The following is a 95,675-nucleotide window of genomic DNA, read 5'->3' as shown; positions in this document are numbered from 1 at the left end:
TTTTTGTTTAGCTGAGCCCCTTGGGCTATTCAGTAATCGGCGAAGCGAACTCTTGACAAACCGAATGGAGAAAAAGGTTAAAATTGGTAATGGTCAAGGGTTATTTGTCATGCCTACTTTTGTTCCCTTCGCCCTTGATACTTTTATCGCAACCTTTTTCGACTGTTTGTCAAGAGCGATTGCGGGGCCTCACGTCCCCCCAATGGAAGTGATCTAATACTTTACATAGTTTTCATAGAACTTTTGACACTACCGTCGCCCATTTCTATATTTGAAATCGTTGGCTATGCTAGAGCTCATTGGGTCCCGATTATCATTTGTTCAAATAAAAATTTTATGAATATTCACCCTCAATGCCCTTCTCTAGAAGACTTGAATATAGATAGAGAAGAAGATCCGTCACAAATCGACGAACGCTCAATGAAATTACTCTCAAAAATTAAATCAGAAGCTATAAAACTAGCAAAAATACCCCAACAAATTCATGAAGAGTCTTTTCATAAAGGTGAAGCTTACATGCTTGAAAGAATAGAGTCGAATGGTACACTATTTAGCTATTTTAGCTCTACCTTTTTTATGATTTACTCCCTATTAGCACTCGGATACAAAAAAGATCATCACCTTATTAAAAATGCCATTGAGGGGATGAAATCTTTTCTCTTTGAAGAGAAAGACCTCTATTATATTGAAAACTCACCATCTACGGTTTGGGATACTGCACTAATTAGCAGTGCCTTGCATATCGCAGGTGTAAAGGATTCGGATACAATGATAGCAAGCTCCACTCAATATTTATTAAATCACCAACATACTACCTTTGGTGATTGGGTGATAAATTGTCCAGACACTCCACCGGGTGGTTGGGGTTTTTCTCCAATCAACACGATGGTCCCAGATATAGATGATACGACCGCTGCCTTACGTGCCCTTGCGCCTTCCACTATTGCAAAAAAAACTCCTTCAACCGCTTGGAAAAAAGGAGTAAACTGGGTAATTTCCATGCAGAACAAGGACGGAGGGTGGGCTGCTTTTGAAAAAAATATCACAAACAAGTGGCTCTCTTTTATCCCTTTCCGATACCAGGATCGAGTTCTTTTTGACCCATCCACTGCTGATTTGACTGGTAGGACACTTCATTTTCTAGGAGAATACACGAATATTGATAGAAATTCGGCCACAATTAAAAAAGGAATACATTGGCTAAAGAAGCATCAACTTGAGGATGGCTCATGGTATGGTCGTTGGGGAATTTGCTATATTTATGGTACTTGGGCAGCCGTTACCGGATTATTAGCTTGCGGAGTTAATCGGTCCGATCCTTCCATCGAACGAGCGATCAATTGGTTGAATTCCATTCAAAACAATAATGGCGGATGGGGTGAATCATGCTCAAGTGACATGAAAATGAAATATACGCCGCTTTATGCTAGTACCCCTTCACAAACCGCTTGGGCTCTTGACGCACTGATACATTATTATGATAAACCAACAAAAGAAATAGAGCTTGGAATGGAATTTCTCTTATCATCATTTGAAAAAACAAATTGGACGATTGAGTATCCAACAGGGGCCGGTTTGCCTGGTGGTTTTTATATTCATTATCATAGTTATAACTACATTTGGCCTCTTGTTACAATTAGTAATTATCAACGAAAATATTTATAGAATTCAGTGAATAAGATCATTTATGCATAACAAATTTTTTACTGTGGAAAATACCTCCTAGGTAGTCTTTCTAGGAGGTATTTGAATGGACAATTTTATCAGGCATAAGTTACTCCAAAATCATAACGGAGCATATGAACTCATTCTTTACTTGGACGATACTTTAACTGAGTTTTCACAGGAACTTGGCACAAAGTCATCCATCCGCACTGATATTATGAAGCAAGCAACTCTTTTAATAAAAAATCGTTATCCTTCGATCAGAATTACAGTTGTCAAGGTTGTGTTAGGTGGTTTCGTAATGAGCACCTTGCCAATAGCAGCTGATCGCGCCTTTGCTAATACTTCTATTGAGCAGACAAATTCTAACTTCTTTTACTCCGTTTCTCCTGGTGATACATTGTGGGGATTAAGCAAAAAATTTGGGACCTCTGTGGATCTTATTAAAAGTGCGAATAAGCTATCCTCTGACACATTAACGATCGGACAAAAGCTTGTTATTCCAAAAGCGATCCATACGGTCCAAGCTGGAGATACATTATATAGTTTATCGAAAAAATACAATATAACAGTTGATAGCATAAAAGAAGCCAATCAAATGTCATCCACAACACTATCCATAAATCAAAAACTAATTATTCCAGCTATTCTTGAAATAGCACAAACTCCTACTATTTCGGAAACCACAGCCAAACCTACCACTGTCACCCACACGGTTGTTGCTGGAGATACACTTTATAGCCTAGCTAAAAAATATCATACTACAGTGGATACACTAAAAAAGAATAATCAGCTATCAAGCGACGTATTAAGTTTGGGACAAGTATTAACGATTCCTTCAACACAATCGGAAGCTCCAACTTCAGGACCGATCTCATCTACCCCATCGCTCCCTGACACATATACAGTTGTAAGTGGGGATAATCTGTATTCTATCGCACTAAAGTTTGGATTAACAGTTGATGAACTAAGATCTCGTAACCAATTAGTTAGTGATGTATTACGAATTGGTCAAGTATTACGGATTAGTGATAAAGCAACTTCCACTCCGATCAGCACAGTTAGCTTTACCACGCATAAAATTCAAGCTGGTGATTCGATTTGGAGTCTAAGTATAAAATACGGAATTCCACAGGCAGAACTTTTACAAGCGAATGGGTTAACCACCTCAAGTATGCTCTCGATTGGTCAAGAGTTGCGAATCCCCGTTCATAATATACCTGTAAAAGAGACCGTCAGTCCGAGTCATGGTGAGTTATTAAATTGGTGGACGGAAGCTCAATATGTATTTACAATTGGCAAAGTAGCAAAGGTAACAGATGTTGCTACAGGCAAATCATTTAATATAAAACGGACGATTGGCGCTAATCACGCAGATAGTGAGACGATTACAGTAACCGATTCAAATACCGCAAAAAACATTTGGGGAGGCTATTCCTGGACTCCACGAGCTGTCATTGTTGAGGTAGACGGAAGAAAACTGGCCGCAAGTATGAGCTTTTACCCACATGAACGAGAATACATTATGGACAACGGAATTACGGGTCACTTTGATGTGTACTTTTCAGGTAGTACAAGACATGTGGATGGCAAACCTGATTCTTCCCACCAAGTCCAAGTCGAAAAGGCTGCTGGAGTGAGATAAATAAAGAAACAAGGAGCTATTATTTAGCTCCTTGTTTTTCTCTCATGATTATAGGATGTCTAATCTAGCAACTAGAGCTAGTAGAACTTGTAGAAGCACTTGTACGTTAACAGCTAAATCTGTGTCAGTAGTCGTTACTTTTACGCCACGAGAGTTTTCGATATACGTTTGTTGACGATTGACTTGCTTATTGATTAATTTTTGCGTTAATTCTTGTGTTAATACTTCAGCTTGTTCGCTACTAGCGATTGAGATGCTAATCACTAGTTGAATAGCAGCTTGAAGAGCTACTTGAAGATTGATGGCTGCTTGCGTGTCAGTAGTGATTACTTCCACATCACAAGAATCTTTAATTACGATTGACTCGTAGGATGCTTGCACGCTTTTAGTTGTTTGATCAGCTTCCTGTGTTTCATCACCTGAGCAGAAATCCCAAGGATGTGCGCAATTAGGATCTAATGCATTAAATTTTTGAGGTGCGTCGTATGCGTAGCCGCCTCTATTGTCAGCAAGAACTGGGGCTTCGCCTTTCCATACTCTTGAACCCATATATGATTTCCTCCTTAATGGTTTTAGTTATTACACTATTGGTATATGTAAGTTTGACCCGGTCTGTCAGGGCAAAAGACTATATTTATAGAAAAATGGACTATAGACTAGTTATTTTTTTAGGTATTAAACTAGAAAAAGTGGTTGCTTGTCACAACCACTTTTACCCTTTACTTTTTTGTAATATTCGTTAGAGACTCCACGTTTTGCTTAAGTCCTTCAATTAAACTTTTTAATTCTGCTCTATCTTCATCTGAAAGCTGTGGCTTTGTATTAAGATTTATGCCATGTCTTTTTAACGTAGCATTAATTAATAAATCCATACTTTGTTTGGAAATTTTTTCAAATTCTTCTTTATTACTCATCTTAATCCCTCCTACCTTTTTAATATAGGTTATGTCACGATACTTCTTGATGTGTTAAGGGTATATGACCAATTTTCAATAAAAAATAAAAACCATAGGAAATTATCCTATGGTAGAGCAGGTGGGCATGTATAAGAGTTTTACTTAAACCAGCCCTTTTCTTTCGATTGTGTTATGGCTTCAATTCTGTTCGTAACCTCAAGTTTCTCCAAAATGGCTGATATGTAATTTCGAACCGTTCCTGTTTTAATGTTTAACTGCTCAGCGATTTCCTTCGTATTCCTTCCTTCCGCAACAAGCTCAAGAACCTCGCGCTCTCTTTCCGTTAGAGGATTTTCCTCAGTATAAAGATCATCCATTAGTTCAGGTGCATAAATTCGCTTGCCTTCTACAATATTTCTAATTGAACTTGCCAATTCTTCACTTGGACTATCCTTTAAGAGATACCCTCTTACTCCCGCTTTTAGTGCTCGCTGGAAATAGCCTGAACGTGCAAAGGTAGTTAGAATAATTACTTTACAGTTTCCACCCTTTAGCTCTTCAGCCGCTTCAAGCCCTGTCTTTTCAGGCATTTCAATATCCATGATACATATATCAGGTTGTAATTGTTTCACAAGGGAAACCGCTTCGTTTCCATTATTCGCCTTGCCGATTACTTCCATATCATCCTCTAGACTTAATAGAGATCCTAAGGCTCCTAACAGCATACGCTGGTCCTCTGCTATAACGATTTTAATCATACTGAATTTTCCTCCTTTGCGACCTGTACAAGAGGCACCTTCATAATTAGCTTGGTTCCACCATCACCGATGATTTTGAGACTTCCATTAACAAAATCAAGACGTTCTCTCATCCCCACTAATCCATGCCCAGATGATTCGCTTTGTTTTTGCCAAATACCAATTCCATCGTCTTGAACGATGATCGTTAGGTCTTTTGATGATTGTTTTATCGTCAGCTGAACGACATTCGCCTGACTATGCTTCACAACATTCGTTATTGCTTCCTTAATACACATACTTAAAATATTTTCAAGAAAAAGCGATATATTAGTAACTGTTTTTCCTTGGCTAAAGATAAACTCAATATCTGCCGCTTTCAATATTTGTCTAACGAGTACAATTTCTTCGTCGAGCCGAATCCCTCTCATTTGTGATACTAATTGTCGCACCTCGTTTAATGCGGTTCTTGCCGTTTGCTGTACATCCTTTAACTCATCCTTGGCCTGTTCAGGATCCTTCGCGATCAATCTTCGAGCTAAGTCACTTTTTAAGCCAATGAGAGAAAGTTTTTGTCCCAATGTATCATGTAAATCTCGAGCAATCCGTTGCCTTTCCTCTTGTTTCACCAATTCGGCAATCCGCTTGTTCGCATCCTCCAACTTTTCTTCAAGCACCTCTTGCTTCTTACGATTATATATATTAAAAGGTAATAAAATAACACTTATCCAGATGATAATGACAAATGGTAGCTGTCTTATAAACTGAGGATCTTGTAAAACCACATTGTAATTGATTGCAAACGTGGTTGCGACAAGATGAATGACGTATAAAGTCATAAATGCAACACGTTTTTTAATATTACCGTTGTAATAAGCTATGTAAAAAGCAAAGTACACAAACGAAAAAAGAATAGCCATAGTAATAGAAATACTGATTAATATCATCGTCCATAAGTAGACAGGCCATCGTTTTGATAAAAACGCAAATCGTAAGGTAATGAAAAATATAACAGTCAGTATGATTCCTGCAACAATTTCAGGAGTGGATGATGATTGAAAGATAAAATAAAAAGGGAGTATGCTGATAACGCTCCAAATATATGGCGATATTCCCCAATTTCTTTTTGATATTGGTTTTTTAAACACGAATCAAACCTCATTTTCTTACCAGCTTTTTCTATATAGTATCATATCTTTACGAAATGAAAAGAAGGTTGCCTATAATTAGCAACCTTTGTAAGCGAACTCTAGATTATGTTGCGGCATTTGATGAGTTATTACGCTTTTGCATAGCGTTTACACCCATGATAACAGCTATTAATTCTGGTGAAGTTAACGTATTAGAGAGATTGTCTAATTCGTAAGCGGCAGATGAAAAGATGCCACTTACTTTTTTAAATGTCGCAATCACTGTTTCGTCTGACTCTCGTTTGATCACATAGTCCTTTGAAAACAATTCAGAGTCGATGAAAAACGTGTCCCGATCATATGCCTCATACAAATATTTTTTTGAGAAGAAAGCAAATTTCTCCTTTAACTTTCCTAACTCAGTACCTTCTTGATCTAATATTCTCCAATGGATACTTAGCATCGGGAATTTTCCACTCACTAAAACTTCATGTTTTCCATTCAAAATATCTACAGACGAAGAAAACATACTTTTAAGATCAATCTCTCCAATCTTTTCTTCCTCTTCCGTTAAAATATCTGTCTTCCCTGTAGAAAAGAATGAATCGGAAAAATACAGTTTCTTTTGGTTCACCAGAACTCCCCCTTACTGCTTTTAACTTATCTTATATACGGGGCAATGTTTAAAAAGATTCAGATCATTAATATTAGCAATAGTAAAAACTGACCGGTTAGATGTGCGTTGTGATACGGAGATATTTCGGCAGGCAGGTCCGAGTCACCATCCTCCGCTCCAACTAAATGGGATAAAATTTAATTTAGTTCTCCTTACTAATACCTTGAATCTGAAGGCATTAAATCTAATTTTTGTTCCCTCATTCCACTAATTTCTGGAATCTGAAGGCACTAAATCTAATTTTTTCCCTCATTCTACTAATTTTTGGAATCCGAAGGCACTAAATCTAATTTTTGTTCCCTCATTCTACTAATTTCTGGAATTCTAAGGTCCTAAACTTCAATTCAGCTCCCCCATTCCAACCTATCTCCAAATATTGATATTAAAGAAAACAGACAAAAGGTCCCAAGAGCTCATGCTCCCGAGACCTTTTACTAAGTCTGTAATGAGTGGTGACTATTTACTAGCTAAAACAGCTATAAATTCTCTCATATAGTCAGGTAAATCTGGTGGACGGCGACTAGAGATTATATGTCCATCCACGATAACTGGAACATCCACCCACTCAGCTCCCGCATTGATCATATCATCTTTAATTCCCGGAGTACTTGTTACCTTTCGGCCTGATAAGATTTTTGCAGAGATTAATACCCATCCTGCGTGACAGATTTGGCCAATCGGTTTTTCTGCCTGATCCATAGAACGAACCATGCTGAGAATCGATTCAAATCTTCTTAATAAATCCGGTGACCATCCACCTGGAACAAGAATGGCATCGTAATCGTCTGGGTTAATATCTGCAAAGGCCCGATCTGATTTAATAGGAACTCCATATTTCCCGATATACGTTTCTCCAGCTTTTTCTCCTACAATATCAACGATGGCCCCTTCTTCACGAAGTCGCAAAACAGGATACCATAATTCTAAGTCCTCGAAGTCATTGCTAACCAACTGGATGATTTTTTTCCCTTCTAACTTCAATTTCCTCACTCCTTATATCCATTTACTTCTCTGGAATCTCACAAGAATCATCTGTACAAACTCCCGCCTCATCTGAAGACAGATTTTGAAGCGGGCTAATAGCGTTCTCCTCTTCCCAAACCTTTTCTAACGCATTTTTAAATGTTTCCAAAGGCTGTGCTCCGGAAATACCATATTTATTATTCACAACAAAGAATGGTACGCCTGTTATTTTGTACTGCTGTGCCATCGTTTCATCGATACGAACATCATTCGCATAAAGAGTGTTATCGTCTAATACTTTCATTACTTCCACTCTTCCAATACCCACACTTTCAGCAATTTCTACTAATACGTCTTTTTTAGATAACTGTTTGTTCTCCGTAAAATAAGCATACAAAAGCTTTTCAGTCAGTTCCTTTTCTTTTCCTACCGTCTGAGCATACTTAGCTAAACGGTGAGCATCAAAGGTATTACTTGGCATCATATCGTCAAAGCGAAATTGTAAGCCGACAGAAGCTGCTTGCTTCGCCATGTTTTCATTTGCTCGTTTCGCTTCTTCCACATTCATTCCATATTTCTTAGCCAATGCCTCATGAATTTTCATAGTTGGATCTAACGGCGAGTTAGGATCCAATTCGAATGCTTTAAACTCTACCTCTACTTGGTCTTTATGTTGAAATTGATTAATCGCTTCCTCTAATCTTCTTTTTCCAATATAACAAAATGGACAAACGAAATCTGACCATACTTCAATCTTCATAGAAACCCCACCTACAACATAATTTACTTGCATATGAACCATAGTTTGCAACAAGAAACCGTAATTAAACGCTCTTGTGATTCGTTAATTGTACCCCTCCCACATTTCGCTGTAAATCATTCTGCTCACATGAAAAAATCCCACCATAGTGGGATTCAAAATTTATGAAAACAAGCTCTTCAAACTATCAATAAACGACTTAAAGAAATTAGCTATGGTGTCCAAAAACCCTTTATTTTCACTAATTGCATTCTCAATACGATTTTGGATATCCTTTGATAGATCTTCTAGCTGTGATTGAACATTATCAAAATTAATATTGAGATTACGCATTTTTTCAAAAAGGTCAATTAGTAGCTGGCGATCTTCTGCAGTTAATTGAACATTTAAGGTTTGGAGCTTCTCGTCAATCAATTGCTCCAATTCTTCCTTTGTTGCTGGTTTTTGTTCGGCAATTTCTTTTTTTATTTCTGTTAGCAGCTCACTTACCTTATCTTCATCGAGCCCTTCTTTTTTTGCTAGATCTGTAGCTAGCGTTAGTTCTTCATTCGCTACTTCCGTACGTTCTTGATTCAACTCTGTCCCTTTACCCTCGTCGTATGCTTTATAAATACCAACTAGAGCAGAGTGTCCACTTACCTTAACAGGTGATGCTACATCTACAATTGCGTCCTCAATTCCCGCAGTTAATAGAGCATTGGCATACATTTCACTCGTTACTTCTGTAATGTTTTCTGGTGTAACTTGGTTAATAACCAGGCCTTCTCCTTTATCCTTACGTGTAATCTTTGCGGAGGAGTACATATTTGAGTTTTTATCTCCATCAATATAATAAACAAGGTCTTCCCCTGTTACAGTAATTTCTGTTACTTTACTAGTATCTTTTATCTCAAGCAGGTCTCTTACCTCTGCTTTCTGACTGTCGGACAAGGCTTCACCATATACAACAATCGGAAGACCAAATTTTTCATTAATACTTTCCTCATCATTTGAATCAGTTGAGGCATAAACCATTTGATTTGAACTGACCACTACAAAAGCTAGGGCAACCATACAAATCCATTTTAACAGCTTCATTTTATTTCCTCCTAAGTGGGTAAGCATGTACTCTCTATCCTATGTTCTTGACTAATTAATATTTCATTAAATTAAATCGTTTGAACAAATGAAAAGATAAATGAGTATACCAATTGGTAAGCCTCCGCAACGGTCATATCCTCACGAAAACCTGGAAGTGTATGTAGGGAAAAATTGATATTCCAAATGCCTTCTTGCGCGTCAAACATTAAGTCTACAGGTTCTTCAGGATCTTCTGAGTGTTCCGTAAAATAGTCTCTAAGCTTTGAGGAATACTTCTTTTGAATTTTTAGACCGAGCATCACATCGTATGTTTTAAATAAGTCGTCAACTTCAAAGGAAATCGCATCGATTCCAATTAACGTAAACCATTTCGATTCCATATAAAGAAACTCATTCATATGTTCCTTAAAATACGTAATCGGCTCATTTAAGAAGTTCGCATTTTCCTCTCCCAGAAATTCTTCTGTTTCCTTATTTGAGCGTTCCATATATGCATCGTGAAATCTAGATTTCCCATCAATTTTGACAACTTCCGTATCAGAGTTGGTTAGTCCATTGTTTATGACAAAATCGTATTCCTCTGGATACAATTCAACTTTGCTTTGATTTTTAATTAAATTCTGTAATGATTCTTTTAACATGAGAGAATCCTCCTAAAGTAATTGCTATATTCAGTTTTTACAAACTCACTTCAATACATACCGGGCAGTGGTCACTTCCCATGACATCGCAATGAATCTGTGAGTCTATTAAATTCGGAGCAATCCTATTTGATAAAATGAAATAATCAATACGCCATCCGATGTTCCTTTCTCGGACCTTACTCATATATGACCACCAAGTATACGTATCTTTTTGTTCTGGATATAAATAGCGGAAGGAGTCCACAAAGCCAGAGCTTAGTAGGTTGGACATCTTACCTCTTTCTTCTATCGTAAAACCAGAGTTTCCGATATTGCTCTTTGGATTTTTTAAATCAATCTCTTCATGGGCCACATTTAAATCCCCACAATAGATAACCGGTTTTTTCTTATCTAGATGAGTTAAGTAGTCAGATAATTCATCTTCCCATTGCAAACGGAGGGGCAATCTAGCTAAATCACGTTGTGAATTTGGTGTATACACATTTACTACGTAGAAATTTTCATACTCAAGGGTAATAATTCGCCCTTCTGACTGCGATTCATGTTCACCCACACCATATGAAACAGAGAGTGGTTTATGTTTTGTGAAGATAGCTGTGCCTGAGTAACCTTTTTTTTCTGCATAATTCCAAAATTGATAATAACCGTCTAACTGTAAATCAATTTGACCTTCTTGCAGCTTCGTTTCTTGTAACGAAAAGAAATCTGCATTCATTTCATTAAAATAGTCTAAAAAGCCTTTTTTAACACAAGCTCTTAAACCATTCACATTCCAAGATATAAACTTCATCTATTTTTCTCCTCTATTTAAATCTGAGGCTCATTTTACTATAATTTAAATCGTCTGTCCAAAATGAAAAAAGGATGCACGTTTCTGCATCCTTATTTTTAGTTTTGTAAAAATCCCAGAATTTCCTGTTTTTTCTCTTTATATACTTGCCGACCTAATTCAATAAGCCAGTCAATTGTCTCTACTTGGTCAAAAGGAACTTCCTTACCTAAATCCGTATTTAATCGTAAGTAGTTATCTCCAAGTAAATGTTGACACTGATATGAGATGGATTCCGATGATAAATGGAGGGCAAGGTCCAAAAGCTTTGGTGTAAAGGTCATCGTATGTAACCGGAAAGGCATCCAATGCTTTATGCCCCATAAATGAGATTTTTTAGAATTAAAATTGATTTTTTGTTGACCAAGTCCAATTGACAATATTTTTATTTGTCCCATTTCTAATTCGTAATGGTTTATGGCTTCCGTAATACATACGAGTGACGGATTGTTGGCCCAGAGACCTCCATCAATGGTAATGACTTCATTATTAATATTGTTAGGTGGAAAGTAGATAGGAGCAGAACATGAGGATAATACAGCATCCCAAAGCTTAATATGATCATTTTCGCCTTTCTCATGAACAGCATAATGCGAACGATGAACATATGGTTTCCCTTCCGTTACATTGACTGCAGGAATTAAAAGTGGAATTCCTACTTCAGCAAGAGATTTCTCCTTGAATGCTTTTTGTATAAAGCGGCGTAGATCTCGATCACTATAAATACTGCGAAACAAGCCTATTCTTGCTTTCCGTTTGAAAATTCTTCTTCCATAGTGGCGGTACCCTTCGAGGAGTTCATCCATTTCCCTTTTTACAGCAATGGAAGCAGCTATGATTGAGCCTGTACTTGTACCCGCAACAAGGTCAATGGAATCTCGAATGCTCATTCCTATATCCTTTTCTAATTCCTGAAGAATAGCAACTGCAAATACCCCTCGAATTCCTCCACCATCAATACATAACATCTTCATGTTTTCACCTTTCCTCCATTCTTCTTAACTTCCCCAAACAAAAAAAAAACAACCAATTACATGATTGTTTTTCATTAAATATTAATTTTTTTTAGTTGCTTCAAAAACAGACACAACAGGTGGAGCCGCAAGATAGGTTGAGCTTACCTTCCCCCAGTCTTTATAGTGCGGAGTTTCATTATGAAACTTAATCGCATCCATGTCTTTCCATTCCTCTAATACGACAAATGTATTAGTATCAGTGGTTAACTCATATAGTTCATAACGAATATTTCCCTCTTCCGCTTGCGAACCCTCAACCAACGGCTTAACCACTTCCAAAAATTCTTCACGTTTTTCTGACTTTATTTTTAAATGTGCATGAATAATATTCATCAAGAATGCCTCCTTTTTCAACTTCTTTTATTTTAGCAAAATTTCGGTTAAATTGGGAATAATAGTTATGAGGTGATGCATGATGAAAATAAAAACTCTAGTTATTGGTTTCGTATTTTTCCTTCTAGCTCCACTTGCTAGTTTTGCCGAGCAAAAACCAGTTGAGATTTTTGATATCGAAGAAGGAAAAGTCGTCCAGGAGAGTCCGGCAACTTCTGATATTCAAAAGGAAACAGAAAAGATCATTAAAAGTATTTCAGGCGTGTACACAAATCTTGATCCACTCCCCAAAAAAGGTGTAATGGTCAAGATACCTCTAGATCCACCCGTCACGGTTAAAAATGAATGGTTCAATGATTTTGTCAATGAGGCTGTTCTTATTTTCTCATATGAGGAGGAAGAGCCATATATCCTCATTTGGGATGATGAAAACCATCCTCACTTTTACACTATTAAAGCCTCAACAGAAAAGTTAATGAAGTTATTAAAGTTTCAACCCAAAGAAAAGGAATAGAACCTAGGGCTCCTTCCCTAGGTTCTTTATTGATTCGCTAATATTGCTATCATTCGGTCTTCTACTTTTTTTGCTTTTTCTTCATCCATCACATTATTTATTAGAATAGAAAATATCATGTTGCCCTTTGATTTCGTTTTTACATAACCGGATATGGAGCTTACTGTCGTTAATGTTCCGGTTTTTGCCACAACATTCCCTACTAAAGGTTCTTGATTCATCCGATACCGTAATGTTCCACCTACCAGTTTTTCCTTTGCTCCAGCTACTGGCAAGGCACCATAATAGCTTGGAAACCAGCTCTTTGTTTGTATAGAGAACAACAGCTTCGTGAGTTCATTCGGTTGTACTAAATTCACATGAGAAATCCCTGAACCATCTCTTATCACTTGGTTGGTAAAGTCCATTCCATATGGGGTTAGCTTCTCATTCATAACAGCTAATCCTGCTTCAAAACTACCCGTTCCTTTTTTATACTTCCCCATTTCCTTCACCAATAGCTCACCGTGTCCATTATTGCTAAGCTTCATAAAAGGCACTAATAACTCTCTTAGTGAGATCGATTTGTGCTCGTCAATTAAACGCGCATTACTTGGTGTCACTCCTAGGCGGAATCCTTTATCCACTTGGATACCCACTTTTTTTAACTCCTCATCAAAAACATGTACAACATACTTACTAGCATCAAAAACCGCTATCCACTCACTTTCACTTGTAGCACCTTGAGGAATCTGACCAGAAATCGTGATCGTATTGGTAGAGTGATCTCTAGTGAACGTAAGATCCTCTTTACTATCTTTTGCGCTTGTTATTGCTTCATTTACAACCTGAACATATGTATTTTCTGGCCTCATCGTAAAGCTTACTTTTTCTCCTACCTTTTTTGCAGGCTTTACTTCTAGTGCTACTGTACCCGCATCATAATCCTGATCAGGCGATAAAGTTAATGCAGATATTTCTGCGCCATAATAGGCTTCTTCATCACTCCATGGCATATCAATGGAATAACGAATGTCATCATACCTTGTATCGTCTCCAAGGATCTGTCCACCAATACTTTTTATTCCGATCTCTTTGAGGCTTTGAGCAAAAGCTTGTAAATCAGATTGCTGTAGGGTAGGGTCCCCACCCCCCTGTATAATTACATCACCCTTTAGCACTCCTTTTTCAATCCTTCCATTTACAAAAAGTTTAGTAGAGAAGGTATAGTTTTCTCCCAGTACTTCTAAGGCACTAGCCGCTGTGATTAACTTTAAATTGGAAGCAGGCCGAAGTCTTGTTGATCCCAGATGATCATATATTACTTCACCTGTTTGTTGGTTTCTAATACTAACACCTACTATCGCTCCGGTTAATAGTGGCTCTTCATTAATAAATGAATCCAATTGCTGACTAAGAACAGAGCCTTGAGTATTTGCTTTTACATGAGGAGCAGTAGCAGTGAGAGCAGGTAAAACCCCTGTAAATAGTAGACTTAAGACGATCACTTTAATTTTATTCTGGTACAATATCTCTGCTCCTTTATGAATCGTTTCAGTCCTACTAATATATGTTACAGAAATTCAATCTATGTAAATCTACTCTATTTTTTTCATTACCATACGCTCCCAAAGCCTCCATGGAAAACAGCTTTTTATGAACAAAGTAAACTTTACCCCTTTCCCAATTGGGTACCTTAGCTTAGTCGAGGATTGTTGAGAGATTTCTGCTCCGAACACATTCGTTTCAAACTGCTGTCGATACTCATTGATCGGTATCTCTTCAGAAAACCCAGCGCCAGCATAACCTGCATTATTGACCAACACATCTACTCGTCCAAGCTCTCTAAGTTTCTCTTTAAATACTAGTAAAGAATGATCATTTGTTACATCCAAAGAAAAGACCTCTACAAGTTTTGCAACCTTTGCTTCTCCTACCCTCTCTAGTAAAGCAAACCTTTTATCTACATTCCTCATTGTCGCAACTACATAATAATTCTGCTTAGCTAGCTCAATACTTGTTAGCATGCCAAAACCACTTGATGCACCTGTAACAATGGCTATTTTTTTACCGATCATAAATGTCCCCCATTCCCTTTATATCGCTTATTTTAACAAAAAAAGCCAAGGACCCCTTCATAGGAACCTTGACCATTTTTATCCTAAATATTTATAGAAAAAGAAAGATGACAACTTCCTCGAGTATAAGCCATATACTTTTCTAAGAGCATGCGAAAGTAGGTGGCGGTTTGTCTCACAATCAAAAGGACATATTTCTGTTTCAAAACCTTCAAGAAAATCACATGTCATTTGAAGATATATTTGAAAGAATAATTACGTTTATGCAGCTTCACCCCAGTGGAAACTACCGACTAATGGTTGGAACAGACTCTCAGGTTCATCATAATCGTACCCTTTTTATTAGTGGAGTTGTTATTCAAAACATCGGTAAAGGTGCCTGGGCCTGTATTCGAAAGGTTGTAGAACCTAGGGAAATGAAACAGCTCCATGAGCGGATTTCCTATGAAACGACTCTTACCGAAAGAATTGTCTCCCTTTTTACCGAAGCGCATAAAAATCGTCTGATCGATATCGTTCTCCCCCATATATACCATGGTGCCTCATTTACAATGGAAGGACATATTGATATCGGTTCAGGACAGCGAAACAAAACCCGTGAATACGTAGAAGAAATGGTCACAAGAATCGAATCCATGGGTTTTGAACCTAAGATCAAACCTGACTCCTTTGTTGCCTCCAGCTACGCGAATCGTTATACAAAATAATCACTATGACCGTTTATAGCGTGCTGCATGGCATTGGTCACAAATTGGAAAATCATAATTCCAGGGCAAATGACGTCCACAACTACGGCATCTTTTTGCAAAAGAACCAACATCTGTTTGAAGCTTTTCATGGACCTCGTCACTCAACTCATCCCTTACTCTTTCCCAATAAATTGCCTCCGTTCTCCGATCTAAGCGATATAAAAACAATAAATGTAATCCTAATTTCTTATACGATAACTCGAGGTCCTCCAAAGTTCGCTTTTTAATATTTGGCTCTGGCAGGTCTTCGTTATTAATGATTGCAAAAATGGTCTCATACCATTGCTGAATTAAAGCATGCTCCCTTGAAGCAAACGGAAGATGTAAAAATCCATATAAATCCTGTAAAGAAAGACGTGCTTCAATTTCAGTTCCCTTTACGATTTCGTAAAGCTCCCGCTCTTCAGCTAAGCTTGCCTTTTCCGTCCCCCTTGGATTTTTAAAGCGATCCCATAATTCAAAAAATGTACCAAGGTCACGATAATACGTTTGAAACCTTTCTAACACACCGCTTGTAGGTGCAATCGCAAAAGTATGAACAGGTTCATCTTCTTGTTCTAGTTTCCTTCTCATAAGCCGGATATCCTTAGTAAATGCCACTTTACCAACATCATAAATACCTTTTCTGCCTGCCCTCCCTGCAATTTGCTTAATTTCCTGTGAAGTTAAAAGCCTTCTTCTTGTGCCATCAAATTTCTCATTTTCTAAAAATACAATTCGACGTATTGGTAAATTAAGACCCATCCCAATTGCATCCGTTGATACGATGACCTTTGACTTTCCTTCAATGAACTGTTGAATTTGTTTCTTTCTTGTCTCAGGAGGCATGCTACCATAAATCACACTGACTGAATGACGATCATTTTGAAGTCTTGATGCCGTTTCTAACACTCTTCGTCGAGAAAAACAAATTAATGCATCTCCCTTTCGTACATGTTTGATGGAAAATTCATTACCCTCCACCTCAAGTGGGATGTCTCGTTTATATTCATGAATTTCCGTTTTTGATTCTCCTAGTAATTGCAAAATCATATTTTTTGAATTTCTGCTGCCTATGATATGAACTTCCCGAGCCCTTGCCTTCGTAATCGCCTTAAACCATGAAAATCCTCTATCCTTATCAGTAATCATTTGAGCTTCATCAATGACAATACAATCATATCGATCTTTTTCATGGAACATTTCAACGGTTGAAGCAATGTGGCTTGCTCCTGGAGTCAATTTCTCTTCTTCTCCTGTTTTTAATGAACAAGGTATGCCTTCCGCATTTAATTTATCGTAAACCTCAAGTGCAAGAAGTCTAAGTGGTCCAAGGTAGAGTCCGCTTGTTGCTCTTTTCATTCTTTCAAGAGCATGATGTGTTTTACCTGTATTTGTTTCTCCTACATGGATGACATATTCAACATTTGGATCATAGATCACTCCATATTCCCTACCAAATATATCGTCCATCATCCGTTCTTCTTCTTCAATCTTTCTTTGTCGTTCAGCCTCCTCTTCGGCTTTCCGTTTCTCTCTTTCTGCTTTTTGTTCTTCATATAATTTGCTATGAAAATCAAGATCATAAGGTGTATCCACTGCTTGTAACAAGTGATCAATATATTCATTTTCTAATTCAGAAACCATTTTAGAAAATAGAGACTCAAGCTCTTCTTCCACAAGCTCCTTCATCTTTGATTTCGAAAGTGCTTGCCCGGTTAACTGGATATAATCATTTTTCGTTTCATCATCAAGATTAGTCATTACTTTTGATGGAGCAAGAGATATAAGATTTTTCCAAACAAAGGCACTGTATAAGTCTCCGTAGGTTTCATATTCATAATAAAACCTGCCATCATAATTTGTTTTCTGGATATCCCCTGTTAGCTCATCTAAAAAATAAGAAAGGGACTGTTCATGAAGCTCATCAAAGTTGCCTTCTATTTCAAGCTTCTCTTCAAGCGCATATGTATCGAGCCTTTTATATCTAGGCTTAGATTGAAGGTCTGCTTTCATTTGTAAACCAATTAAATATCTTATATACAAATAAATACTTTGATAGCCGCTTAAAAATACATCCGAAGCCTTTTCCTTTATCGCTTCTAGAACTGATTCCTTTTTTATTAATTTCTGAGTCACTTCTTCTCTTTTTTGTACTTGCTCCATCGTATGATTGTACAAATCATCCCATTTTTCGTATTCCTGAGCGTACGTCTCCTCTAGCCAGTCTGTTACTTTAAATGGTTCATAATCTCTGACCTCTGTTCGGAACAGGTGGTCAATCATTTTTCTAGCCATTCCCTCTGTTTCAATCCCACGGTCCTGTAAAAAATCTCTCTTATCTACTCGGGGAACCTGGTTAGACACTCTTGTAAGCCAAACATTTACCCATATTTGATCCAAATAATGACCTCTTGCACGTAAATACTCCTCAAAGGTAGGCCTCTCTTCCTGTTGCTCAAAAAATGACTCAATATCTTGATGGATCTTCATTTTTGTATGTACAATACTTTCATCATGTATTTTTTGTAATAGCATTTTTCACCCTCCAAATAACCGACTAATCAATTAACCATACCATTAATTCATATTGTTTTAAATCCTATGGCTTTTTATCCTGTTATTGACCTTTGCTTCCTTTCAAAAAAGATGCTATGATTATGTTGCTCCCTCCGAACATTCGCTTGTTGCGGGACACTTAACCATGTACGGACGGAGGGAGTTGGTGTCTGCTTTGCAGGCACCATTTTTAATAACAAAAGGGGCGAATTTCTGTGAGTGTACATAAAGCATTATCTGATCATGCGAAAAAATTAAACGCTATTTTAACCCATTACGCAAATCTTGACCGGGAACGGGAATTCTACATAGAGGAAGCATTATCTCTTTTCGAAAGAGGCCTTCCCTTCACTACCGACAACATTAACTCTATTACAATTGAAATGAACAAACTTTCTAAAAAAATTGAAAATCTTCCACCTCGAAAACTTGTAACCAAGGAAATGGTTGAAGAATATGCAAATAGACGAAAATAAGTGAAGCAGAAGGCCGTGACCTTCTGCTTTTTGTTTTAAAAAATTGCACTTCTTTTGACGAATTAAAAGAAGTTTTGTCGCCGAGATAGGAATTCAATTTTTAAAGACGAACATTACTATAAAGGAGTTGAGAATATGAATATGAATACGAGTTCGGTTGCAAAACAATTAGGTGTTTCTTCAAGTACCGTAAAACGTTGGGTAAAACAATTAAAACTTAACTTAGAGAAAAATGAGATGGGTCATTTCACTTACCGGCAAGAAGACGTTGACCTTTTAATAACCTATAAAGAGCAACAAAACGAAGCTTTACTCGTTTACACTGAGATTTCAGCTGGTAAAGACTATTTACGAAGAGGCACTGTTCATACATCCATGGATGATGAAGATTCGGTTCTTCTTAATCGTATTAAATGTCTAGAGTCCATTGTACAGTCAAAGGCGGACCAGGTCGTGGAATATCAGATACTCCAACATCGAAGAGAAATGGAAGAAATGCAAGCTACCCTCGAAAAACTTGAAGAAAGAATTCGTGAATTAGAAGCTCAGCAAGTATCTCCTTCAACCCTTGTTACTCCTTCTGAACAACCTATAAATATAAAACCCCGAAGAAAGAAAAAACACTGGATTCTACAAAGTCTTTTCCGTTCTTCCACCCAACACAGCTCTTAGCATCTAAGATGTGTTTTTTTTTGTGTTTTTAGAGAGACTAATTACAAAGAATACGAGGGTATGAAAATCAATTATTCAGTTCAGCAAACTTGATATTGTAGAAAAAATGAACGAATTGTGAAAAAACATGTATTTTTTCGACAAAATTCTTTCCTATTTAATAGTTTTCGTATAAAATTAATCTCGTTTGGATGAAGTGATATATAACTGGAGGTTACATAATGGTTTTCAAGAAGAAAGACAAATTTAATACTTTGTTAAGCAGCATTGCACAAAACCTTAAAGATGGTGCAGATTATTTCGCTGATTACAAGTTAAAAAATGTGAGCGATCTAAAAATATTCTCCGAAACATTAAAGGATTATGAAACTAAAGGAGATACATATGTACACGAAGTAATAAAAGAATTAAATAACGCTTTTATTACTCCAATTGAGCGCGAAGATATCCTTGCTTTAGCTATGAGTATGGATGATGTAATCGATGGAATTGAGCATTGTGCAGCTATGTTTGAAATGTACAATATCACTCAAGCTGACGAATTTATGGTGAAGTTTGTAGAGGCTATCAGAAACTGTGCGATTGAAATTCAGCAATCGGTTGAACTGCTTTCAACAAAAAAGCTTCCATCGATTCGTGAACATGCGATCAAAATTAAAGACTATGAGTCAAAATGTGATGGAATCCTTCGTCAGTCAATCAAGCATTTATTTTCAGTAGAAAAAGATCCAATTCGTGTGATTCAATACAAAGAAATTTACGAAGAACTTGAAGAGATTGCTGATAGCTGTCAAGGCGTGGCAAACACACTTGAAACCATCATCATGAAAAATGCATAAGGGGACGTTTTAATATGGATGCATTATTTGTGATAACCATTTTGATAGTAATCGGTGCACTGGCGTTTGACTTTATTAATGGATTCCATGATACAGCAAATGCAATTGCCACATCAGTTTCAACTAAAGCGTTAAAGCCAAGGCATGCAATCATCCTCGCTGCGGTCATGAACTTTGTAGGTGCGATGACATTCACCGGGGTTGCAAAAACGATAACAAAGGATATTGTCGATCCCTTTACATTACAAAACGGTGAGCTTGTCATATTAGCTGCTTTAATTGCAGCGATTTTCTGGAACTTATTAACTTGGTACTATGGAATTCCGAGTAGTTCATCACATGCCATTATTGGATCAATTGCGGGTGCAGCCATTGCAGCTGCAGGTTTCACTTCGCTGAATTATACCGGATTCTTAAAAATCTTGCAGGCATTACTTTTTTCTCCTATTATTGCATTTGTAGCTGGATTTATCGTTTATAGCCTATTTAAGGTGATATTTAAACACAATAACCTAACGAAGACGAATAGAAACTTTCGTACTTTTCAGATTTTCACAGCTGCTCTTCAAGCTTATACACATGGAACAAATGACGCTCAAAAAGCGATGGGGATTATTACGATGGCATTGATTGCCAACGGGTTTACTACTTCTACAGATATCCCTTTCTGGGTTCAATTTTCCTGTGCGTTAGCCATGGGATTAGGAACAAGTGTTGGTGGTTGGAAAATCATCAAGACAGTTGGTGGAAAAATCATGAAAATTAGACCTGTTAATGGAGTAGCAGCTGACTTAACTGGAGCAATGATCATTTTTGGTGCTACTTATATTCACCTACCAGTAAGTACTACACATGTTATTTCGTCTTCTATTCTAGGAGTGGGTGCTTCTCACCGTCTGAAGGGTGTAAAATGGGGTACAGCTCAAAGAATGTTAATTACTTGGGTGATTACCTTACCTATTTCAGCAACTATTGCAGCACTTTGCTATTTTGTTCTTAATATGATTTTTTAATTCAATATAAAAACTTCGAGTTCACGACTCGAAGTTTTTTATATTTTTCTAATATTTTTCTTTTGCTTGTTCATTACCTCATAAGATTTATCAATAATATCAGTAAGCACATCACCTTTATATACTCTACCGATTTTTGTATGTTGCTGATAATACTCTACAATTTCATCGAGTTTTTCTAATGTTTCTTTTGTCACTCGTACATTAAGCTGGACTCTTTTCTCTTCTCCCATCCCTACAACCTTCCTCCTAGTACTTTTTTATCAATCTGCTAGCATTTGCTAACATAATTATATCAGTATAAACAACATTGTCTATCAAAAAAGATGCCCCTTTTTTATGGACATCTTTTAACACTTTTATTCTTTTGTATCTAAAGGCTTTAACTTAGCTTCAATACTACTTCTTTGTGCTTCAAAATATGGAGGAAGAGCGAGACGTTCACCAAGATTCTCAAATGATTCGTCCCCCTCAAAACCTGGACCATCCGTTGCTAATTCAAATAGGATTCCATTAGCCTCTCGAAAATATAAAGACTTAAAGTAGTATCTTTCAACAAATCCTGAGCTAGCAATTCGCAACTCTTTTAAATACTGAACCCACTTTCGCAATTGTTCTTCATTTTCCACTCGGAATGCTACGTGGTGTACACTTCCGCGTCCTGGTCTTTCCACTGGAAGGTCTGACTCTTCAAGGACATGTACTTCGGCTCCAGATCCTCCTAACCCGGTTTCAAATACTGTCACTTTCTTATCTTGAAGCATATAGGTTCCTACTTCTTTAAATCCTAAAACCCGAGATAGAATCAGAGCAGTAGATTCAAGCTTTGCTACGGTCAACATCACAGGGCCCAATCCTATAATCGCATGTTCAACGGGAACTGGGCTTTTCTCCCAAGGTTTTCCCCCTTTAACACCTTGATTATTCTCATCTGATACAAGCATCAATCTTTGCCCTTCGAAATCCTTAAATGCAAGAGATAATCTTTTGTATACGTTTTGTTCTTCGTATTCAATACCTAAGGAATCAAATCTTACCTTCCAATACTGAATCGCAGAATCTGATGGAACACGTAGAGAAGTAGTTGAGATACTATTTGTACCGTATCTTGTTTGACCTGCGTTAGGTATTTCAAAAAACGTCAGATCGGTGCCTGGATTCCCTCGTTCATCTGCATAAAATAAATGATAGACAGACGTATCATCTTGGTTTACGGTTTTTTTCACAAGTCGTAAACCTAGGGTTTTTGTATAAAATTCATAATTTCCCTTTGCATTCGCTGTTATGGCGGATACATGATGATGTCCTTTTAAAGGTAATAACTGCTCCATTATTAGCACTCCCTTATCTTTAATTAAAATATCTCAATTTAAAGGTATTTATTTTATTGTGCATTATTTTGCATCTGATTGCAAATAAATAAATTTTTCTTGTAATAAATGTTAAGACGTGCTATAGTTATGAAGCGATGAGCTGAATTGCATAAGTCGAGAGACGCTCCTTTATTGGAATACACGAATGTGGCGTGTAGTCTCGTCGCCGCAATACGCAGAAAAGACTCCTACGGGGGTCTTTTCTTTTTTTATTCCTATAACTGTGATAAAAAATAGGTGCAAAGCCTTTCTGAATAGACTCGGATAGATATAAATGGTGGCAATGTTCCATTGGTAGCGTCATAAGGTACTCCAACCCAAAGTATCTTCTTATCAATCATGACAAAAGGAAATGGTGGTTGTTTCTCTTCTTGTCTAATAATAAGCTTAACAGAAGAGCCTTGTAGATGCCGGATCCACTCATTTGATAATTCTTTTCCTTTTGGAAGAGAAACGAGAATTTCAGATTTGGCTGACTTTACATCGCTTATCAATTTCTCGAGTTTTTTCGCATGCATCCAGGTTATATGATCATGTTGATTTTTTATCCAGGTACCTATTTGTGCCGAAGTAATAAGCTGTTTGTTACTTTCCTGAAATTCTACTAACTTTCGAAACGTTTTATCTCGGTATACCTTCTGTTTTATGTAATTTCGGTTAGCAAGATGAACAAATTTACCCTTTGTCCTTGTCACTGCTACATTAATTAACCTCTCACTCTCTTTCCCGGTTAATAACATGCTCGGTCTACTTTCAGGAAAGGAATCAACCGTATCAAAAACCATTACTTCCCTTTCACTTCCTTGAAATTTGTGTACCGTTGCAGATAGAATCTCCCCCTTCTGAAGCTGCTGATTGTATAAATCTTGCAACAGTGTATCCATTAGTTCTGCTTGAGCACGGTAAGGAGTCGTATACCCTATATTTTTAGAACCACCCATATATAATTCATGAATGACCTGAAATGAGAGCAAAACCTGTAACAAATTAAATCGCGACCCAGAAGTGGAACGCATACAGTACTCCCCCATATGACTCGTGTCTAATAAAATCGATGCCATCTTTGGAAATGGAGCTCTATTTGCGATTGGCTCTCTTATGGTGTACATACTTTTGTAATCTTTTACAAGACCCAAATAAACAAATTGGTTAGTGAATGCTGAGATATCGGGATGCATTCTCCTTTGTTCCGATAATAAAAATAAATGAGGATGCAACGCCCCCTCTTTCAACCCGTTTACAACTCCAGACTTATGAAACACATCCTCTTTTAACCATTCATTTACTAGCAGGTGATTGGCATGTGCAATAGGTGGTAGCTGTTTAAAGTCACCGCAAACAATGCTTCTTTTCCCTAGAGAAACTGCGAATGCAACTTGCGGGATATATGCCATACTTACCTCGTCTATAATAACCAGATCATATTCCTTTTCATAAATAGCGGGGTCTGAGGCAGCTTTTGCGAGCGTAGTACCAATTACCTCCGCATCTTTTACAAACATCATTTCTTTCGTACGAATTTTATCTAAAACCTGAACTAACTTTTTTTCTACTTCTAAAAGTGTTTGAGAGTCTCTTGCAGAGAAAGAACCTACTAAATCTTTTTTTAGTAAATGCCTCTCCGTTCTCATTTCTTCTCTTTGCTCTGAAAGTTCAGGGTGATGTTTTTTTAATAAATAATCAATAGTTAAAGGAGTATCCTGTAATATTTCACTTACTTGTGATCCATATCGAAGAAGCTCTCCAACCTGGAGCTTATTTTGTTTGTCAACAAATCGCAGGAGCTCTAACATTAACACATCCACAGCTTGGTTACTCTGAGATAACACAAGCACCTTTTTCCCTTTTAAATATTTATTGGCAACAACCCTTGCAAGTGTATAGGTTTTTCCAGTTCCAGGAGGACCCCAAACAAAGGTAATCGGATTATATTTTGACCTGAGCACAAGCTCATGTACATTCGTTTTTATTTTTTCAATCGGATGCAGCGGTACCATACTTGGCTCCATCATTTTTTGAATCCTTGCCCTTTTCTTCTTGCTTGAACGAATGTCTTGAAGTCGATTAATTAATTCGTCTAAAAGTTCCCATGGATCATATTGGAGCATGAGTTCACTTAAGACAGCTCCGATATATTGTTCAAGTTCTATCATCATACTTTTCCCTTCTGATGATAAAACTCGACCAGCTATTTTTCGCTCTCCCCACCATAATGTTACTTTAGACCCAATTGGAATACTCGTTGTAGTTGATGCCGTATTAAAATAATAAATAAAAGGTTCCCTCTCGTTAATCGCGTAGCCATGAGTAAGGCGATACCTTGTGCTACCGTACTTTTTCAAATATGAAATCTCTATTTGTAGTGCTTTTTGCCAAAGTTGTAAATACGTTGCCATCATTGTCTTCCCCTATATTAATAGTAAAAACTCAGAGCTTACACACTGAGTTTTTCCCGAGCTCATATTATAGCTTTTATGGATACAAAAAAATAGGTTTAATTGTTATATTCAGATAAGCTTTGAATGGGTATAGCATCATCCTTGAACAACTCTTGCCCCTCATCAAGTGCAAAGTTTCGTCCGATTGGCAGCTTGAACATATCAATATCAACGATGTATTTTGGACGGCGTTTGGACTCTTTATATATTTTTCCGATATATTCCCCTATTAACCCAATTGCGATTAATTGAAGACCACCAATCAGCCAAATAGAGGTGATAAGGGAAGTCCAGCCAAGCTCTGTATTTCCAAAAAATTTTAAACCTAGAAAATAAAGTGCAAAGAAAAGACTGATAAAAAAAGAAACTAAACCTCCAACGAGAACTAACCGAATCGGAGTAACTGAAAAGGAAGTAATACCATTAAATGCAAACGATAGCATTTTTCGTAAAGGATATTTACTTTCACCTGCTGTTCGTTCTTTTCTTTCATAAAAAACCTTTGTAGATTGAAATCCAAGGAGAGGAATAATTCCCCGTAAAAACATATTCACTTCCTCAAATCCTTGTAGGTACTCTGCTGCACGCTTACTCAATAAACGATAGTCCGCATGGTTATATATAAGCTCTACTCCCATTTTGTTCATTAACTTATAGAATGATTCAGCTGTAAATCTTTTAAAGAATGTATCAGAATCACGCTTCTCCCTTACACCATAGATCACATCATATCCCAACTGATAATTCTCAATAAATTCTCGCATAACATATATATCGTCCTGTAAATCTGCATCAATCGTAATAATAGCGTCCGATGACTCTGTTGCTATGTGAATACCGGCTAATAAAGCATTTTGATGACCTACATTTCTAGACAGTTTGATTCCCTTAATCATTCCGTTCTTTAACGTTTCTTTATATATTAGTTTCCATGTTTGGTCTTTACTGCCGTCATCTACAAACAGTATCTTACTCTTTGGAGAAACTAGCCCATCATCAATCATACTAGTCAACAAGTTGGATAAATCAGAAAAGGTTTTGTGTAAGATTTCTTCTTCATTGTAACAAGGTACAACAATTGTTACGTTTGTTGAGTTCAAAATATGGTCCTCCTAGCTGTTTAATATAATTTGTATAAATAAATGGTCCAAGCAGAGCTGTCCGATTGAAATATTTTTTCAAGCTGCAATTTGTTTTCATCCGCATTTTTAATAGGCAATGCTGAAAATACGTATTCTCCACCTAACTCCTTAATTTTGGATGTCTGAAGCTGCAAATTTTTTAAAGTTTTAGAAGAATTCTTTTTTACCATATAATGCTTTCCCATTTGGGCTGTAAAAATATAGCATCTTCCTCCCCATTCATCGAAATACCTTTTAATTTTTTTATTCTTACTTAATTCCTTTTCAATAATGGTTCGAAATTGATGCTTATAAGTTAAAGGATAAAAGTTATTATACGTATCCAGTGTGTAGAAACCGTTATACTGTGCAATTGCTGGATGAAGGCCAATACTTACCACACGATACTCGTTTACCGGTCTTTCTATATACGCTTTTATGTTCTCAAATTGTTCTGTTGCGTAAAATTGTTTTACGGTTGGCTTTCGATGATTAATGATTTCTTCATTAAAGGCAAATAACAGCATGATCTGTGCAACAAGGATGTAGCGAATATATCCGTTTTTTTGAATGTAGGACTTAATAATGAACAAAGCTTGTGCGAAATTGATATAAATAATAAGCGGTCTAAGAAAGTGAAACCTCGCGAAATTAAAGGTATTCAAAAAATGAAATCTTTCTACGATTGGAGCCCAGCCTTCATAAAACCAAAATGCATACCAAAGGGATAAGAAAAAGTTTAAAACGAATAAGGTAAGATACACTTTATGCTCTTTCCAACTCTTGTTTATTAATACTAAAAAAAGAGCAATAAAGAGAATTGGAAGGATGACTAAACCATGAACGGTCATCACATGTGTATGTCCTAGGATGAAATTCTTAAAAGTTAAGCGAATCACGCGCCATAATGGAAGAGTGGCATGAATATACTCATCTCGACTGTTTGGTTCACCAGCAACGAGGAAGGAGCTAACTAGACGATATTCTACAAGTAAAAAAACCACTGTCATATACATGATAGAAAGAAAAAATCGTATTTGAAGCTTTTTTCTCGTCAAAAGCTCGTAAAACCAAAAGATCCCCATCGCTACCATAAAGAAGAAAAAACCTAATACAAAGCTAGAATAGAATGGTAAGAAAGTAAAAATGATGACGTTTTTCCAAGTTTTCTTTCCACTTCGAACATTAAGGAATGCCCATAATGCCAATGGCATACCAAGTGTACTTAACATCCCTGATGGCCAAAAAGGGGTTAACGCAAAGGCTAATGCAACACCTATACGAATCACCGTATCAGAACTTTTTGGCACATAGTAATCTCGAAGCAATAAGTACATACCAAGAAATGCAAAAATACGTGTGATCGCCTGGCTAATAGCATACGCCGTCATCGTTGGAAGAAAATGATGAAGCCAAACGATTCCACTAAATTCGGTTCCAAAGGCATTTCTAGGCAGTCCATTTATAACTTGTGGGATTACAGCATCAATCTCTCCAAATAGTTCCCCACTACGGGAAAGGACTTTATACCAAGCAAGATTGGAATCCAAGTTATCATGAACTCGTATATGCGCATTTTCTCCTAGAACAAATAAAGGTAGTAAATAAATAGCTATTACTATTAATGCAAATACGAACATTCTTCGCTCAAAAACAGTTGAAGATTTGAACAAACTAGCCACCTCATTCAAAAAAGCTCCATTCCTAACTTTTGCATTATGACCATAATTATTCCATTTTGTTTATTTACCTAAAAAATACCCCCATGATGGGAGCATTCTTACTACTTCTTTATAAACATTTGGGTCCAGTGGTTACCAGCTTCTACATAACCAACGCCAATATGTGAATAGTTACCACTCAAAATGTTTTTACGATGTCCTTCACTATTCATCCATGCCTGGACAACTTCCTCAGGAGTTCTCTGTCCTTTTGCAATGTTCTCTCCAGCACTCTGATACGTAATTCCAAAATCACGCATCATGTCAAATGGAGAGCCGTAAGTTGGACTCGTATGTGAAAAATACCCTTTTTGTTGCATATCACGTGATTTCTCACGAGCTACGTTACTAAGTTTAGTATCAGCTTGAAGCGTAGGTAAACCAGCTTTTTTACGTTCAGCATTTGTTAACTCAATTACTCGCGACTCAATTGAGCTAATGGACCCAGCAGCAGGTGTAGTTTTTGGTGCTGGTGCTTGGTCAGCAGGAGCTGCTTGGTTTTGATTTTGTGTTGGAGCTTGTTGTGGCTGTGTCGCCTGCGGCTGTTGTTGTGTTGGTTGTTGCTGTCCAGCTTGGCCAGTAACAATCTTCCATTGACCTTGCTTAATAATCTGGCTATGTGGATATTTCCCACTTGGTGTACCAGTACTATAAGCATTAGGGTCAATTGTGATAACGCCTGTTTTAATTTTTAATATGTCACCGTTATGTGCTAGTGATTTAGATTTGCCTTGTTCGTTTGATGACCCGTTCATTCCAGCTGCTCCAAAGCCTCGGTTCTCTCCTCGACCTTTTTTCACATACCGATAATCATCGGTTGGGGACGGGTTAGTTCCCACATCTGTACGGCCAATCTCTCTTCCGCCTCGGTAATCGGAGTCCATATGATATTGATGATCTCCTCGACCTAACCGAACTAGAGGATTCATATCAGTATTATTCACTCGTTGAGTTCTGTTTGTTGTATATCTTGATGCTTGGTCACTTGTAAATCCTACATCCGAAGTACCCGTTGTGCGGTTATTAGTATCTTCAGCTGCATTGTTGTTACAAGCAGTAAGCAACATTAAAGAAAAACCTACAGAAAGTAGACGCTTGTTCAATGTAAACCCCTCCTTTTAGTAAATAAGTGTTACATATGTATTGTTTCTTTTTTCGAGACAAAACATAGATGGGAAAAATCGAGAATAAAAATGGCATAAACAAGGAAAAATGACATAAAAAAAGATAACCTTGTTAAAGGCTATCTTAGGTAACTTTTATTTTGATGCTACAGCTGATATGTTTGCAACCAGGTCAATGGTACCTTCTATATCCTGTTTGTTTACTTGATGATGAGTGGTAAACCTAACAGATGTTGGTCCAAAGGTGACAGCTAACACTCCCTGTTTTTCTAATTCATTTACAAATGCTTGAGAGCTCATTTGTCTAAATTATAAAACTTGTCCCACTATTTTTGTATAAAAAAAAACCAGATCTTAAAAAGTTCTGGTAATGACTCAGGTTTAATGAAATGTATTTGGGTTAATGTCCTGAAACAATGTAGTGAAAATGGATTTATAATTCTTAGCTATTGTTAATAATTCGTTCTCTCCATGAACTTGACAATACTGAATAAAATCATCTAGTTCATAAAAGACTTTTTCAACCACCTGTAGCGGAAGGGATATCGCAGCCAACTGTGCTCCTCCTCCGTCAGGTTCCGGAACATACATTAAAAACTTGTGGTATAGAAAATCAAAGAACTGTAACTCATGGTGAAGATGCTCCCTCTCTACATCATCCATATCCTCGTTTTCTTCCACCTCATACCCACGCCAATGCAAGTGAAAAGAAGAAAAATGAATCCAAAACATCAATATCTCCGAGTTAACTGTTAACTTAATATCATTTGTTTCAACAGTAGAATCTAAAGAGAATAAATCCACAAAATGCCCCCTTATTTTAAAGACATTTTAACTTCACAATTTTGCAGAACGCCGATAAACAAATAACCGCAACTTATCATAACATAAATAAAGGATTCCACCTATTTACTTTTAATTCCATAAAGGAGAGATTTGATGCCGTTAAATAATGAAAATCCGTTAATACTATCCAACCATGGAGAACCAAATTCCAATCAGACCATATTCCGGTACTCCTACTTTGAAGACGTCCTGCAAAGTCAAAAAATGACTAACTCAACTTTATCACAATCCATTGAATTATTTCATAGTACACTTAGTGAAACCACCTCCTCTCAGCAGATTAAATTTAATGAGTTACTACAAGAAATCAGCCGATCAGAACAATCTTTACGCGAGATTGCATCAATAATGATAGAACAAAGTCAAACCAATCAAATAATCCTTGAGAGACTGGGTAAGCTTGAAAAAGAAAATGAACTTGTCCTTAATGAAATTACAAAAGAAGGGCTAATGCATGAAGCGATGGTGGATCAACTATCTTTACAAGATCAACGTTTACTCGAGCTTAACTCAACACTGTCATCACACGAGCAACAAACAGTTGAATTAACTAAACAACTACAAGTGCATGAAAATATGTATGAAGAGATTTCAGAAAAAATGGGGTTACAAGAGGTATTTCATCAAACAGTTATGGAAAGGTTAGACCATCAAGAAGCCATTTCGGAGAAAATCCAAAGACAACTCGATTATTTAAAGACGGCCATTTATGAGAGAGCCTCACACTTGGCAGAAAAAATAGAGACGAACTTTAGCAAAGTTGCAAAACCCGTTCATCGATTTTTTGTACAAAAAGAAAAAAATGAACAAAAATAATAACGAAAAAACCCCAGTCTAAAAATGACTGGGGTCTAAGCTTAAGCAGTTTTTGCCGGTAATATGATATTAAAGGTGGTGCCTTTGTTTATTTCACTTTCTATATATACTTTCCCTTGGTGGCTTTCAATGATTTTAAAGCTAACCATTAACCCTAGGCCGTTTCCTTCCTTTTTGGTTGTATAGAACGGTTCACCAATCTTTTTGAGCTTATCCTCTGGTATCCCAACCCCCGTATCTTGAATTGAGATTTGTACTTGGTTATCCTCGACACTTACTTTAACGGTTAATTCCCCACCATTCGGCATAGCTTCAATACCGTTCTTTACAAAGTTTAGAAACACCTGTTTCAGTCTATCTTCATCACACTCAATTTGAATGATATCTTCATTTGCTTCAAAACTCATTTTCACATTCTTTTTTCGTGCTTCGAATTCTAATAGTGAAAGTACATTGTTTATTATTTTGACAATATTTTTTTCTTCAAGTTCTACTGCCCTAGGCTTGGCAAGAACCATAAAATCCTCAACAATCGTATTTACACGGCCAATCTCATCAAGAATAATCTCAATAAATTCTCTTCTTTGTGGATCGGTCTCATCCTCTAATAGAAACTCTCCATATCCCTTCATAGAAGTAAGAGGGTTTCTTATTTCATGGGCCACCCCGGCAGCGAGCTGACCAACAGCAGCTAGCTTATCTTGACGATGAAGTGTTTCTTCTGTTTTCTTTCTTTCAGTAATATCATTTCTTATCGCTAGGTATTGGTATGGTTTCCCTTTTTCATTCATAAAGGGGATGATGGTTGTATCAACCCAATAATATGTTCCATCCTTTGCTTTGTTTCTAATTTCACCTTTCCAAACATGTCCGTTCCCAATTGTGCTCCACAACTCTTTAAAGTAAGCTTTGGAATGGAACCCCGAGTTTAAGATTTTGTGATCTACCCCAATAAGCTCTTCACGTGAGTATTTAGATATCTCACAAAACTTATCATTCACCTTTGTAATTTTTCCCTTTTCATCTGTAAAAGCAACAATGGAGGATTGATCTAAAGCAAAATTTATATCATTAACTTCTTTTAACGACTCTTTTAATTTCTCTTCTGCTAATTTTCTATTGGTTATATCATGACGAATCGCAACATATTGATACGGTTTGCCGTTTTTTCCTAGAAACGGAACAATGGTCGTATCGACCCAATAGAAGCTTCCATCCTTCGCTTTATTTCGGATTTCTCCTTTCCAAACTCTTCCTGAGCTAATCTCTTTCCAAAGTTGTTGGAAATAACTACGTGGATGGTAGCCCGAATTTAATATCCGATGATCCATACCGAGAAGCTCTTCTCTTTGATACTTAGAGATTTCAACAAATTTGTCATTAACAAAGGTAATTTTCCCTTTTGGATCTGTAATAGCAACAATGGAAGATTCGTCTAATGCGGCTGTAATATCTTTAAGATTTGTGTCTGTAATAGCCAACTTTCTACTGATAAAAGCGGAAGACGAAATTAATCCTATTAAAATGACAATAGATAAGAAAAGAACAAAATAAATAAATAACCGTTCATCGGATATATTCCCTATCGGATCCGTAATTTTAAATCTTATAATTTCAGCTGATTTTACAAGTAAGAAATGTCCTTCCACTATAGCTATCGTTAATACTAAAGCTGCTAAAGGCTTCATCCAAATACGATGACTAACCGAAAAGTTTTTAGCGAAAAACAACATCCAAAAAACGAACCAAAAAGATGCACACATCAAAACAAGAGCAACGATAAGGATAATTGGATCATAAGAAAATACGATTTCTAGTCCTAGCATCCCAACCAAATGAACGAATAAAACTGCACATGTCATAAAAATACTTCCTAATAACAGACTAGTTTTATGAAAGTGATGTTTTGTTACAGTATAAAACGCAAGACCTACAAAGATGATACCGACAATTAGTGATAGCAAAATAAGTGGAATACGATAATGAAAGGACTCCGCTCCATCTATAGTAAGCATTCCGATGAAATTCATTAACCAAATACCAACACCCATTGATAAGGTACCGGCAATTAATAAAAGCCTTCCATTTCTTTCAGAGGTATGAAGCATTGCAACTAAGTTCATTGAAGTATAGGAAGCCATTATCGTTAAAATAAATGCAGAAAAAATTAAAATAGGATTGTACGATCCAATAATTTCTTCCATAAAAAGAAATGCCTCCTTTTCAGAAACAATTTATATCTACTTGATTTTAATGGATAGATACCGTATATAAAAGAAAAAGTTTTGTTTTTTGTCACAATTATTTTCTTTTGTTTTCCCACCAAAAATGATAAATCAGTACATTTCACTTATTTAAAAAAAATTTTGATTTTTTCAAGAAAAGAGTCTACACATTTTTAACATCCTCGTGTATACTGTACTATAACAAGAGGTAATTAATTATTCTGTATTATATAAGGAGGAGTAAAAATGTTAATAAGTCCAGTTGAGTTTTTCCGAACATTACCCAAAAAGGTTTGTCCCGAGTGTGGTCAACAGGTACATGAACAGGCTGAATCGTACTTCTTAGAATGTGACAGATGCCTTTCAAAAAAAATGGAAGAATAAAATGTAAACTAAGCACGGTGAGGTTAGATAATCTCACCGTTTTTTTGTATTGATTTATTAAAATATTTAGAAAAATCCTTTAAAATCATGTATACTAACAATGTATATACTTAGGAATACGAAATACATAGTTAGGGGGAAGGAAAATGGAGAAAACATCTTCAAAAAGGTATTTACGTAAAGAGGTACCCGAGCATTTAACATGGGACTTAAGTGATTTGTTTGACTCAGAAGATACTTGGCAAGACCATCTCAAATTGGTGGAAAATGATCTAAGTCTATTTGATGCTTATAAAGGAAAAGTAACCGAAAACTCCGCTACGTTACTTCAATGTTTAGAACAACGTGAAAAGCTAACCCATAAGTTAATAAAAATTTCTACTTTTGCTTCTTTAAAACAATCAGAAGATGGAACAAATCCAATCAACCAGGCGAATATTGGAAAGGTTTCATCGCTACTTTCCAAAATAAACTCATCATTATCTTTTATTGATTCAGAATTATTAAAACTTGACGAAGAGACACTTTCACAATTCGTACAAGAACAACCTAATCTCCTTCCTTTTAAGAATATGCTAGCTGATTTACTAGAGACAAAAAAATACCGTTTATCCCCTGAAACTGAACAAGTACTTGCTGCTCTTGGAGAAGTTCATGGAGCACCTTACCAAATTTATCAAACAAGTAAATCTGCCGATATGACTTTTTCTTCGTTTTTAGATGACAAAGGAAATGAGTTACCAAATAGCTTCGCTTTATTCGAAGACCGATATGAATTTTCACCAGATCCAATAGTGAGAGGAAATGCCTATGAATCATTTGTATCTACATTAAGCAAGTACAAAAATACGTACGCTGCTGTGTATGCAACAGAAGTAAAAAAACAAGTCGCTTTGTCTAAATTACGAGGCTATGACTCTGTAACAGATATGCTTTTGCATCCACAAAAAGTTGAGAAAGTTACCTATGAGAATCAATTGAATGTTATTCAAAAAGAGCTTGCTCCGCATATGAGAAGGTTTGCTCAGTTAAAAAAACGTGTTCTTGGGCTTGAAACGATGAGATTCTGTGATTTAAAGGCACCTTTAGATCCATCTTTTAATCCATCTACGACCTATGAGGAAGCAAGCGAAGTAATCTTAGAAGCATTAAAAGTAATGGGACCTGAGTATAGTAGCATTATGAAAAAAGGATTAACGGAAAGATGGGTTGACTTAGCTGATAATGTTGGGAAATTCACCGGTGCATTCTGTTCTAGCCCTTACGGCTCCCACCCGTATATTCTTATAACATGGACAGACACCATGAGAGGTGCTTTTGTCCTTGCCCATGAGCTTGGACACGCAGGACACTTTTATTTGGCAAACAAAAATCAACGCATGATGAATACTCGCCCATCCATGTATTTTATTGAAGCCCCATCAACAATGAATGAGATGCTTTTAGGTGACTACTTGCTCTCTCAAACGAATGATGTTCAAATGAAGCGCTGGGTGCTATTACAATTATTAGGAACGTATTATCATAACTTTGTTACACATCTATTGGAGGGAGAATTCCAAAGAAGAGTTTATCGTTTAGCTGAGGAAGGGGTGCCATTAACAGCAAAAATACTTTGCGAGCAAAAAGCAAATGTGCTAACTGACTTCTGGGGAGATACAGTGGAAATTGATGAAGGCGCAAGTCTTACATGGATGAGACAACCACATTACTATATGGGACTATATCCATACACATATTCCGCTGGCTTAACCGCTTCAACTGCTATGGCTCAGTTAATAAAGGAAGAAGGTGAACCGGCTGTTGAGCGATGGCTAGAGGTGTTAAAAGCTGGGGGGACGATGCGTCCATTAGAGTTGCTAAAACAGGCTGGAATTGATATGTCAACACCTTCCCCTATTGAGAAGGCCGTAAGCTACGTAGGTACATTAATTGATGAACTAGAAGCAAGCTATCAATAATAAAACGGGCACAGATTACGTAATCTGTGCTTTTTAGATTAAATAAAAACTCTCTAGCTATACTAGAGAGAAAGTCAACATCTTAGGGGACCCAACCATTTTTCATCAGCTTTGCTTCCGGTTTAGTTATTTTCCTACTCCAAATAACAAGGTTAAGCTCTTTTAATACTATGCTGATGTGTGTTTGTTCCGTTTTAGGATTACGTTGGATGGTCTCACTTACTACGAGAAGTGAGAAGGTATTCCTTTCGAATAACAAACAGCCTTATTAAGTTTTAATTTTATCTTTCATTCACATAATGGAAGCTTTATTAGAATTCTATAAAGGAAGTTGTAATTTCCATGGCCAAATTTTCCGTTTTTGGTCTACTTTTTAACCCAAGGCGTTGGCTTCTACCCCCTTTTTATCTTCTCGTAACTATATTTTCATAACACAATATAGCTACAATACTTAAAATGAGAATTTCAGCATCAAGTCTTTGCTACCTACTAAGAAACTTTTTACTAAATAAGTAGTGATTAAATTGTAGGGACTTTACATTTTCCTCTCTTTTCACCGCTTCACAAATTATGCGTGGACTTTATAGTTTACTCGTTCTCATATACTTACTTACGGAACGAACACTATATGGTTGAGTCTCCTAAAATGTTAACTCCTTTCTTTTTTTATTTGTTTTTCTTTACACTCTTATTATATCACCTGAAAAAAGCGATACTCTCCCTAACTGTGATAGTTATGTGAACGTTTCCATCCCTTTTGGAAGAATAACACTTGATTTTGATGAGAACGATATATATATGTTCATTAACTAAAAGGAGGTAATGATGAGATGGAAATGGTCAATCCAAAAGAGGTCAAAATAGGTGATGAGGTGTTCGTGATTTATAATAACCCACATACTCCGACTGTATCTAATATAAGAGCGGCTGAAATTGTACAACATCCTCATAATCCCGGTGGAGTCGCTTTATTTTTAAATGAGACCTTTCATGTAATCGAAGATGACGATGCCCTTTTTGCTTCTGAAGCTGCTGCTGAACAAGCATTTAATGACCATTACTACAATACAGATACACACTAAAGAAGCAAGGCAACGCCTTGCTTCTAATCACTAATTGATTTTAGGCAACTCTCTAACTTCCATTGTTGTGTCGTGTCCACACAATGGACATTTTAAATCGGAGCTTGCAAACTCTTTTCTCATCCAACCAATACAATCGTTATCAGCACATGTATACACTTCAATATCCATTAAAATATCTTCCGGTTTTTCTTCTTGAGCTTTTCTGTTAAAGAACATAGCAATTGCCCCCATTCTAGAGATTCTTTCGTTCTTTTTATTTAGTATGTACAAATTATTATATTTTAAAAGTATTTTTTCCTGTGTATCCAAAAATAAACAACCTGCCCCTTCAAGCAGGTTGTTTATTTCTTCTTATAACCACGAAGCGCCTACAATGATTAATAAGATAAATAATACGACAATTAACACAAATCCTCCGTATCCATACCCACATCCACCATAACCATATCCGTAGTTATAGCCCATACCTTTCAACCCCTTTTATTATTAAAAACTAATTAATATCCCCATCCCACATATGCTGCTCCCACAATAATCAATAGGATGAACAAAACGACGATCAAAGCAAATCCACCGCCGTAGCCGAATCCAGCTTCTGCGCTCATTACTTCCACCTCCCATGACATCTATCGGCAGTATATGTGAGGCAAAGTTGTCCTGTATGGGCATTTTCACTAATTAGTAACCTCTTCATCATCAAAAAAAACCTCCTTGAACGATATCAAGGAGATTTTTCATCCGATAAATCCTTACAATTTAGCTACTCTCTTCTCTGAGACGGAGAAAGAAACTTCATTTTCTAGTACTTTCTTTTCTTTAACAACAGGCTTTTTATTTAGGTACACATATAAAGCTCCGACAAAAATACTTCCTCCAATTAAATTTCCAAGGGTTACAGGTATGATGTTATGGATTGCTGACCAAATGGTAATCGTTTCTGGATGTGGAACCATTAGAGCAATTCCAAATAGCGCCATATTTGCAATGCTGTGTTCATAGCCAGAGATAACAAAACCAAATACAAGTAAGAGGGTTAATAGGAGTTTTGCTACGTCACCTTTTACATGCATTGGTAACCAAATAGCTAAACATACCAGCCAGTTACAAAGGATGGCACGAAAAAAGATTTCTAATGTATGTCCGTGCATCTTATAACTTGCAACGTCCATCAAAAGTTCCGATTTGTCTGGTGATAAAAATAAGCCCGATAGCATAATCAGAAGAGAAAAAAACAATGCTCCAGCTAAATTGCCAAAGTAACAAGCCAGCCAGATTTGCAACGTCTCATACCAGGTAGTTTCCTTTCTTAACGTTCCGATGGTCATTGTCATTGCGTTACTAGTAAACAACTCCGCCCCACCGTAAATAATCATTACGAGAGCAGTCCCAAAGAAAATCGCTACCAACAGCATCGCAGATGGAGACCCGGCATCAAAGAAAAATTCTCCCGTTTTATACGATACCATGATTCCGAAACCAATATAGACTCCAGCAAGCATTGCTTTAATAAAGTAATGGAGTTTAGATGACATCCACGTATCTCTTTTTTTCTTAGCGTTTAATGCCGCTTCCTCAATAGGTGTAAGCTCATTATACATGTTCAGGATCCTTTCTCTTTTCAAAATGTGAAAAAAATCACAATATTTACTGTCATTTTACCCCTCATTCTCACTTTTGTTAATAGAAAAACTATTGAACGCTTCGTGACTATTTGTGAAACGGTTACATTACCCGTATTTCATCATTAAACTATTGAAAGCTAGGGTTTACACTATTTGAATATGTAAAACTCCCCTTTCACTGCTGTTACAAATATCACTATTATAAGAAATTATTAAGTTAAATGTGATTTCTGTCACAAAACGTTAACTCATTTTTAAGTAAACTATATTGACCAGTTACATAACATTCTTTTAAATAAAAATATATGGCCAACGCTTAAAGGAGGATACCGATGGTGATTCAAAAATATAAAGAAGAATTATCCTACGAACTTGGCGAATTATTAAAATCGGCTGAACGAATTGTACCTATAAAAAAAGGAAGCTATCTGTTTAAAGAAGGACAAGAAGCAAGAGAAATGTATATTATTTTATCAGGTAAGGTTCAAATTTCAAAAATGAACGCTGAAGGCAATGAGCTGAGTTTAAGACTTTGTAAGCATTATGATATTGTAGGAGAACTAACCTTATTTACTGTGGATCCAAGGTATATATTTAATGCCAAAATAATAGAAAATGGTGAAGTTGCAGCCATCAATATTACTGAACTTGAACATGCCTTTTTTAAAAATAGCCAGTTAGCTATTGAATTCCTTCGATGGATGAATGATCATATAAGAAAAACCACTACTAAGTTTCGTGATTTAGTGTTAAATGGAAAAAAAGGAGCACTCTATTCAACCATTATTAGGTTATGTAATAGTTATGGTGTATTAAGAGAAAATGGAATTGAAATATCGGTTCCATTAACCAATCAAGATCTAGCGAATTTCTGTGGCACAGCAAGAGAAAGTATTAGTAGAATGCTGACTGAATTAAGAAAGAAACATATTATTTCTATTAACAAAAAAATAATTACTGTCCATGACCTAAGTTATTTAAAAAAGGAAATAGATTGTGAGAACTGTCCGATTGAATATTGTAATATTGACTAATCGTAATCGCCTATTTTAGGCGATTATTTATTTTTTTGTCGAAAAATCGTGTCAAACACTATCGGAATATTTACTATATTTATGATTGAAAAATAGTTTTATAAAATGATAGTATTAACCATGTAAGCGTTGTCATAGTTTGGAAATTCTAAACCATTTAATAGCGGGAGGGAAACAATGAGTCAATTAACTGTTCAATTGCATGAAAAAGTAGAGAAATTCCTATCTGGTAAAAAGAAGCTTTTTATTAATGGAGAATTCGTCGAAAGTAAAGCTCAAAAGACTTTCGAAACCTATAACCCAGCTACTGGCGAAGTGCTAGCAACTGTTTTTGAGGCCAACGAAGTAGATGTAGACCTCGCTGTGAAGGCTGCTAGAAAAGCTTTCGATGAAGGTCCTTGGTCAAAAATGGGTAGCGCCCAAAGAAGTAGATTAATGTATAAGCTTGCTGACCTAATGGAAGAAAATGCAGCTGAACTAGCGCAACTTGAAACATTGGACAACGGTAAACCAATTAGAGAAACTACGAATGCTGATATTCCTTTAGCTGTTGAACATATGCGATATTATGCGGGCTGGGCCACGAAAATTGTCGGGCAAACAATTCCGGTTAATGGACCATACTTTAACTATACAAGACACGAAGCAGTCGGGGTGGTTGGACAAATTATTCCTTGGAACTTCCCTCTTTTAATGGCCATGTGGAAGCTAGGTGCTGCACTAGCAACAGGATGTACAGTCGTACTAAAGCCTGCTGAGCAAACACCACTTTCTGCCCTATACTTAGCTGAGTTAATTCAAGAGGCAGGCTTCCCTCCTGGTGTTGTCAATATCATTCCAGGATTCGGTGAAACAGCAGGTCAACCGCTTGTTGACCATCCACAAGTTGATAAAATTGCTTTCACCGGTTCAACTGAAATTGGGAAAATGATTATGGAGAGAGCAGCCAAAACCTTAAAGAGAGTAACCCTAGAACTTGGCGGAAAATCGCCAAACATCCTGCTGCCAGATGCTGATCTTTCAAAGGCAATTCCTGGAGCACTAAATGGGGTTATGTTTAACCAAGGTCAAGTGTGCTGTGCGGGTTCTCGTGTCTTCATTCAGAAAAAGCAATTTGATAATGTTGTTGCTGATATGGTAAGTCATGCGAAGAACATTAAGCAAGGAGCAGGTCTACACTCTGACACAGATATCGGACCTCTTGTTTCAAGCACACAACAAAAACGCGTTCTTGGGTATATTGAAAAAGGAATTGACGAAGGAGCCGAGCTATTAGTTGGTGGAAATAATCCATTTGAACAAGGATACTTTGTTTCACCAACGATCTTCGCCAATGTTAGTGACCAAATGACAATCGCTAAAGAAGAAATATTTGGTCCTGTTATTTCTGCTCTTCCGTATGAAGACTTAGATGAGCTTATTGCTCGTGCAAATCAAAGTGAATACGGCTTAGCTGCTGGGCTATGGACTCGTGATGTAGCTCAAGCACACTACGTAGCCAACAATTTACGAGCTGGAACGGTTTGGGTGAACTGCTATAACGCATTTGATGCCGCTTCCCCGTTTGGTGGTTATAAGCAATCTGGTCTTGGTCGTGAAATGGGCTCTTATGCACTTAACAACTATACTGAAGTTAAGAGTGTATGGATTGGAATGAATTAATCACCACAAAAAAGCGAGAGGGTCTTCCCTCTCGCTTTTTTTATAAATAAATATTAGTAGTTGTAGCCTCCACCGAAGAAACCTGCTCCAACAACGATTAGCAAGATAAACAGGACAACGATTAAAGCGAAGCCGCCTCCATAACTTCCACTCATATTTTTTCACCCTCCTCTATAGCCTTTTCACTCCTAGCGTATTCAGACAGTATGTCATCGGTATAGATGAATGTCCTATATGGATCAATTTAATATGTTCACAATATGTCCATAGGATTTTCCTTCAAGATTCATTATCTTAAATAGAGGAGGTATGTTCATGAAGAAAATATATATGATTTGTTCCATTATAGTCATTGTTGGTATTACTGCTGGTATATCCTTTTTTTTAATTCGTGATGCCAATGCAACCATTCCTGATGATATCGTTTTAACAACAGTGAACAATGAAAGCTTTGATTTTAGTAAAACAGAGAAAAAAATAAAACTTGTTGAATTCATGTATACGCATTGTCCTGATATTTGTCCCACCACAACATTAAAAATGAATCAATTAAAAAAGGACCTTGAAGAGGAAGGCGTGTTCGGAGATAAGATTCAATTTCTAACCGTTACTATTGATCCCTTTCGTGACACACCCAAAGTGATGAAAAGTCACATGTCCCATTTTGAAATTGTAGACGACGGAAACTGGTTATTTTTAACTGGTGACCCTAGTAATATTAAGGAAGATCAAAAGGATATTGAACGGTTAGCCAATACCTTTCAGTTTCAATATAGAGATCCAGGTGACGGATTTTATGTCCACTCTACTTTCTTATTTCTAGTAGATGAAAACAATAAATTTATTAAGAAATTCCCTATGGGAGAAGATTTTAATCGAGAAGATGTCTTTAATAAAATAATGAAGGAAATACAATAAAACGAGCGGCATTAATAGCCGCTCGTTTTATTAATTTGTTGAAGAAGATAATTTTGCTTGTTGCTGTAAAAGGAGAATTGATTTGGGGCGAGGTTTTGAAAAGCTAACCTTAATTCCTGACCCCTTTAACCGATTAACTAAGTCTATTAATTGTTTTTTAGCCATATTAAAGACTCCTTTTCCGATCTGATTAGCTTTATTGTACATGATAAATATGAAAAAAATATGAAATTTCATCATTTTTTTCTATGAAAATAAAACTTTTATTTAAGGTTGATTTTTTTGGCAATGCTGATGATATAGAAATTCATGCGAACAACCAGTAAAAAGTGTTATAATGAAAATTATTGTTTATTTTGTTTGGAGGAAAAGAAATGATTACAGTAACAGACGTAAGCCTACGATATGGTGACCGTAAACTATTTGAAGATGTAAATATTAAATTCACACCTGGTAATTGCTACGGATTAATTGGGGCAAATGGGGCAGGAAAATCAACATTTTTAAAAATCCTATCTGGTGAAATAGAGTCACAAACCGGTCAAGTTTCCCTTGGACCTGGAGAAAGATTGGCGGTTTTAAAGCAAAACCACTATGAATTCGAAGAAGAAGAAGTAATGAAAGTAGTAATCATGGGGCATAAGCGTCTATATGAAGTCATGCAAGAAAAAGACGCAATTTATATGAAAGCGGACTTCACAGATGAAGACGGTATGAAAGCTGCTGAGCTTGAAGGAGAATTCGCGGAGCTAAACGGTTGGGAAGCTGAATCAGAAGCTGCCATTTTATTAAAAGGGCTTGGAATTACTGAAGACCTTCACACAAAAAAGATGGCAGATATTTCAGGGTCTGATAAAGTAAAGGTACTTCTTGCGCAAGCTTTATTTGGTAAGCCAGATGTTCTTCTACTTGATGAGCCGACGAACCACTTAGACATAAAAGCAATCCAATGGTTAGAAGAATTTTTAATTAACTTTGAGAATACCGTTATTGTTGTATCCCATGACAGACATTTCCTTAATAAAGTATGTACGCATATTGCGGACTTAGACTTTTCAAAAATCCAAATCTACGTTGGAAACTATGATTTCTGGTATGAGTCAAGCCAGTTAGCACAGAGAATGGCTCAGGACCAAAATAAGAAAAAAGAAGAAAAAATCAAAGAACTTCAAGCATTTATCGCGAGATTTAGCGCTAACGCATCTAAATCCAAGCAAGCAACATCAAGAAAAAAATTACTTGATAAAATTTCTTTGGATGACATTCGTCCATCCTCAAGAAAATATCCGTATGTTGGTTTTACTCCTGAAAGAGAAATTGGAAACGACCTGTTACGTGTCGAAGGAATAACAAAAACAATCGACGGAGAAAAAGTTTTAAACAATGTTAGCTTCGTAATGAATAAGGAAGATAAAATTGCACTTGTTGGAGCAAATGAACTTGCTAAAACAACCTTATTCAAGATTTTGACAGGTGAAATGGAAGCTGACAGTGGGACGTTTAAATGGGGTGTCACTACCTCTCAGGCGTATTTCCCAAAAGACAACACTTCTTACTTTGAAGGTAGTGAGCTTAACCTGGTAGATTGGTTACGACAGTTCTCGCCTGCTGATCAAAGTGAAAGCTTCCTTCGTGGCTTCTTAGGAAGAATGTTGTTCTCTGGAGAAGAAGTATTAAAGAAGGCTAGCGTTCTTTCCGGAGGAGAAAAGGTCCGTTGTATGCTATCTAAAATGATGCTAAGTGGCGCGAATGTTCTTCTATTGGACGAGCCAACAAACCACTTAGACTTAGAATCAATTACTGCGGTAAATAATGGGTTAATTAACTTTAAAGGCTCACTTATGTTTGCATCACATGACCATCAGTTCATTCAAACGATTGCCAACAGAATTATTGAAATTACTCCAAATGGTATCGTTGATAAGCAAATGACTTATGATGAATATCTCGAAAATAGTGAGATCCAAAAACAAGTAGAAGAAATGTATAAATAAAACTAAAAGAGAGCCAATTGGCTCTCTTTTAATGTCTTTTTGTTTTTCGTCTTGCACTATCTTTTTTTGTCCCAGCCATTTCATTTTCTGTTGTGCCTTGTCCTTCAACTTGCGGAGAACTTAATCCAACAGTAGAAGGATCTTTTTTTCGATTTGACATAATGAAAACACCTCCACTGTTAATTTTTAATATTTAGATGGTTTTTATCCGCTCTATAAGACAACTTTTTTAAAATTGTTTCCTCATTGTTTCATCCATTCAAAATACGTTTTCTCCACATTCCTAAGAATGCTCCAATTAACGCAAATCCTAATCCAATTGATATGGCTTTCATCATAATAGGTGTAGATTTATCACTTGGTTTGGTTTCTCCTATGATAGAAGCAGTCTTTGGAGAAGTTTTGATTTTATATTTTGCTAAAGAGATCGTTTGAATCTTGTTGTTCGAGGAATCATATACGGTTAAGTCTCCCTCTTTTGTTACATCTACTACAGTAGAATCAGTAAGAGGCTCTGTTATATATAACGGATCTGTCACAACAAACTTATCCTTCTCATTTTCAAAAGTTGTATTCACAGGAATTGTTGAAGTTTTAAAGTTAGAAAATCCAAAGCTTAGCAAATTAATTGTATCATTATATATATCACGTTTATACGTTGCCCCTAAACCAATGACTGTTAATCCAAGTTGACCATTAGAAGCAGTTGTTGCTAACGTTTGCCTTGATTCATTCACAAAACCCGTCTTACCACCTGTAATACCTTCGAATGGAATTTCTCCCTTCAGTAGTAAATGATGTGTTAGTAAGGTTGTATCCCATGATTGACCATCCCATTCCAAATCTTTTGTTCCGAAAATTTCTTTAAATGTTTCATTCTTTAGTGCGTAATTCGTGATTAGCCCTAAATCATACGCTGTTGTATAGTGGTTTTCATCAAAAAGTCCATGCGGGTTCGTGAAATGAGTATCCTTAACACCAACCTCATTTCTTAGAAATTCATTGATGTGTTTTTCGTATGTGTCCATACTGCCGTCAATATGAAGGGCAATAGCTGCAGCTGCATCATTTCCTGAATTAATAAGCATCCCTTGAATTAATTTCTTTAGTGTAACTTCTTCTCCCTCATTTAAATATACTTTTGTTCCCTCAACTTCAATAGCCTCATTATTTACTTTTACTATTTCATCTACTTTTGCAGATTGAATTGCGTAAATGGCAGTTGCAATTTTTGTTAAACTAGCAGGATACATACGTTCATGCTCGTTTTTTGAGTAAAGGACCGCATTGGATTGTGAGTCCATTAATATTACCGAATCGCTTATAATGGACAGCTCGTCCATTTCGTCAGCAAACACTTGATTTGAACTTAATGCAAGGATAGTTAGAAAAATAAAAGATAGTTTTTTAAACACTGTATGCACACACCTTGTTTGAAATCAGTCTTTTTCGATTGTACCAAAAAATTTAGCATGTAAGCGTATAAATTATGCATTTGTTACGAAATTGAAAAACTAGGTAATATTTCGTGCTTTATAACGAAAAACCGATACTTAGGTCGTAAATTTACATTCATAGAAAAAGTATAGACAAGTTTCCATTACCTTGATGCATATAAATTAGTAGAAATAAATTTTTTGGAGGGGTACGATGCAGTTTCTAGTAGTCAAAAAACGTTCTCTAATATTTTCACTTCTTTTGTTAGGTTTGGTTTTCTCCGCCTCCCTTTGGATTTATTTAAACATGGGAAGCGAGGCAGTCGTTCAAACATCAGTAAATGATTCTACGAGAGAAATTCATTTAGTCACTGGCGAGTTTGAAGCGACTACTAAAGATGGAAAAGAAATTGAAGCCTATCGCTTTGACCCGGGGACCATCTTTCTACAAAAGGGTGAGAAGGTAAAATTAAAGATTATGGGAATAAACGGTGCTAATCATCCATTTATTATTGAAGGCACAGACATTAGCGGTAAAATTCTTCAAGGAGAAGAAACTGAACTAGATCTTCAGTTTCAAAAGAAGGGTGTCTATCGATTGGTTTGCTTAACCCACCATGATTCAGATTCAAACGGACCAATGACAGCCTATATCGTTGTAAATTAACACTTGTTGACGATTGTGTGTAAAACGCACAGTCGTTTTTTATGTTCCACCAAACTGTCAAAATATCTACATAACCTAATTGACCACGAAGAGATTTCTCACGTTACAATAGTGATATTAAAAATAACTTTTTGTATAACAGATTTTATTTTTCATCAAATCATTATAGTACAGTTTTCTTTTTTTACTATTCCATCACATAACAAACCTCTGAAAAACCTAATGTTCATAACATTGTCAAAATGTCACCTAGATTATGTGATGTATTTCACTAATTATCTGTTATACTTCAAGTATGATGTATTTGTATCATCTGTTATATAAATATTTACTAAGAGGTGGACTCAAATGGAACAGTGGAAAGGTTTTTCAGAAGGCACTTGGAGTAAAGAAGTAAACGTTAGAGACTTTATACTAAGAAACTTTAAAACGTACGAAGGAAATGATTCCTTCCTTGCAGGCCCTACTGAGGCAACAACAAAATTATGGGATCAAGTAATGGATTTAACAAAACAAGAAAGAGAAAACGGTGGCGTCCTTGATATGGATACCGAAATCGTATCTACCATTGTTTCTCATGGCGCAGGCTACTTAAATCAAGATTTAGAAAAAGTAGTGGGTGTCCAAACTGACAAACCGTTCAAACGCTCCCTACAGCCATTTGGCGGAATTCGTATGGCACAACAATCATGTGAATCTTATGGTTTTGAGTTAAATAAGGATGTTGAAAAAATCTTTACTGACTATCGTAAAACACATAACCAAGGTGTATTCGATGCTTACACCGATGAAATGAAAATGGCACGTAAGGTTGGTATCATTACAGGTTTACCGGATGCATACGGACGTGGCCGTATTATCGGTGACTACCGACGTATTGCTTTATATGGTGTAGACTTCTTAATTCAAGAAAAGAAAAAGGATCTAGCTGGTACTACTTCAGTTATGAAGGAATCTGTTATTCAGCTTCGTGAAGAATTGTCAGAGCAGGTTCGTGCCCTTAACGAATTAAAAAAATTAGCTGCAAGCTACGGATTTGATATTTCTAGACCAGCTACTACAGCTACAGAAGCTTTCCAATGGCTATACTTTGGATACTTGGCAGCAATTAAAGAACAAAACGGAGCTGCAATGAGTCTAGGGCGCGTTTCAACTTTCTTAGATATTTATATTGAAAGAGATTTAGAAAACGGTGTACTTACAGAGCAAGAGGCACAAGAATTGGTTGATCACTTCGTTATGAAGCTACGTCTTGTAAAATTTGCTCGTACTCCTGACTATAACGAACTATTTAGTGGAGACCCAACGTGGGTAACGGAGTCAATCGGTGGTGTAGCAAATGACGGACGTGCATTAGTAACGAAAAACTCTTTCCGTTTCTTGCATACTCTTACTAATCTAGGACCGGCACCAGAACCAAACTTAACAGTACTTTGGTCTACTCGCCTTCCTGAAGGCTTCAAAAAGTTCTGTGCGAAAATGTCAATCGAAACAAGTTCAATTCAATATGAAAATGACGATATTATGCGCCCAGAATGGGGCGATGATTACGGAATTGCATGCTGTGTATCAGCAATGGAAATTGGTAAGCAAATGCAGTTCTTCGGTGCTCGTGCAAACCTTGCAAAAGCACTGCTATATGCGATCAATGGTGGTAAAGACGAAAAACATAAACTTCAAGTAGCTCCAGAGTTCTCCCCTATCACTTCTGAAGTACTAGACTATGAAGAAGTAATGGCGAAATTTGATTCTACCATGGATTGGTTAGCTGGTCTTTACATTAATACACTAAACATCATCCACTATATGCATGATAAGTATAGCTATGAAAGAATTGAGATGGCTCTTCACGATACAAACATTCTTCGTACTATGGCAACAGGTATTGCTGGACTAAGTGTTGTTGCTGACTCATTAAGTGCGATAAAATACGCTCAAGTTCGTCCCGTTCGTGACGAAAACGGTATTGCTGTTGACTTTGAAATAGAAGGCGACTTCCCTAAATACGGAAACAATGATGATCGCGTGGACAGCATCGCTGTTGATTTAGTTGAGCGTTTCATGAAAAAGCTTAAAAAACACGAAACATATAGAAACTCTATGACTACTATGTCTATTTTAACAATCACTTCTAACGTGGTGTATGGTAAGAAAACAGGTAACACACCTGATGGTCGTCGCGCTGGTGAGCCATTTGCTCCTGGTGCAAACCCGATGCATGGTCGTGATACAAAAGGAACTCTAGCTTCTCTTGCATCTGTTGCTAAGCTTCCTTATGCTTACTCATTAGACGGTATTTCAAATACTTTCTCAATTGTACCAAAAGCCTTAGGGAAAGATGACGACAGCCGTGAACTGAATCTTGTAAGTATTCTTGATGGTTATTCAATTAAGCAAGGACATCACTTAAACGTAAACGTATTTAATCGTGAAACATTGCTTGATGCTATGGAGCACCCAGAAGAATATCCACAATTAACGATTCGTGTATCTGGTTACGCAGTTAACTTTATTAAGTTAACAAGAGAACAACAAATGGATGTTATAAACAGAACATTCCATGGTTCACTATAAAAAAATGATGTAGGGAGATTGCAAACATCTCCCTACCTGATAAATGAGAGGAGTTTTTCATCATGAACGGAAACATTCATTCAATCGAAACATTTGGAACAGTAGACGGACCTGGAATTCGCTATGTCGTATTTACACAAGGCTGCTTGCTTCGTTGCCAATTTTGTCATAATGCGGATACTTGGGAAATCGGAACTGGAAAACAGATGTCTGTTTCCGAAATCATCGATGATTTAAAAACATACTTACCTTTCATCGAGTCATCAGGTGGTGGAATTACTGTTAGCGGTGGTGAACCGCTTCTACAAATTCCATTTTTAATAGAACTCTTTAAAGAATGTAAAAAGCTAGGGATTCACACAACTATTGATTCTTCGGGCGGTTGTTTCTCACACGCGGAACACTTTCAAGTAAATCTTAAAGAATTATTAAAATACACTGACTTAATTCTACTTGATATCAAACATATTGACAGAAAGAAGCATATTTCCTTAACCGGAATGGCAAATGAACATATACTTGAATTTGCTCAATTCTTATCCGCTCATCAAGTTGCTGTATGGATACGACATGTTCTTGTACCAACCATTTCAAATGATCTTGACGATCTAAAAAAACTTGGGGATTTTATTGGTACACTTTCGAATGTTAAAAAGGTCGAAGTTCTTCCATATCATGAACTTGGAGTATATAAATGGGAAGCTCTTGGGATGGAGTATCCATTAAAAGGTATTCAACCACCAAGTGATGAAGAAGCCCAAAAGGCTCTTGAACTTTTAACTGCTTCAGTAAAATATGCATAATAAAAATGGGGAGCAATTAGATTTGCTCCCCGTTTGTTTATTTCCACCAATCATCAAACATCGTTGTTGGCGGGCGACGTTTATGTTCTGTTATGAGAAATCTCTGTTCAATTTTTTCTGCTACCTCATTCGCCACTTCTTTTCCTTCAAGAAAATCATCTAGTTCTTCATATGTAATTCCTAGTTCCATTTCATCTGCTTGACCTGGCTTTTGATCTAATAAATCAGCTGTTGGGACTTTTAAATAAAGACGTTCACTTGCACCGAGTTCTTTTAGTAGCTCGCGTCCTTGTCTCTTTGAGAGTCCAGATAGTGGCAGCAAATCTGCTCCCCCATCACCATATTTTGTAAAGAATCCTGTAACAGCTTCAGCTGCGTGGTCAGTTCCAACAACCAGTAAGCCTTCCTGCCCTCCGATTGCATATTGGGCAATCATTCGCATTCTCGCTTTTACGTTCCCCTTATGATAATCACGTAACGGTTCTCCTGCTGTTTTTTGATCATATTCAAACTTTACTGCATCTACTGCTTCCTTAATATTAAAAACGAATTCCTCATCCGGCTGTATAAACTTAAGGGAGCTTTGAGCATCATCTTCATCTTGCTGAATACCGTATGGTAAACGGACAGCAATAAACTTACATTCATAGCCTTCTTGCCTTAATTCTTCCACCGCTAATTGAGATAGCCTACCAGCTAGCGTGCTGTCTTGTCCCCCACTAATCCCTAATACTAAACCTTTTGCGGTTGTTTTCTTCACGTATGCCTTTAAAAAAGCAATGCGTTCGTTCACCTCTTGGCGAGCGTCAATAGAAGGCTTCACATGTAACTCATTTATTATAAGACTTTGAATATTTCTCAACTCTTCTCCTCCTTATCTTATATTTTGAGATTTAATATTCGCCTTAACCTCTGCTATATTTCTCATTTTGTTATCCCAACATTTTTGACTCAAGTCCACTGGGTATTCCTCTGGGTTTAGCGCTCTTGTATACTCCTCCCAAAGCAGTTTGAGATTTTCTTTTGCATAATTTTGCATTTCAACCAAACTTGGTACCTCATATACTTGCTCTCCGTTAATAAAGATATCCTCGTGAAGGTCCTTTGCTGTGAAATTCGTAATGAATTTACTAATATAGGTGTGAACGGGATGAAACATTTTAATTCTAGACTCTGCTTCCGGATGTTCCTCATCCATCGTAATATAATCGCCTTCAGATTTATGGTTTTCATTATTAATAATCCGGTATACCCTCTTTAGACCAGGGGTAGATACCTTTTCAGGATTACCACTAATTTTAATTGTATCAACAAGCTCTCCATTCTCACCCTCAATGGCCACGAGCTTATAAACAGCACCTAATGCGGCTTGGTCATATGCAGTGATTAACTTTGTACCTACTCCCCACGTATCAATCATAGCTCCCTGAGCTTTTAAGTTAATGATGGTGTACTCATCAAGATCGTTTGAGGCAATAATTTTTGTCTCCGAGAAACCAGCATTATCAAGCATTTCACGAGCTTTTTTTGAGAGATACGCAAGGTCTCCACTATCGAGACGAATACCAAGAAAATTAATTTTATCACCAAGTTCCTTAGCAACCTTTATCGCATTTGGTACACCTGATCGTAGTGTGTCGTATGTATCTACTAAAAACACACAGTCCTTATGTCTACGAGCGTATTTATGAAAAGCAATATACTCATCTTTATATGCTTGGACCAAAGAGTGAGCATGGGTGCCAGCTACTGGTATGCCAAACATCTTTCCTGCACGAACATTAGAGGTAGCCTGGAAACCTCCAATATAAGCTGCTCTTGTACCCCAAATAGCCGCATCCATTTCTTGAGCCCTTCTAGTACCAAACTCCATTCCCACTCCATCACCGATCACTTGTTTAATCCTCGACGCCTTCGTTGCAATTAACGTTTGATAATTTATAATATTAAGAAGTGCCGTTTCAATTAGCTGAGCCTCTGCTAATGGAGCTTCCACTCTTAATAACGGCTCATTTCCAAAAGCAATTTCCCCTTCGACCATGGAACGAATATTCCCTGTAAAGGTTAACGTTTTTAAATAATCAAGAAAGTCTTCCTTATAATGAGCAACTTCTCTTAAATATTCAATATCGCTATCTGAAAAACGAAATCCTCTTATGTAATCAATGACTTTTTCTAAGCCTGCAAAAATAGCATAGCCATTTCCAAAAGGCAAATTTCTAAAATATAAGTCAAATACTGCTTTCTTGTTGTGTATCCCATCCTCCCAATAAGTTTCTGCCATATTGATTTGGTACAAATCCGTATGTAAGGTCAAGCTATCGTCTGGATAGTCACGTTTCATTACTAAATTCTCCTTAACTTCAAAAATGCATTTTAACTTATCATAGCGAAACTACCTTTAAATGTCACGATTTTAGGTAAATTGTCAAAATAAATCCTTATTATCTTCGAATTTGCGTATGAGTTTATGATTTACTATACTTATAAGGAGAACATTCAAAAGAAGTGAGGTGATTTCGATGGATGAGATTCTCTTTGACTTAACAAATTTTTCAACACTTTATACCATTTATGCATCTGTCGTGATCAGCTTAATCCTTCGATTGATTTGGATCTGGAATATAGAGTATCACTTTCTTGACACTGTCTGTTCCTCGACAGATCTTAGCTCGGAGAAGAATCAAATTTTCTATAATCGGGCAAATGTTCACCATCAACACCCTGCTCTCGTCTGGATATGTCGGTACATTAGACGAAAAGTAGCAGGCAGTGATGATACAGATAGTTTCTTTCCTCCTTCATCCAGATAAAACAAAGAGATATGGAGGAAAGATACATGAGTGAATTTTTTCAAACAGTATTTGTAAACACCTTTTCAACCGCCATTCATGCCATTGCAATGATTTTTAACGGCAGCTTCGGTTTATCCATTATATTTCTTACATTAATTGTCCGACTTCTACTTATGCCACTTATGCTTAAGCAGTACAAAAGTCAGCAGCAGATGAAAGAGAAAATGGAGGCACTCAAGCCTGAATTAGATACGATCCAAGCAAAAATAAAGAATACAAAAGATAGCAAAGAGCAACAAAAGCTGCAGCAAGAAATGATGGGTTTATACCAAAAACACGGAGTAAATCCGTTAGCGATGGGTTGTCTACCCATGCTCATTCAAATGCCAATTTTGATGGGGTTCTACTACGCGATTCGGGGTTCTCATGAAATTGCCACCCACTCATTTTTATGGTTCAACTTAGGTGAGTCGGATATTTGGATTACTGCAATTGCTGGTATTGTATACTATCTACAATTCAAAGTGTCTATGTCTAACATAAGTGGAGATCAACAAAAACAAATGAAGTTCATGGGTCTCCTTTCTCCAATTATGATTGTCATGTTCTCACTTAATGCACCTGCTGCTTTACCGCTCTATTGGGCAGTTGGGGGGACTTTCCTTATTATTCAAACACTAATAGGAAAAAAATTATATCAAACACCTGCACCATCACTTACAGCTAACACAGAAAAAGCATAGCTAAAAGGTCTGCTCTAATTAGAGCAGACCTTTTTTATGCGAGCATAAATCCAATTGAAGCTAGGACCATCCCTAAACCGTAGCTCAATATCAAATATACGACGAATGCTTTATGTTCTTTTGATTGCCAAAGCTGTACCAGTTCAAGTTTGAATGTAGAAAATGTAGTAAAAGCACCCATAAATCCAACCCCTAAAAAGGAGTATACGTCTCCTCTTATCCCTTTACCTACCAACAAACCTAAAAGTAATGAACCTATTGCATTTATAAACAGCGTGCCGATAGGTATGGAAACGTTTATGTACTTTTTCGCAAGTAAACCAATTATATATCTAGCATTTGCTCCTATAAACCCACCTACAGCAATTAGAATGTAATTCATTGAACAACCACCCTTCTCTGCCCGACTCGGAAGCCGCCGAATGCACAGACCAGGCCACCTATCATACTAATAAATACATAACATATGGCTAGTAGATATTGTCCCTCCTGTAAAAGCGAGCTAAGCTCTACACTTAAGGTAGAGAAAGTCGTAAAAGAACCAATTAACCCCGTCCCAATAGCAGCTGCTAAATCTTCAGGGAGTTTCTTTGATAGCAGCAGTCTTGAAGTAAACCAGCCAAGTGCAAATGCTCCTAACAAATTGGCAAGCAGTGTTCCTAAAAATGGTAACCAGCCGCCATTGATGGCTAGCATATTGTAGTAAATACTATATCTCAACACACTTCCAATGGAGCCACCAAGCCCTATGAATAATAACCTCATAACATCCACCCTATTATTTAAAAAATGACAAATAAAAGAAAATACTGTTAGCTACCATGCTAACAGTATTATGTAGTCCGATGTTAAGCTTCTTTGAAATAATCTTTGTAATAGCCGCCAACTTTCCCACTATTATCTATTATAAAGTAAAATTCTTCTGTTTCATTTTTTACTTCGTACACGTTTCCTGTTGTTAATTTATTGTCGACGATATATTTTTCAGCTTTTGTGTGAACACAAGTTACCTTTTTTATTGTTTCTGACTCAGACCATTTTAGATGAATCACTACAGTCACTCCTTTTACATTATCTATCTTATTATAGAAAGTAAGTAACTACTTAGCAACTTTTTCTAAAAACTGCTTCCTAAAAGATCTAATTCGAAAATTCCTTTTTGTCACTTTTCGGACTTGGTTTTCTTCAAAGGTGAAAAATTCGCCTGTTATTATATTTTTTAAAGTGATATAACTGATTTCACATATGGTATCTAACCTAATAAACTCTAAATAGTTGTATTGTCGATTATTATACACCAGCTCATAATAGCCATTGTCTCTATTTCCACTCATGTTCTGACCCACTTTCTTAAGTTGGTGATAGTAAGTGTTTACCACAATGGATACTCGTATTAAACCGATGTACAATAAAAAATTAACTATGGCTCGACTTTTTTAGACGATCAAGTTCCGTTAGTAAATATTGATAATAACTATCACTCAATCTTCCTTTTGCCCCTCTAAGAATTTCAGTAGAATAATGGTCTGGTGGTGACAATTCGGGCATTTTGTTATAAACATGGAATGTCAAAACATCCTTTAACGTTTCCCCATCGATGTCCACATCCACAAAGGTAGGGCGATACCATCCTCCATAAAACCCCTCTCTCACAAATAAATAATCAACCCCTTCATATGGAGTTAAGTAAACTAATCCCTCGGTTTCACCACCATCTTCCACAATATCTGCTCTTCCTCCATCACTTACTCTGAAAAGGTATTTCATAGAGTATCCCTTTAAAACGGCAGCACCGACGAGGTTTTTAAAACAGTGATCCACGCCCGCCTTTCGGAATCGCTCATCATCCATACATGATCCATACGCAAAGTAGTATACTTGTTCAGGAGGATTTTCCATGAATCTATGTAATTTCCAATCTCCATGTGTGATTTTTTCGTTCTTGCTGGATTCATCCACATTCACATACACAAGCGCACCTTTAGTGCCTTTATCCGTATGAACAGTAACATTTGTTCTGTCATACAAATTAGACTCTCTCCCCTCTTCAAAATCCTCCAATGCGTCAAGGAGAGGTAAAAGATTTTTACTAACTTCATATAACTCACCATGCACCTTACCGGAATTATTTAGTTCTAGAGTAGGATAACCGTTACCTGTATCAAAAAGCTCACCATTAACCCATGCCTGTTCAGCTATGCACGTAGCTTCCCTGATTAATCCGTGATTCGTTTCATGTTTGCGTAAAGTTCCATAAACAAAAAGTGTGATCGTATCCATCCTTCTCCCCCATCATACAAACTATTTACCATATTTTATCATGAAAAAAATCATTACGTGAAAATCCTGTAACAGAATATTAATAATTTTATGGCAAAAAATATGGAGTTTTGGGTTTTCAAATGGATTGAAACCCGATACAATTATAAAAAGCTAGAAAATTCAGTCCATTTTAAGGAGGCTTTTAAATGAAGATTATGAGTAATGAAATGTTAGTTGTCTCGTATCGGAATGCATTGAAGTCAGGTGAAAATAAAGAATGGGCGAAGTTTTTGAAGAAGGAAATTGAGAAAAGAAACTTAAAACCGACAATTAAATCGTAGGACACAACCACCGGCTTCTATAAGCTGGTGGTTTTATGTATTGTACAAAATAAAGAAGACGGGGTTTCCCCGTCTATAACTGATTGATCATATTTAAGTACAGTTGTTGCGGGGGTTGACTGGAGAGTCGTTTCTCCTTTTGAGCTGATTCATTTATTTCTCTCATTTCAAGAGGAAAATCCACGTGACCACCTACAAAATAACCTTGAAGACTCTCACCTAAAATAAATAATTCAATTCCATCTTCGGTAACAAAAAAGGTGTCTTCATTCAACATATACCGATGATGACATCTGCTTTTCGTTTGCATGAATTTCCCTCCACTTTTTGTTCTCAAACCCATTATATATTAAATGTTCTGAATATTCATATAGTAAATTTTAGGAAATTGCGAAGAATATTGTCGTAAATTTGTAAAAAAGATTGACACTTAGCAATTTACTGTAGTAAAGTTAGAAAAAATTAAATGTTTTGATTTCTTATCAAGAGAGGTCGAGGGTCTGGCCCTATGAAGCCTCAGCAACCATCAATTTTTTGAAAAGGTGCTAATTCCAGCAAGTATTTTACTTGGAAGATAAGAAGAATGGCTCATGTTGATAACAAAGTCTTCTTCTTAGAGAGAAGACTTTTTTTTATTATTAGGATGTTGGGAGAGACTAGAATGTACAAAAATGAAACTAAGGTAGCGCAGATCGGGAACAGAAGTGAAACTCAAACGGGAACAGTAAATCCACCTGTTTACTTTTCGACAGCTTATCGACACGAAGGAATTGGCCAATCAACAGGCTTTGATTATATTCGCACAGGCAATCCAACAAGAAAACTTGTAGAGGCGGCAATTGCTGATTTAGAAGGCGGTGATCAAGGATTTGCCTGTAGTTCTGGAATGGCTGCTATCACTACGATTCTTGCAATCTTTGAATCTGGTGATGAATGGATCGTATCAAGGGACTTATACGGTGGAACCTATCGAATCTTAGAACAAGGCTTTAAAAAATGGGGACTTACGAGTACGTATGTACAAACTCATGACGTAAGCATTATCGAACAAGCCATTACTGAGAAAACAAAAGCTATCTTCATTGAAACACCAACCAATCCATTGATGGAAGAAACGGATATTCAAGCGGTTGCTGAGCTAGCGAAAAAATATAATATTTTATTAATTGTCGACAATACATTTTATACTCCATTACTTCAAAGACCGATCGAGCTTGGAGCTGACATTGTCATTCATAGCGCTACCAAATACTTAGGTGGGCATAATGATGTGCTAGCTGGCTTGATCGTTGGAAAAGGAAAAGAAGTTTGTGAACAGCTTGGATTCCACCACAACTCTATTGGAGCAGTTTTAAGTCCGTTTGACTCTTGGCTCCTTATTCGTGGGATGAAGACTTTAGCGCTTAGAATGAAACAGCATGAAACAAATGCAAGAGAGCTTGCAAGCTTTTTAAAGACTCATGAAAACGTGGTAGATGTTCTTTACCCTGGCCGTGGCGGAATGCTTTCCTTCCGAATTAAAAAAGAAGAGTGGGTTAATTCATTCTTACAAAATCTCAACCTTATTACGTTTGCTGAAAGTCTTGGGGGTGTAGAAAGCTTCATTACATACCCAGCTACACAGACACATGCGGATATTCCGGAAGAAGTTCGTTTTTCAATTGGCGTTTGTAATCGCCTGCTTCGTTTCTCTGTCGGAATCGAGGACGTGGAGGATTTAATTAAAGATATTGACCAAGCTCTTACTCGTTTAAGTTCGGAGGCATAAAAAATGACAATAGAACACAATTTTTCATTTGAAACAAAACTACTTCATAATGAACATAAATATGATCCTACTAACGGTGCTGTATCCGTTCCTATTCAACATGCATCCACCTTTCATCAGCACAGCGTCGATGAGTTTGGAAAATACGACTATGGTCGAAGCGCGAATCCAACTCGTGAAGCATTTGAAACAGTCATTGCTAACCTTGAAGAAGGTACAAACGGATATGCCTTTTCATCAGGTATGGCAGCCATTTCGACTGCTTTTCTTCTTCTCTCTCAAGGAGACCATGTAGTGATTACGGAAGACGTGTATGGTGGGACATACAGAATGGTAACGGAAGTCCTTTCACGTTTTGGAATTGAGCACACTTTTGTTGATATGACAGATCTTACAGCCGTAAAACAAGCGATTCGTCCGAATACGAAGGTTTTTTATGTAGAAACACCTTCCAATCCCCTTTTAAAGGTGACAGATATTCGAGCCATCAGTGACATTGCGAAAAGTGTTGGAGCTTTAACCTTTGTTGACAATACATTTTTAACACCTGCTCTACAAAAGCCATTACTTCTTGGTGCGGATGTGGTGCTTCATAGTGCCACGAAGTTTCTTTCTGGACATAGTGATGTAGTTGCTGGTGCGATTGTTGTAAACGATTCTGACCTTGCTAAACAGATTGGATTTTTGCAAAATTCTTTTGGCGCTGTTTTAGGTGTTCAAGATGCTTGGTTAGTTTTACGAGGAATAAAGACACTATCGGTTAGGATGAATTTTTCCATAAAATCTGCCTTACAAATAGCCAACTTCCTACAGAACCATCCTTCTGTGAAAAAAGTTTACTACCCTGGACTTACTGACCATCCACAGTACGAAATACAAAAAGAACAATCAGAAGGTGCCGGAGCCGTTCTTTCGTTTGAACTTGAAAGTGAAGAAGCCGTAAAACAATTCGTTGAATTAACAGAGATTCCCGTATTTGCTGTTAGTTTAGGCGCTGTTGAATCGATCCTCTCTTACCCAGCGAAAATGTCACATGCGGCAATGCCGATTGAGCAACGCTTAAAAAGAGGAATCAGTCAAAGTCTCCTTCGCCTTTCTGTTGGATTGGAACATCCAGATGATATCATCAAGGATTTTTCTGTGGCACTTGAAACAATAGCAGCCAAAAATCAAGGAGAGATAGTAAGATGAACCTCTTAAATAAACTGAAAAAAGACATTGTCATTGGTGATGGTGCAATGGGTACCCTTCTCTACTCTTATGGAACGGACAGTTGTTTTGAAGAGTTAAACTTGTCGCATCCGGATGATATTTTAAACATTCATAAAGCCTACCTGCGTGCAGGAGCGGATGTTATTCAAACAAATACCTATGCTGCCAACTCCTTAAAACTGCAAAGATATGGACTGGAAGATTCTGTTGATAAAATTAATCGAGCTGCTGTAAAAATTGCAAAACAAGCCATTACAAATGAGAGCTTTGTTGTAGGTACGATTGGTGGGAACCGCGGAATCCGCCCGAACTCCTTCTCTATAGAGGAAATTGTCCAAAGCTTCTCACAGCAGTTACATTACCTATTGGACGAAGACATTGATGGTCTGTTACTTGAAACCTACTACGACTTTGATGAAATGGAAGCGGTCCTTCCATATGCAAGAAAGGAAACAAATTTACCTATAATTGCTCAAGTTTCCATGCAGGTCCCTGGTATTATGCAAAACCGAATGCCCATTAATGAAGCCCTCTTACGTTTAGAGAGTCTTGGTGCGGATGTAGTGGGTGTGAACTGTCGACTTGGTCCCCATCATATGCTTGAAAGCTTGGAACAAGTTGAATTACCTAAAACAGCACTTTTATCCGCTTACCCAAATGCTAGTCTTCCTACGTATACTGATGGAAAATTCCATTATGAAGGAGATGCAGATTATTTCCGAAAAAGCGCACTGGAATTCAGAGCTCAAGGTGTTCGTCTTTTAGGAGGATGCTGTGGTACGACTCCAGCTCATATTGCGGCCTTTGCTTCAGAGCTAAAAGGGACTTTACCGGTGACGGAAAAGCAAGTGGAAGTAAAAAAAGAAGTGGTTCAAGTGAAACCTGTACAACCAAAGCGTACAGAACGTCCTCTCCAGGATATTGTTAAAGAAAGATCATCCGTCATTGTAGAATTGGACCCACCTCGTAAGCTGAACACAAAGAAATTTTTTGAAGGAGCACAAGCACTTAAGGAAGCTGGTGTTGATGCTATTACATTAGCTGATAATTCCCTAGCATCTCCAAGAATCTGTAATACAAGCTTGGCTCAATTGACAAAAACAAATATTGGCTTACGACCACTTGTTCACATTACTTGTCGTGATCGAAATATTATTGGTCTTCAATCTCATCTTATGGGCCTTCATACCCTAGGATTACATGATATATTAGCTATTACAGGCGACCCTGCCCGTGTCGGTGATTTTCCGGGTGCGTCATCTGTATATGATGTATCTTCATTTGAACTCATTAGCATGATTAAGCAGTTTAATGAAGGTCTGTCCCCTACTGGCAAGGATTTAGGGGAAAAAGGGGTATTTTCAGTTGCTGCCGCATTTAATCCAAATGTAAAATATATTGATAAAGCTGTTTTACGACTGGAAAAGAAAGCAAAGTACGGAGCAGATTACTTCATCACTCAACCAGTGTATTCAGAGGGAAAACTGATAGAGATTTACAATGCAACTAGGCATATTTCTCAACCTATTTACATTGGGTTAATGCCACTAACATCGAGTAAAAATGCGGAGTTTCTTCATAACGAAGTACCTGGAATAAAAATTTCTGATTCTATTAGAGAGCTAATGGCTTCTTTAAAAGATGATCCTGTTCAGTCAGCTAAGGAAGGAATTTCAATTACTAAGTCATTGATTGACGCAGCTTCTGAATTGTTTAATGGAATTTATTTAATTACTCCTTTTATGCGCTATGAATTGACCGCACAGCTCGCTACCTATACAAATACGATAAACAGCCAAGTGTTAAGGAGGAAGCTGAATGCAAACAGCATCGTTAAATGAACAACTAAATAAACGAATTCTCATCATGGATGGTGCGATGGGTACGATGCTCCAACAAGAAGCATTAACAGCTAAGGATTTTGGTGGAGAGGAGTATGAGGGTTGTAATGAAATTTTGAACCTCACCGCTCCAAATGTGATTGAAAAAATTCACCTAGAGTACCTACGTGCAGGAGCCGATATTATAGAAACCAATACATTCGGTGCAACTAGTCTAGTATTGGATGAATACGATTTAGGTTCTAAAGCGTATGAAATAAATGTGGTCGCTGCCAAGCTAGCCAAAAAAGCAAAGGATCAAATTTCTACACCTGAGTGGCCACGCTTTGTCGCAGGTTCCCTTGGTCCTACAACCAAAACATTAAGTGTAACAGGCGGAACAACCTTTTCTGCTTTAGTTGAAACATATGAGGAGCAGGTACTCGGTCTTCTTGATGGGGATGTTGATTTACTACTTCTAGAAACTAGTCAGGACTTGTTAAATGTAAAAGCTGGATTTTTAGGAATACAGAGAGCCTTTGACCTTCGAAACAAAAAACTCCCTATTATGATTTCTGGGACGATAGAACCGATGGGAACAACGCTTGCTGGTCAATCCATTGAAGCCTTTTATATTTCCATTCAACATATGAACCCTATAGCAGTTGGACTAAATTGTGCAACAGGACCAGAGTTCATGCAGGATCATATTCGTTCCCTTTCCTCCCTATCAAACTCTGCAATCAGTTGTTATCCTAACGCTGGTTTACCTGATGAAGAAGGTCATTATCATGAAACACCTGATTTGCTAGCAAAAAAGCTTGGTAACTTTGCTGCTGAAGGCTGGATTAATATTGTTGGTGGTTGCTGTGGAACAACGCCTGAACATATTAAAGCTATTTCTGATGAGATGAAGAAATACAAGCCTCGCCAACGAATTGAGAACCATGCCCACATGGTTTCAGGCATTGAGCCATTTGTATACGATGATCCAACTTTACGACCAATCATGGTTGGGGAACGAACAAATGTTATCGGGTCAAGAAAGTTTAAAAGATTGATTAGCGAAGGAAAGATTGAGGAAGCTTCAGAAATTGCACGTGCTCAAGTGAAAAACGGTGCTCACGTTATCGACATCTGCTTGGCAGATCCCGACCGAGACGAAATCGTTGATATGGAGAACTTTATTCAGGAAGTTGTTAAAAAGGTAAAGGTTCCTTTAGTTATCGATTCAACGGATGATAACGTTCTAGAGAAGGCACTTAGTTATTCTCAAGGAAAGGCTATTATCAACTCCATTAACCTTGAAGATGGAGAAGAAAAATTTGAATCGGTTTCTAAGCTCATTCACAAATACGGTGCTGCAATTGTTGTCGGGACCATTGATGAAAAAGGAATGGGTGTCACTGCCGAGAAAAAACTAGAGGTAGCGAAAAGATCTTATGATCTACTAGTGAATAAATATGGTGTTCCTCCTCAGGATATAATTTTTGATCCACTTGTCTTCCCTGTTGGTACTGGAGATGAACAATATATTGGATCTGCAAAAGCAACCGTTGACGGAATCCGAATGATTAAAGAGACGATGCCTGAAACTCAAACAATATTGGGGATCAGTAATGTATCCTTCGGTCTTCCACCTGTCGGACGTGAAGTGTTGAACTCTGTATTCCTGTATCACTGTACGGTTGCTGGATTGGATTACGCGATCGTAAATACAGAAAAACTCGAACGTTTTGCAAGTATTCCACCTGAGGAAGTAAAATTGGCAGAAGATCTTCTTTTCCATACTAACGATGAAACATTAGCTGTTTTCACAGATTTTTACCGAGAAAAGAAAAAAGAAGCTAAGAGCACACTACCTGATATGACATTAGAGGAGCGACTCGCTTACTATATTGTTGAGGGTACAAAAGAAGGGTTAATCCCTGACTTAGAACTAGCTTTATCCACCTACCCTACCCCACTTGACATCATTAACGGTCCATTAATGGATGGTATGAAAGAAGTAGGTCGTCTATTCAATGACAATCAATTGATCGTAGCAGAGGTACTCCAAAGTGCAGAAGTAATGAAAGCCTCCGTTTCCTTCTTAGAACCACATATGGAAGCAGGAGATACCTCTTCATCAAAAGGAAAAGTAATTCTTGCTACTGTAAAAGGCGATGTTCATGATATCGGTAAAAACTTGGTGGATATTATATTAAGCAATAACGGATATGATGTGGTTGATTTAGGTATAAAAGTTACCCCAACTACATTAATCGAATCCATTAAAAAGGAAAATCCCGACATTGTTGGATTATCAGGGTTATTAGTAAAGTCCGCTCAACAAATGGTTCTAACTGCTCAGGACATGAAACAAGCAGGAATAGATATTCCGATTTTAGTTGGTGGTGCAGCATTATCAAGAAAATTCACTGACACAAAAATTTCTAAAGAGTACGATGGTTTAGTATTGTACGCTAAAGATGCAATGAATGGTTTAAGTCTTGCCAACCAGCTTCAAGATGAAGAAGAGCTGAAAAAGTTAGAGATCGAACATGCAGAAAAACAAGAGCGTTTAGCTAGTACAATCACTGATACTAGTTCTTCAACAGCGACAGCTACTGCCGTTAAGGTTCGCTCAAAAACCAAACAAGATTTTATCATTCAAGTTCCAAAGGACGTTAAAAGACATATTTTACGACAATATTCCCTTGCCCATATTGAGCCATATATTAATGAACAAATGCTTATTGGTCATCATTTAGGGGTTAAAGGAACAATCGAAAAACTATTAGCAGCTCAAGATGAAAAAGCTTGGAAAGTAAAAAATGTAGTTGATGAGCTTAAAGCAGAAGCCAAGCAAAAGGGTTGGATTAAACCCCAAGCAGTTTATCAATTTTATCCTGCTCAATCAAAAGATGAGAGTATTTATATCTATAATCCTGAAAATTATTCAGAAATTATTGAAACCTTTACATTCCCTCGTCAGGAATCAGAACCACATTTGTGCTTAGCAGATTATGTTAAATCTGTTGACTCTGGTGAAATGGATTATGTCGGTTTCTTTGCAGTAACTGCTGGCACAGGGATTCGTCAGGCTGCTGAAGAATTAAAAAAGGCTGGTAAGTTCTTGGAAAACCACGCTCTTCAAGCTTTAGCGTTAGAAACTGCTGAAGGATTTGCAGAGTTTATTCATCGCCTCATGCGTGACCAATGGGGATTCCCAGATCCGGTTAGTATGACGATGAAAGATCGATTCTCGGCTAAATATACAGGTCAACGTTTTTCCTTTGGATACCCAGCTTGTCCAGATCTTGAAGATCAAGCAAGGCTATTCTCGCTTCTGAAGCCTGAGGAAATAGGCATTCAATTAACAGAAGGTTTTATGATGGAGCCTGAAGCTTCTGTTACAGCCATGGTATTTTCACATCCGGAAGCCCGTTACTTCAATGTTTTAAGGTAATCGCAAAAAGTGTTTAGCCTAACAAGCTAAACACTTTTTTATGTTTTTTTTCCTATTTTTCTACTACAATAAAAGTAATGACGAAAAGAATAGGTGATTCGATGGATTTTTCAATTACTCCTTTAGGTGATATGGCACTAATGATCGAATTCCATGCAACAGGGTTAAGTGATAGCGCAAATGAATTCGTCCACTCCGCGTATCATTTACTCTTAAAACAGACAGTACCAGGAATGATCGCTTTAGTTCCTGCGTACACAAGCTTAACGCTTCATTATGAACCTTCTTTCATAAAATCAGATTATCCATATCAGCACATGAAAATGATTATTCAAGAATTACTGAGAAAAGGTATTAAAACCGACACTGGACATGGAAATTGTTTTCTTATCCCAGTATGCTATGAACCTCCTTTTTCTTTGGATTTAACAGAGGTTGCGCAAGTTCACCACCTAACCGAGGAAGAAGTCATACATTTTCATACAAAGCAAATCTATCAAGTTAGCTTTCTCGGCTTTTCTCCAGGATTCCCTTTTTTAAGTGGGCTATCTAAAGCAATCGCTACGCCGAGAAAAGAAAATCCAAGAACACTAGTGAAAGCTGGCTCTGTTGGAATTGCTGGTGAACAAACGGGAATTTACCCGACCGATAGTCCTGGGGGTTGGCAAATTATTGGTCAGACTCCGATTCGAATTTATGATCCTGAAAAGAAGGAGCCTACATTATTTGCTCCAGGAGATATGATCCGTTTTTATCCGATAACAGCTAAGCAGTATGACCAACTGGAGGTATCACATGAGTATAACTGTCCTTAAGCCTGGTCTCCTCACAACCATTCAAGATCTAGGTCGGTTCCACTATCAAGCCAAGGGGTTTGGCACTTCAGGAGCGCTAGACCTCTACTCTCATCGTCTTGCTAATTGGCTTGTGGGCAATGAAGAAAACGAAGCAACGATTGAAATCACCCTTATTGGTCCTACTCTACTGTTTCAATGTTCAGCAGTCATTTCAATATGTGGTGCAGACCTATCCCCTACTTTAAATGGTATTAAAATAGATAACGGAAGAACTCTTCAGGTTTCAAATGGAGATATTCTCTCATTTTCTACTATTCGAAACGGTAGTCGGGCGTATCTTGCTGTAAGTGGAGGTATCCATTCACCTTCCAAATTCGGGAGTAGAAGTACAGATATCAGGTCAAAAATCGGAGGACAATATGGGAGACCCTTAAAAGCTAAAGATCGATTATTGATTCCATCAAGTTATTTATTACATCGTATCCAATGGAAGCTCTCCCCTGAATTACATAATCATGTGACGGAAAATAGAAAAGTACGATTTACAAAAGGAAAGCAATTCGACCTATTTACTAACAGTAGTCACCAAGCGTTTATCTCGTCTGACTATCAAATCAATAAAGATTCAAATCGAATGGGAATCCGACTAAATGGACCTCCTCTTCAATTACAAACAAAGAAGGAGCTTATTACTGAAGGAGTGGCACACGGATCTGTTCAAGTTCCTCCAAACGGGCAACCTATCATCCTTCTATCTGATAGACAAACAACTGGAGGGTACCCGAAAATAGCACAAATCGCATCCGCAGACCTCCCTTACCTAGCACAAAAAAAACCAGGAGAAATGGTAAGTTTTGAAGAGATCACCTTACAAGAATCCCAAAAATTATATGGTAGGATGAATCATCTTATGCGGGTTCAAAAGACCATCATTAAAGAAGGATTAAAAGGAGTGATTCAACATGGAAGTTGATCTGAATTGTGATTTAGGCGAAAGCTTTGGTGTATATAAGCTTGGAAATGACCAAGAAATGATGAAATATATCACTTCGGCTAATATCGCTTGCGGTTTTCATGCAGGCGACCCAATTACTATGAGAGAAGCTGTTTTATTATCCTTAACGAATGGGGTATCTATAGGAGCGCACCCAGGCTTAGCTGATTTAAGAGGATTTGGTCGGAGAAATATACAAATCTCTCCAAAGGATGCCTATCATGATGTTATATATCAAATCGGTGCATTAGATGCATTTGTCAAATCCGAGGGTGGTGTATTACGACATGTAAAACCTCATGGGGCCTTATATAATTTATGCGCTGAGGATGCGACACTCTCTGAGGCTGTTGTAGAAGCTGTCTACCGGGTGAATCCTGACTTATACTTGTATGGATTAAGCGGAAGTAAATTAATTGAAGCAGGAAGAAAATTGGGTCTTAAAACCGTGAATGAGGTGTTTGCCGACCGAGCATACTTGGAAAACGGTACACTTGCTCCAAGGCATATGGAAGGTGCCGTCATTAGCGACGAAAATACATCCATACATCAAGTGCTTCAGCTTGTTCTTGAAAAGAGGGTAAAAACCATTACAGGGAGTGAGATTCCACTACAGGCAGACTCTATTTGCTTACATGGTGACGGGAACAAAGCCGTTGAAATGGCAAAAATAATCTCTTCCACGCTTAAAAACAAAGGAGTAATTTTAAAACCCTTCTTATAACAAAAAAGAAGCGCAATTTATCCGTGCGCTTCCTTACTCTGCAAGTGATTCCTTTAGGAAAAGCATCTCTTCCTCCGTTTTAGCGATCTTCAACAATTGTGTGTTTAGTGTTTCGGATACTTTCCAACAACGTGAATGGCTGAGATAATTTTTTTATTAATCCATTTTCGATTCTCTATTGTGTTAAGTGTTTCATATACCATTTTTCTACCTTCCTCTGTTGTTACATAGTGACTAGGGAGGTTGTTTAAACTAAGTGCGATAACATCATTTCTACATTTATCACATTTACAAAATGTTTGATAATCAGGTCCAACCATACACATGGTGACTAAGGCGATTACAATTTCCTCCATAACATTAACATAATTTTTCATTCGTCCACTCCGCCTTATTAAAGAAAAATTGCCAAACTCTATAGATACTTATTGTAACAGGAGATTCCTATGATTCGTATGATTGGCATTACAAAAGATTTTACCATAAAAGATATTAGTTTCCGTCATTTTAATCCTAACGAATGGATTTGGTATTGGATTGATTTCAATCAGCCAAGTGAGGAAGAAACGATTTATTTACAGGACCCTTTGCAATTTCATCCCCTCGCTATTGAAGATTGTGTTAATAAGCTTCAGCGACCTAAGCTGGACTATTATGATCAGCATACCTTTTATGTTACCCATCGCTTAGGTGAGGGAAGCCTAGAAAAGGAAGAAATTAATTTTTTTGTTGAAAAGCAATTTATAGTTACCTATCACCATTTACCGTCACCAGAGATTGATCAGGTTTGGGAGCAATTAATTCATTCACGCAAGATCAAGGACTGGAATCCTTATTTAGTGTTCTACTATGTGCTCGATAAGATTGTTGACAATTATTTCTCCTTTTTATATGAGATTGAAGATACTTTAAATGACATAGAAGACAATTCGAATCATTTATCAATGGAGAAACTGCTTGATCAGTTGTTTGAGACAAGACACGATTTATTAAGCCTACGACATACGATTATTCCCATGCGAGATCTTCTTTACCGAATGTTAAACTCGCACAGACTAGAAACCATTCAAGGGAAAAAAGAGTATTTTGCAGATATATATGATCACTTGCTGAAACTATCTGAAATGATTGATGCAAACCGGGAAATCACTGCTGATATACGCGATAGCTATATTTCATATAACTCCCACCAAACCAATCGAGTAATGAAGGTACTTACAGTTATTACAACTATTTTCATGCCACTTACCTTTATCGCAGGGATATATGGAATGAATTTTGAACATATGCCAGAACTCAGGTGGGAATACGGATACTTTCTTATACTTTTCATTATGCTTATCATTGGGGGAGGTATGTATATTTGGTTTAAACGGAAGGGTTGGTTTCGATAAATGGTAAATTCCCCAGTTGTAGCTGGGGAATTTGTTTTAGATGATTTTTTTATCATTTAGATTGTATTTTTCTTGTAACCATGGAGGAGCCGTTTTGACTAGTCTTTGTAGGATGAAGGTTGTGAATAATAAATCATCCGTAAACCCAAAAATGGCAAATATATCTGGAATCACATCCATTGGCAATAAGAGATAACCAATAATAAGTGCTATTGGCCAGGCCTTATGTTTGAATGATATATCTCGTGAAAAATAAAACTCTCTAATGAAGGGTAAGAATCTCCAAAATTTGACCACAAATGCTACTCTTCTCCAAGCTTTTTTCATACTCGATTCCCCTTCCTAAAGCTCTTACTGGATATGAATTAGATCTTGATCCTCACTTTTTACTCCTGCATCAAATATCATCTTAGTTTTAAATCGATACTTGATCGTTGAAGAAGATTTTTCAAGTTTATCTGGTAAGGTAAATCTGAAATTTAATTGATTTTGTTCTTGAGATTCAATCATTTGTGTAGTATAAATCGTTGAGCTCTCAATGATTACCTCTTGGTTTTCCTCTTCATTCTTCATCACTAAATCACATTCAATTCTTTTTAACTGCTGCTCAATCGTTCCTCCTTGAATATGAAAATGTCCAGTGACACACTCCCCTGGTTGAAACTTTGTATGATCCAGCTTTAAGTCTATCGTAGCTGATCCAATTCCTAATAATGACATATACTTTCTCAAAATCATCGTTTTCCAATCCCCTCAATATTTTTTAGTTACCCTTATCCTTATCCTATTATCAATAAAATAAAAATGGACCTTACCTTGGAGGTAAAGACCATAAATAAAGACCTTTACCATTTGGTAAAGGTCTTGCTAACAACAGAAATATGTGTTGCCAACAAAGCCGAGAGTTTCCTCTGAAGTGACGACTCTGCTGTAAAAGCTACTCCCCTTTAGGAGATATTATAAAATTTATATACTAATTTTATGTTATTTTCCTTAATTTTGTCAATCTTTTTATAATGGAATTTCTAAAACAATCTTTGTCCCTTTACCAGGAGAGGAATGAATATGAACTTCCCCTTTTACCGCACGGGCACGTTCCTCCATACTAAATAATCCAACTCCCCTAGTAACGTTTGAAGGATCAAATCCTTGTCCATTATCTTCAATAATCACTCGAACCTCTTGCTCTATCTCCCGAATAATAATGGAAACTTGCTCCGCATTTGCATATTTTTGAATATTGATCAATGCTTCCTGAAGAATACGATAAATAGTAATTTCCTTATTCGATGAAAGCCGCTGTTGTAAAAAGCAATCAAATTGAACATCAATCTGGTAATTCTCTGAAAAACGAGTTAAATAGGAACGAATGGCAGGTAATAGACCAAGGTCATCGAGCACAGACGGTCTTAATTCTTGGGATATTTTTCTGACTTCTTCAATAAGTTCGGTTGCTTCTTTTTGAAGTATATCAAGTAAGGGGTGCTCTAGTTGCGATTGTAAAATATTTATTGAAATTAAATGACTATACAGATTTTGCCCGATCCCATCATGAAGATTTCTTGAGAGCCTTTTTCTTTCGTCTTCTTGTACCTCGATGATCTTTGTCATCATACTTTGTAACTCTTCTTCTACTTTTTTTCTTTCTGTGACCTCATGACGGATTGCTAAATACTGATACGGCTTTCCATTTGCACCTAGAAATGGAACAATGGTCGTGTCTACCCAATAATATGTACCATCTTTTGCACGATTTTTTATTTCTCCATTCCATACTTCACCAGATGATATGGTTTTCCATAGGTCTTTAAAGAAGGACTTCGGATGAAAGCCTGAATTAATAATTCGATGATCTGAACCGATCAGTTCTTCCCTAGAGTACTTAGAAATTAGAGAAAACTTATCATTTACATACGTAATACGACCTTTAGCATCTGTAATTGCTACGATAGATGAGGAGTCTAGTGCAAATTTGAAATCCGTTAATTCTTGAACAGATTTTTGTAGTTCTTCAGATAGTTCATTAAGAGGATTAGGTGAGTGATGATTTTCGGTGATGATCCTCGATTGATCCTTCAACTCTATAGCCTCCCTCTAGAATTCTTTCACAACTTTTCCATTGTTAGAAATTTTATAAGATCGTTTGCAGCTTTTTCAACTAACTTTTTTTCATCGTCACTGATGCATGTTTCCGACCTAAATCCTACAAGCAATACACCTTTAGGTATGCCATTGATTAGTATAGGTAAAGCATAAGCATAAATCAGTTTTTCTGCTAACAGGATAGGATACTCTAAAGCTTTTCCTAGTATATTCTGTGGAAAATATTTTATCTCCATGGGTCTTCCGGTAGATAGCACCCTACCGGCAATTCCTTTCCCATACCTTAAGGTGATTCTTTCATATTTATCATTGCTATTCCCGGAAGCAAATTTCCAGCCAATATTCGGTCCTTTGCTCTCTTGAAAAGCTAAACCAACAAAGTCACATTCAATCGTTTCTTGAAGCTGTTCGCAAGCCTGTTTCATGTATGTCTGATTGTACAAGTTATCCATATCCATTGAATACATCCTTTACATTCCATAGCCTAGCAAGCCTTTTTTAAGTGCAAATGCAACTAGTTCAGGTCTAGTTTTCATCTGGAGCTTTTCCATAAGATTTCCTTTATGTGTTTCAACTGTTTTAACAGAAATGGTCAATTTTTCTGCAATTTCTTTATTGGCATAACCCTTTGCAATTAAAGTTAATACTTCTCTTTCTCTATCAGAAAGAAGACTAAATGTATCATGATTCCCTTGTTTTGCGCTGTCGATATACTCTTCCATTAGCCTTTTCGTGGCCGATGGATGTAAGTACGCATCACCTTTTGCAACCATTTTTATGGCTCCTAACAATTCATCATGTGGTGCGCTTTTCAAAATACATCCTGAAGCACCCGCTTGAATCGCCCGAAATAAATACTCTTCATCATCATGCATCGTTAAAATAAGGATTTGTACGTTTGGCAGAAGCTTTTTTAGCTCTGATGTCGCTGATAGCCCATCCTTGCCGTGTGGCATGCTTAAGTCCATTACGACAACATCTGGCTTTAGCTCTTGGGCTAACTGAATCCCTTCGTTTCCCTCAGATGCCTCTCCTACCACTTCCATTTCTCGATGGTTGCTTAAAAGCATTTTTAATCCCATTCTAACGACAGCATGATCATCACATAAAATTATTTTAATCAAGGTAAGCCCCCCCCCATGACTTCTTAAAAGGATCATCCTTATATCCTTTTATTATAGCGGTAAAAGAACATCAATTGTAGTCCCTACCCCTATTTCAGAAGTTATCACGCATTGGCCCCCAATTAAATTTATACGCTCTTGCATTGCAGCTAATCCACTTGAACGCTGCATTTCATTTTCAACATTAAAACCTTTTCCATTGTCCTTTATTGTCATTTTTAATTTTTCTTCTCCAAATGAGAAATCGAGCTGCACAAAATGCGTGTCCGCATATTTTGCTACATTCCCTAACGCCTCTTGACATACTCGAAAAAGGGATATTTTATGCGGTTCTGCCAAATTCGGCTCCTCTCCCTCAATATCGAGGTCGACTAATATTCCGTAGGTTGACGTAAACATCCGTAAATAGCTTTTCATTGCTGGTACTAACCCAAGTGTTGTTAACGTAGGAGGATGAAGCTCTACTGACAAAAGTCGAACTTCCTGTATTGTTTTTTCAAGTAATTCACTCATTTCATTCACATATGATTTCAGATTTGAACTGTTTAAGGTCTGTTCAATAAATTGAAGCCCAGTATACATACTATAGAGGGTTTGCCCAACACCTTCATGAAGCTCAAGTGCAATACGTTTAATTTCTTCTTCTTGTGATTGGATAATGTATGAGCTAATTTGATTTTTCGTCGGTGAATTTTTCATTAGGTACTTCCCCCTAACCTATAAATATAGATAGACACATACCCCATCATTGTATGAAAACAAACGATGGGGCATATGCCTTGATTATGCTACATTTTTCGAAGGTGTTGTGCTTACAGAAGAACGTTGATAGTAGAACCAGTTTAATGCAATGGATATCACATAAAACGCGATAAAGAAATAAAACGCATTTACTGGTGTTCCAAACTGATTAACTGACCAACCGAAAAGTTTTGGTATAAAGAATGAACCATAGGCTGCAAATGCAGCAGTAAATCCTAGTACTGGAGCTGCTTCTTTTACAGGAAAGATATCTGGAATCATCTGGAATGTCGAACCAGAACCTAAACCAGCAGCAATAAATAGAATAAGGAACGATGCTAGGAATCCTGTAAACATTTTATCGTTTGTAAAGTAGATAACTCCTGAAGCCCCAATTGCCATAACTACAAGAACCCAAGCAGTGACAAGAGCTCCACCTAATTTATCGGAAATCCAGCCACCAACAGGTCTTGCGGCTGCTGCTAAAAATGCTCCTAGAAATGCTAAACCAACATGTTCTGGAAATTGAGATTTTAGTAGTAAAGGAAATGCTGCAGAATACCCGATAAAGGAACCGAAAGTAGCAACATATAAAACCGTCATAATCCAAGTGTGCTTACGCTTAACGATAATAAATTGATCCTTTACTGATTGAGTTGCCGTTGGAATATTATCCATCCCAAACCAAGCAGCAACCGTTAAAATCGCAATCGGAATGACCCAAATGAAAGCTGCATTTTGAATCCAAACACTTTCCCCAGTTGGCAATGTTTGACTTCCACCTATTAAAGCGAATGTTCCAGATGCAATAATGAGAGGAGTCACGAATTGAACAACTGATACACCCATATTTCCTAGTCCACCGTTAATACCAAGTGCAGTTCCTTTTTCTTTTTTCGGGAAAAAGAAACTCATATTCGCTGAAGAAGAGGAGAAGTTACCACCACCAAGTCCACATAAAGCAGCAAGGATGAGCATTGTGGTATATGGTGTGTCAGGATTTTGTACAGCAAATCCAATACCAACTGCGGGTATAGCTAGTATAGCCGTAGAAAATACGGTCCAGTTTCTTCCTCCAAACTTACCTACTGCGAACGTATAAACAAATCTGAGAGTTGCACCCACTAGTCCAGGCATAGCAGCAAGAGTAAACAGCTGTTCAGGGGTGAAATTAAATCCTACATCATTTAAGCGTACTGCCACAACCGACCATATTTGCCATACAACAAATGCCATCATTAACGATGGAACGGAGATTAATAAGTTTCTTTTGGCGTGTCTTTTACCTTCTTTTTTCCAGAACTGTTCATCTTCCGGATTCCAATGAGTGATTCTACCTTTACTCATGTTTATCAAACCTTTCTAATTACATAATATAGTTTACTAGCTTCATCAAACGCTACCCATTCCTTTTCACTAACCGTGACTTGAGAAGTTCTAGGAATAGCAAAGAAATTTTTGTCATCAAAGTAGATTCTCACATGTGTTTCGTCAGGGCATATTCCCACTTTAACTAATGATTTTCTTATAAATGGTGCTGCCTGTTCTTCTCCAGCATAATCTTGGATAGAAAGTTCAACCGTTTGATTGACAAAGATTTTTAGATCCTCCATATTAATGCCCTGCACAGCTGCTCCCACATCCTTTCCCATTAGGATAAACAAACATTTTAAAACCTTGGAGATAACACCAGAACTCATCTTGTGCGTGTGTCTCGATATGCTCTATGACTTCTTCCTCTGACTGAAATCGAGTCATTCCTTTGATCTCTGCAACAACGACATCTGCTCCATCAGCTACTTTTTCATCCAGATACCAATTCACACGCATTCCTTTAAACAATTCAGTTAACAATTGATCAATGAGATTAGAGAATTCTCCAGCATGCTCTCTTACAAAACAGAAGTCTAAGTAGGTTTCAGAATTCATTGGTAATCACGCCTTCTTTTGATCTTGTTTGTAAATAAAAATAGCAATAGGGAATAAGATTAGATTTAAGAAACAATAAATAATGGCAGTTACATAGTTCTCAAAATAATACTGGTGCACCATTTTTTGTGTAAATACAATATTTAACATAAGAATGACTAATAGGGCAGCAAAATTGAAATTACACTTCATAACGTTTCACCTTCACTGCATATACTGCGTCTTTCTCTATTTTCACTTCAATTTCAGGTAATGGTCTACGAGGAGGACCGGCAGTTGGTGCTCCTGTTTCCACATCAAACTTCCCATGATGGCAAGGGCAAAGCATTTCCCCTTTTTCCTTTTCCCAAAATACTGGACAACGAAGGTGAGTACATGCATTTTGATAAGCAACATATTTTGTTTCGGTTAATCGAATTAGTATGGCATCGTCATGTTCACCTGGGAACTTAAAATCCACGGAATGACCAACAGGAATACTTTTTATATCAACAATCTTTTTGTGAGGATATTCCTTGTTTCCTAGTCCCAACAACTCCTTAGCTGCCACCCCTCCCCACGGAAGAGATGATACAGCAAATACACCAGCTGCTCCAACCAAAGTCTTCATAAATCCTCTACGGTCTAGCTTTCTTTCATTGTTCCGATTGATATTGTGGGTATAATTATCTTCATTAAAGGGGATTTTATTATTTTTATGTGTCATGATAATCCCTCCTAAAATAACTTGGTTACTCCCTGTAAAATACCAGGGAGATTCACTCGTACATTTGTTTCGCCTTCAAGATACGGCATACTTGTAACCCATTTACCATTATCTAAATTGAACTGCTTTTGCTTTGCTTCTATTTCATCATCCGTTAGCCACTGCAATGTATTTGATGGACATACACTTGCACACATAGGAGGTATACCATCCTTTGTCCGGTCAATACACAAATCGCATTTGTACATAAGATTTTGTTCCGTATCAAATTTGGGAATTCCATATGGACAAGCAATCGTACAGTTTTGACAACCAATACACTTTTCAACCAATGCAGACAATACAGCACCCGTCTCATGAATCTGGATCGCTTGAGCGGGACAGCTTCTTGCACATGCCGGATTGACACAATGAAGGCACATGAGAGGCATCGTCTGACGGTTTACAAGAGGATTCACATCATATACATAGTTTCTGTTTTTCTCTTCATGTCCTCCGCACTGCGTACAGGCAGCCAGACAAGAACGACAGCCGATACAGTTTTCTAATTCTAGATAGAGCCTCTTCTTCATTTATTGCACCTTCTTTATTTCTAGTTTTTCTATTTGTGCGGCACAAGCCTTAAACTCAGGCATTCTTGACATCGGATCCAGTGCAGCAATAGTAAGGAGATTAATAGATTGATCGTGACCAAAGTGATATGGTACGAACACCGTATCTTTTCGAATAGCTTCAGTTATTTTCACTTTATAATCAGCGGTTCCACGTCGAGTGAACAGTCGGACGACCTCTTCATGTTGAATGTCATATTTAGAAGCAGTATCAGGATGTACCTCAACATAAGGTTCTGGACACATATCCCGTAAAAATTGAATTCGTCTCGTTTGATTTCCAGATAGGTAATGGTACACCACCCGTCCAGTTGTTAAACGTAATGGATATTCTTCACATGGCTCTTCCGCTGGTGGTCGGTATGGAAGTGCACAAATCTTGGCTTTTCCATCTGGATGATAAAACTTTTTGTCTAAGAACATATGTGGTGTTCCCTTATCAGCCTCATCTTTACAAGGCCAAAACACCCCATCTTGCTTCTCGATCTTTTCCCATGTGGCTCCATAATAATCTGCATAACCACCTTTAGAGGCTAAGCGGAATTCGTCTCCGACATCTTTTGCTGTTTTTAAATGGCTGAAGTATTGACCTCTTCCAAGTCTTTCAGCAAGCTCAACTTGAATTTCCCAATCTGGTTTAGATTCACCAACAGGCTCTTGGGCTTTATTAATCTTAATGATTCGACCTTCGAGATTGGTGACCGTTCCCTCATCCTCCGACCAAGTGGTTGTTGGAAGAATAACATCGGCAAATTCAGCTGATTCAGAAAGGTAAAAATCTGCAACAACCATAAAATCGAGATTTTTTAAAGCGTTTCGCACATAGTTAAGATTAGGAGCACTAACTGCTGGGTTTGAGCATAGTAAGTAAAGACCTCTAATCGTTTTATCTGTCATCAGCTCAAACATCTCATATGCTGATACACCAGCTTGCGGCATCTCTTCCGGCTTGATTCCCCATACTTTACTTACTTCTCGAACATGATCTGGATTGGCAATCTTACGATAACCAGGAAGTGCATCCGCCTTTTGCCCGTGCTCACGTCCTCCTTGCCCATTGCCTTGACCAGTAAAAGTGGCTACGCCTGATTTTGGACGACCAATCTTGCCCGTTACGAGCGCTAAATTGGTATACGCAGACACATTGTCAACACCTTTATGCTGTTGCTCAATTCCACGAGCAAACATAACTACAGCATTTGGAGCTTTTCCATATATCTCAGCTGCTCTAATAATCTTCTCTGGAGCAACACCAGTAAGTTCGCTTGTATATTCTGGGGTAAACTCTCTTACTAATTCCTTTGTCTCTTCAAATCCATTTGTGTGATTGTTCACAAAATGTTCATCAATATGGCCCATTTCGATTAATTGATGGAGAATTCCATTTGCAAGGGCAAGGTCTGTACCTGGACGAAGATCCAAATGAAGATCCGCTCTTCTTGCAATGGGTGTTTCACGTGGGTCAACCACGATGATGTACCCTCCTCTTTCTTGTACATTCCAAATGCGGAACATAGAGGTTGGATGACATTCAGCTGTATTACTTCCAGCTATAAGCAAGCAATCTGTTTCATGTATATCTGTCCAAGGTATCGTTGAGCCTCTATCGACACCTAGTGATCTCATAAATCCACCAGCTGCACTTGACATACAGAAGCGGCCATTATAATCAATATATCTTGTGCCTAGTGCGACACGAGCAAACTTTCCAGTTAAATAGCATTTCTCATTTGTCATTGATACTCCGCTAAAAACTGAAAGACTATCTTTTCCATAATTCTTCTGTAATTCTTGGAATTTCTTTACGATTAACGTGTATGCTTCTTCCCAACTTGCCTCACGGAAACCTTCTTTTGTTCCTTTTAACGCTTGATTATCACGAATTAACGGTCGTAGAATCCGGTCATCATGATTCGTTTGTTGGTAAGCTGTTACACCTTTCGGGCACATTTTCCCAACTGTTACAGGCCATTCATATCGTGGCTCTACACCAATAATTTTGTTTGTTTTTGTATTCACTCGTAAATTCATCCCACATTGCATTCCACAATAACTACAATGAGTTTTTACTAGTTTCTCGTTTGGATGATGTAAGTTCTTTACTTCTTTAAAAAATTTATCCCTTTGCATTCTGGTTTGCCTCCTTAACTTTCACTTCATGTGTAGGGAAGCCAGAGAACTGAGCGATACGGTACTTTCTCCGACATGGAAGACATAATTCCGCAAGATGGAAGTCTTCCTTTTTAAATTCCATATGGTTCACGCCTAGTACATGGACGACATCATTTGATTGTTCAGTAGATACAAATTCCTCACTACAGACCTTACAATGCTTCATTGACTGCTCAGCATAATGCTCACGGTAGTTTCTAGCAAAAATACTTACAGGACGGAAAGGAATATGTGCTAACTTTCCAAATGGTAAATATATTAAGGTAACAATCACGGAATATTGATGAATTAATGACATGACCGAGTGACCCCAGCCGTGTAAAAACATATTGATAAACGTCAATGCAATCCCAGTGATACTAACAAAAAGTAGTAAATATAATGGCAAAAAGTCGTAAACCACCGTCTGTTCCGCACGTGCTTGCATGTTCTTCAATCGTCTGTAAATTATCATGCAAACACCAGTGATTACCATAACTGCAGAAATGTTTAAAGCGTTATAGAAAAGGTAGCCTAAAACACCGTCTGCTTTAATAGTCATGATGTCAATTCCCATTCCAACGACCGTATAATATCCGTTCTCTTCCATTGTAAAGTACATCCATCCAAACACTAGTGGGAAGGTAACGAATGCTGCTATTACACAACCCCAACCCATTAAAATATGTTGAGTCCAGCGATAGAGCCCGCGATTCCAGATAAAACGGTAGGTGACTAAGTGTTCTGTAGTCGTTTTAGGGGTTGACTTTCTAAACAGAAGTTTTAATCCCTTTTTAATAAAGATTTTTGTAGGTGGACGTTCTCCCCAAGCAATAAATCGATAAAAGAATCCCCCTAAAAAAACAATCGTGCCAACCATGTATCCGTATAGGTTTAAATCGATATGAGTAAACATTCTCGTTCCGATAAATGATAAAATTGCTAGTCCGCACACACTTATAAACATAGATTTGGCAAACTTAGAAGCAAACGCGCGTTCAATTGAATGTGTTGCTTTTTTATTTGCTGAAAGTTCTCCTTGCATTTTTTAGCTCCTCCTTGAAAAATCAACATTTAAGTTATCCTCATTTTATGTCTTGATCTCATTTCAACGTATCGGGGGATTTCCCTATCAGCCTCGGAAAATTCCCTTAGAGGTCTATTTTTCGGCATTCACTCGGAATCTCAACCCTTACAAACGTTGATATATCAACGTTTTTTGATTTGTGGCGATTTTGTAACAGTTGATGTCATACTCCATTTCCAACAAAAAAAACCACTTTTCTGTAGTAGAAAAGTGGTTTATCCCCCATTTAACTCGATATCAATCATGTGATCTAATCTTTCTAAACTTTTTCTTGCCCTCTCATTTGAAATGGTTCGATAATGATGCAATCCCCCTTCTTCCTCATCCATCTCATCCGCCTTTTTTACGATTTCTTGCAAGGGAGTTCTAACGATTGTATTAGTTGGTAAGAATGAATCGGTATGAAAAAGAATGGCATGAGAAATGACCTTTGCTGACGCGGGGTTTTCACCTAGGCGGATTAATAATTTATGAGCGCGTTCAGCCCCTTTTATAGGATGGATATCATATTTTTTATACATTTCATAATCCCACTTCCCATTTTTATACCAGGTGAAGTGTCCAATATCATGCAGCAACCCAGCTTTTGCTGCTAAATCAACGGGTACTGAGTGTTTCTTTGCTAAGTGAAAGGAATGATAAGCGACAGCAATCGCATGGGAAATGCCTGATCTAGTCAAATATTTTTGTGCAATGTGATGGTCAAAAATCGCCTTTAATTCAACGTCACGCAATTGTTGTCCCCTCCTTTTTACTCAGGTAAATTGCCAACATAAATGATATAGGCCAAGAAAACGATAATAAATGCAGCTAGGCCCACGGTAATAACACTTCTTATCGCCCCTTTCCAATTGGTAACACCTGAAAAACCAATGATACCGACGAAGAATACAATCATTGTAAAATAATAAATCATTTTTAACGGATGAACACCAACCCACTGGATAAAGTAAGAAGTAAGTATATTAGTAGAGAGAACAAATACGAGGCCTCCAGAAAGTAAAACCATGAAAAATGACCATGTATTCAGTATCTTTCCCATATTTTTCTCCTCCTTATTCTATTCTTACTATTAAATATATACAGAAAGAGAAGGAGTTATTTCACATTGTCTCAATATTCTGTATACTATTCCACAAACTTTCTTGTAATCCTTCTTATCCAGGAGGATCTTTTCACAATTTCCCCACTTAAATAAAAAAACTGCTGACCTGTTTATCAAGTGAGCAGTTTTGTTTTTAAGAAATCCGTCCGTTTATATTAATACCGTTTAAACTGGCTTACGAATCTTTTACTTAACAGTCTAGGCATTGGTGGTAAGGCAACTACCGATAACTTTCCATTTAGCACTTCAGTGACTCCTTTTTCATGAACCGCATAAAAACCGCTTTCCACCAACGTTTCTAGCTCGTTTTCACTGCCCCTTAATATCATTTTTTTCATACCTGACTGGTACCATTCTACATAGTATTCAAAGTAATCAGGAAACCTAGCTTGCTTGGAGCTGACCATATTTATGGTGGATATAGTAGCAGCATGGGCAATTTGTGAGGCTAGTTTCCCCGGAGCCAGGTTTAAGTCCTCGTTCACAACGTAGTATTGCACGACCTCATTATTCACCGATTCCCCTCCCTTACAGCAACAAATTCAACTTTTTCTTCTATGTATACTCATAAAAAATACATTCTATGCGAAAACCGTTGTTCACTTGACCACCAAACTTGTCCATAAAAAGAAAAGCACTCCATTTAGAAGTGCTTTCGGTTATCCTTGATGAACAAATGCATCAAAGCCTTCTCTTTCTGCCCTATTTGCTAACTCTTCAGCTCGTTTTCTATCTGCGAATGCGCCTATTTGGACTTTAAATAACCCATCCTCTTGGTATACATAGGTCTCGAAACCTTTCGCAACTGCTCTTTCAGCTAGCCTTTCCGCATTTTCTCTATTTCGAAATGCTCCTATTTGTACTCGATAAACTCTTTGTCCAGTCGATGGATCAGGTGTCGTTTTTCTTCTTAAATTAAACGCCCTAGCCAATCCGTTCGTATGCCCCCTTGCCAAGCTTGTAATAAAAGCCGGACTTCTTAACTTCTCAGCGTCAGAAGTGTTATCAATAAAACCATTTTCTGTAAGGACTGCATCCATATTGGTTTCCCTTAGTACATGAAAATCAGCTTGCTTTTGTCCTCTGTTAGAGAAGTTTACTACTTTAAGAACTTCCTCATGTATAGCTTGACGGTACGTAGTTGTAGGGGCGCCTGCATCTGGATAAACATAACTCTCAAATCCAGTTCCCCCACCTGCATTTACGTGTATCGAGAGGAAGAAGTCAGCTCCCCAGCTGTTTGCTGCATTTGTTCGGGAAATTAAACTCACGGTTTGGTCCCCCGTTCGACTCATCTGTACTTCAACATTTTCGTATTCATTGATAAGAAAATTACGAATGGTAGAAGCTATACTTAGTGTTATATTTTTTTCTTGAAGTCCATTACCAGTCGCTCCAGGATCTGTTCCACCATGACCTGGATCCAAAAATATTTTCACCATTTTATTTTTTCACCTCCTTACTTCTTATATATGAAAAAACAGCAAAATAAGACAATGTTTTCACCTTTTTATTGTCAAAAATCTCAATTGCGAAATAAAGTTGATGTTTTCTTAGTAAATAATAGTATTTTTCTTTACAGTTTTTTTTTCATTTCATATATTAGAATGGAGCAGTATTTTATACGCGCTTAAGAAGAATACTTAATACATAGAAGTTGAAAATTTTTTAAGAGGATGATTTTGTTTTGACCATTGAACTAGTCATATTAGTTGTATTAATTTTATTAAATGCCTTTTTTGCCGCTTCAGAAATTGCACTCATTTCCCTAAATGATAATAAAATTAAAGTGATGGCTGATGAAGGGCATAAGAAGGCTAAGATGCTTCACCAGTTATTAAGTGAACCAAGTCGTTTTTTGGCAACGATACAAATTGGCATCACATTAGCTGGGTTCCTAGCGAGTGCGTTTGCTGCTGAGAACTTTGCTAGCGACTTTACTCAACTGCTACTTGCTTTAGGAGTACCCTTATCAGAAAGAATGCTTGGTACCGTTTCTGTTTTTGTAATTACGATCATTTTGTCTTACTTTACTCTCGTATTTGGAGAATTAGTTCCAAAACGTTTGGCCATGAAAAAAGCGGAAGCCATTTCAATGATAGCCGTTATTCCACTGACCACCTTGTCAAAGGTTTCTGCGCCGTTTGTAAAATTACTCACTGGATCAACAAATATTGTCGTTCGTCTTTTTGGTGTTGACCCAAATGCAGAAGATGAGGATGCAACAGAAGAAGAAATCAAACTAATGCTCGATATCGGCAAGGAAAGAGGAACCATTCAAGAAACAGAAAGCGTAATGATCAACAATATATTTGCTTTTGATAATACGTACGTGACAGATATCATGACTCACCGAACAAATATAGTTGGCATTCCTGCTGAAGCAACCATTAAAGATGTCGTTCGTATCGTTAATGAAGAAAAGTATACGAGATTCCCTGTATACGGGGAAGATATGGACACCATAATAGGTATCTTTCATGTGAAAGACTTAATTGAATTTATGGAGCACGAAGATAATCGTCCTTTTGAAATGAAAAACATCATCCGTCCTCCTTTTTACGTTATTGGATCAATGAGAACAGACGATGTGTTTAAGGAACTCCAGAAAAACAAAACTCATATGGCCATCGTTTTAGATGAATATGGTGGAACTGACGGTATTGTAACTGTTGAGGACCTTCTTGAAGAAATCGTCGGAAATATTTTTGATGAATATGATGAGCATGAAGAAGAAGAAATTGAAATTGAAAAAATTAGCGACAATGAATATCACATCCTAGGAACAACCAGTTTGGATGACGTGGAGGATGTGTTAAAATTAGGTCTCCCTTTAGATCAGTACGAAACATTAAGTGGTTTTTTCATTGGGGAACTAGGTAGATTCCCTGACCAAAATGAACAGCCACATTTCACATTTAATGGAGTTCAATTTACCGCTATAGAGTTGGATGAACTAAGAGTATCAAAAATTCAAGTGAAGGTTCTAGAAATAGTAGAAAATTCACAGTAAAGGCGTTCTTTTAGAACGTCTTTTTTACGTTTTAATCTACTTCAACGAAATTAGGATTGACAGATGAATTGATTTTCTAGATAATTCAACTAATGTGCAAAAGTACAAATTTCGACATCAGGAGGAAGTATAATGGAATGGATTCAAACAATAGTTGGACAAGCAAATAATATTTTTTGGTCATATATTTTAATTGGCTTGCTACTAGGCCTTGGTTTATATTTTACTGTTAGAATGCGATTTGTCCAAATCGTAAAGGTTGGAGAAATGTTTCACGTATTAAAAGATAAAAATACTGGGCCTTCTAATAAAAAAGGTGTCTCTTCATTGCAAGCATTTTTTATAGGCGCTGCTACAAGAATCGGCATGGGTAATATTGCTGGAGTCGCAATGGCAATAGCTGTTGGTGGTCCTGGTGCTGTCTTTTGGATGTGGATCGTTGCGATTTTAGGAGGTGCGAGTGCTTTTGTAGAAAGTACTCTTGCCCAAATATTCAAAGTTAAAGATGGGACTGGATTTAAAGGCGGTCCAGCTTATTATATGAGAAAACAACTGGGATCGGTTGGATTAAGTAAAGTATTTGCTTTTGGTATCATATTTTCTTTTGGACTAACTTTCATTGCGGTACAAAGTAATGTGATCTCTGCATCCTTTAAAAGTTCTTTTGGGACTGATAATCTACTTGTAGGTATCGTTTTAGCTATTGTAACAGCTATTATTATTTTCGGTGGAGTTCAACGGGTTGCTAGATTTTCATCAGTCATTGTACCAATCATGGCTTTCTTTTATATATTATTAGCTCTGTACGTCATCATTACTAATATACAAGAATTACCTGGCGTTATCTCACTTATTTTCAAAAATGCATTTGGCATTGACCAAGCAGTTGGTGGTGGCGTTGGTTCGGCTATAATGATGGGTGTGAAAAGAGGTTTATTCTCAAACGAAGCGGGTATGGGTAGTGCACCAAATGCTGCTGCAACTGCGGTCGTATCTCACCCTGCCAAGCAAGGTTTTGTACAGGCACTTGGAGTGTTTTTTGATACCCTCGTAGTATGTACTGCGACGGCGTTTATTATTTTACTATCAGACTCCTACACCACAGGCCTTCAAGGTATTGAATTAACGCAAGCATCTTTAGGCGAACATTTTGGAAGTTGGGCTAGTCTCTTTTTAACCATTGCCATTTTCATGTTTGCATTTTCTTCAATTATTGGGAACTACTACTATGGAGAAGCAAATATTGAATTTATTCATAAAAGTAAGGCAACGCTTCTTATTTTCCGAATTTTAGCCGTTGGGATGGTTATCTTTGGGGCCGTTGCTAGCTTACAAATTGTTTGGGACCTAGCTGACTTAGCAATGGCCATTATGGCCACTACAAACTTAATTGCCATTGGTTTACTAGGAAATATTGCTTTTAAAACACTTGATAATTACCTTGAACAACGCAAGCAAGGTCTTGACCCTGTGTTTTTCGAAGATAGTATTCCTGGTTTAAAAGGGGTAGAGAGCTGGCCTAAACAAAAGCAAGAAACAACTGAAAAAGCTTAAACGATAGACTGGGAATTCCCAGTCTTTTTTCATTTCTCAAACCCCGTATAAGGTAATCGTGAACTTGGAATAATACTCATGGTACCTTAGCGGAAGGATGATACGATTGAAATTAACTGGACTTTTATCTATTCTCATGCTTATTCAACAACCAACCGATCACGATGTACTCACATTGATTGATAATGATCAACCCATAATGACTGTAGATCGAGAAGAACTAGTTTTTCCTCTTCCTAATACTCCGCATATGGACTTGCATCATCTTGATATATTAACTGCTGAACTTTCCCAACAAGTATACATAGAGCCGAAAAATGCTTATCTTGATGATTATGGAAATTTACAGCCAGAGCAGCTGGGATATCAACTGAATAAGAGATCCTTTCATACCCTATATCACTCCTATTTTTATAGTAAAGGTGCCAAAACGCTTAAAGTCCCTAAAAAACCGATTTATCCTGAGGTAGATAGTGAGTTATTGTCAAGAATACGCCAACAAGCCATCGGGTATTATGTCACATATTTCAATAGCTACAATACCTCAAGAACAAACAATATACGAAAATCGTCCGAGGCGATCAATAACTTCGTCCTATTTCCAGGTCAGACTTTTTCGTTTAATGAGGTGGTTGGTCAACGGACAAAAGAACGCGGATATATGCCAGCTCCTATTATTGTTCGAGGTGAGCTTTCCGAGGGGGTCGGCGGAGGCATTTGCCAAGTATCTTCTACACTCTTTAATGCTGTGGATCGAGCAGGGTTAAAAATCGTAAAACGATATTCCCATTCCAAACGCGTTCCTTATGTTCCTCCAGGTCGCGATGCAACAGTAAGTTGGTACGGTCCTGACTTTGTTTTTATGAATAATTATAAACATCCTATCTTGATTCGTTCCAAAGTGAGAGGTGGTTCCGTATCCATTCTTTTATATACTTCAGACGATGTGAATGTCGAACAAAATCAAGTACCAAGCATGTATCAATAAAAAACAAGGCTGTCCGATGTAATGGAGAATCTCTCCCACTGGACAGCCATTTTTAATATAGATGAAAATACTTTGATCGAATGGAGTCTGATAACAACTCGGATACAGGAACGACCTTTATATGCTTTTGCTTAAATTCAGGCATTGACTCAGTAACACCTAATGAACATACCTTGCCCGATGTACCAACATGTCCAATCGCAACAGCGGTTCCCCTACTCTCCGCAATCCTTGCAAGAATAAGCATTTGTTTTTTCACTTGATTTACCGAACAGATATCATCAAGAAAGACATCCCTTTTAATAAAAGGTACATTCAATTCCTCAGTAATTTCCTCGAATTTTGACTTTGGACTTGTTGCACTATCAACAATGTATAACTGTTTTTCTTTTGCCACTTCAACAATCACTCGGACAATCTCCTCATTCTCAACGACGAGGGAGCCCATATGATTATTTAAGCCCATAGCATGAGGAACACTATCGATCGCATCAATGACTCTCTTTCTTACTTCTTCTTTTGATAAGTCATTGGTGATTGGCTTTGGTCCTAACCAAGAGGCCTTTCCCTTTTTTGGCTGCATGGGCAAATGTACCATGATCTCTAAACCATTTTCATATGCCCATTCTGCATGCTTTTTTGAAAGTTCATTAAATGGCATAATAGCTGCCGTTATTTGTACGTCACCTTCTAAAAAATCCTTTACACCTCCTACACCACCTCCAAAATCATCAATGATAATAGCTGCCTTTTTCATTTCCTGGCCATACCCATGATGAGGAAACATTGTAAAAATGACTAGGATCATGATAAATGAAGTTTTTTTCATGAAAGCCTCCATTTGAATGTTAGTTATTTGGATAGTTTCTCACATATAGGAAAAACCATACAAAAAACTCGTCCAAAACATTGGACGAGAGTTAAATTACGATATTTTTTTTACGTTCTCTGAGGAAATCCTTTTGTGTAACAGGAATCTTGGAGAACTTGACACTAAAAGGAATAAAACAATGGAACAATAGATGGCGGCCCCAATCATGGTACCACCGTTCACACCTAGTGAAAATAAGAGTGGCGACATCCCATCCGGTGCATTTTCTCCCCAGAATAAAAATCCTGCGATAAAATGCCAAAAATAACGTGCAGCACTTCCGACGAATGTGGCAACTATGATCCATTGAAGGGCTTTCTTCTTATTTTCAGTTAGTGCAACCTGAATTTTTTTCATAAAGAAACCTGCAAATCCAATAAACGCAAAGGCAAGAAAATACTCAATGAAACCCTGTAACGGAGTTAAAATATAAGCATCACCCATAGCAATTTGTAACAGTCCCCATAAAAAGCCAGAAGCTGTTGCTGCAAGGAATCCCCATCTAAAAGCAATAATTAAAATTGGTAGCATCGCAAATGAAATAGAAATATTAGGCGATAGCTTGATCGATGGTAGAAGGTCAAGAATTAGTGCAAAAGCTGCAAAAAAAGAAGCTTCAATCATCATAATTAGTCGTTTGTTTCCCATAAAAAAATCTCCCCTTTTTCTGAAACCTCAAGGAGAGTGTAGAGAGACATGATTGCAAGAAAAATTCAGTCAGTCCACATCCCTGCGCTAGAATTATCTAACAGGTTCAAAGGGTCAGAACAAACGTTCACTCTCAGCATAACGCTCCCCTTGTGGTTTCTTCGTATGTAGTTTATTATTTCGTACTCATTATATCATATAAAATAAAATAGAAAAGCATCTAGTTGGAATTAAATATACTACAATATTAGTAGGCTAATAAGTCAGAATGTCATTTCATTCTGTTATTTTTGTACATAATAAATAGATAAACAATACTAGTTATTGATAGTTTAATATGTATAATTTATTAGAGGGATGTGGTGAGAAAATGAGGGTACAAGAGGTATTACTAGATAATAATAAAAAAAGATACATTCTTTTAGACGAGGAAGGATTGCCGGTAGTTGAGGCAGTTAGATATTTAAAATATTTGGATTCTATTGGTAGAAGCATTTTTTTAAAGTACAATACTATTAACCAATAATTCTCATTATTGTAAAAAACTATAGGAGTGTATTTTTTTTGAAAAAATATTTGTATTTCTTTCTATTTACGATTCTCTTATTCTCTTCATTTCCAAATCAATCCCAGGCAGCTTCGACAGAAGTAACATCCGTTGGTAATACTGCGACTACAGACTATGCTCCAATTAATAAAAAAACTGGTACTGGTGGAGGGGTTTCAACTTTCGGGTTAGACTTTGCTCGTGGTACAGTCTCTTGTTATTCTATTAGCAATAACGTATATTGCCCTTGGACAATTCAGGTTGGTGGTGATGTAATTTCTTATAGTAATGTAACTGTAGAAATTCAAAAAGACCATGGCTTCCTTAATGGAGGTTGGGAGCCCCATAAAACTTTACCTTTCAATTATCGAATTAATACACCAAGTTCTACTATTAGAAATGAAGGATCTACTACTCTCTCTGACGGTGCATATCGTGCCCGACTTGGAGGTACATTTACCACTGTTAAAAATGGTGTGTATGGAGCATGGGCAAACGGATGGTCATACTTCGAGGTTAAATAAATTTAAATTATAGGGACTGGAGTTGTTACCTTTGAAATGGTTAAGCGCCTTGGAAGAAAATGAAACAATACCGTCCAATATTTCGGAAGAAATTTCTGATTTTAAAATCAGGGCACTTGATAATGAAGAAACACTTGTCAAGGAATTTTCTATACTGACTCAGTTTTTTGTGTTATTAAGCGCCCAAGACGAAAACAGCATGACTTCATTGTCTCTACCTCATAGAAAAATCACAAAAAAAACATTAAGAGAAATTGTTGCACATTTTAATAGCAGAAAAGTTGTGTTAGAACATAATAAACCCGTTGAAATAATGCTCACTAAACCAAACAAAGAATCAATAGCTGAAATACGTTCGTGTAAGTTAAACCCAATAGTTAAGAGCCTTTATGGATCAATTAATAATGACTTATCCTATGAGTGGCGGCCACAAAAAGTTTATAAATTGCATCCTCAATTTATTGAAAAGTTTGAAGATGATAATTTTTATGTTGTTCTAAACTTTTTGCAGGAAACCTCTAATAATTCCCTAATTACTCTTCAACTATATGACTGGAATCTTGAAGAGTCATTAATAAAAAATTTAGCTATAAGATATTTAGCTCATAAGTGTAAAAACGTCTATTTATGGATTGATGAAACGAAAAGAATAACAACGATTCAACTTGAATTATAAAAAGGTTCTCTTTGATTCGTCAGCCCTGTTAAAGAATTAAGAGAAAAGCCGTATAACATATTAGATATATCTAATATGTTATACGGCTTATTATCATTGATTTTATTTATTTTTAGTCTTGATAACTAAAACTAGATGCTTTTCTATTTTAAATCTTAAATCGGTGGACTAACTTTTGTAAGGTTTCAGCCATTCCTGATAGGTCTTGAGCACTAGCGGTTACTTCTTGGAGAGTAGCAACGTTTTCTTCGGTCCCGGCTGCTACTTCTCTTGTTGTTGCAACGCTTTCTTCTGCGATTTCTTTAACCTCGCCAATTGCTTGCACGACATTTGTACTATGCATACTAAGTAGTTCGATGGCACATGAAACGTCTGATACCTTTTCAATCACATCTCCCATTGACTCTCCAATAAGAGCAAACGCTTTCTTTGCATCCTGACTATATTCAAACCCTTCAGACACTTTGTGAGACTGTTCTTCCATTGCAGAAACAGCTAGGTCCGTTTCAGATTGGATATAAGAAATCATCTTTGTAATTTGATCAGCTGATTTTTTGGATTCCTCTGCGAGCTTTCTTACTTCGTCTGCAACTACAGCAAAACCCTTGCCATGTTCGCCTGCTCTCGCCGCTTCGATTGCTGCATTTAGTGCTAGCAAATTCGTTTGATCTGCAACGGTGGTAATCATATTTAGGATAGAAGTAATTTCATTCGAGCGTCTCCCTAACTGACGAATAATTTGTGAAGCATTCAAAACTCCATCATTGATAAGGTTCATTTGGTTAACAACTTTTTCGATAGATAATGCTCCTTGATCAGTAACATTAAACGTGTTATCGGCTGTGACGAGCATTTTTTCACTACTTTTTGTAATTAAGTTTATATTGCTAGACATCTCTTCAATTAATGAGTGAATTTGGGTTAAATGTTGCAGTTGCATATCCATACCCTCTGAGTTTTGTTCAACAATATGAGAAATTGTTTCACTTGCTTGAGTACTATCCTGCGCACTTGTACTTAGTTGTTCACTACTCGCTGCAACTTGAGCTGATGAATCTCTCACTTGCACTACTACTTCTCTTAGTCCTGAAACCATTAAGTTCACAGACTGTATCATGGCTCCAATTTCATCTTTATTTTTCACTTGAATTTCATCAATAGAAAGATCCCCACTCGCTACCTTCTCAATGGCCTTAGATGCATGAACAATTGGTTTTGCAATCTGTAGGCTAATAATCATCGCTAGTGCTAATGCCACAAGAATCGCAGCAGCACTTATAACAATCATTATTGTAACGATTCCATCTATTTTTTTTGTAGTCAAACCACTCGTTCTAAATGTTTTTCCTGAATAGATAGAAGTTCATTTACTTTTGCATTAAACTGCATGCCTAACGTTTGTGCAGTTGATTTTGCTAGGATTAAATACCCTAGTTCATCGTTGTCTTTTTTCATTTGTATTTGGTCTTGAGCAAACTTCGAATCATTTTTTGACATTTCCTCAAGAGCAGTTAATGTAGTTAATAACTCCTTATCAGTGATGGTTGTTTTTAACTTTTTCATAGAGTTATCAAAGCTTTTTACTGCCTCATTGTATTCTGTAAGATAATCAGCTTCTCCTGTGAGTAGGAAGCTCCTAACGGCTGCTGATTTTCTAATCATTTGTTCTTGAAGATTTTTCACTTCTAACTTTTGACCTACTTCTTCTTTTAAGAATGATTGATACGTATTGTTTACTGAATAAAGTTGAAAAATTCCAGCACTTGCTACAACTACTAACATAATTAAAACAATTACAAAACTACCTATAATTTTTTTTCGAACAGTGATATTCATGATTGCTCCCCCATTTATAGGATATACTTTATACCTATATTAACAATAGTCCTTTTGTAATGGAAGCGTTTTATTTAAAACGAAAAGAAATAGACAAAATCTATTTCTTTTCATAAGGAGCTACTTGATAAAAATAATTTGGCAATTGAGTGCTGTTGTCATATTGTTGGTGAAAAATATGGGTTAATGCGGGAGAAACAGGGGGTATTAACCAAGTCCAATTGCCTGTTAATTTTCGTCTTTTTTCTTTCTCTTTTTCTTCAAACAACTTAAACTGAGCCGCTGCGGTGTGATGGTCAACAATACTAACTCCAGCTTTTTTATAGGAATATAGCACCGCTCGGTTTACTTCAAGTAGCGCTCGATCCTTCCAAAGACTATTATTTCTAGACATATCCAATTTCATATAATCAGCAACTATAGGCAACACATTATATCTATCTTCATCCGCTAAATTTCTAGCCCCTATTTCCGTTCCCATATACCAACCATTAAATGGGGCAGCCGTGTAATGAATTCCACCAATTTCAAGAAGCATGTCAGCGATCATCGGTACACCATACCATTTTAATCCTAGTTCTTCAAACCACTCATATTCCGGATGTGAAAGATTGACCTCAAGAACGAGGCTCGGAGGAATAGTACACCAATTTGGTTTTTCATTATTTACTTGAACCACTAGAGGTAAAAGGTCATAATTTGTATGCTTCCCCTCCCACCCAAGCTCTTCACACACCTTTGTAAATGGAATAGAATGAGGATCTCCAATCAATCCGTGCTGTGAATCATATCCAGCATATCGTACAAGCTGGTGGTTCCAAATCCGAACAGAATGTTCCTTTGTCTCTTGTTTAAAAATAGATATAGTAGGTCTAATATGACCATTGTTTGTCGCAAATTTGATATGTTCGAAAAGTGCATGAATGATCTCATCTGCTTCATGTAAATGTCGATAATCTTTAACAATCAAAGATTCCCAAAACAAACGTCCTATACATTTATTACTATTTCTCCATGCCATCTTTGCCCCATGAGAAAGTTCTTCATATGTATGTTCATATGTTCCCGTCTTACGAATCGAACTTTTTACTTCTTCCACTCTTGCTAACAAGGTAACAGAATCTTTTTCTAGTTCTAAATAGCAAAGATTGAGAAACTCTTCTGCTTTTTGGAGTAAATCTTCATTCAAAGCTAATCCCTCACGTTTTTTAGTTTACATAATAATATTATCGTATTCTTAAATTTCACCTGGAAATATTTACTTTAATTGGTGCAAAAGCATTGTAAGTAGAGCATCAGAAGTTATCGTTTTAGCCTCTCCACCTCCTTGTGCCTTTTTTTCATTTCCTCCACCCTTTCCATTGATCACTGGTAATATTGATTGAGCAAGGTATTTCATATTTATAGCGGCCTGTTCTCTTTGGCAAACAAATTGTAGTTTCCCATTAATTTCTGAAACGAAAAGTACATTGACTTCAGGATCGTTAGCCAACACATATCGGGCAATGGTTTGTAGTTCTTGGAGGCCCTTATCTTTAAATGTAGTTTGAACGACTCTATGGTTTCCTACTTTTATTGTATCTTTTAATAACTCCAGAGCTTCATATTGAAAAATGGTATCCTGTAAAGACTTAATTTCTTTTTCAAGTGTTTTATTTCTATCAATAAGTCGAATAGCATTAGTCTCTAGTTCATTTTGAGGAGCGTGTAAGAGACTTGTTAACTTTGAGATAACAGTTGTTTTATCATGTATTTGCTTTCGAACACGGTGTCCACAAACAAACTCAATTCTTGTCTTTTTCTTTTGCCGCTCAGTACCCAAGATAGATAGGGCTTGAACTTCACCTGTATTTTGTGGATGTGTACCTCCACAACCGTTATAATCAAATTCAGGAATGATCACCAAGCGAATATTTTCTTCAACTGAAAGTGTTTTCCGTAGAGGATATTGATTTACTTCCTCTTTTGAAACCCATACTGTCTCAATTTTTCTGTGTTCAAGAATGATCTGATTTGTTAATTGCTCGACTTTTTCCAACTCTTGAGAAGAGATATTCTCTACATTGAGATCGATTGTGACTTTTTCTGACCCAAGATGAAAACTAGTTGTCTCATAACCGTATAATTCTACAAATGCGGCTGTGAGTATATGCTGTCCTGCATGCTGCTGCATATGATCAAATCTTCTTTCCCAATCGATAATTCCCTCTACTTTCGAACCAACAGGAATGGAATCATTTATATAATGACGAATTTCCCCATTTACTTCTTCCACATTCGAAACTATTTTTCCGTTAATCGTTCCCGTATCGCATGGCTGTCCTCCACCAGTAGGATAAAAGGCAGTCTCACTTAGAACAATATAATCTTCTTCACTTTTCGTAACAGTTGCTACAAAAGTGGATTGATACACATTTTCATAATATAATTTGTTTGTCATTTTTCTCTAACACTCACTTTCGTTAAGAAATGCTACACCTACTTTATCACAAAAAGAAAAGAGGTAGCTATTTCTACCTCTCTCCTTGTTTTATATACTCACATCACGTTTTTGAAAATAAACAAACGTCGCAATCATAAACACAATATAATATACTGAAAGAATTGATAGGGAACCAGCTAAGGTAATATTTTGCAAAATCTTATCTTGGAAGGCAAACACAGTTAAGTCCAGATGAGGAAAAATAAGAAACTTTGCCCACGTATACTCCTCAGCTAGCATGATAATAAGCCCTCCTAATGTAGATGAGACAAATAGAACAAAAATTCCTATGCCTACTGCTACAGCCTGACTTTTAAAGAGAGTGGATAGCATAAAGGAAATTGTAGTAATCATAAGCAAGCTAGGAAGAAAATAGACTGTTTTTAAGAGAAACTGTGTTCCAAGTACGGCCTCTTTTTGCCCGTCTAAGGTATATTCGAAAAATGGTGTATGAAAATCTCCAAACCCAAAAAATAATATTCCTACAATGAAACCTGAGATAAATAATGCTGCCATTAAAATCAATGCGTTAATTATTACTGCCACATACTTTGACAATAAGATTTTCCATCTTTTATGCGGCCTTATTAATAGCTGTTTAATGGTGCCATCTGAAAACTCAGCAGCGACGATCGCACTAGCAACAATCACAGAAAACAAGGTCACCAGTGTTGTTACACCAATAACTACATCGTTCATAAAATGCCAATTGGTTTTTGCAGTTGGATTTATGTTTTCTTCGAGAAATCTTTCATTTTGTTTGATTTGGTCTTTTAGCCATGTGGGATCTTGGTCGGCAGGAATTTGCTCGATTTCTTGTTTATACTGAGCATTCTGTGCTTCTAAATTTTCACGCCAGTTTTCATCTACTTCTCCATTTACTCTTTGATAAATAAATCCACCAATCACCATCGCAACTACTAGTATAGCAATATAAATCCAACTTGCCCGTTTCTCAAAGATTTTTATCATTTCATTTTGAATAAGTCCGATCACATCGATTCCTCCTTCTTTTCTTTATTTGTAATCTCAAGGAAGCGATCTTCAAGTGATGTTTTTATATAAGAAATTTCATACACTTGTAAGTCGTTGGAGACAAACAACTGATTTGCCCTAGCAACTGTCTCCCGATCCATAGATGCATATAAATATCCTCTCTCTACCTTTCTTTCTTCACCCAAATTTTGATTTACTAATAAATTAAAGGCTTGTTCTGTGTTGTTTACCTCAAACATTACCTGTTGTTTTGTTTGATGGCTCATATTATTAGATTCATTCATTCGGGATATATGTGTTAATTTGCCTTTTTCTATTATCGCAAAACGATCACACATCAGTTCCATTTCTGAAAGCAAGTGGGAAGAGACCAATACAGATATCCCTTGATTCACTAATAATCTTAAATAATCACGAAATTCCCTTATACCTTGTGGATCAAGTCCGTTTGTCGGTTCATCAAGAATGAGGATGCTTGGACTATGTAATAAAGCCTGAGCAACTCCGAGTCTTTGTCTCATTCCAAGGGAATATGTTCTTACTTTCTGGTGGATCGCTTGTTCAAGACCGACCAAGCGAATTACCTCATCAAGCCTTTCAGTTGAAACCTCTCTAGTAGCCATTCTCATATAATGCTTTAGGTTTTTCATTCCACTCATATATTTATAGAATTCTGGATTTTCTACAATGGCCCCTATTTCACCCATTGCATCTTTAAATGATTGATCTAGATCATGTCCATTTATGACTACTTTTCCTTCTGTACGATTAATTAAGTGAACGATCATTCGAATGATCGTTGTTTTTCCAGCTCCGTTTGGACCAAGTAAACCAAAGATTTCCCCTTTTTCAATTTGAAAAGTTACGTTTTCAACAATCAGTTTTTTCCCTATTTTCTTTGTAAGGTTGTTAACTTCTAGAGCATATTGAGTCATTTTCACCCTTCTTTCCATCTTTTATATAGCACCTATTTCTATACGATTAAAATTGGATAAAGTTACAAATTATTATTTATTTTCAATTGTTTCCTCATTCACTCTGTTAAAATAATACTAGATGACTGTTTGAGCAATTGAATAAACTACTTCCCGATTACCATTATCTTTTGTATAATTGGAACTTATGGGAACAACAATATGTTTAGAATATTTTTAAAGAGGTTTATTATGAAAATTAGTTCGAAAATCTTTATGGAAAAGCTTTCATCTGTTCAAATTATTGTGTTGTTTTATATCATTGCGGTAGGTATTTCTACTCTTCTTTTACTAATCCCTGTTGCACTAAAACCAGGTGAAGAGCTCTCTTTTGTTGATGCTTTATTTACTGCGGCAAGTGCGGTAAGTGTCACTGGATTATCAACAATAACTATTGCAGAGAAGTTTAGTACTACAGGTATGTTTATATTAACTTTCATCCTCCAATTTGGTGGAATTGGGATTATGACTCTGGGAACATTCATTTGGTTGGTAATGGGAAAAAAAATTGGACTCAGAGAAAGAAAATTAATCATGACAGACCAAAATCAATCGACCTTATCAGGACTTGTACAGCTTATGAGACAGATACTTTTCCTTATTATATTAATTGAAATTATCGGTTCATTGGTTTTAGGTGCTTATTTACTGCGTTACTACCCTGACTGGCCTGAAGCATTATTACACGGATTTTTTATGAGTGTTAGTGCAACAACCAATGGCGGCTTTGATATTACCGGTAAATCCCTTCATCCTTATGCAGGTGATTACTTTGTTCAACTAGTCAATATCATTTTAATTGTGTTAGGGGCTATAGGATTTCCTGTATTAATTGAAGTTAGGCATTTCTTATTTAGGAAAGAAGATACCCTTTTCCGTTTCAGCTTATTTACGAAAATAACATCAACCACTTTTATACTATTAGTAGTGATTGGAACCATACTCATCATCCTTTTTGAATATAACGCATTTTTTGCAGGGAAATCTTGGCATGAATCTTTCTTCTATGCGTTCTTCCAATCCGTATCGTCTCGTAGTGGTGGACTATCAACAATGAACGTGAATGAATTCACTACACCAACGTTACTCATTTTATGTATACTTATGTTTATTGGAGCATCCCCAAGCAGTGTTGGGGGAGGAATACGAACCACTTCATTAGCAATTATGATGCTTAGTATCTTCAGCTATGCCAAGGGAAAAGATACAATTAAAGTATTTAAAAAAGAAATACTGCAGGAAGACATTCTTAAATCCTATATTGTAATAACAACAGCTATAATGATTTGTTCAGCAGCTGTGATCACCATTGCCGTGCTAGAACCATCGATAGGTCTTATGCCAATCCTTTTTGAAGTCTGTTCTGCATTTGGAACCACTGGATTATCTATGGGGATTACTTCCGAATTAAGTGTCGCAAGTAAGCTAGTCATAATTTTGGTCATGTTTATTGGCCGTATAGGTATCTTCTCTTTCCTATTTATCATTCGTGGAAACCCAGTTAAAGAAAAGTTTCATTATCCTAAAGAACGAATTATTATTGGTTAGTGTTAATGACGTTCTCCAATGTCCAGAACTTGACGGTGTTGATTGTCCTAAAACTGACGGATTCACTGTCCAAAAATGAAAGGGAAGCAGTTCACATGCTTCCCTAATGATTTACAAATCAACT

The 95,675-nt window shown here is 37.0% G+C and carries 104 protein-coding genes and 2 riboswitches; of the genes, 38 read left to right on the top strand and 66 right to left on the bottom strand.

Features of this window, described 5'->3' with window-relative positions:
• The 3 genes from ACFFHF_RS20410 to ACFFHF_RS20400 all read left to right on the top strand — a co-directional run.
• The coding region (locus tag ACFFHF_RS20410; RefSeq protein WP_377058916.1) for a hypothetical protein at nt 1-217 on the top strand (217 nt) is incomplete at its 5' end.
• Between the two features lie 26 nt (nt 218-243).
• Nucleotides 244-1,665 carry a prenyltransferase/squalene oxidase repeat-containing protein gene (locus ACFFHF_RS20405; protein ID WP_340904059.1) on the top strand — a complete coding sequence of 474 codons (1,422 nt, stop codon included), beginning with the start codon at nt 244-246 and terminating at the stop codon, nt 1,663-1,665.
• Between the two features lie 85 nt (nt 1,666-1,750).
• A complete protein-coding gene (locus ACFFHF_RS20400) occupies nt 1,751-3,310 on the top strand; it encodes a LysM peptidoglycan-binding domain-containing protein (RefSeq protein WP_160547086.1) in 1,560 nt (519 codons plus the stop codon).
• A gap of 48 nt (nt 3,311-3,358) precedes the next feature.
• Here the strand turns inward: ACFFHF_RS20400 and ACFFHF_RS20395 are convergent, their stop codons facing one another.
• The 12 genes from ACFFHF_RS20395 to ACFFHF_RS20340 form a co-directional block, all read right to left on the bottom strand.
• Nucleotides 3,359-3,859: a spore coat protein gene (locus ACFFHF_RS20395; RefSeq protein WP_160547085.1), complete on the bottom strand. Its 501-nt coding sequence runs from the start codon at nt 3,857-3,859 to the stop codon at nt 3,359-3,361.
• Between the two features lie 170 nt (nt 3,860-4,029).
• The gene (locus ACFFHF_RS20390; protein ID WP_119708635.1) at nt 4,030-4,224 is read right to left on the bottom strand and encodes a hypothetical protein; all 195 of its coding nucleotides are present in this window, start codon (nt 4,222-4,224) and stop codon (nt 4,030-4,032) included.
• Between the two features lie 140 nt (nt 4,225-4,364).
• Nucleotides 4,365-4,964, bottom strand: coding sequence for a response regulator (locus tag ACFFHF_RS20385; protein ID WP_160547084.1), 600 nt, complete (start codon nt 4,962-4,964; stop codon nt 4,365-4,367).
• Nucleotides 4,961-6,091 (bottom strand): sensor histidine kinase, encoded by a 1,131-nt coding sequence (locus tag ACFFHF_RS20380; RefSeq protein ID WP_340904065.1) that lies wholly within the window; start codon nt 6,089-6,091, stop codon nt 4,961-4,963. The genes ACFFHF_RS20385 and ACFFHF_RS20380 overlap by 4 nt, the downstream gene beginning before the upstream one ends.
• Nucleotides 6,092-6,197: 106 nt before the next feature.
• Nucleotides 6,198-6,707: an LURP-one-related family protein gene (locus tag ACFFHF_RS20375; protein ID WP_340904067.1), complete on the bottom strand. Its 510-nt coding sequence runs from the start codon at nt 6,705-6,707 to the stop codon at nt 6,198-6,200.
• Between the two features lie 498 nt (nt 6,708-7,205).
• Nucleotides 7,206-7,730: a type 1 glutamine amidotransferase domain-containing protein gene (locus ACFFHF_RS20370; RefSeq protein WP_160547083.1), complete on the bottom strand. Its 525-nt coding sequence runs from the start codon at nt 7,728-7,730 to the stop codon at nt 7,206-7,208.
• Nucleotides 7,731-7,752: 22 nt separating this feature from the next.
• Nucleotides 7,753-8,472 carry a DsbA family protein gene (locus ACFFHF_RS20365; RefSeq protein ID WP_160547082.1) on the bottom strand — a complete coding sequence of 240 codons (720 nt, stop codon included), beginning with the start codon at nt 8,470-8,472 and terminating at the stop codon, nt 7,753-7,755.
• A gap of 162 nt (nt 8,473-8,634) precedes the next feature.
• On the bottom strand, nt 8,635-9,549 hold the full coding sequence (locus ACFFHF_RS20360) for a DUF1002 domain-containing protein (protein ID WP_160547081.1): 915 nt from the start codon (nt 9,547-9,549) through the stop codon (nt 8,635-8,637).
• Between the two features lie 71 nt (nt 9,550-9,620).
• Nucleotides 9,621-10,193 (bottom strand): branched-chain amino acid aminotransferase, encoded by a 573-nt coding sequence (locus ACFFHF_RS20355; RefSeq protein ID WP_160547080.1) that lies wholly within the window; start codon nt 10,191-10,193, stop codon nt 9,621-9,623.
• A 37-nt stretch (nt 10,194-10,230) separates the two neighbouring features.
• On the bottom strand, nt 10,231-10,986 hold the full coding sequence (locus tag ACFFHF_RS20350) for an exodeoxyribonuclease III (RefSeq protein WP_160547079.1): 756 nt from the start codon (nt 10,984-10,986) through the stop codon (nt 10,231-10,233).
• 98 nt (nt 10,987-11,084) lie between these two features.
• Entirely contained in the window at nt 11,085-11,999 is a 915-nt protein-coding gene (locus ACFFHF_RS20345; protein ID WP_160547078.1) for a CBASS cGAMP-activated phospholipase, read from the bottom strand.
• An 81-nt stretch (nt 12,000-12,080) separates the two neighbouring features.
• Entirely contained in the window at nt 12,081-12,374 is a 294-nt protein-coding gene (locus tag ACFFHF_RS20340; protein WP_160547077.1) for a putative quinol monooxygenase, read from the bottom strand.
• 79 nt (nt 12,375-12,453) lie between these two features.
• On the opposite strand from ACFFHF_RS20340, the gene ACFFHF_RS20335 reads away from it, so the two are divergent.
• On the top strand, nt 12,454-12,888 hold the full coding sequence (locus ACFFHF_RS20335) for a hypothetical protein (RefSeq protein ID WP_160547076.1): 435 nt from the start codon (nt 12,454-12,456) through the stop codon (nt 12,886-12,888).
• 26 nt (nt 12,889-12,914) lie between these two features.
• Here the strand turns inward: ACFFHF_RS20335 and dacB are convergent, their stop codons facing one another.
• Nucleotides 12,915-14,396: a D-alanyl-D-alanine carboxypeptidase/D-alanyl-D-alanine endopeptidase gene (gene dacB / locus ACFFHF_RS20330; protein ID WP_160547075.1), complete on the bottom strand. Its 1,482-nt coding sequence runs from the start codon at nt 14,394-14,396 to the stop codon at nt 12,915-12,917.
• Nucleotides 14,397-14,465: 69 nt separating this feature from the next.
• Nucleotides 14,466-14,942 (bottom strand): SDR family NAD(P)-dependent oxidoreductase, encoded by a 477-nt coding sequence (locus ACFFHF_RS20325; RefSeq protein ID WP_377058917.1) that lies wholly within the window; start codon nt 14,940-14,942, stop codon nt 14,466-14,468.
• Between the two features lie 227 nt (nt 14,943-15,169).
• On the opposite strand from ACFFHF_RS20325, the gene ACFFHF_RS20320 reads away from it, so the two are divergent.
• Nucleotides 15,170-15,652, top strand: coding sequence for a ribonuclease H-like YkuK family protein (locus ACFFHF_RS20320; RefSeq protein ID WP_119710614.1), 483 nt, complete (start codon nt 15,170-15,172; stop codon nt 15,650-15,652).
• A gap of 3 nt (nt 15,653-15,655) precedes the next feature.
• Here the strand turns inward: ACFFHF_RS20320 and ACFFHF_RS20315 are convergent, their stop codons facing one another.
• A complete protein-coding gene (locus ACFFHF_RS20315) occupies nt 15,656-18,211 on the bottom strand; it encodes a helicase-related protein (RefSeq protein WP_377058915.1) in 2,556 nt (851 codons plus the stop codon).
• 236 nt (nt 18,212-18,447) lie between these two features.
• Between ACFFHF_RS20315 and ACFFHF_RS20310 the strand changes: the two genes are divergently transcribed.
• The 4 genes from ACFFHF_RS20310 to ACFFHF_RS20295 all read left to right on the top strand — a co-directional run bounded on the left by ACFFHF_RS20310 (nt 18,448) and on the right by ACFFHF_RS20295 (nt 21,232).
• Nucleotides 18,448-18,708, top strand: a complete 261-nt coding sequence (locus ACFFHF_RS20310; protein WP_340904075.1) for a DUF2533 family protein — start codon at nt 18,448-18,450, stop codon at nt 18,706-18,708.
• 135 nt (nt 18,709-18,843) lie between these two features.
• Nucleotides 18,844-19,380 carry a MerR family transcriptional regulator gene (locus tag ACFFHF_RS20305; protein ID WP_160547072.1) on the top strand — a complete coding sequence of 179 codons (537 nt, stop codon included), beginning with the start codon at nt 18,844-18,846 and terminating at the stop codon, nt 19,378-19,380.
• Nucleotides 19,381-19,601: 221 nt separating this feature from the next.
• Nucleotides 19,602-20,219 carry a DUF47 domain-containing protein gene (locus tag ACFFHF_RS20300; RefSeq protein WP_377058914.1) on the top strand — a complete coding sequence of 206 codons (618 nt, stop codon included), beginning with the start codon at nt 19,602-19,604 and terminating at the stop codon, nt 20,217-20,219.
• A gap of 14 nt (nt 20,220-20,233) precedes the next feature.
• Nucleotides 20,234-21,232, top strand: a complete 999-nt coding sequence (locus tag ACFFHF_RS20295) for an inorganic phosphate transporter (RefSeq protein WP_160547070.1) — start codon at nt 20,234-20,236, stop codon at nt 21,230-21,232.
• A gap of 38 nt (nt 21,233-21,270) precedes the next feature.
• Here the strand turns inward: ACFFHF_RS20295 and ACFFHF_RS20290 are convergent, their stop codons facing one another.
• From ACFFHF_RS20290 to ACFFHF_RS20255, 8 genes are all read right to left on the bottom strand, one after another.
• On the bottom strand, nt 21,271-21,465 hold the full coding sequence (locus ACFFHF_RS20290; RefSeq protein WP_160547069.1) for a hypothetical protein: 195 nt from the start codon (nt 21,463-21,465) through the stop codon (nt 21,271-21,273).
• 126 nt (nt 21,466-21,591) lie between these two features.
• A complete protein-coding gene (locus ACFFHF_RS20285; protein ID WP_160547068.1) occupies nt 21,592-22,563 on the bottom strand; it encodes a VOC family protein in 972 nt (323 codons plus the stop codon).
• Nucleotides 22,564-22,820: 257 nt separating this feature from the next.
• A complete protein-coding gene (locus tag ACFFHF_RS20280) occupies nt 22,821-25,004 on the bottom strand; it encodes an AAA domain-containing protein (RefSeq protein ID WP_377058913.1) in 2,184 nt (727 codons plus the stop codon).
• Nucleotides 25,005-25,099: 95 nt separating this feature from the next.
• On the bottom strand, nt 25,100-26,143 hold the full coding sequence (locus ACFFHF_RS20275; protein ID WP_160547067.1) for a glycosyltransferase family 2 protein: 1,044 nt from the start codon (nt 26,141-26,143) through the stop codon (nt 25,100-25,102).
• 20 nt (nt 26,144-26,163) lie between these two features.
• Complete coding sequence (locus ACFFHF_RS20270; protein WP_160547100.1) at nt 26,164-27,804, bottom strand: DUF6044 family protein; 1,641 nt, start codon at nt 27,802-27,804, stop codon at nt 26,164-26,166.
• A 143-nt stretch (nt 27,805-27,947) separates the two neighbouring features.
• The gene (locus ACFFHF_RS20265; protein ID WP_160547099.1) at nt 27,948-28,640 is read right to left on the bottom strand and encodes a CAP domain-containing protein; all 693 of its coding nucleotides are present in this window, start codon (nt 28,638-28,640) and stop codon (nt 27,948-27,950) included.
• A 504-nt stretch (nt 28,641-29,144) separates the two neighbouring features.
• Nucleotides 29,145-29,309, bottom strand: coding sequence for a hypothetical protein (locus ACFFHF_RS20260; protein WP_377058912.1), 165 nt, complete (start codon nt 29,307-29,309; stop codon nt 29,145-29,147).
• A gap of 81 nt (nt 29,310-29,390) precedes the next feature.
• A complete protein-coding gene (locus tag ACFFHF_RS20255; protein ID WP_160547066.1) occupies nt 29,391-29,813 on the bottom strand; it encodes a hypothetical protein in 423 nt (140 codons plus the stop codon).
• 135 nt (nt 29,814-29,948) lie between these two features.
• Between ACFFHF_RS20255 and ACFFHF_RS20250 the strand changes: the two genes are divergently transcribed.
• The gene (locus ACFFHF_RS20250; protein WP_160547065.1) at nt 29,949-30,671 is read left to right on the top strand and encodes a hypothetical protein; all 723 of its coding nucleotides are present in this window, start codon (nt 29,949-29,951) and stop codon (nt 30,669-30,671) included.
• A gap of 41 nt (nt 30,672-30,712) precedes the next feature.
• Here the strand turns inward: ACFFHF_RS20250 and ACFFHF_RS20245 are convergent, their stop codons facing one another.
• Nucleotides 30,713-32,875, bottom strand: a complete 2,163-nt coding sequence (locus tag ACFFHF_RS20245) for a PAS domain S-box protein (protein ID WP_377058911.1) — start codon at nt 32,873-32,875, stop codon at nt 30,713-30,715.
• Nucleotides 32,876-33,142: 267 nt separating this feature from the next.
• Between ACFFHF_RS20245 and yhfH the strand changes: the two genes are divergently transcribed.
• The 3 genes from yhfH to ACFFHF_RS20230 all read left to right on the top strand — a co-directional run bounded on the left by yhfH (nt 33,143) and on the right by ACFFHF_RS20230 (nt 36,323).
• Nucleotides 33,143-33,280, top strand: coding sequence for a protein YhfH (gene yhfH, locus ACFFHF_RS20240; protein ID WP_160547063.1), 138 nt, complete (start codon nt 33,143-33,145; stop codon nt 33,278-33,280).
• Nucleotides 33,281-33,426: 146 nt separating this feature from the next.
• A complete protein-coding gene (pepF, locus tag ACFFHF_RS20235; RefSeq protein ID WP_377058910.1) occupies nt 33,427-35,241 on the top strand; it encodes an oligoendopeptidase F in 1,815 nt (604 codons plus the stop codon).
• A gap of 830 nt (nt 35,242-36,071) precedes the next feature.
• Complete coding sequence (locus ACFFHF_RS20230; protein WP_160547061.1) at nt 36,072-36,323, top strand: transcriptional regulator SplA domain-containing protein; 252 nt, start codon at nt 36,072-36,074, stop codon at nt 36,321-36,323.
• Between the two features lie 30 nt (nt 36,324-36,353).
• Here the strand turns inward: ACFFHF_RS20230 and ACFFHF_RS20225 are convergent, their stop codons facing one another.
• From ACFFHF_RS20225 to ACFFHF_RS20210, 4 genes are all read right to left on the bottom strand, one after another.
• The gene (locus ACFFHF_RS20225; RefSeq protein WP_377058909.1) at nt 36,354-36,635 is read right to left on the bottom strand and encodes a cold-inducible protein YdjO-related protein; all 282 of its coding nucleotides are present in this window, start codon (nt 36,633-36,635) and stop codon (nt 36,354-36,356) included.
• A 42-nt stretch (nt 36,636-36,677) separates the two neighbouring features.
• The gene (locus ACFFHF_RS20220) at nt 36,678-36,791 is read right to left on the bottom strand and encodes a YjcZ family sporulation protein (protein WP_119708663.1); all 114 of its coding nucleotides are present in this window, start codon (nt 36,789-36,791) and stop codon (nt 36,678-36,680) included.
• 32 nt (nt 36,792-36,823) lie between these two features.
• Nucleotides 36,824-36,931, bottom strand: coding sequence for a YjcZ family sporulation protein (locus ACFFHF_RS20215; protein WP_084361915.1), 108 nt, complete (start codon nt 36,929-36,931; stop codon nt 36,824-36,826).
• 144 nt (nt 36,932-37,075) lie between these two features.
• Complete coding sequence (locus tag ACFFHF_RS20210) at nt 37,076-37,924, bottom strand: formate/nitrite transporter family protein (RefSeq protein ID WP_160547059.1); 849 nt, start codon at nt 37,922-37,924, stop codon at nt 37,076-37,078.
• A 356-nt stretch (nt 37,925-38,280) separates the two neighbouring features.
• Here ACFFHF_RS20210 and ACFFHF_RS20205 point away from each other — a divergent pair, with 356 nt between their 5' ends.
• Entirely contained in the window at nt 38,281-38,982 is a 702-nt protein-coding gene (locus ACFFHF_RS20205) for a helix-turn-helix domain-containing protein (RefSeq protein WP_160547058.1), read from the top strand.
• 177 nt (nt 38,983-39,159) lie between these two features.
• Nucleotides 39,160-40,644 carry an aldehyde dehydrogenase family protein gene (locus ACFFHF_RS20200; protein WP_160547057.1) on the top strand — a complete coding sequence of 495 codons (1,485 nt, stop codon included), beginning with the start codon at nt 39,160-39,162 and terminating at the stop codon, nt 40,642-40,644.
• A gap of 53 nt (nt 40,645-40,697) precedes the next feature.
• Here ACFFHF_RS20200 and ACFFHF_RS20195 read toward each other — a convergent pair whose 3' ends face one another.
• Nucleotides 40,698-40,799: a YjcZ family sporulation protein gene (locus tag ACFFHF_RS20195; protein ID WP_340904101.1), complete on the bottom strand. Its 102-nt coding sequence runs from the start codon at nt 40,797-40,799 to the stop codon at nt 40,698-40,700.
• 160 nt (nt 40,800-40,959) lie between these two features.
• Here ACFFHF_RS20195 and ACFFHF_RS20190 point away from each other — a divergent pair, with 160 nt between their 5' ends.
• Complete coding sequence (locus ACFFHF_RS20190; protein ID WP_377058907.1) at nt 40,960-41,562, top strand: SCO family protein; 603 nt, start codon at nt 40,960-40,962, stop codon at nt 41,560-41,562.
• A 30-nt stretch (nt 41,563-41,592) separates the two neighbouring features.
• On the opposite strand, the gene ACFFHF_RS20185 is transcribed toward ACFFHF_RS20190, so the two are convergent.
• Nucleotides 41,593-41,727 (bottom strand): hypothetical protein, encoded by a 135-nt coding sequence (locus ACFFHF_RS20185; RefSeq protein WP_340904102.1) that lies wholly within the window; start codon nt 41,725-41,727, stop codon nt 41,593-41,595.
• Nucleotides 41,728-41,936: 209 nt separating this feature from the next.
• On the opposite strand from ACFFHF_RS20185, the gene ACFFHF_RS20180 reads away from it, so the two are divergent.
• Nucleotides 41,937-43,556: an ABC-F family ATP-binding cassette domain-containing protein gene (locus ACFFHF_RS20180; protein WP_377058906.1), complete on the top strand. Its 1,620-nt coding sequence runs from the start codon at nt 41,937-41,939 to the stop codon at nt 43,554-43,556.
• A gap of 28 nt (nt 43,557-43,584) precedes the next feature.
• On the opposite strand, the gene ACFFHF_RS20175 is transcribed toward ACFFHF_RS20180, so the two are convergent.
• Together ACFFHF_RS20175 and ACFFHF_RS20170 are read right to left on the bottom strand one after the other, a co-directional pair.
• Nucleotides 43,585-43,716, bottom strand: a complete 132-nt coding sequence (locus ACFFHF_RS20175) for a YuzL family protein (RefSeq protein WP_119708670.1) — start codon at nt 43,714-43,716, stop codon at nt 43,585-43,587.
• Between the two features lie 91 nt (nt 43,717-43,807).
• Nucleotides 43,808-44,971 (bottom strand): D-alanyl-D-alanine carboxypeptidase family protein, encoded by a 1,164-nt coding sequence (locus tag ACFFHF_RS20170; RefSeq protein WP_377058905.1) that lies wholly within the window; start codon nt 44,969-44,971, stop codon nt 43,808-43,810.
• Between the two features lie 235 nt (nt 44,972-45,206).
• On the opposite strand from ACFFHF_RS20170, the gene ACFFHF_RS20165 reads away from it, so the two are divergent.
• From ACFFHF_RS20165 to pflA, 3 genes are all read left to right on the top strand, one after another.
• Entirely contained in the window at nt 45,207-45,659 is a 453-nt protein-coding gene (locus tag ACFFHF_RS20165) for a cupredoxin domain-containing protein (RefSeq protein ID WP_160547053.1), read from the top strand.
• A 348-nt stretch (nt 45,660-46,007) separates the two neighbouring features.
• A complete protein-coding gene (gene pflB, locus ACFFHF_RS20160) occupies nt 46,008-48,233 on the top strand; it encodes a formate C-acetyltransferase (protein WP_160547052.1) in 2,226 nt (741 codons plus the stop codon).
• Between the two features lie 62 nt (nt 48,234-48,295).
• Nucleotides 48,296-49,036: a pyruvate formate-lyase-activating protein gene (gene pflA, locus ACFFHF_RS20155; protein ID WP_160547051.1), complete on the top strand. Its 741-nt coding sequence runs from the start codon at nt 48,296-48,298 to the stop codon at nt 49,034-49,036.
• Between the two features lie 37 nt (nt 49,037-49,073).
• On the opposite strand, the gene nadE is transcribed toward pflA, so the two are convergent.
• Together nadE and ACFFHF_RS20145 are read right to left on the bottom strand one after the other, a co-directional pair.
• Nucleotides 49,074-49,898 (bottom strand): NAD(+) synthase, encoded by an 825-nt coding sequence (nadE, locus tag ACFFHF_RS20150; RefSeq protein ID WP_160547050.1) that lies wholly within the window; start codon nt 49,896-49,898, stop codon nt 49,074-49,076.
• 12 nt (nt 49,899-49,910) lie between these two features.
• Nucleotides 49,911-51,380, bottom strand: a complete 1,470-nt coding sequence (locus ACFFHF_RS20145) for a nicotinate phosphoribosyltransferase (protein WP_160547049.1) — start codon at nt 51,378-51,380, stop codon at nt 49,911-49,913.
• 178 nt (nt 51,381-51,558) lie between these two features.
• Between ACFFHF_RS20145 and ACFFHF_RS20140 the strand changes: the two genes are divergently transcribed.
• Nucleotides 51,559-51,849 carry a hypothetical protein gene (locus ACFFHF_RS20140; RefSeq protein WP_160547048.1) on the top strand — a complete coding sequence of 97 codons (291 nt, stop codon included), beginning with the start codon at nt 51,559-51,561 and terminating at the stop codon, nt 51,847-51,849.
• A gap of 26 nt (nt 51,850-51,875) precedes the next feature.
• Nucleotides 51,876-52,574 carry a membrane protein insertase YidC gene (gene yidC, locus ACFFHF_RS20135; RefSeq protein WP_340904112.1) on the top strand — a complete coding sequence of 233 codons (699 nt, stop codon included), beginning with the start codon at nt 51,876-51,878 and terminating at the stop codon, nt 52,572-52,574.
• A 34-nt stretch (nt 52,575-52,608) separates the two neighbouring features.
• On the opposite strand, the gene crcB (ACFFHF_RS20130) is transcribed toward yidC, so the two are convergent.
• From crcB (ACFFHF_RS20130) to ACFFHF_RS20115, 4 genes are all read right to left on the bottom strand, one after another.
• Entirely contained in the window at nt 52,609-52,956 is a 348-nt protein-coding gene (gene crcB, locus ACFFHF_RS20130) for a fluoride efflux transporter CrcB (protein WP_160547046.1), read from the bottom strand.
• Nucleotides 52,953-53,339, bottom strand: coding sequence for a fluoride efflux transporter CrcB (crcB, locus tag ACFFHF_RS20125; RefSeq protein WP_160547045.1), 387 nt, complete (start codon nt 53,337-53,339; stop codon nt 52,953-52,955). Before crcB (ACFFHF_RS20125) ends, crcB (ACFFHF_RS20130) begins: the two co-directional genes overlap by 4 nt.
• Nucleotides 53,340-53,422: 83 nt before the next feature.
• A complete protein-coding gene (locus ACFFHF_RS20120; protein ID WP_340904115.1) occupies nt 53,423-53,626 on the bottom strand; it encodes a DUF6501 family protein in 204 nt (67 codons plus the stop codon).
• A 364-nt stretch (nt 53,627-53,990) separates the two neighbouring features.
• Entirely contained in the window at nt 53,991-54,854 is an 864-nt protein-coding gene (locus tag ACFFHF_RS20115; RefSeq protein WP_160547044.1) for a gamma-glutamylcyclotransferase, read from the bottom strand.
• 188 nt (nt 54,855-55,042) lie between these two features.
• Between ACFFHF_RS20115 and sda the strand changes: the two genes are divergently transcribed.
• A complete protein-coding gene (sda, locus tag ACFFHF_RS20110; protein ID WP_160547043.1) occupies nt 55,043-55,177 on the top strand; it encodes a sporulation histidine kinase inhibitor Sda in 135 nt (44 codons plus the stop codon).
• Nucleotides 55,178-55,250: 73 nt separating this feature from the next.
• Here the strand turns inward: sda and ACFFHF_RS20105 are convergent, their stop codons facing one another.
• A complete protein-coding gene (locus tag ACFFHF_RS20105; RefSeq protein ID WP_160547042.1) occupies nt 55,251-55,487 on the bottom strand; it encodes a hypothetical protein in 237 nt (78 codons plus the stop codon).
• A gap of 166 nt (nt 55,488-55,653) precedes the next feature.
• Nucleotides 55,654-55,758: riboswitch (SAM riboswitch) on the top strand.
• An 80-nt stretch (nt 55,759-55,838) separates the two neighbouring features.
• Between ACFFHF_RS20105 and ACFFHF_RS20100 the strand changes: the two genes are divergently transcribed.
• The 7 genes from ACFFHF_RS20100 (at nt 55,839) to ACFFHF_RS20070 (ending at nt 65,943) form a co-directional block, all read left to right on the top strand.
• Complete coding sequence (locus tag ACFFHF_RS20100) at nt 55,839-56,945, top strand: methionine biosynthesis PLP-dependent protein (protein ID WP_160547041.1); 1,107 nt, start codon at nt 55,839-55,841, stop codon at nt 56,943-56,945.
• A 3-nt stretch (nt 56,946-56,948) separates the two neighbouring features.
• On the top strand, nt 56,949-58,136 hold the full coding sequence (gene metC, locus ACFFHF_RS20095; protein ID WP_377058904.1) for a cystathionine beta-lyase: 1,188 nt from the start codon (nt 56,949-56,951) through the stop codon (nt 58,134-58,136).
• A complete protein-coding gene (locus ACFFHF_RS20090) occupies nt 58,133-59,998 on the top strand; it encodes a bifunctional homocysteine S-methyltransferase/methylenetetrahydrofolate reductase (RefSeq protein WP_377058903.1) in 1,866 nt (621 codons plus the stop codon). Before metC ends, ACFFHF_RS20090 begins: the two co-directional genes overlap by 4 nt.
• Entirely contained in the window at nt 59,976-63,428 is a 3,453-nt protein-coding gene (gene metH, locus ACFFHF_RS20085) for a methionine synthase (RefSeq protein WP_160547038.1), read from the top strand. Before ACFFHF_RS20090 ends, metH begins: the two co-directional genes overlap by 23 nt.
• A gap of 101 nt (nt 63,429-63,529) precedes the next feature.
• Complete coding sequence (gene pxpB / locus ACFFHF_RS20080; RefSeq protein ID WP_160547037.1) at nt 63,530-64,243, top strand: 5-oxoprolinase subunit PxpB; 714 nt, start codon at nt 63,530-63,532, stop codon at nt 64,241-64,243.
• Complete coding sequence (locus ACFFHF_RS20075; protein WP_160547036.1) at nt 64,224-65,198, top strand: 5-oxoprolinase/urea amidolyase family protein; 975 nt, start codon at nt 64,224-64,226, stop codon at nt 65,196-65,198. Before pxpB ends, ACFFHF_RS20075 begins: the two co-directional genes overlap by 20 nt.
• Nucleotides 65,188-65,943, top strand: coding sequence for a 5-oxoprolinase subunit PxpA (locus ACFFHF_RS20070; protein WP_160547035.1), 756 nt, complete (start codon nt 65,188-65,190; stop codon nt 65,941-65,943). The genes ACFFHF_RS20075 and ACFFHF_RS20070 overlap by 11 nt, the downstream gene beginning before the upstream one ends.
• Before the next feature lie 104 nt (nt 65,944-66,047).
• Here the strand turns inward: ACFFHF_RS20070 and ACFFHF_RS20065 are convergent, their stop codons facing one another.
• Nucleotides 66,048-66,320 carry a late competence development ComFB family protein gene (locus tag ACFFHF_RS20065; protein ID WP_340904120.1) on the bottom strand — a complete coding sequence of 91 codons (273 nt, stop codon included), beginning with the start codon at nt 66,318-66,320 and terminating at the stop codon, nt 66,048-66,050.
• A 69-nt stretch (nt 66,321-66,389) separates the two neighbouring features.
• On the opposite strand from ACFFHF_RS20065, the gene corA reads away from it, so the two are divergent.
• Nucleotides 66,390-67,337 (top strand): magnesium/cobalt transporter CorA, encoded by a 948-nt coding sequence (gene corA, locus ACFFHF_RS20060; protein ID WP_160547034.1) that lies wholly within the window; start codon nt 66,390-66,392, stop codon nt 67,335-67,337.
• Nucleotides 67,338-67,373: 36 nt separating this feature from the next.
• On the opposite strand, the gene ACFFHF_RS20055 is transcribed toward corA, so the two are convergent.
• From ACFFHF_RS20055 to ACFFHF_RS19970, 18 genes are all read right to left on the bottom strand, one after another.
• Nucleotides 67,374-67,664: a DUF1232 domain-containing protein gene (locus tag ACFFHF_RS20055; RefSeq protein WP_160547033.1), complete on the bottom strand. Its 291-nt coding sequence runs from the start codon at nt 67,662-67,664 to the stop codon at nt 67,374-67,376.
• Nucleotides 67,665-67,688: 24 nt separating this feature from the next.
• A complete protein-coding gene (locus ACFFHF_RS20050) occupies nt 67,689-68,075 on the bottom strand; it encodes a sporulation protein (protein ID WP_119708694.1) in 387 nt (128 codons plus the stop codon).
• 273 nt (nt 68,076-68,348) lie between these two features.
• Nucleotides 68,349-69,416: a PAS domain S-box protein gene (locus ACFFHF_RS20045; protein WP_160547032.1), complete on the bottom strand. Its 1,068-nt coding sequence runs from the start codon at nt 69,414-69,416 to the stop codon at nt 68,349-68,351.
• 26 nt (nt 69,417-69,442) lie between these two features.
• Nucleotides 69,443-69,898: a GAF domain-containing protein gene (locus ACFFHF_RS20040; protein ID WP_160547031.1), complete on the bottom strand. Its 456-nt coding sequence runs from the start codon at nt 69,896-69,898 to the stop codon at nt 69,443-69,445.
• Between the two features lie 12 nt (nt 69,899-69,910).
• A complete protein-coding gene (locus ACFFHF_RS20035; RefSeq protein WP_160547030.1) occupies nt 69,911-70,564 on the bottom strand; it encodes a response regulator in 654 nt (217 codons plus the stop codon).
• A 51-nt stretch (nt 70,565-70,615) separates the two neighbouring features.
• Nucleotides 70,616-71,263 carry an ATP-binding protein gene (locus ACFFHF_RS20030; RefSeq protein WP_160547029.1) on the bottom strand — a complete coding sequence of 216 codons (648 nt, stop codon included), beginning with the start codon at nt 71,261-71,263 and terminating at the stop codon, nt 70,616-70,618.
• An 84-nt stretch (nt 71,264-71,347) separates the two neighbouring features.
• Nucleotides 71,348-72,652 (bottom strand): NarK family nitrate/nitrite MFS transporter, encoded by a 1,305-nt coding sequence (locus ACFFHF_RS20025; protein ID WP_160547028.1) that lies wholly within the window; start codon nt 72,650-72,652, stop codon nt 71,348-71,350.
• A gap of 5 nt (nt 72,653-72,657) precedes the next feature.
• Nucleotides 72,658-72,918, bottom strand: a complete 261-nt coding sequence (locus ACFFHF_RS20020) for a hypothetical protein (protein WP_340904127.1) — start codon at nt 72,916-72,918, stop codon at nt 72,658-72,660.
• Between the two features lies 1 nt (nt 72,919).
• Nucleotides 72,920-73,234, bottom strand: coding sequence for a hypothetical protein (locus ACFFHF_RS20015; RefSeq protein ID WP_377058902.1), 315 nt, complete (start codon nt 73,232-73,234; stop codon nt 72,920-72,922).
• 6 nt (nt 73,235-73,240) lie between these two features.
• A complete protein-coding gene (locus tag ACFFHF_RS20010; RefSeq protein ID WP_340904129.1) occupies nt 73,241-73,426 on the bottom strand; it encodes a hypothetical protein in 186 nt (61 codons plus the stop codon).
• Nucleotides 73,416-73,940, bottom strand: coding sequence for a QcrA and Rieske domain-containing protein (locus tag ACFFHF_RS20005; protein ID WP_160547026.1), 525 nt, complete (start codon nt 73,938-73,940; stop codon nt 73,416-73,418). The genes ACFFHF_RS20010 and ACFFHF_RS20005 overlap by 11 nt, the downstream gene beginning before the upstream one ends.
• Nucleotides 73,941-73,951: 11 nt before the next feature.
• Complete coding sequence (locus ACFFHF_RS20000) at nt 73,952-74,512, bottom strand: 4Fe-4S dicluster domain-containing protein (protein WP_066048124.1); 561 nt, start codon at nt 74,510-74,512, stop codon at nt 73,952-73,954.
• Complete coding sequence (locus ACFFHF_RS19995) at nt 74,513-76,681, bottom strand: molybdopterin oxidoreductase family protein (RefSeq protein WP_160547025.1); 2,169 nt, start codon at nt 76,679-76,681, stop codon at nt 74,513-74,515.
• The gene (locus tag ACFFHF_RS19990; RefSeq protein ID WP_160547024.1) at nt 76,668-77,747 is read right to left on the bottom strand and encodes a hypothetical protein; all 1,080 of its coding nucleotides are present in this window, start codon (nt 77,745-77,747) and stop codon (nt 76,668-76,670) included. The genes ACFFHF_RS19995 and ACFFHF_RS19990 overlap by 14 nt, the downstream gene beginning before the upstream one ends.
• A 257-nt stretch (nt 77,748-78,004) precedes the next feature.
• Nucleotides 78,005-78,523, bottom strand: coding sequence for an HD domain-containing protein (locus ACFFHF_RS19985; protein WP_160547023.1), 519 nt, complete (start codon nt 78,521-78,523; stop codon nt 78,005-78,007).
• A 17-nt stretch (nt 78,524-78,540) separates the two neighbouring features.
• Nucleotides 78,541-78,831: a hypothetical protein gene (locus tag ACFFHF_RS19980; RefSeq protein WP_160547022.1), complete on the bottom strand. Its 291-nt coding sequence runs from the start codon at nt 78,829-78,831 to the stop codon at nt 78,541-78,543.
• Nucleotides 78,832-79,049: 218 nt separating this feature from the next.
• Entirely contained in the window at nt 79,050-79,409 is a 360-nt protein-coding gene (locus ACFFHF_RS19975; protein ID WP_340904135.1) for an aminoacyl-tRNA hydrolase, read from the bottom strand.
• Nucleotides 79,410-79,553: 144 nt separating this feature from the next.
• Entirely contained in the window at nt 79,554-80,336 is a 783-nt protein-coding gene (locus tag ACFFHF_RS19970; protein ID WP_377058901.1) for an N-acetylmuramoyl-L-alanine amidase, read from the bottom strand.
• Between the two features lie 245 nt (nt 80,337-80,581).
• Here ACFFHF_RS19970 and ACFFHF_RS19965 point away from each other — a divergent pair, with 245 nt between their 5' ends.
• The 3 genes from ACFFHF_RS19965 (at nt 80,582) to ACFFHF_RS19955 (ending at nt 84,449) form a co-directional block, all read left to right on the top strand.
• The gene (locus tag ACFFHF_RS19965; protein WP_160547020.1) at nt 80,582-81,907 is read left to right on the top strand and encodes a CNNM domain-containing protein; all 1,326 of its coding nucleotides are present in this window, start codon (nt 80,582-80,584) and stop codon (nt 81,905-81,907) included.
• Between the two features lie 132 nt (nt 81,908-82,039).
• Nucleotides 82,040-83,461, top strand: a complete 1,422-nt coding sequence (locus ACFFHF_RS19960; RefSeq protein WP_160547019.1) for an amino acid carrier protein — start codon at nt 82,040-82,042, stop codon at nt 83,459-83,461.
• A gap of 97 nt (nt 83,462-83,558) precedes the next feature.
• On the top strand, nt 83,559-84,449 hold the full coding sequence (locus tag ACFFHF_RS19955) for a VanW family protein (protein ID WP_160547018.1): 891 nt from the start codon (nt 83,559-83,561) through the stop codon (nt 84,447-84,449).
• Between the two features lie 52 nt (nt 84,450-84,501).
• Here the strand turns inward: ACFFHF_RS19955 and ACFFHF_RS19950 are convergent, their stop codons facing one another.
• Both ACFFHF_RS19950 and thiT read right to left on the bottom strand, forming a co-directional pair.
• Nucleotides 84,502-85,278, bottom strand: a complete 777-nt coding sequence (locus tag ACFFHF_RS19950; protein WP_340904139.1) for a divergent polysaccharide deacetylase family protein — start codon at nt 85,276-85,278, stop codon at nt 84,502-84,504.
• A 96-nt stretch (nt 85,279-85,374) separates the two neighbouring features.
• Nucleotides 85,375-85,968, bottom strand: coding sequence for an energy-coupled thiamine transporter ThiT (gene thiT / locus ACFFHF_RS19945; protein ID WP_160547017.1), 594 nt, complete (start codon nt 85,966-85,968; stop codon nt 85,375-85,377).
• A gap of 62 nt (nt 85,969-86,030) precedes the next feature.
• Nucleotides 86,031-86,129: riboswitch (TPP riboswitch) on the bottom strand.
• Nucleotides 86,130-86,338: 209 nt separating this feature from the next.
• Between thiT and ACFFHF_RS19940 the strand changes: the two genes are divergently transcribed.
• Genes ACFFHF_RS19940 through ACFFHF_RS19930 form a run of 3 tightly spaced genes read left to right on the top strand, consistent with a single transcriptional unit; the run spans nt 86,339 to nt 87,715 of the window.
• A complete protein-coding gene (locus ACFFHF_RS19940; protein ID WP_377058900.1) occupies nt 86,339-86,494 on the top strand; it encodes a hypothetical protein in 156 nt (51 codons plus the stop codon).
• Between the two features lie 38 nt (nt 86,495-86,532).
• Nucleotides 86,533-87,039, top strand: a complete 507-nt coding sequence (locus tag ACFFHF_RS19935) for a hypothetical protein (protein ID WP_340904140.1) — start codon at nt 86,533-86,535, stop codon at nt 87,037-87,039.
• A 31-nt stretch (nt 87,040-87,070) separates the two neighbouring features.
• Nucleotides 87,071-87,715 (top strand): hypothetical protein, encoded by a 645-nt coding sequence (locus ACFFHF_RS19930; RefSeq protein ID WP_160547016.1) that lies wholly within the window; start codon nt 87,071-87,073, stop codon nt 87,713-87,715.
• 148 nt (nt 87,716-87,863) lie between these two features.
• Here the strand turns inward: ACFFHF_RS19930 and ACFFHF_RS19925 are convergent, their stop codons facing one another.
• The 6 genes from ACFFHF_RS19925 to ACFFHF_RS19900 all read right to left on the bottom strand — a co-directional run bounded on the left by ACFFHF_RS19925 (nt 87,864) and on the right by ACFFHF_RS19900 (nt 93,964).
• Nucleotides 87,864-89,039: a methyl-accepting chemotaxis protein gene (locus ACFFHF_RS19925; protein WP_377058898.1), complete on the bottom strand. Its 1,176-nt coding sequence runs from the start codon at nt 89,037-89,039 to the stop codon at nt 87,864-87,866.
• Nucleotides 89,036-89,551, bottom strand: a complete 516-nt coding sequence (locus tag ACFFHF_RS19920) for a CHASE3 domain-containing protein (protein ID WP_377058897.1) — start codon at nt 89,549-89,551, stop codon at nt 89,036-89,038. Before ACFFHF_RS19920 ends, ACFFHF_RS19925 begins: the two co-directional genes overlap by 4 nt.
• 100 nt (nt 89,552-89,651) lie before the next feature.
• Nucleotides 89,652-90,740, bottom strand: coding sequence for a nitric oxide synthase oxygenase (locus ACFFHF_RS19915; RefSeq protein ID WP_160547014.1), 1,089 nt, complete (start codon nt 90,738-90,740; stop codon nt 89,652-89,654).
• Nucleotides 90,741-90,809: 69 nt separating this feature from the next.
• Nucleotides 90,810-91,991 carry an alanyl-tRNA editing protein gene (locus ACFFHF_RS19910; protein ID WP_377058896.1) on the bottom strand — a complete coding sequence of 394 codons (1,182 nt, stop codon included), beginning with the start codon at nt 91,989-91,991 and terminating at the stop codon, nt 90,810-90,812.
• 90 nt (nt 91,992-92,081) lie between these two features.
• Nucleotides 92,082-93,029 (bottom strand): DUF2705 family protein, encoded by a 948-nt coding sequence (locus tag ACFFHF_RS19905; protein WP_340904146.1) that lies wholly within the window; start codon nt 93,027-93,029, stop codon nt 92,082-92,084.
• Nucleotides 93,026-93,964, bottom strand: coding sequence for an ABC transporter ATP-binding protein (locus tag ACFFHF_RS19900; protein ID WP_340904147.1), 939 nt, complete (start codon nt 93,962-93,964; stop codon nt 93,026-93,028). Before ACFFHF_RS19900 ends, ACFFHF_RS19905 begins: the two co-directional genes overlap by 4 nt.
• A 231-nt stretch (nt 93,965-94,195) precedes the next feature.
• Between ACFFHF_RS19900 and ACFFHF_RS19895 the strand changes: the two genes are divergently transcribed.
• Nucleotides 94,196-95,551 carry a TrkH family potassium uptake protein gene (locus tag ACFFHF_RS19895; RefSeq protein ID WP_160547011.1) on the top strand — a complete coding sequence of 452 codons (1,356 nt, stop codon included), beginning with the start codon at nt 94,196-94,198 and terminating at the stop codon, nt 95,549-95,551.
• Nucleotides 95,552-95,675: the final 124 nt, after the last annotated feature.

This window comes from Robertmurraya beringensis, assembly GCF_042433785.1.
Classification (GTDB): domain Bacteria; phylum Bacillota; class Bacilli; order Bacillales; family Cytobacillaceae; genus Robertmurraya_A; species Robertmurraya_A beringensis.
Note: the sequence above shows the minus strand (reverse complement) of the source record. Positions and strands in the feature narration are given on the sequence as shown.

What these genes read in the sequence shown, in the direction of transcription:
- ACFFHF_RS20400 (WP_160547086.1), top strand. Translation starts at nt 1,751, where the DNA reads ATGGACAATTTTATCAGGCATAAGTTACTCCAAAATCATAACGGAGCA.
- ACFFHF_RS20395 (WP_160547085.1), bottom strand. Translation starts at nt 3,859, where the DNA reads ATGGGTTCAAGAGTATGGAAAGGCGAAGCCCCAGTTCTTGCTGACAAT.
- ACFFHF_RS20390 (WP_119708635.1), bottom strand. Translation starts at nt 4,224, where the DNA reads ATGAGTAATAAAGAAGAATTTGAAAAAATTTCCAAACAAAGTATGGAT.
- ACFFHF_RS20385 (WP_160547084.1), bottom strand. Translation starts at nt 4,964, where the DNA reads ATGATTAAAATCGTTATAGCAGAGGACCAGCGTATGCTGTTAGGAGCC.
- ACFFHF_RS20365 (WP_160547082.1), bottom strand. Translation starts at nt 8,472, where the DNA reads ATGAAGATTGAAGTATGGTCAGATTTCGTTTGTCCATTTTGTTATATT.
- ACFFHF_RS20360 (WP_160547081.1), bottom strand. Translation starts at nt 9,549, where the DNA reads ATGAAGCTGTTAAAATGGATTTGTATGGTTGCCCTAGCTTTTGTAGTG.
- ACFFHF_RS20355 (WP_160547080.1), bottom strand. Translation starts at nt 10,193, where the DNA reads ATGTTAAAAGAATCATTACAGAATTTAATTAAAAATCAAAGCAAAGTT.
- ACFFHF_RS20350 (WP_160547079.1), bottom strand. Translation starts at nt 10,986, where the DNA reads ATGAAGTTTATATCTTGGAATGTGAATGGTTTAAGAGCTTGTGTTAAA.
- ACFFHF_RS20345 (WP_160547078.1), bottom strand. Translation starts at nt 11,999, where the DNA reads ATGAAGATGTTATGTATTGATGGTGGAGGAATTCGAGGGGTATTTGCA.
- ACFFHF_RS20340 (WP_160547077.1), bottom strand. Translation starts at nt 12,374, where the DNA reads ATGAATATTATTCATGCACATTTAAAAATAAAGTCAGAAAAACGTGAA.
- ACFFHF_RS20335 (WP_160547076.1), top strand. Translation starts at nt 12,454, where the DNA reads ATGATGAAAATAAAAACTCTAGTTATTGGTTTCGTATTTTTCCTTCTA.
- ACFFHF_RS20320 (WP_119710614.1), top strand. Translation starts at nt 15,170, where the DNA reads ATGTCATTTGAAGATATATTTGAAAGAATAATTACGTTTATGCAGCTT.
- ACFFHF_RS20315 (WP_377058915.1), bottom strand. Translation starts at nt 18,211, where the DNA reads ATGCTATTACAAAAAATACATGATGAAAGTATTGTACATACAAAAATG.
- ACFFHF_RS20305 (WP_160547072.1), top strand. Translation starts at nt 18,844, where the DNA reads ATGAATATGAATACGAGTTCGGTTGCAAAACAATTAGGTGTTTCTTCA.
- ACFFHF_RS20300 (WP_377058914.1), top strand. Translation starts at nt 19,602, where the DNA reads ATGGTTTTCAAGAAGAAAGACAAATTTAATACTTTGTTAAGCAGCATT.
- ACFFHF_RS20295 (WP_160547070.1), top strand. Translation starts at nt 20,234, where the DNA reads ATGGATGCATTATTTGTGATAACCATTTTGATAGTAATCGGTGCACTG.
- ACFFHF_RS20290 (WP_160547069.1), bottom strand. Translation starts at nt 21,465, where the DNA reads ATGGGAGAAGAGAAAAGAGTCCAGCTTAATGTACGAGTGACAAAAGAA.
- ACFFHF_RS20285 (WP_160547068.1), bottom strand. Translation starts at nt 22,563, where the DNA reads ATGGAGCAGTTATTACCTTTAAAAGGACATCATCATGTATCCGCCATA.
- ACFFHF_RS20280 (WP_377058913.1), bottom strand. Translation starts at nt 25,004, where the DNA reads ATGATGGCAACGTATTTACAACTTTGGCAAAAAGCACTACAAATAGAG.
- ACFFHF_RS20270 (WP_160547100.1), bottom strand. Translation starts at nt 27,804, where the DNA reads ATGTTCGTATTTGCATTAATAGTAATAGCTATTTATTTACTACCTTTA.
- ACFFHF_RS20265 (WP_160547099.1), bottom strand. Translation starts at nt 28,640, where the DNA reads ATGAACGGGTCATCAAACGAACAAGGCAAATCTAAATCACTAGCACAT.
- ACFFHF_RS20260 (WP_377058912.1), bottom strand. Translation starts at nt 29,309, where the DNA reads ATGAGCTCTCAAGCATTTGTAAATGAATTAGAAAAACAGGGAGTGTTA.
- ACFFHF_RS20250 (WP_160547065.1), top strand. Translation starts at nt 29,949, where the DNA reads ATGCCGTTAAATAATGAAAATCCGTTAATACTATCCAACCATGGAGAA.
- ACFFHF_RS20245 (WP_377058911.1), bottom strand. Translation starts at nt 32,875, where the DNA reads ATGGAAGAAATTATTGGATCGTACAATCCTATTTTAATTTTTTCTGCA.
- yhfH (WP_160547063.1), top strand. Translation starts at nt 33,143, where the DNA reads ATGTTAATAAGTCCAGTTGAGTTTTTCCGAACATTACCCAAAAAGGTT.
- pepF (WP_377058910.1), top strand. Translation starts at nt 33,427, where the DNA reads ATGGAGAAAACATCTTCAAAAAGGTATTTACGTAAAGAGGTACCCGAG.
- ACFFHF_RS20230 (WP_160547061.1), top strand. Translation starts at nt 36,072, where the DNA reads ATGGAAATGGTCAATCCAAAAGAGGTCAAAATAGGTGATGAGGTGTTC.
- ACFFHF_RS20220 (WP_119708663.1), bottom strand. Translation starts at nt 36,791, where the DNA reads ATGGGCTATAACTACGGATATGGTTATGGTGGATGTGGGTATGGATAC.
- ACFFHF_RS20215 (WP_084361915.1), bottom strand. Translation starts at nt 36,931, where the DNA reads ATGAGCGCAGAAGCTGGATTCGGCTACGGCGGTGGATTTGCTTTGATC.
- ACFFHF_RS20210 (WP_160547059.1), bottom strand. Translation starts at nt 37,924, where the DNA reads ATGTATAATGAGCTTACACCTATTGAGGAAGCGGCATTAAACGCTAAG.
- ACFFHF_RS20205 (WP_160547058.1), top strand. Translation starts at nt 38,281, where the DNA reads ATGGTGATTCAAAAATATAAAGAAGAATTATCCTACGAACTTGGCGAA.
- ACFFHF_RS20200 (WP_160547057.1), top strand. Translation starts at nt 39,160, where the DNA reads ATGAGTCAATTAACTGTTCAATTGCATGAAAAAGTAGAGAAATTCCTA.
- ACFFHF_RS20195 (WP_340904101.1), bottom strand. Translation starts at nt 40,799, where the DNA reads ATGAGTGGAAGTTATGGAGGCGGCTTCGCTTTAATCGTTGTCCTGTTT.
- ACFFHF_RS20190 (WP_377058907.1), top strand. Translation starts at nt 40,960, where the DNA reads ATGAAGAAAATATATATGATTTGTTCCATTATAGTCATTGTTGGTATT.
- ACFFHF_RS20185 (WP_340904102.1), bottom strand. Translation starts at nt 41,727, where the DNA reads ATGGCTAAAAAACAATTAATAGACTTAGTTAATCGGTTAAAGGGGTCA.
- ACFFHF_RS20180 (WP_377058906.1), top strand. Translation starts at nt 41,937, where the DNA reads ATGATTACAGTAACAGACGTAAGCCTACGATATGGTGACCGTAAACTA.
- ACFFHF_RS20175 (WP_119708670.1), bottom strand. Translation starts at nt 43,716, where the DNA reads ATGTCAAATCGAAAAAAAGATCCTTCTACTGTTGGATTAAGTTCTCCG.
- ACFFHF_RS20165 (WP_160547053.1), top strand. Translation starts at nt 45,207, where the DNA reads ATGCAGTTTCTAGTAGTCAAAAAACGTTCTCTAATATTTTCACTTCTT.
- pflB (WP_160547052.1), top strand. Translation starts at nt 46,008, where the DNA reads ATGGAACAGTGGAAAGGTTTTTCAGAAGGCACTTGGAGTAAAGAAGTA.
- pflA (WP_160547051.1), top strand. Translation starts at nt 48,296, where the DNA reads ATGAACGGAAACATTCATTCAATCGAAACATTTGGAACAGTAGACGGA.
- ACFFHF_RS20145 (WP_160547049.1), bottom strand. Translation starts at nt 51,380, where the DNA reads ATGAAACGTGACTATCCAGACGATAGCTTGACCTTACATACGGATTTG.
- ACFFHF_RS20140 (WP_160547048.1), top strand. Translation starts at nt 51,559, where the DNA reads ATGGATGAGATTCTCTTTGACTTAACAAATTTTTCAACACTTTATACC.
- yidC (WP_340904112.1), top strand. Translation starts at nt 51,876, where the DNA reads ATGAGTGAATTTTTTCAAACAGTATTTGTAAACACCTTTTCAACCGCC.
- crcB (WP_160547046.1), bottom strand. Translation starts at nt 52,956, where the DNA reads ATGAATTACATTCTAATTGCTGTAGGTGGGTTTATAGGAGCAAATGCT.
- crcB (WP_160547045.1), bottom strand. Translation starts at nt 53,339, where the DNA reads ATGAGGTTATTATTCATAGGGCTTGGTGGCTCCATTGGAAGTGTGTTG.
- ACFFHF_RS20115 (WP_160547044.1), bottom strand. Translation starts at nt 54,854, where the DNA reads ATGGATACGATCACACTTTTTGTTTATGGAACTTTACGCAAACATGAA.
- sda (WP_160547043.1), top strand. Translation starts at nt 55,043, where the DNA reads ATGAAGATTATGAGTAATGAAATGTTAGTTGTCTCGTATCGGAATGCA.
- ACFFHF_RS20105 (WP_160547042.1), bottom strand. Translation starts at nt 55,487, where the DNA reads ATGCAAACGAAAAGCAGATGTCATCATCGGTATATGTTGAATGAAGAC.
- ACFFHF_RS20100 (WP_160547041.1), top strand. Translation starts at nt 55,839, where the DNA reads ATGTACAAAAATGAAACTAAGGTAGCGCAGATCGGGAACAGAAGTGAA.
- metC (WP_377058904.1), top strand. Translation starts at nt 56,949, where the DNA reads ATGACAATAGAACACAATTTTTCATTTGAAACAAAACTACTTCATAAT.
- ACFFHF_RS20090 (WP_377058903.1), top strand. Translation starts at nt 58,133, where the DNA reads ATGAACCTCTTAAATAAACTGAAAAAAGACATTGTCATTGGTGATGGT.
- metH (WP_160547038.1), top strand. Translation starts at nt 59,976, where the DNA reads ATGCAAACAGCATCGTTAAATGAACAACTAAATAAACGAATTCTCATC.
- pxpB (WP_160547037.1), top strand. Translation starts at nt 63,530, where the DNA reads ATGGATTTTTCAATTACTCCTTTAGGTGATATGGCACTAATGATCGAA.
- ACFFHF_RS20075 (WP_160547036.1), top strand. Translation starts at nt 64,224, where the DNA reads ATGAGTATAACTGTCCTTAAGCCTGGTCTCCTCACAACCATTCAAGAT.
- ACFFHF_RS20070 (WP_160547035.1), top strand. Translation starts at nt 65,188, where the DNA reads ATGGAAGTTGATCTGAATTGTGATTTAGGCGAAAGCTTTGGTGTATAT.
- ACFFHF_RS20065 (WP_340904120.1), bottom strand. Translation starts at nt 66,320, where the DNA reads ATGAAAAATTATGTTAATGTTATGGAGGAAATTGTAATCGCCTTAGTC.
- corA (WP_160547034.1), top strand. Translation starts at nt 66,390, where the DNA reads ATGATTCGTATGATTGGCATTACAAAAGATTTTACCATAAAAGATATT.
- ACFFHF_RS20055 (WP_160547033.1), bottom strand. Translation starts at nt 67,664, where the DNA reads ATGAAAAAAGCTTGGAGAAGAGTAGCATTTGTGGTCAAATTTTGGAGA.
- ACFFHF_RS20050 (WP_119708694.1), bottom strand. Translation starts at nt 68,075, where the DNA reads ATGATTTTGAGAAAGTATATGTCATTATTAGGAATTGGATCAGCTACG.
- ACFFHF_RS20040 (WP_160547031.1), bottom strand. Translation starts at nt 69,898, where the DNA reads ATGGATATGGATAACTTGTACAATCAGACATACATGAAACAGGCTTGC.
- ACFFHF_RS20030 (WP_160547029.1), bottom strand. Translation starts at nt 71,263, where the DNA reads ATGAAAAATTCACCGACGAAAAATCAAATTAGCTCATACATTATCCAA.
- ACFFHF_RS20025 (WP_160547028.1), bottom strand. Translation starts at nt 72,652, where the DNA reads ATGAGTAAAGGTAGAATCACTCATTGGAATCCGGAAGATGAACAGTTC.
- ACFFHF_RS20020 (WP_340904127.1), bottom strand. Translation starts at nt 72,918, where the DNA reads ATGGAGGATCTAAAAATCTTTGTCAATCAAACGGTTGAACTTTCTATC.
- ACFFHF_RS20015 (WP_377058902.1), bottom strand. Translation starts at nt 73,234, where the DNA reads ATGAATTCTGAAACCTACTTAGACTTCTGTTTTGTAAGAGAGCATGCT.
- ACFFHF_RS20010 (WP_340904129.1), bottom strand. Translation starts at nt 73,426, where the DNA reads ATGAAGTGTAATTTCAATTTTGCTGCCCTATTAGTCATTCTTATGTTA.
- ACFFHF_RS20005 (WP_160547026.1), bottom strand. Translation starts at nt 73,940, where the DNA reads ATGACACATAAAAATAATAAAATCCCCTTTAATGAAGATAATTATACC.
- ACFFHF_RS20000 (WP_066048124.1), bottom strand. Translation starts at nt 74,512, where the DNA reads ATGAAGAAGAGGCTCTATCTAGAATTAGAAAACTGTATCGGCTGTCGT.
- ACFFHF_RS19995 (WP_160547025.1), bottom strand. Translation starts at nt 76,681, where the DNA reads ATGCAAAGGGATAAATTTTTTAAAGAAGTAAAGAACTTACATCATCCA.
- ACFFHF_RS19990 (WP_160547024.1), bottom strand. Translation starts at nt 77,747, where the DNA reads ATGCAAGGAGAACTTTCAGCAAATAAAAAAGCAACACATTCAATTGAA.
- ACFFHF_RS19980 (WP_160547022.1), bottom strand. Translation starts at nt 78,831, where the DNA reads ATGGGAAAGATACTGAATACATGGTCATTTTTCATGGTTTTACTTTCT.
- ACFFHF_RS19970 (WP_377058901.1), bottom strand. Translation starts at nt 80,336, where the DNA reads ATGGTGAAAATATTTTTGGATCCAGGTCATGGTGGAACAGATCCTGGA.
- ACFFHF_RS19960 (WP_160547019.1), top strand. Translation starts at nt 82,040, where the DNA reads ATGGAATGGATTCAAACAATAGTTGGACAAGCAAATAATATTTTTTGG.
- ACFFHF_RS19955 (WP_160547018.1), top strand. Translation starts at nt 83,559, where the DNA reads ATGATACGATTGAAATTAACTGGACTTTTATCTATTCTCATGCTTATT.
- ACFFHF_RS19950 (WP_340904139.1), bottom strand. Translation starts at nt 85,278, where the DNA reads ATGAAAAAAACTTCATTTATCATGATCCTAGTCATTTTTACAATGTTT.
- thiT (WP_160547017.1), bottom strand. Translation starts at nt 85,968, where the DNA reads ATGGGAAACAAACGACTAATTATGATGATTGAAGCTTCTTTTTTTGCA.
- ACFFHF_RS19940 (WP_377058900.1), top strand. Translation starts at nt 86,339, where the DNA reads ATGAGGGTACAAGAGGTATTACTAGATAATAATAAAAAAAGATACATT.
- ACFFHF_RS19920 (WP_377058897.1), bottom strand. Translation starts at nt 89,551, where the DNA reads ATGAATATCACTGTTCGAAAAAAAATTATAGGTAGTTTTGTAATTGTT.
- ACFFHF_RS19910 (WP_377058896.1), bottom strand. Translation starts at nt 91,991, where the DNA reads ATGACAAACAAATTATATTATGAAAATGTGTATCAATCCACTTTTGTA.
- ACFFHF_RS19900 (WP_340904147.1), bottom strand. Translation starts at nt 93,964, where the DNA reads ATGACTCAATATGCTCTAGAAGTTAACAACCTTACAAAGAAAATAGGG.
- ACFFHF_RS19895 (WP_160547011.1), top strand. Translation starts at nt 94,196, where the DNA reads ATGAAAATTAGTTCGAAAATCTTTATGGAAAAGCTTTCATCTGTTCAA.